Consider the following 95,073-nt stretch of genomic DNA (forward strand, 5'->3'; position numbering starts at 1 on the left):
AGCCATTTTTCAGGCCATTTTTGTCATAAACGTAGTCAGTAACTCGCATCGCCCCACCGCCGCCAGCCATAAACGCAGCCACTAACTCGCGTTGGGGTTAAATAATAAAAACCGCCTCCCGCCACATCCGAAAAGAAATCGGAAAATAGCAGGAAGCGGTTAATTTCACGGCACAAGCGCGGCAAAAGCAGCGCTAGCACGGCGCAAGCGCAGCGCAGAATCAGCACAGCGCCGAAAGGGGAATTAGCCCTCCAGCTTGTTGAAAGCCTTAGCCATACCGGACTTCTTGTTAGCCGCAGTGTTGCGGTGGAAGACGCCCTTGGTGACAGCCTTGTCCAGCTTGCGGGAAGCAACGCGCAGCTGAGCCTCAGCAGCAGCCTTGTCGCCAGCCTCAACAGCAGCCTGGAACTTGCGGATCTCGGTGCGGACTGCAGAGCGGATAGCCTGGTTACGCAGGCGAGCCTTCTCGTTGGTCTTGTTGCGCTTGATCTGGGACTTGATGTTTGCCATCGTGAATACCTCTTGTATCCGTAGTAGTTGGAATTGCTACCGTCCGCCACCAAGAAAAGTCCTGATCACAGTGCAAATTTCGGGTCGAACCTCTGCTGGTCAAACTAATTAACCAGCGAGTTAAAACCGCCCACTGCGCTTATACGACGATGAAAACGCGAACCCAAGGTCCTGCCCGCGCTCGCCGCAAAGGAACGCAACGGTAAACAACTTGCAGAATCTTAGCAAACAGCGCTGCCTAATACCAGCCGCTGCCTAATACCAGCCGTAATCCCCGCGAAGTCGGGCGGCGATGAGCTCAAAGCGCCTACGGGGCATCATCGCACCTGCGCGGCGAATACCCGATTCTGGAATGAGCAAGATACGGTCCATGCGAACCCACGATGGCTTGGGGTCTTCATTCCAGAACCCACTACCGATAAACAGCCACTCCGGGTGCTCACTGTGCTCGGTGCGTGTGGAAATCAGCATGCCCAGAAGATACTGGTCGTGGCGACCAACCACGACCACAGCGCGCTCACGCAAAGCGGCATTTTCACCTTCGAGCTGCAGCGGAATCCACACCACTTCGCCGGGGTCGGCCTGGCCATCCATGTCGGGGCTGTAGACGATTGTGCGGGCCAGCTCCGCGGTTGGGCGCGCGATGGTCACCGAATCTCGCAGTCGAAGTAGGGCCTCCTTGGACTCGTCGGAAAGCGAGGTGTCCTGGGCGAGGCCTAGCTGCATGTTGAGCTTTAACAGCGCCTCATCGAGTGTGTCGGGGCCACGGAACCACTCGGTACCGGCGAAAAGACGCGCGCTGATGCGATTACGCAGGCGGCGTGGCCAGCTTTCGCGTTCATTTTGATCGGTGGACGAAGTGGAGCTCATGGAATCTAAGTCTAGAGGTTTAGTGCGGAGGGAATCGATAGGTAAGATTGTGCGTGATTGTATTTAAGCCCGGCTGGTCGGTTTTCGAGGCCGGCGCATATGGGTCGGCCAACGCCGCGCCCCAATGCCCATAACGTCTTTATTTTTCGGAGTAGACCCAACGTGACCAAGAATTTTGCGGAGCAGACTTTTACGGACCCCTCACGGATTCGAAATTTCTGCATTATTGCGCACATTGACCACGGTAAGTCCACCCTGGCGGACCGAATTCTGCAGCTCTCGGGCGTTGTTGAAGCACGCGATATGCGCGATCAGTACCTCGACAACATGGATATTGAGCGCGAGCGCGGCATCACCATTAAGGCTCAGAACGTGCGCCTGCCGTGGGTTCCGCGCACCGGCGAGCACGCGGGCGAAGAGATTGTCCTGCATCTGATTGATACGCCTGGTCACGTTGACTTCACCTACGAAGTCTCGCGTGCGCTAGAGGCGTGTGAAGGCGCGATCCTGCTTGTCGACGCTGCTCAGGGCATCGAAGCGCAGACGCTGGCCAACCTGTACCTGGCCATGGAAAACGACCTGGAGATCATTCCGGTTCTGAACAAGATTGACCTGCCGGCCGCGGATCCGGATAAGTACGCGGAGGAAATCGCGCACATCATCGGCTGTGAGCCGGAGGATGTCATGCGTGTTTCGGGTAAGACTGGTGAGGGCGTTGAGGAGATGCTCGACCGAGTCTGTGAGCTCGTCCCGGCACCGGTCGGCGACCCGGAGGCACCTGCCCGTGCGCTGATTTTTGACTCGGTCTACGACACCTACCGCGGTGTGGTCACCTACATCCGTGTTGTTGATGGTCAGCTCAAGCCGCGTGAAGTCATTCAGATGATGTCCACTGGCACTAAGCACGAGCTGCTGGAAATTGGCATTGTTTCGCCGCAACCGAAGAAGTGTAAGGGGCTTGGCGTCGGCGAGGTCGGTTATCTCATCACCGGTGTGAAGGATGTCCGTCAGTCCAAGGTCGGTGACACCGTCACGCTGAACGCCACACCGGCTGAGGAGCCGCTGGAAGGCTACGAAGAGCCCAAGCCAATGGTCTACTCCGGGCTGTTCCCAATTTCTCAGGCCGACTATCCTGACCTGCGCGATGCGTTGGAAAAGCTCCAGCTTAACGACGCTTCGTTGACATTCGAACCGGAGACCTCGGTGGCTCTCGGGTTTGGTTTCCGCGGTGGTTTCCTGGGGCTGCTGCACATGGAGATCACCCGCGCCCGACTGGAGCGCGAGTTTGACCTGGATCTGATTTCGACGGCCCCGAACGTTGTCTACCGCGTTGTCACTGAGGACGGCACCGAGGTCACCGTTCACAATCCGAGTGACTGGCCGGAGGGCAAGCTCCGCGAGATTTACGAGCCGATGGTCAAGTGCACCATCGTTGTGCCGAGTGAATTCGTTGGTCCCACCATGGAGCTGTGCCAGCAGAAGCGCGGCGAGATGGGCGGTATGGACTACCTGTCGGAAGACCGCGTGGAGCTGCGTTACAAGATGCCGCTGGGCGAGATTATCTTTGATTTCTTCGACATGCTGAAGTCCCGTACCAGGGGTTATGCCTCGCTGAACTACGAAGATGCCGGTGAGCAGCTTGCGGATCTGGTCAAGGTTGACATCCTGCTGCAGGGAGAGGCCGTCGATGCTTTCTCCGCTATCGTCCACCGCGACAACGCCCAGTGGTACGGCAACAAGATGACCAAGAAGCTGCGCGAGCTGATTCCTCGCCAGCAGTTCGAGGTCCCGGTTCAGGCTGCAATCGGTTCGAAGATTATCGCCCGTGAAAACATTCGTGCACTGCGCAAGGACGTCCTTGCCAAGTGCTACGGCGGTGACATTTCCCGTAAGCGCAAGCTGCTGGAGAAGCAGAAGGCCGGTAAGAAGCGTATGAAGAATATCGGTTCGGTCTCAGTGCCGCAGGAAGCATTCGTGGCTGCGCTGTCTACCGACGAGGGCGGTAAGTAGAGGGGCGTATTACGCTCGATACCGGGAGAATGTGATAATTAACTGCCTCGGCTGTCTAGCGCTTTAGGCTAAATAGTGAAGTGAGTTTTCTGGTATGTTCTATCAGCCAAGAGTCGTCTCAGATTTAGACGAAAAAACAGTGCCGTTTAGAAGGGTGATGAAAAACCCGGCAGGTGTTTTGCGGGATTGGTGTACATTTGTAGCAATCTCTGAAGTTCGACCATATTGGCTTGCGATGAATGCGCGATTGGAATTGTCGGAAGATGATCGTAATTCGCTCCAAACCTTCATTGACGCGTGTTCGGAATTAGCTCAACTTGATGTATTGTGGAGTCCTAATTCCGTTCTATGGCAATTCACTGCTGAAAAGTCGTATTCTACATCTATAAAAGTAGTAACAGAAAATGATCTTCGCAATATAGCGGTAGCTTTTCGTAGAGTGTATTCAGATTCGGAACCTGGTCCTACCTGTTTCGCGAGTGCACGTAATATTATCCAACGAAACCTATCAGCACAGTTGCCAAACGATCTCCAGTTGCTATTAAGGGAAAATTTTTCAGCCCCAATTGAGAATCATATTGGTAGGTTACTGAATAAGAATATTGAGACTCTGACCTTTCAGCGCATATATGGAAACCCTCATGAGTTAGCCGATAGTATGGGCTATATGGAGATGCTGCCTAATGAATTAATCTCACTATTTTTCTATGGCGGGTTAATTCATTCAGGTAAGAAAAGAGCTAAATGGGAAAAGCTTAGAGCTAATCCCAAGGATTTCCATATAGCCAAGTATTTCTTTATTGGCGTAGTCCGAAGTTTGGCGATTGCCTATTTTTCATATGCTGAACTGATTTTAATCCTATGTCGTGGCAATAAACTCAATCGTCCAGTTGAGCGAGATATGCATGTGAGTGATTATGTTTTTTAAGTTCGTTCTCTAATTTTGCATGTACCTGTAACAGCAGTTTGTAAGAGGATTTGTCGGGAAATCATACCGCCGACCATTTGAAGGAGTGCGGTTATGAATCCTTCGAGAAGAAAGCTCTACGCGCCAAACTCTCTGACTTCCGCTAGTCTGCGTTCATAACCTCACGGTGTTGTTACTCCGTGGGGCCGGCCCCGCTAGCCAATTACGCGTCAACCGATCGCTCCACCACTCCATTGCCCGACAGTCCATTTGTCTACGCCCCATTTAGCGCGCAGAAAGGGAAACAGCATGCCACGGAAGCGGAAGAAACTGGTCGAGGACTTCGAAGAGCTGCTCGAAGCCGGTGACATGGATGCGCTGAAGGCCGTCTATGACGCTTGCGCACTCAACGCAGTTTTCGGATACAGCAAGGACACTGCACTGGCGCTCCGTGGTACCCCTCTAGAGCTCATGCGCTGGCTAATCGACCAGGGGCTCGACGTCAACACCGAGAACCGCTTCGGTCGGACCGCCCTGGCAGAGCATGCAAGCCGGGGCGATATCGACAAGATGAAGATTCTGCTTGACTGCGGTGCAGACATCGAAGCTGGCACCCATCCGCCGCTTTTCATGGCAGCGAAGAGCCATCAGCCCAAGGCGATTGCGCTTCTGCTGGAAAATGGCGCTGACCTCCACCGCGAGAACCGCCTCGGTCACGGCCGCACAGCCTTCAAAGAGGCGGTCGCTACCGCCGATACCGATGCTCTCAGTCGAGTCCTAGAGAGTATCGAGGTGCTTCTGGACGATGGGTCGGAAATCGACGACGAAGCCCGCGAAGAGTTCACCAAATTCGGGCGCCGCTTTAACCGCATGTCAGACAAGCAGCGCGACAAGTACCAGCCAGTCATGGATCGACTATATGAGCGCATCGGTGCTGACCGCCCGCAGGAAATCACGCCTCACGACGGCCACAGCGACATTATTGTCCCCGCAGACAAGTCGATCAACGGCCAGTTCCGATACCTCTGGAACTACCTGGTGCCGGGTGGTGGCCCAGCCGCGACTGTGCAGGGCGAAGTTATCCGCATCGTGGGCCGGCTCGGGTACGAAGCGCTGGAGATGGGCTACGTCAACTGGGACGAAGACTATGCCAAGATGATCGACTTCTGGCTGGAGACGGTTGGGGCCGCCGAGGATGCCATGGCCGTCGTAAAGCAGCGCAAAGCTGGTGAGGCGGACATTGATGCGCTGACGGAGGCGACAATCGAGTGGGTTACAGAGCACCCGCAGCCGATTGCGTTGGGCGAGGTCCCGTACCGGCGCTAACTCCCAAGAAGCTAACCCCGGTTTGGTGTTAAAAATCTGTTAATGGTTAGCCACTGCATCAATCGGTAGTGTCAGCCGATATCTTTGATGGGTGGAATCCGTATACCTAACAGCAACACTGTTTTCGATTATCGGCGGGCTCGGTGCTTCTTTGCTTCGACTGCCGCCGCTGATTGGTTTTCTCGGAGCGGGCTTCGCCGTTCATGCAATGGGGCTTGAGGAAATCCCTTTCATTGATTCGCTGGCCGAGCTTGGTGTTACTACCTTGCTGTTCACCATCGGTCTGAAGCTGAATCCGAAAGATATCGTGGCGCCGCGAGTGGTCTTTTCGGGACTGGGGCATGCGTTTTTCAACACGGTAGTTTTTGCTGTCCTGTTCGGTATCGCCAGTTTCTTGCCGCTGCGTGAGCTCACGGGGCTGTCGGTGACCGCGTTGATTTATATCGGCATTGCTACCTCTTTTTCGTCGACGGTGTTTGTGATGAGTCATCTGGAGGAGCAGAACCGAAGTGCTTCGGCAATCGGTCGAATTGCAATCGGTGTGCTCATTCTGCAGGATATTATCGCGGTCGGTGTTCTGGTGGCTTCGTCGGGCAAGACACCGGAGCTGTGGGCACTGGCCCTGCCGCTGCTGTTCTTCATCCGCCCGCTGGCGGCTCGTCTTCCGAACCGTATGTTCCGCACTGAGCTGCTGGTTCTCACCGGTATTGGTATTGCAGTGGCTTCTTACTCGGCTTTCGAACTGGCAGGGCTCTCTGGCTCGCTGGGGTCCCTGGTCGCCGGTATTCTGCTGTCTTCGCACCCAATTTCTGACCGTCTGTCGGAAGCACTGATTAGTATTCGTGAGCTACTGCTGGTCGCGTTCTTTATCGAGATTGGTCTCGGTGGTCTGCCAAGCGCGGGCGGCTACGTCATCGCTGCGATTATGGTGCTGTTCCTGGTGTTCAAGGCCACTATCTTCATCTGGATTCTCAAGCGCATGGGACTGTCGCTGCGCACGAGTGCGCTGGCGGGGCTGACGTTGAGTAACTACTCGGAGTTCGGCCTAATTGTGATGGCGGCGGCGACGCAACAGGACATTCTGCCGGAAGAATGGACCTCGATTATGGCAGTCGCCGTGGCGGGTAGCTTCATTGCCAGCTCGCTGATGGCCCCGCACGAAGACAAGATTGTCAGCTTCCTGCAGAAGTTCGTCCCAGAAACCCCAGAGGACCGCCTGGTGCCAGAAGAGGCAAAGGTCATTATTGATAACGCCGATGCTCTCATCATGGGTATGGGGCGAGTCGGCGTTGGTGTCTACGGCAGGTTGGTCAACGAGTACGGCATGAACGTCTTCGGTGTTGATTTCGACGAGGATCGCATCGAAGAGCTGCGCGAGCAGGGCTACCAGGTCATCCCAGGCGATGTGACAGACCCAGAGCTCTGGCACCACATCGAGTTGGAGAAGAAACCAGCGCTGTACGTGTTGGCGCTGTCTGAGCACGCTGAGACCTACGCGATGATTCAGAACATCCGTAAGCAGGACACCGAAGCCGTGGTTGCTACCACCACTAAGGTGCAGAGGTTTAAGAGTCAGCTTCTCAACGTTGGTGCCGACATGGCGGTCTACCTCTACGACGGTGCTGGCGAGGAGCTTGCCGACCGGGCAGTGGAGGCACTTAAGCAGCGTTCCTAGTTGCATCCATGACCCCGTGATGGGCTAGCAGGGCTGCCGCGGCTAACCGCACTTTCAAATAAGCCTAAGCTGGAACTATGACTGACTTATATCTCGTACGGCACGGCGAAACTGAGTGGTCGCGCACTGGGCAGCACACATCGGTAACCGATCTTCCTCTGACTGACAACGGTCGCGAAGAAGCCAAGGCCCTCAACGGCTGGCTGGATCCGAAGGACTTTGGGTTAGTGCTGGCATCACCCCGTCAGCGTGCACAGGAGACCGCTCGATTGGCAGGATTCCACGACTTCAAGGTCGAAGAGGATCTTGCGGAATGGTTCTATGGCGACTACGAGGGCATTACCTCGAAGGAAGTGCAAAAGACTGTTCCCGACTGGCAGATTTGGACTCACGGTGTGCCCAATGGCGAAACCGCGGAAGAAGTCCGCGAGCGCGTTGAACGTGTAGTCAAAAGGGTTCGTGAATCGGGTGAAGACAAGGCGATTCTGTTCGCCCACGGTCACTCGCTGCGTGCGCTCACCACAGCCTGGTTGGAACTGCCCATTGAACTGGGCCAGTCCTTCCCATTGAATACCGCATCCCTGTCCGTGCTTGGTCGCTACCATGATCGGCCTGCGGTTCTGCGTTGGAATCTCTCGCGGGGGCTGTAGTGGCGTTGTTGCCGGTTCTCGGTGAATTCGCCGATGCCATTCAAGCCGCCGACACCATTCAAGCTCTGTAGGAGACACTCCGTGATTCACAATTCCGATGCCTTCGCCCGCGTCCTCGACCGTGCCCGCGGCGTGCTCTATGGCCAGGTCATCGGCGATAATCTCGGAGCGCTGGTGGAATTTTGCAGTGCCGAGGACATCGCGAAGCGCTATCCCCACGGTGTCCGCGAACTTGCCGATGGCGGCACCCACAATATCGCCGCCGGTCAGCCCACCGATGACTCCGAAATGGCCCTGGCACTGGCACGCTCACTGGTGCGCTGCGAAGGCTACGATGCCGCCGACGTTCGTGAGTCCTATGTGCGCTGGGCGAATTCCGATGCTTTCGATATCGGGGAGGCTACGACGGCGGCGCTGTTACGACGCGCGCCGAACCCGAATTCCCAGGCCAACGGCGCGCTCATGCGCATCTCACCGCTGGCTATCGCATACTGGCGCAACCCCGCACGCGCTGGCGAACTCGCACGCAAGGATGCCGCCATCACGCACCCACACCCGGTGTGCGTCGACGCCAATTCACGTTACGCATCCGCGCTTGCCGACGTCATCAGCGGCGGCCTCCACCAGCCGCGCCGCGGCATTGGCGTGGGGGCACTGATGGAGTGGCTGGCCTCCCAGAGCGCGCAGTGGGAGGCCGATTGGCAGGCCAGCGGTGCGGTGTTGGACAGGGGCGAGCCGGATTTCTCTGTGCATCAGGGCTGGTTGCGCTTTGCGTTGTGGGCACTGCATAAAGAACTGCGGCGGGTAGAAGACAAAACCACAACCTTTGAGGAATCGTTGGTCCGAGTCATTGGCCGTGGTGGCGACACCGACACCAACGCGGCGATTGTTGGTGCTTTTCTCGGTGGCGTCTTTGGTGCCTCTGCTATTCCACAGCGGTGGCGGGATGTTATTGATTCCTGCTCGCCGAAGCGAAACCGGCCTGCGGAGTACCACCCGAATGATGTGGCACAGTTGGCGGAGAAGCTGGTTGCCGTAGGGAACTAATTAGATAGTGCACTCACTAATGGGTAGACGTGTGTTTTGATGTCTTACCGTTTGACGATTTTTCTCCCTCGTCGTGGGTATCAGTCGTCTCAGCCATCTCGTTGGTCTGGTGATACCACTCGGTCAGCTGTTCCATGCCGGACTCGACTCCAGCGGAGGAGCCGACGCCCTGATCCTTGTCAGTGCGTTCAACAGAGAGTTCAAAGTCATCGCCGTACTCTTCCAGGCCGCGTTTAACTGCGTTGCGCACCGCAGTCTTGGCGAAGGTGGTGCGGATCGCCTGCGGGTCGGTGCTGAGGTCTTTGACGAAGGATATGAGCAGCGCGATGATGATTATCACAAATGGCATGGCCGTCAAGATCGTCAGTGACTGCAGGCCAGACAGAGCATCCTCGCCGCCAGTGAGAAGCATGACCACGGCAATACCCATCATGAGAACGCCGAAGAAAACCACGACCAGCTTATTCGGCTCCGGATCGCCCTTGGAGGCCATCGTGCCCATCACCACGGATGCCGAGTCGGCAGAGGTAATGAAGAAGATTGCCAGAATCACAATCACCAGAGCAGAGGCGACACCGCTAAACGGCAGCTCGCCAATCAGGTTGTAGAGCACCTGCTGGGAAGAGGCAGAGCCGTCAAAGCCGGGGATGTTGTTGCGGGCGAAGTCGATAGCGGTGCCGCCGAAAATAGAGAATGCGAGCATCAGCACAAAGGACGGCACGATGATGGTCACCAAAATGAACTCACGAATCGTGCGGCCACGGGAAATACGGGCAATAAACATGCCCACGAAGGGAGCCCAGGCAATCCACCAAGCCCAGTAGAACATTGTCCACGCAGCCTGGAAATCGAGAGTTTCCTGGCCCCATGACAACGAGCGGGAGGACATATCCAGGAAGTTATCCAGGTAACTCAAAATGCTCGATGGCAGAAGGTTGATCAGGAACAGGGTCGGTCCTGCGACAAAGACAAAGAAGAGTGACAAGAAGGTCAGCATGATGTTGGTATTCGACAGAATACGAATACCCTTCGACACGCCAGAGACCGCCGAGATAATAAAACCGACGCTTAAGACCACAATGACGACAAGAAGTACCGCCATCGAGGGAGTAAATCCGGCGAGCGTTGAAATGCCTTCGCCAATCTGTAGCGTGGCAATGCCCAGCGAGGCAGCAGTACCGAACAGCGTCGCCACAATCGCCAAAATGTCAATGGTGCGGCCAATGGGCCCATCAGTGCGTTTCAGAATCGGCGTGAAAAGCGAAGATATCAAGCTGGCGCGGCCACGGCGGTACGTCGAGTAGGCAAGTGCGCCACCAACCAGTGCGTACAGTGCCCACGGTGAGAAACCCCAGTGGAAGTTTGCCTGGGCAACCGCTCGGTGCAGTGCTTCCTCAGTGTGAGCCTCCACCGTCAGCGGCGGCGGTGAGTGATAGAACGCCAACGGCTCAGATGGGCCGAAGAAGTAAATACCGACACCGATGCCGGCAGCGAACATCATGGCTACCCAGGAAAAACGGGAGTATTCCGGTTCCTCGTCATCCTTGCCCAATTTGATATTGCCGTAGCGGGACATGGCAATGCCCAACATCACAATGACACAGATAACCATGGTGACATTGAAGAGCCAGCCGAAGTTTTCCAGGCCCCACGACAGCGCGGCCGAAGAAACCGAGGAGACTGTTTCGGGGCTGGTGATACCCCAAACCACAAAGGCGATAATCAGCACCGCGTTGATGCCGAAAACCAGCTTGTCCAGTCCGAACTTGTATTTCAGCTCTTCGACACTGAAACCCGGCACCAGACCTGGGTGCATGTTCGCAGGATAGAGGCCGATGGCGCGCTTGGCGCGCAGCGCACGGGCTCTATCCAGGGTTTCGTCAAGAGGGCTTAGTTTCTTCTTCGGGCGATGTTGTTTCGCGTCGTCCACGCCGAGTCTCCGTGGGTTACTTTTTATCCAGTTAACCCTCTTTCCCGAAGATTTTCTTCATTTAGATAAATCACGTGGACGCTAGGGAACTCGGTGAGTCCAGCCCTCCGTGCCGTATTTGGTGTCAATAAGATGCTGCGCCGCAGCGAAGTCCTCGTCGGAAAGCGATACCTCGGCGGCGCCGTAGCGGTTGATGAATGTCTGCTTCATCGCGTCAATGACTTCGGCGCGGCTGGCACCCGTCTGGCGGCGGAGCGGATCGACGCGCTTCTTTGCGCTGCGCAAGCCCTTGTCGGCAATCTTGGCCTTGCCAATGCGCAGGACTTCCATCATCTTGTCAGCGTCGATGTCGTAGCTCATGGTGACATGGTGGAGCACCGTCGAACCACGGCGCTTCTGCGCGGCACCACCAATCTTGCCGCCATCGGAGGTGATGTCATTGATGGGGACGTACCACGCATTGACGCCGAGCTGAGCAAGTGCAGCGATGACCCAGCGGTCGAGGAATTCGTAGGATTCGACGTAGCTAAGGCCAGCGACCAGCTTCTCTGGGACATACAGCGAGTAGGTGACACAGTTGCCACCCTCCATGAACATCGCGCCACCGCCGGAGAGACGACGCACCACCTGTACGTCATGTTTCTCCACGCCCTCGGGCTCGAGTTCGTTGACATAGGACTGGTAGGAGCCGATGACAGTGGCACGGTCTTCCCAATCCCAGAACCGCAGAGTTGGACCACGTTGACCAGAATTGACCTGGTCAAGGAGGACTTCGTCGAGGGCAACATTCAGCACCGTTGGCAGGACACCCGGCTGCAAAACCTCCCACTCCAAATCGGTGAAGTCGACAGCCTGCGTCAGTGCGCGGCGAACGACCTGCGCAATAACGTGGGTATCAAAGCCGTGCAGTCGCACCTCGCGGCCGGATTGATCCTCAAAATCCTTTAGCGCCGCATCGAGGCGAGCCTGCAGGCGCTCCGTGTTGTCCTCGGCAGGTGCACCGAGGAGAGCGTCATTAATGATGTCGTAGGCTTCATCGGGTTCGAGGAAAAAGTCGCCCGAAATGCTTATCGACGAAATAGTGTCACCTGTGGTCTCGCAGTCGGCGACAACCAATTTGCCGCCGGGAACCTTCATCTCTGAGTGGAATTTCTGTGCGGAGGTCATAGGTTTCGATGGTACTCGCGGCGGGCGTTACGATATCCCCCGTGTTTACCTCATCAACTTTGGATCACCGCGCCCGCAAAATTGTCGCGTGGGTAGCAGGCCTAAACCTTCTCGGGTTCTTCATTGAATTAATTGTCGCCTCAATTATTGGCTCCGCAGCCCTGTTTGCTGACGCTGCGGACTTTCTTGAAGATTTCCTCATCAACCTGCTGGTTCTCACCGCATTGGGTTGGTCGCTAGCAAGCCGTCGTAAAGCGAGCTTCGGCCTTGCCGGGCTGATTCTGATTCCGGCGATCGCGGCGTTCGGCACTGCCATCTGGAAGATGATCAGCGGTGAGCCACCAGAGCCGCTAACGCTGTCGGCAACGGCAATCATTGCGATGGTCATCAACCTGGTCTGCGCGATTCTGCTGATGAACCTGCGCAAGGCCGACAGCGCGCTCATGCGGGGTGCGTGGTTGGCGGCGCGTAACGACGTCCTGGCGAACCTGCTCATTCTCGCCGCCGGAGTAGTCACCGTCTTCTGGTTCAGCGCATGGCCGGACATCGTCGTGGGACTTGTCATCGGCGTCATCAACCTGACGGCCGCGAAGGAAGTCTACGAGCAGGCGCGTGCCGAAGACCCCGAGCTGGAGATGGATGATGACGACGACTAGCGCTGACTAGCCGTGTGCGGCTGGGGGAGTAGTGAGGTCGCGGAAAAGCAGGGAAGGACCGGGGCCTTACTTCCACATATCCTTTTGCCACTGCGGCTTATGAGCGTAGGTGAACTCGTAGTATTCCTTGTTCTTCAGCTCACTGGCTGCAGCCTGGTCAATCACAACCGTGGCCCGTGGGTGCAGCTGCAATACGGACGCGGGCATTGACGCGCTCAGTGGGCCCTCGATGGAAGCGGCAATAGCGTGCGCCTTTGCAAAACCTGTGGCCAGCAGCAGGAGATGCCCCGCACGTGAAATGGTGCCAAGCCCCTGGGTGACCACGTGGTATGGCACGTCTTCTGCAGAGTCGAAGAACCGGGCGTTATCCAGCACGGTCTGCGGGTGCAGCGTCTTAATGCGAGTCAGAGAGCCAAAAGAGCTGGCGGGCTCGTTAAAACCAACATGCCCATTGGTGCCGATGCCCAGCAACTGAATGTCAATGCCGCCGGCCTCGATGATCTTTCGCTCGTAATCCTCGCAGGCCGCGCCGATATCGTCCGCGAGGCCATCTGGAATATGGACACGCGCCGGGTCGACATCCACGTGATCGGAAAACTCATTGTGAATCACGTGGTAGTAGCTCTGCTCATGCTCGATGGGCAGGCCCACATACTCGTCGAGTGCGAAGAAGCTGCAGTCCTTAAAAGTGACTTCACCAGCCCGATGGCGACGAATCAGTTCCCGATACGTCGCAAGCGGAGTCGATCCTGTCGCTACACCGAGGTTTCCACCTTTGTTGGCGTAGTGAGCGAGGTAGTCCGAAGCGATGCTCGCGACTTCGGCCTCAGAATCGACGATGATGATTTCCATGGTGGAACACTCCTGAAAACGAGGGCTCGTGGCAGAAATTGCAAAAGGTGCGAGACAGAGTACCAGTGACTCCACAACGCTAAGCGCTATAGCCCTATTCAGATGAGGTTAATCTGCCACGGGGTGAGACCTGTAATTGAGCCCTGTTTTTCCTGCGTAGGCTACTTCACCCAGAAGTTGCCGTCTTCATCCTTGTAGATAATGTCGCCAGCGTGAGCGACCTGGGTGTCGTTAACCTGAAGCTCAACCAAATCCAGCGTTTCGACGATTGGTTCAATGTAGACGCCACCGTTAAACCAAACCTTGAAAGCATCTGCTGAAGTCGAAGAACCGGAGAAACGGTGTTCTTCATACTTGTGCACTGGTGCAAAGGGGCAACCAATAGCCTGTGCGACAGCTGGAGAGGCAGCAACAGCGCCCAGCACAGTAGCGGCACCGATGGCGACAGCGGCGATAGAGCGAGAGAATTTCATGGTTAATTCCTTCCCGAGTCGGGGGTATGACGGAGTTATGGGGATGCCGAAGTGTGCACTGTCGGCTGCTGTTGCTGTGGGCTAGACTGAGCCTTCTTTTTCAATGACAAGCATGCGCGCCTCGCCTTGCGGGTGCGCGACATGTTCGTCGCCGGCTTCTGCGAAACAGATAGTGCCAGGCGTTAATGTGCGTACGCATTCCTGTCCCGCATCGCGGTAGTGCATATCGACGGCTCCGTCGACAACCACAAAGACCTCTTCGCCATCATTGATGTGCCACTTGTATGGCTGATCGCTCCAGTGGAGCCGGACGCTTGTGGCTCCAGTCATAGTGACCACATCCAGTGCGCCCCACGGGCGATCAGCGGTGAAGTCTGCGGCTTCGATGAATTTCATGAAGCAATTCTATGCCGATTCAGTCCCGGATGGGAAGGCCGGGCTGAACGGCTGCTTCCCTGTATTTACCGCCACTCGGCAGTAGCCGGGTCAATGCCTTCCTTACGAGCCTGAGCTTCAATCAGCTCCAGCAGGTAGCCAGCATTGCCGCGGTAGTACCGATCAAACCGGGAATCAGCGACGTACATGCGAGCCAGCAGAATCTGCTTTTCTCGGCCAGCCTCGTAGAAGCGGGTAATAGTGGCTAAGTGACGGTCAACTAGCTCGGCCGCCTCGGTGGAGCCTGGCTCGACGTGGCGCTCGGCGGCGTCGGCAAGCGCATCGGCAAAATCCTTAGCCTCTGCTTCAAGCTCGGCCCAGTCGCTGTCCTTCATCTTTTCCTGAGCCTGCTGAGACTGCTCGCACTCAGTAGTGTCGCCCCAGCGCTCCTCAGCTTCGGCTTCGAGTTTCTGCCAGTCACGGCCCAAAAGCTCTGCCTTCGTCTTTGCTTCCATCGTGTGTCCTTCCTCAATCAGTTTGTCCAAAGACTGCACCATGTGGTGCAGGTCAGCGATCTTTTCGGTGAGAACAGTTCGCTGTGCGAGCAAACGATCTTTTCGACTTCTCGGGGAGGAATCGCCGTGGATGAACTCCTCGATAGTCTTCAACGGCACACCAGCGGCGCGGTAGACCAGAATCTCCAGCGCGGTGTCGATGTCCTCGTCGGTGTAGAGGCGGTAATCGGACCACGTGCGATACTGCGGGCTGAGTAGTCCGATGGCGTCCCAATGTCGCAGCGTGCGCGTGGTAACGCCCAGGAGTTCGGCCGTTTCACCGATGGTGTACTCGTTGTCGTTGTTGCTCACGGGAATCATCTTTCTGTTTGACGCCGCGTCAAGGTCAAGACCTGACGCCGAAATCAGTTGAGGAAGTTTGCTTCGGCAGCCGTAGGGGGTGCTGTTCTGGAATCCGCTACCGCAAGAGCCGAAGCCTGTTGATTGCCGCCGCAACCTCCTGGAAACGCGGTTCCGCGAGATGACCAGAGTTGGTGGACGCAGCTGTCGCATCGAAGAGCGAATGACAAAAGTTGTCGTATTCGCGCTGGATCAGCTCGGTGAGGTCAGTACGCCCATCGAGCTGCTTGACGACGGCCCCCAGAATCCGGGCAATGGCTTCTGTTTGGGAGGAATCCATCAATTGGCCGACAGCGCGCAAGTCAAGATCGTCCTTGCCCACCTGAATCAGCTCGAGACCACGCGCACGCGGTGGCTTAGGTGGTTTCGAGCCTCGGCCACGACCACCGCGACCACCGCGACCACCGTGTCCACCACGGCCACCGTGACCGCCACGTCCGCGGCTCTCGCCGGCGGGGAAGTCAGCCTGCAGAAAACGCTCACCGATCTGCGCAAAAGCAGGCGAAGGCTCAGCCGGAGTAGCCGATTCGCGCAGTTCACGGGCGCGCTCGGTGACGTCGTAAGGCGTGTACGCATCCATAGCAATCACGGTGTCCGCGACATCGATGAAAGCCCCAGAGCCGCCAGCGACGATGACCGTGGAGATTCCGTGGTTTTCCCAGAGCTCGCGGACCCGTGCGACCAGTGGAGTAATCGGCTCGCGGTCATCGGGGATGAGGCGGCGCATGCGCTCATCGCGAATCATGAAGTTGGTTGCGGAAGTGTCCTCGTCGATGAGCAGCACGCGCGCACCGGAACCTAGCGCCTCCATCAGGCCCGCAGCTTGGGACGTCGACCCCGATGCATTCGCGGTGGAAAATCGAGTCGTGTCATCACCGGAGGGAAGGCCGTTGATAAACGGCGAGATATCCACACCAGTGATGGCTCGGCCGTCCTCGGCACGCAGCGCAACCGCAGTCTCGTCGGCGACTACAAACTCGCGGCCATCGCCAGCGACATGGTTATAAACACCCGTGACCAGGGAAGACAACAACGTGGACTTGCCGTGATAACCGCCACCAACAATCAACGTCACGCCCCGCGGAATACCCATGCCGTGCACGGTTTTGCCCGACGGCAGCTGAAAACTGTGCTGCAGCGATTCCGGCGAGGTAAACGCAGTCGCGCCGGGCTTCGGAAGCTGGCTATTGCCCGCCTGACGAGGCAACACCGCACTGTCTGCCACAAACCCAATCAGGTCCGCGTCCGCCACTGCACGGCGCAAAAAGAGCTGGTCATACTCCAATTCCGCGGCTGCCTCGAGCGCATCGATGGGTGCGTTCACGATGGCGTCGTCAAGCGCGTCCAACAAATCCTCACAGATCAAGCGCGCCGCCTCACGCCCGAGAATGCGTCGGCCGCGGGCGGGCAGTTGGATTTCTAGGCTGATCTGGAGGGCATCGTCATGCTTATCGACGTCGTGCGCATCCGCACGGAGCTCAGCGACAGCTGCTCGGCGCAAGACCTGCTGACCTGGGGAATCAATGAACAGCCCGCGACCATACTTCTTCAAAGCGCGCACGAGGCGGCGGTTCAGCAAATCGAGCTCCGCCGTGCTGAACCTGCCGGGTTGTGACCGGGAGGCGCCGCGATAGTCCAGTACGGACAGCGGAATATGGACGCGTGCCCGTGATGCCGGGGCATAGGGGTCGGATTGGACCTTGTCGATAAACAGCGTCGCGTCCAGATCCGGGAGGTCGTGGGAGCCACGCAAAGATTTGTATGCACCGTAGCTCTTGCCATCGAGGTTGGAGAGACGCCGATAAAGGTCAGCGGGCATATTTCTACTTTCGTTGAAGATGTTAGATGTTCTTCCCGCGAGTGTAGTGGCTGAGGGGACAAGCGCGATTCGGTCTTTGACTGGCCTGGGCAGACAGCCACGTGCGGTAGCGCCGTTGCTGCGGACAGGTAGCGTAAAAGGTATGACGGATAGCTCGGAAGCTGACAAACCCGCAGGGGAGAACCCAGAGTCGGTGCAAAAACACGCCAGCGCCAACGCCAAGCGCTACGTTTGGGCGCACGGTTTGCAGAATATCGGCGATCAAATCGTTGCGGCAAAGACGCTGTTGCCATGGTTACTTCATTCGGCTGGAGCGCCGGGCTTCTTCATCGCCATGCTTGTGCCGGTGCGTGAGTCTGGTTCGATGCTTCCGCAGGCAGCGCTGACACCGTGGGTGAAATCTCGGTCTCGCCGCACCACCGTCTGGATTGCCGGGGCGTTGGGGCAAGCGGTCGCGGCAGCGCTGATTGGTCTGGCGACGTTGTTCCTCGAAGGTGTGGCGCTTGGTGTCGCAGTCATCCTCGCGCTTGCAGGCTTTGCGACGGCCCGAGCACTGTGCTCAATGGCCTCGAAGGATGTCCAGGGCCGTACGATTCCGAAGGGGCAGCGCGGGCAGATCAGCGGCCGAGCTGCGATGTTGGGTGGTGTCGCCGCAATTATCGTTGGTGCGGTGTTGTGGATCATCCGCGACAACGTCACCAAACCAATCGTGGCAGGGCTCATCTTTGTTGCGGCACTGTCGTGGGTGGCAGCGGTTTTGATTTTCCGCGGAATTGTCGAGCCCACCAATGAAGGTGACAAGGAAGAGCCGAATAAAACCTGGTGGCAGGACACCTGGCGGCTCTTTGCAGAGGATAAAAACTTCCGCGACTTTGTAATCGTTCGAAGCTTGTTGCTGGTCACAGCGCTATCTACGTCGTTCATCGTGACCTTGAGTGCGCAGGTGGGTGCTGATCTGGAAGCTTCAGACGGTAGCGGCGGGGGAGTGAACGCAAACGTCGGCATCTTCATGCTCGCTGCGGGTTTCGCTTCTCTGATTGGTGGAAAAGTCGCCGGAATCTGGTCGGATAAATCCTCAAAGAAGGTCCTGACCTACTCTTCGCTGGTCGGTTCGATTGTGCTTTTCCTGCTGGTCGCCAGTTCACACTGGCTTTCCACCAGCACCAATGCCTGGATATTCCCACTCGGCTTCTTCGCAATGTCGGTCGTCCACGCCGGTGTTCGCGTGGCTCGGTCGACCTATGTCGTTGACATGGCAGAAGGAGACAAGCGCACCGAGTACGTCGGAGCGGCCAACACCATCATGGGCGTTGTCCTGCTCATCGTCGGTGCGTTGTCAGGTGTTATCGCTAGCTTCGGTCCCGCGGCAGCTTTGATCTTCCTGGCGCTGATGGGATTGGTTGGTGTCGCGATGTCCAGCAGGCTGAAGGAAGTCTCGGTTCCGCGCAAGGCAGGTCTTTAGAACTCTACGACCATCTTGCCGGTATTGCCTCCGCTAAACAGCTCGAGGAATGCAGCTGGCATGTTCTCGATACCGTGGCGAGTGGTGACATCGTAAGCGACCTTACCGCTGACGACCAGCGGAGCCATTCGCTCCTGGAATTCACCTGCCAGGTGCAGGTACTTGCCCAATACGAAGCCGCGCAACGTAATGCACTTGCCAATGGCCAGAGCTAGGTTGCGTGGTCCGGTCGGAGCTCCGGTGTTGTTGTACTGGGAGATTGCGCCACACATAGCGACACGGCCAAAGGTGCGCATCGCGCCGATGGCTGCCTCCAGGTGGTCTCCACCAACGTTGTCGAAGTAGAAGTCAATGCCCTCTGGTGCCGCCTTTGCTAGCTGCTCTGCAACCGGGCCGTCGTTGTAGTTAAAAGCGGCATCGAAGCCGAGTTCGAGCAGGCGCTTAACCTTCTCGTCCGAGCCGGCGGAGCCAATGACACGGGATGCGCCCATCTGCTTGGCGAACTGACCAGCAGCCGAGCCAACTGCGCCAGCAGCGCCAGAGATAAAGACGATGTCGCCTTCCTTCATCTCTCCGACGGCACTCAGCCCAACGTAAGCAGTAAGGCCAGTAAGCCCAAGAATTCCCAGATAGGCTGCAGCTGGAGCAACGTTGAGGTCAACCGGTGTTGCCTCGGAATCGGCAATAACAGCATTGGTCTGCCAGCCGTAAGAGTGGCGGACAGCGTCGCCAACCTTGAACTTATCCGACTTGGACGCGAGGACAGTGCCCACAGCACCGCCAGTCATTGGCTGGTCGAGCTGGAAAGGCGGGACGTACGACTTGACATCATTCATACGGCCGCGCATGTAGGGATCGACGGTAGCGACCGAGTTGGCTACCAAAATGTCGCCGTCGTTAAGCTCTGGCAAATCGACGGTCTCGAGGCGGAAATTCTCGTCAGTTGGCAGGCCAGACGGACGAGACGCTAAAACCCATTGCTGAGTGGTGGTGGGCAGTTCGGCTGTGGACGAAGCATTAACGGAAGTCACTATTATTCTCCTGTCGTGTATTCCTGGATTAATTGTCGGTTTAATTGTTGACTCGCAGGTTACGCCTCTTGTACCCAGGAATCGAGGCGCTCAATAAGAACGCTCAGGTCCGCTAGCAAAGGCATGTCGGGCAGTCGTTCGGCAATCACGTTGCGGACGCTTGTGTACCACCACAGTTGCTGGCTCGGAGTTGAACGAAAGCGTTCCCACAGAGCGTGGCCATCGCGGTCTAAATCCTCCAGAGTCTGGCTGAGATTGTGGAACTTGTCCGCGGCGGCCACGATGACGGATTCTTCGCTGCCACGGGACAACTGCTCCAGGTAAGCATCGGCACGCTCTTGCCAGGAAGGCAGGGAAGAGTCCTTGGTGACGCCCTCGACGATTTCAACCACGTGAGGACCAAACTCATTTTCCATCTGCTCGCGGGAGTAGTTTTTCGGTACATCTTCCAAGATGTCATGGAAAAGGGCTGCCAACAGCACGTCTTCGTCGTTAGTCATGCTTGCCGCAATCAACATCACCGACATCGGATGGCTGATATAGGGAACGCCAGAGCCCTTTCGGTAGTGCCCATCGTGCGCGCGGGAAGCGGTAGCGATGCCGCGCATGAGCCTGTCGCTGGGACGTGCCGAAGCAAAGGTGTCAGCGTTTTCCATGGGTATCCCGACCTTTCGTTGATGCTTGAAAAATAGCAGCGTCTAAGCTTGAACATCATGAACGTCGCAGAAGTAGATCCGCTCATCGAGTCGATGTACCGGTGGTCCGATGTCAGTGGTGTCCTGCTCATGGGCATCATTGGCGGCACCATCGCCCGGCAACGAGGCTACGACATTATCGGGTTCTTCTTTATTGCGCTGTTCTCCGCATTGGGCGGCGGCATGATTCGCGACGTTCTGATTAACCAGGGCACCGTCGCCGCAATGAGCCAGCCGGAGTACCTAATCCTGGCGTTTACTGGTGCGCTTATCGCGCGATTTTTCTATTTCAAAGGAAAGACCTGGGAATATGTCCAGGTCCACGGTGACGCCGTGGTTTCGGGGCTCTGGGCCGCTACGGGAACGGTCAAAGGTGTCACGTATGGCTTACCCATTCTGCCGTGCATCATGATGGGCGTTTTCACCGCCACTGGTGGTTCCATGATCCGCGACATTGTGACCGGGCGGGTACCCGCTGTGTTCGGCGGCAACCAGCCCACGGTCATCCCGGCCGTGGCTTGCGCGGTCATTGTCATCGGAGGCCACCATTTGGGGTTTATGGCCGTGTCCATGGTCATTGGTCCTATCGTCAGCATCCTGCTTTCGCTGCTGGGGTACTGGGGTAATTGGCGAGTGTCGGCACACTCGGAGTGGGCGCCACTGAACGACACCGCGGCGCAGATTGCGGTCCTCGCACGTCGAGCAGAGGGCAAGAGTCGCGAGGTTGGTCGACGTTTCGAGCCCGCACGCCTCCGCAGCTGGCGTCACCGTCAGATGGAAAAGGCGCTGCAGCGTCGCATTCAGGCTGAGGTTGATAGGGGAGTGTCTCGTTCCGACGCTGAGGCCAGCGCGGAGGAATTCCTGGAGGAGTTCAATGCGGACTTTCCAGCGGATCTGCACATGCCGACGGCACAGCAGGAGACAGTGCAGGATGACAGCGACGAATCCGATTTCGGTGTGGACCTATCCGGTGATTCCTATGATGGCTATGGAGAAGATACGGCACTGCGGCAGCGGGAATACCGGGAGATGTTGGATCAAATTCTTGCTGACGATGAGGCGACCGATTTACTCGTCGCAAAGCTGATGAAGAAATACGAGCAGCGGGATTAGAGGAGCGGTAGAGACATGGCATCGACGAGTACTGCAAGCAGGCATTTTGGGCACATTATTAAGGAACACACCGTTGAGGTGCCCTGGGATCCTTTTACCGAAGCTGCGAATGCCGCGACATTTGAGCTTTTCGCCAGGGAAATCTATGCGCCAGGAAATGAGGATGCGCCGGCAATTGTCTATTTGCAGGGCGGCCCGGGATTTCCGGCACCGCGTCCGGTAGGTGCCAGCGGAGTAATCGGTGAGGCGCTGAAGGAATTCCGCGTCATCCTGCTGGATCAGCGCGGCACTGGGCGCTCGCATCGAATTGATGCGGCCAATATTGCGGATATTCCAGCCGAGCGGCTTGCACAATTGCGTCAGGAATACATCGTCGAAGACGCGGAAGCATTGCGAAAGCATTTGGGCATTGCCAAATGGTCACTGTATGGCCAGTCCTTTGGCGGGTTTTGTATTACTTCGTATCTCAGCCGCTATCCGGAATTCGTGGAGCACGCTTATCTCACAGGCGGTTTACCTGTTCTGGACCGTGGTGCTGACGACCTTTATCGCACGACGTATGCGAAGCTGCGCACCCGTCACGAGCGTTTTTATCGCGAGTATCCGTGGGCCGAAAACCGAATTCGAGAAATCTGCGCGCACCTCGAGCAATCTGCAGAAACTCTCCCCACCGGTGAGCGACTGAGTTCTCGCCGATTCCGCACCATCGGAATTGAATTAGGCCGCGGAGATGGATTCCACAATCTGGCGTATTTGTTGGAAGAGCCATTCCACATTCGCAATGGCGAAAAGCAATTGCGCACCGATTTTCTGGCCGATGTAGGGACCCGCGTGAGTTTCGCCGACGGTCCGCTATACGCCGCGATTCATGAATCCATTTATGGTGGCGTCGGAAACCAGCCCACAACTAATTGGGCAGCTCACCGTATTCGCGAGGAAATCCCAGGTTTTGAAGAAAAAGCCAATCCTGCAGGAGACGAGCCGTTTTATCTCACCGGTGAGCACGTTTTCCCCTGGCAATTCGACGAGGACCCCGCGCTCGTTCCTTTCAAGGAAAAGGCGGAAGCATTTGCGCAGCACACCTGGGAAAGCTCGCCGTATGATTCCGCACGCTTGCTTGCCGACGCCCCAACCTCGGCAGCCGCGGTTTACCTCGACGATATTTTCGTGCCGTTCGAGTACTCCATGGAGACAGCCAACTGCTACCGCGACCTGCGACCACATGTGACCAATGCGTTCCAGCATGACGGTATTCGCCACGACGGCGCGGCCATCTTCGCGCGGCTCCGCGAGCTCGTCGAGGATCACTAGGATGCCAGTTTGCCGGTGGAGATTCTCTCCCCGTAGAACTTCAAACCTCCGCAGAACCTCATGTAGTCCAGCATTGCCTCTCGGTGCCGTCTATCCTGGTGAGCATGTCGACAGCAGAGTTCTGGGATGGGAAATTCACCGCAGATCGCGAGGCCGCAAATGACGGTTCGCCCTCTTTCTTTGGCGGCGAACCGAATCCGACAATCGCGCAGCATGTTGAGGTAATCCGGAAAGGTTTCTCCGACCCCTCACGTGCGCTCGACCTAGGCTGTGGCCGTGGCCGTCACACGGTGTGGTTAGCCAGCCAGGGCTGGGATGTCACCGGCATGGATTTCTCCAGCGTCGGGCTCGAACACACTGGAGCCGCGTTGGCAGCTGAAGGGCTCTCTGCGAACCTGGTCCAGCAAGACTTAACAGACTGGCAGCCGGAAGCAGGAAGCTTTGAGCTGGTAGTCGCCGCATTTATTCACCTGCCGCGCAGGGACAGGGAGAACCTCTGGCGAGCCGTCGCTGAGGCTCTCACTCCGGGTGGCTACTTTGTCTCAGTCTCACACCATCCGGACAACGAAGTCCACGGCCCGGAAGACCCCGAGCTGCTCTACAGCGCGGATGAGGTCACTGATTTCTTTGCGCACGAGCCGCAGAGTCTCGAAGCGGTGGTGGCGCAGCGTGACGTCGTCAAGCAAATCGATGGCAAGAACGTTGTCGACACCGTGGTGGTGCTGCGGAAGACCTGCGCGGAGAGTTAGAAGGAGCCTAGACCTCGGCGCGCGCAAGTCGAGCAAATGCGCCGTCTGCGTTCAGGAGGTTGTCATACGTGCCGCGTTCGATGAGCTGGCCGTTTTCGATGACCAGGATGTCATCGGCCTCGGCCAGTGTCTGAAGTCGGTGCGCAATAAAGATGCAGGTCGCTCCACATGCGCGGGCATTGTCCACGATACGAGCCTGCGTCAGTGGATCCTGGTGGCTGGTGGCTTCGTCGAAAATAACAATTTTTCCGGCGAGGTGTGCAGCGAGGTCATTGGGCTTAGTGCCGTCGGCTAGTACCGCGCGTAAGTAGGTGCGGGCCAGCGCCAGACGTTGACGCTGACCACCGCTGAGCCGCTGCGCGCGGCGGCCAATGGGCCTGTCCAGCGGCATCTCAGCAGGGTTGATGGCGGCGAGTTCGAGCGCCCAGTGCATCAGTGATTCGGGAACCTCGCAGCCATCAGGCGCGCCGAGACACAAATTCTCAGCGACGGTGGCCTCCATGAGAAAGGGATTCTGATCTGCGACAACAACAGCTCGGCAGACATTGGTTGAGCCGAGGTCACGGGCATTGTGGCCATTGATGATGACCTCTCCCGCATCCGGATCGACATGCCGTTGGGTTAACCGGGAGAGTGTGGACTTTCCCGAGCCGGTTGGTCCGACCACACCGATGAACTGCCCTGTGGCAATGCGCAGACTGATATCGCTCAGCGCGGGGTGATCAGCGCCAGGGTAGCGGTAGCTGACATCGCGCAGTTCGAGGGCAGGGACTGAGCTGGTGGATTCGGACAGGGACGTCTCCGCATCTGGTGTCTTCGGTTCTTCCACAGTCGGCGGCTGCGCGGCCAGCTCCCTGATCCGAGTGACTGCATTGAGTCCTGCTGGCAGAGAAGATGCTAGGCGCTCGATCGAATCCATTGATGAAGCAGTTCCCGCCACCAGGGACGTCGTCACCAAAACAGCAGGGAGCATACGGTAGTCGGCTGAAAGCGCCGGGATACCAGCACAAAAGACGGCAATGCTGCCACCCCAAATCCGAAGTCCCGTTGCACCAGAACGGAGGCCCGCCCGCTTGCCGCCTGTACGCATTTTCTGAGCAAGCTGTTCATCGAGCTCACGCAATCCCCGCAGCCGCTGCTCGGCTGCGCCGTAGATGAGGATTTCCTCCCGAAGTCGTAGCGTATCGGCAATGTACTGCGCAATGTCCGTGCGTGTGGAGTTCGTTGCGGAAGCCTCCGTCGTCGCCTTCTTAGAGCCCGCGAGTGCAATCACAAAGCCAACCGCGAAGGTCAGTGTCAGAGCAATCGCAGGCAGGGCTCCGGCAGTCAATGCCGCTGTCACGACCGCCATCAGCGGAATCAGTACGGCCGTCACCGCGGGCGCAATTGTGTGCGCGAAGAAGACTTCCACACGGTCAACATCACGAATCGCAATCGTGTGGATTCTGGCGGTACCCAGCCCATCGGTTACCGCGGGTGCCTGCGGGATAAGACGCTCGACGATCCACAACCGCAGCTCGCCGAGCAGCCGAAACGCCGCCAGATGCCCGAGGTACTGCTCGACATACCGCAGAATCGCTTTCAACAGCGCCAGGCCTGCAATCACGCCAATGACCGCCCACGTCCACTGCATGCTCAAGCTTTGCGACGAGTCGGTTGCGTCCCACTTCGACAGCGCAATTGTGGCAATTGCCCAGGCGGGCACAGCCAGCATCAATGCACCCAGAATGTGCCCAGCCACGCGTGCGAGGATAGATGCACTGAGCGCTCCGCGAGCCTGTGCGGAAAAGCGCAGCAACCAGATGATGTTGTTCATGTCAGCTCTCCTCGGTCAGCGCTCGTGCGTAATACTCATTGCTTGTGCTCAGTTGGTCGGGTTTGCCCGCAGCCACGATCCGGCCTTCGGCGACGACAATGACCAGATCAACGTCCGATAGCGCTTCCATGCGGTGAGCGACCATGATGCTCGTTCGTCCTTCAGCAAGGCGGGTCAAGGACTCCTTGATGAGACCTTCCGTCCGACGATCGATGTCCGCTGTCGGCTCGTCGAGAAGCACAATCGGAGCGGCGCCGAGCAGACCACGCGCAATGGCCAGGCGGCGTCGTTGCCCGCCTGAGAGCCAATTGCCCTGATCGCCGACCTCCGAATCGAGACCACCAGGGCGCTGCTCGATTTCAGTGAGTAAGTGCACGTCGCGAAGTGCTTTTCGCATATCGACGGCCGTTGCGTCCGGGCATGCGATGCGAAGATTGTCCGCGACGGTGGTGCCGAAGATGGCTGGCTGCTGGGAGATGAGCAGCGAGTTGGCGAGCAACTCCGGGGTCGAAAGCGCGTCGCCGTCAAGGCAGACTTCCCCGGAATGCGGCTGGAGGCCTGCGAGTACACGCAGGAGTGTGCTCTTTCCAGAACCGCTGGGGCCAACGATGCCGACTCTGCTGCCGGCTGGAATTGTCAGGTTGATATCGGAGAGAATGCGCTTTTCGCCGATGTCAACGCTCAGATCGCGGAGGGAAATCTCCGGTGCGTGCGGTGCGGTGGCTTTGGTGGAATGCGCTGTTCCGGCTGTGAACGCTTCAGCGGCAGGCTCGCCGAATACCTCCACAATTCCATTTCGATGCGTGCGACCGCCGAGTCCGATATAGAAAGTGCGGCCGACGCGATTCACGGGCTCATAGAGCAGAACGGATAGGAAAACGCCTGCGAGAGCTGTGCCAACGCTGATCGCATCTGCCTGCAAACGCAGCAGGACAAGGCCGATTGCTGCAGTCGACATTGCAATGCCAAAAACCGCGTCGTTGACAATGATCATCAGCTGATTGCGGGCGAGCAGGGCGGTGAGCTCAGACATCGCAGTGCGAGTTTGGCTGGCAAAACGTGCCATGACTCGATCAATTGCTCCAAGAACTTTGAATGTTCCCAGCCCTTCGAGCATCTCCAAGTAGGCATGCGTGGCCTTCGCTTGCTTTCGGCGATACGTCGCATTGGATTTCCGCAGAATCTTTCCAGCGCCAATAATGATCAACGGCGTGAAAATGAAAAATAGTGCCAGCCACAAGGCGGTTTTCGTATCCACCCACAAAGCCCAGATTGCCAAAATGATCAGTGGAGCACTAAACGAGGCCAACGTGGGAGCGAGAAATGTCGCTCGGTAGTTCGCGGTCTGTTCGACGCTTGTGGTCGCGGCATCGAAGAGTAGGCCTTCGCCAGTGTTGGACGCGCTTCGGTGTGAGTGACCGGATTTCCCGCCACCGTGCCCTCTTCCATGCGCGTGCTTCGGGGCTTGTTCAGGAGCGGAAAACTCCGGCTTCAGCACACTGCCAACCACATGTGAGCGCCACAGCTTTTCCTGCTCGCCAGCAAGCCGTGGTGGCAATGCCTCGGTGACATAAGCACAGAGGCTTCCCAGAATGACCGCCACAATTGCAGCGGACAGGGATTCATGAAGTCCCCACTGCCCAAACCAGTTGCCGCCACTGGTGTCTGCGACACCGCCGTACAAACTGCTGAGAGCATCGAGCGCGTGTCCAAGAGACACGGCACTGAGAGCGAAGAAAAAGCTGCGCCCCCAGCTGGATAACAAAACCCAGTGCATTCCGCGGGGTGGGGAAGTCAGTGCTTCATGAATCCACATAGCGACGTGAAAACCTATCTTCTATTTAGCCAGTGCGTCAGCGATCTCACGCAGTCCATCGGGCATGTGCATTCCGGCGGTGCCAGAGGTCGTCTTCGCATCAATTAGTTGCACTCGATCATTCTTGACCGCAGCGACGTCGGCAAGCGCCGGATTATCCAGCAATTCCTGGAATGGAGCCTTGCCCTGGCCGTGGAAATCCTGGATCAAAACGACATCCGGATTCAGCTGCACAATTGTCTCCGGATCAGCGGGAACGGCACCCGGACGCTTGCCCTTTGGCGAGATCGGCTCGCCACCGGCCAGCTCAACGAGATTCGTCGTCGCCGACTGCATGCCCATAATCATCTTCTGACCACCGCGGGCAAACAGGACCAGCGTCTTTGGCTTAGTTGTGGAATCAATTTCCGAGAGAATCTCTTCGGTTTCCGATTCAATCTTGGCAACCATTTCAGCCGCCTTATCTTCGGCTCCGAGCAACTTGCCGAGTTTGGTCACCGACTCTGCCAGCGCCTTCGGCGAGGCGAAATCACTGCTGGCAAACGCCGCGGTCGGAACATCGCTGGCACCCAGCAGCTCACTTGCCGACTGCTCCTGATCATGGCGGCTGGTCATCAACACCATGTCCGGCTCATAGGACAGAATCTGCTCCGGATCCGGCTTCGTCGAGTTGGCAATCGCGTTAGGCACCTGACGCGCCAGCTCAACCTGATTACCCGAGCTCTCATCGAGAGCATTCTTCGTCACGGCTACGACACGCTCCGGCCCAACCAGCTCCAACGCCAGATCCGCAACCTCGGTCGACAGTGCAACGATGCGCTTCGGCTGACTCTGCACCGTAACGTCGTGGTCGCCGACGGTCACAGTACGCGGCCACTGCGCCTGCTGGTTTGTCGAAGTTTCGCTTGACGACGGCTGCTGCGCCGTCTCCTCCGAAGTGGAACAAGCGACCACCGCTGCGAGCGGCAGTGCTGCAATCAACGGCAGAGCGAAGGTCTTTTTAGAGTTTCGCTTCAAGGCAGAGATAGGAGAAGTTGGTGAAAACACGAAAGTACTTCCTTGAGTGTTGAGTTTTGATTGTTGGGAAAGTTTTCGGTTGCGTTATCGCTAGCTGGAATCAGTTAGCCGCAATCAGTCAGCCGGGCGAGCCCGAGCCAACGCCGTCACTCGCACCGAACCGGTATGCGGATCCGTATCGACAGCGCTGGAGATGCGATAAATCGCATCTATTCGGGGAGGCGTCAGCACTTCTTCGGCGGAACCAGTGACTTCCAATCCGCCGTTGTGAATCACACTGAGCCGGTGGCAGCTGCGGGCCGCGAGGTTGAGGTCATGAAGGACGACTCCGATACCGTGGCCTTCGTCGGCAAGCTCGCCGAGGAGCTCGAGGATTTCCAGCTGAAACCCGATGTCCAAGGCCGCAGTGGGTTCGTCGAAAAGCATGACCTTGGCCTGTTGTGCCAATAGCTTTGCGATGAACACCAATTGCCGCTGCCCGCCGGACAGAGCTGTGATAGGGCGGTCGGCGAGTGCGGTGACACCGACGCGGTCGAGAGCGTAGGCGACGATGTCGTGGTCCGTGGAGTTTAGTGAGCTGCGGAAACGGTCACGCCGACGGTGGTGCGCGTACCTGCCGAGTGCCACGACAGTTCGAACGTCAATAGCAGTATCGGCCGGTGTGTGCTGCGGCAGGTACGCCAATCGAGTGGCGCGTTCGTGGGCACGAAGCTTCGTCAGCGGCGCGCCGAGGAGCTCAACCTGCCCCGAACTCGGTGTCACAATGCCAGCCATAGCACGGAGCAAGGAGGATTTTCCGGTGCCGTTGGAGCCGATGATGCCTTGGACTTCGCCAGGTCGAATAGCAAGGTTCACGCCACTTACGACGGTCCGATTGCGGTAACCGACACTGAGATCGGTAGCCCGCAGCAGCGCGGTGCTGTCGGTGTCTGGCTTAGTGACGTGGTCGGTGAGATTTTGCGTCTGCTGACTCATGACTGGCGACCACCTTGCCGAAGAATCAACGCGAGTAGCGCAGGTGCGCCAAGGAACGCGGTGACTGTGCCAGTTTGCAGAGCAACTGGGGAAAAGAGACTGCGGGCGACGAGGTCGGCGAGAATGAGAAATACTGCGCCGAGGCACATAGAAATGGGCAGCAGGCTGCGGTGATCGGGGCCGATGGCAAGGCGAATCAGGTGCGGGACGACCAATCCGACAAAGGAAATAACGCCAGTGACAGCGACGCCCGCTGCCGTGACTAAAGCAGCCAGGGCGAGTAGCAGTTGCCGGATCCAGACTGTGCGCATACCAGTGGCAGCGGCCTGTTCTTCGCCGAGGAGGAGCAGGTTGAGTTCGGGAATGAGCATCATCAGGATAACCGTGCCGACGGTAATGGGGCCGACTGCCAGCGCAATGTCCTGCCAATTGGCAGCAGTTAAATCGCCGTTGAGCCAGAACATGGCCTGTTGTGCGTCATCGCTGTGTGGCGCGTTCGCGATGGTGGCGGCGATGACTGCGCCGAGGAACGCATTGAGCGCAATGCCGACGAGCAACAGGGTGGCTCCACTGCCGCCATTGAGACCGGCGACGATCTGGACAAATATGACAGCCAGCAACGCGCCTATGAATGCGCCTGCCGAGAGGACCCACGGCGCTTTCGCGGCCACGCCAGTGACGATGAGAATAACGGCTACCACTGCTGCACCGGAGGAGACACCGGTAACACCGGGTTCCGCCAGTGGATTGCGAAAGACTGCCTGCATGGTTGCGCCTGCGACAGCGAGCGAGGCACCGACCAGCCCCGCCAACAGGACACGGGGCAGCCGGATGCTCCAGACAAGTGATTGCGTGGCAGGGGATATCTCTGGCAGGAGGTGGTTGAGAGCTGAGAGGTCGTCGGAAAGCGTATTGATGAGCGGGGTGAGCAGTGCGACGATGCCGTTGCTGAAACCTGTTCCCGCGGGGCCGATGGAGATTGCCAAGAGGATTGTGGCGGGGACGGCCAGGAAAAACAGAAAGCCGAAGAGCCGGGCTCGAAGTTTTTGGTTTCGAGTACGCGGAAGAGAAGCTCTATCGACAATAGTTTTCACGTGGCTAATGATGGACAATGTGAAAATAATTGTCAATAAAGGCGTGTCAGCGGTCCTGTGGGATCTCCTAAGGACAGCAAAACCCCGCACCAGCTCCCCTGTGAAAGTGGGGTGCTAATGCGGGGTGAAAAGCTCTGTAGCTTACTTCTTGTCGCCCAGGCGCTCGTCTGCCATGTCGCGAGCCTTCTTGATCTGGTCGGCCTTGTCCTCGCCGAGCTTCTCCTTGCCCAGCTGCTCAGCCTTGTCCAGAACCTTATCGGTGTTCTCTTCGTTGCTCAGTGCTTCCTTGGCCTTGTCCATAAGTCCCATGGTGAAGTCTCCTTCCATTCGTAATGTCTACTCGCGTTTTTTCGTTTGTGACATAGAGTGTACCGATGAATTGGCGACCTTGCGACCGTATTGGCCCCACGGAGTGAAGTTGAGATTCGACTAGCTACACCGTGGCCGACAGTTATTGAGCTGTTTTGGTGCGGGCTTCATCTGCCTTGTGCATGACATCGCGCTCGTACTTGCCGACGAACATCATGAGGACAAACGCTATAGCGACAACGCCAATGAGGGTTGCGAATGTAACATTCCAGCCTGCGAAGTCGATCAAGAGGCCGACACCAGTCGAGGCGAGTGTTGCGCCGAGAAGGTATCCAAACAATCCAGTGAAACCAGCTGCGGTTCCCGCAACATACTTAGGCGAGAGGTCGATGGCCTGCAGTCCGATGAGCATGATTGGACCGTAAATGAGTGCGCCGATCAGAGAGATGAGCACGTAGAACATCCACAATGGTGCCGTAGCGGGTAGCTGCCAGTACGCGAAAATGGTGATGCCGGTGCCGACCAGGAAGAGCATGCCGGCGCCTGAGCGCCAACCCTTGAAGACCTTGTCGGAGACCCATCCGCACAGCAAGGTGCCCACAATTGCTGCGCCCTCGTAGAGCATGAATCCGATGATTCCGCCCGTGACGTTGGTCTTGTGCAATTCGTTTGTCAAGTAAATCGGAATCCAGTTAAGAACTCCGTAACGGAGTGCGTAGACGAACACATTGGCCAGCGCCAGCATGACGATAACCGGATTGGTAAGAACATGGTTCTTGACGATTGTGAACCAGGGTTCTTGTGCCTCGTCATTAGTTCCTTCGACCTTGTCCGGGTCGTTCCGGTATTCCTCTACCGGAGGCAGACCCATGGATTGCGGGTTATCTCGAATCAGCAGGAATGCGATGGCGGCAATCACGAGCGCGACAATTGCCGGTAGCCAGAATGCGGGAGTCCAGTCGGCGTCGGAAGTGGCGAACGAATGCAAGCCCCAGGCTGCCAGAGCACCGCCGACGGCGGCGCCGACATTGTGGGCAGTGTTCCAGATCGACATCAAAGTGCCACGCTCGGATGTCGAGAACCAGTGGACGACAACTCGTCCAGAGGGCGGCCAACCCATGCCTTGGAACCAACCATTGATGAACATGACTGTCGCGAATATTGCAACGGAGGCGCTGATGGCTGGGACGAACGCAACAAAGAGGTTTACGACCGCGGACAGTGCTAGGCCAAGCGGGAGGAAGTACCTGGCATTGGCTCTGTCGGAGAGCATGGCCATGAAGAATTTGGATAGGCCGTAGGAGAACAGAACTGCATTGGCTACGATGCCGATTCCGGCTGCGCCAAGTAGGTCGTGCTTTTCCAGTACGGCGGACACCAGGGGGATGTTATTTCTGATGAGGTAGAAGCCCGCGTAGCCGATGAAGATGCCCATGAACACGTTGAATCGCCAGGTTCGGTAGGTCGGGGCAATTTTTTCCTCGGGGAGGGGAGCTGCTGGGCCGGGTGCGCTGAGCCAGCCGAGCCTCTGACTGCTCATAATGACAGTCCTTTCGCTGAAGGCCGCCGTTGCCTCTAATGCAACCTGTGCGGGTGGTTAGGGCAGTAGGCGGGGAGCTTTATCGTTTCAGCGTTGAGTTTACAGAGACTTCAGTCTCTATTAACGGGGCATTAACCTCCCGGCCTTGGAGGTCTTTGAGAGGGGTTGGCGTAAAAGCAATTAATGCTTGTCACTGCCTAGAGAATGTCATTAATGGCCTCGGTGGGGCGAGCCATCCTTACCCCCTTATTGGTGACGGCAAACGGGCGCTCAATCAGGCGTGGGTGTGTGACCATTGCGTCCAGCAGTTCCTCGTCGCTGGAGTCCTTGGAGAGTCCCAGTTCCTTGAACTCTGCTTCCTTGGTGCGCACGGCATCGATGACGCTCAGGCCGGCCGCCTCGATTAGCGAGCGCAGCTTGGTCTTGGTTGGAGGAGTGTCTAGGTACTTGATGATCTCCGGCTCGATTCCGGCCTCGCGTAGTACTGCGAGAGCTTGGCGGGACTTTGAGCAGCGGGGGTTGTGGTAGATCTTCGCTTCCATGTCTCCATCATGGCTGATGTTGTGGTGTGGCGGTTGATGGAGCGGTGTAACTGTATGGGGTGAGACCTTGTTCATTATTTATCCTGAAAGGCTGTAAAGCCAACAACACTTAAGTTCAATAGGTTGAAAATAGTTGTCGTTAGGTTTACTCTCACACGTGATAGATGAACGGCGAAGTGCGCTCCAACCGCCCCTAAGGTGACCAGATTTACTGAAGCGGCCGGTCAGCGTAGCCGTCGTAAAGCAATAACAAACAATCAAGAGCGGACACCAACATGACAATTTCCGGAAAACTTTCGCGATCAGCTAAGTCCATGTGTGCGGGCCTTTCGATTTTGCTAGCGGGCGCTGGCCTTGCAGCGTGTGGCGATGGCAGTGAGGGAGCCAGCGGCGAGAACCCAATCAACGTCGTGGCTTCCACGACGCAGATTTGTGATTACGTGAAGCAGCTGGACATCGATGAAGTGGATCTGACCTGCCTGTTGGCGCCGAATGCAACGGCTCATGAGTTGGAAATGACCCATGAGCAGCTGAGCAAGACTGGTAACGCGGATCTCTTGTTCGTCAACGGAGTCGATCTGGAGCACTTCCTGGACCAGGCGATTGAGTCCTCGGGCTTTTCCGGAACGATGGCAGTGACCAGTGGCGTTCTCACTGCAGGTGACGTAGATGCCATGAAGGCGGCCAAGGATATGGACAAAACCAAGCCACTGCCGCCAGAGAAGGCGAAGAATGGTAACTACACCATTGACCGAGGTGTGGAAAAGATTGATGTCTCCCCATGGCCATTCCCGCCGGAAGAGCCCGGTGAGGAGGCGGAATTTCGCTTCGATCCGCACGTATGGACCTCGCCTAAGAACGCCAAGATTCAGGTTGCCAACATCGGCTACGCCCTGGAAAAGGTCGCCGAGGAACGTGGTGACAATGAGCTGAAGTCCACCATCGCCGACCACGTTGCGGTCTACCAGGAGAAGCTGGATCAGCTGGATGAGTGGGCAAATAAGTCCATCGCCACTGTGTCGGACCCTGTACTGTTTACCAGCCACGACGCCTTTGGATACTTCTCCCACGAGTTCAATATCAACTTCATCGGCGCAGCGCTGTCTGATTTCAACGAGCAGCAGGATGCCACGGCCGCGCATATCGCCGAGGCGGCAAAGACCGTGAAGGACTCGGGTGCAACCGCGCTGTTTGCGGAAAACTCGAACAACTCGAAGTCAATTGAGGCGATTGCCAAGGCCGCGGGTGTCAAGGCCATCGTTGGTGAGGACGCACTCTACGGCGACTCGCTAGGTCCGGCCGGAAGTGACGGCGAGACCTACATTGGTTCAATCATCCACAACGTCACTCAGGTCGTGACGGCATGGGACGGAACCGTCGCACCCCTGCCAGAGGGCATCAAGTGAGCCTCAACCACTTAGCCAACCCCATGTCTGCCGATCCCATAGTCACGCTCCGCGATGCCTCATTCGGCTACACGGCGGTACCCATCGTCAGCCACATCACCGCCAGCGTCGCGCCGGGCACCGGGCTTGCACTCATCGGCGCCAATGGCTCTGGAAAAACGACCGTGCTGCGCGGAATCTTGGGCGGGACTCGTCTCCTCGCTGGTGAGATGCACAATAACGCGAAGATCGTGTCCTACGTCCCGCAGTCGGCAGACCTCGATCGCACTTTTCCGGTCACGGCTTTCGATGTCGTCGCCATGGGAGTTCTGCGCGAACTGCGCCCCTTCCAACCGCTTGGACACCGCAAAGAACGCATCCACGCAGCGCTAGCCAAAGTCGGACTTGCCGACCGCACCGTTGATCGTTTCGGCAACCTCTCCGGTGGTCAGCAGCAACGCGTCCTGTTGGCGCGCGCCATCGTCGCACGTCCGCAACTTGTGCTTCTCGACGAGCCGTTCAACGGCCTCGACACTGAAAATCGGGCCATGCTGCTGAATCTCCTCAACGAACTGAAGGAAAATGGCACGGCGATCATTGCGGCCACTCATGATCTCGTGCTTGCTGAAGAGACCTGCGAAAACACATTAATCGTGGCAGAACAGCCGGCTTTTGGTGCGACCTCGAAGTTGGTGCCAGCCTATGTGGACTGAGCTTGCGAATGCGCTTGGGATCGCGCCTTTCATGTTCAGGCCACTAGTGCTGCTGATTGCCCTCGGGGCGGTCTCTGGCCTGGTCGGTGTCATCGTGAACCTTCGTGGTCTCGAGTTCAATGCCGAGGCCATGGTGCATTCGATTTTTCCCGGAATTGTGGCCGGTGCCGTATTCGGCGGCATCGACATGATTATCCCGGTGGCCGCGGCATTTGCGGTGGTAGTGGCAGTAGCACTGACCTTGGTATCGCGCTCGCACATGTCGGAAGCCGGAGTGGCAGTCGTACTGACCAGCTTCTTTTCCATTGGCGTGATCCTCTCGCTGAAGAAAGGTGATCAGTCAGGACAGCTGGAAGCGCTCATGTTCGGGCGACTGCTGGAAGTCACCGACTCCCGTCTCACCAGCGCCCTAATTGTCTGTGCCATCGCCTTGGTTCTTATCGCAGTGACCTGGCGCCAGCAGGTGTTTGTTGCCTTTGATCGCTTCGGTGCCAAAGCCGCAGGCGTCAATGTGTGGGGCATCGACCTCACCATTAACGCGGCGATTGCTGCGGTGGTGGTGTCGTCGGCAAGCGCAGTGGGAGTGTTGCTGGTAGTCGGATATCTGGTCGTGCCGGGAGCGGCGGCGAGACTGCTGACTCGCCGAGTGCATGTGATGGTGCCGATTGCGATTGCAGTGGGCTGTCTCAGCGGAATCGTTGGTTTGGCACTGGTGCCTTTGGGGCCGGTGTCGCCTCAGGCAGTCGTCGCGCTGACCTCGGTGGGACTGTATTTCGTGGCACTGGGACTGCGCGGCGTGATGGGAGGCGACCGTGTCTAGCATCCTGATTTTGCCAATCATCGAGCTGATATTGGTCGGCGCATTGGCCGGCGTGGTGGGGGTACTCGCGGTGCTGGGCAAACAAGTGTTCTTCGCAGAAGCGATTACACATGCGACTTTTCCCGGCGCGGTGGTGGGCGTTGTTATTGCGGCAGCGCTCGGCCTGAGCCACTCGTGGATTTCGGTGTTCCTCTTTATCGGGGCATTTCTGATGTGCATTCCGATTGGGGCCCTGTTCGGTCTGTCGAAGGTGGGGACGACGTCCTCGGCGGCGGGAATTGTGCTGACATTCGGGTTCGCGCTGGGCTACTTTCTGAACAAGTGGTTCGCCCCGTTGCCGGTGAAGGTTGAGAGTTTCCTGGTCGGCAGCGTACTCAACGTGAACAAGATTGATATTGCGCTGTCGGGTGGGCTCTTGCTGCTGGTGGCGTTGGTGCTGGTGGCTCGGTGGCGCCAGCTGATTTACTTCACATTCGATCCGGAGTCTTTCGGGGTCGCGCATTCGAGGAGAAGAGCACAGTTGGTCATCAGCGGGCTGATTGTGTTGACTCTGGTGGCGCTGATTCCGGCTGTCGGCACGATTTTATCCATCGCGCTGTTGGCTGCCCCGGCAGCTGCGCTGGTTGGGGTAGTGAACGATACCCGTTTGCTATTCGTGTTAGCACCATTGATGGGTATCGCGATTGGCCTGGTGGGGCTATTCATTGCGGTGGCGGCGAACTTGTCAGTTGGTGGCTGTATTGGCGTGTGCGCCGGTTGTTTCTATGTCCCCCTCAAGATTGCGGCAACACGCAATAACGCTAGAGTTTAAAGAATGCACGTGGAGGATTTACCAGCAAAGACCCAGGACTACCTCAAGGTCATTTGGGATTTGCACGAGCGCACCGGTGAAAAAGTGGCACTAGGCGACGTCGCTGAGCGGATGGGTGAAAAGAAGCCCACCGCCAGCGAAGCTGTGAAGAAGCTAGCTGCACGTGGACTTGTCAACCACGAGCCGTACCGGGGCATTAGCCTGTCGGACCGTGGGCGGGATATTGCGCTGATCATGGTGCGTCGCCACCGGCTTATTGAAAGCTTCTTGGTCTCGACTCTGGGATACACCTGGGATGAGGTTCACGAGGAAGCTGAAAAGCTTGAGCATGCGGTCTCGGATGATTTCATTAGTCGCATTGATGCAATGCTGGGATTCCCTGAGCGCGATCCGCATGGCGATCCAATTCCCAGCGCCAGCGGTACCATCGCCAGCGCAGTGCGCACTGACCTGACGGATATCGAAGCTGGCGCGATGGTGGTAGTCGATCGTATTAACGACTCCGATCCTGAATTGCTGCGCTATTTGGCTACATCAGGGGTAGGCCCGGGGACCGTGCTCCGAGCCGAAGCCGCACCATATGCAGGTATGCATGTCTTCGCCATCATCGATGAGGTGGGCGATAACGAGCCAAAGAAAATTCATGTGGCAGACTCGGCACTATGGGCAATCAAGGCGACTCCAACAACCAACTGACGAGAGCCGCAGCGCGCTCTTACTATAAGGTGTCGCGGAATCTCACTGGGCCGACGAAAGTGCCACCCGCACCGTCAGTGTCGTTCGACAGCGTGAAGAGTGCTCGTCGGCAGGCATATGCCAGTGTCGAGAGTGTTGATGTGCCGTTGAATGCCATCGCTATCTCACGCGCCGAGCAGCAGGAACACATGGTTGACCTCGAACGTCGATTGAATGCCTCGACCAAAGACATGCGTGCCCTGGTTGACTACGAAGAGCAGCGCATTGCGGTTACTAGCACTGTCAAAGAGGCAATCGTCTATACGCTGCTGGCAATACTCCTTCTGGCAGCAGCCATTGGACTTGGCTACGCCAGCCACCTGGGGGCCGATGCGATCTTGAATGCTGCGGCGGAGGTGACACCGCGGTGAGTAAACGTTCAGGCTCCGACAACGGGTGCGTGACGGTCATTGTCGTATTTTTCTTTTTTGGCCTGATTATTCAGCTCTTCGGTGTCACGCTGTGGATTCTGCAATATGCATTGCCAGTGGCGGGTTTGGTGCTTGCGATTCTCATCGCATACCAGGCTTGGGCCGGTGTGCGCCGTAGTGCTGAGGCGCACGAGCTCGCCGAGCGTAATCACGCGGAGCTGCAGCAGATTGCCATGGACACCGAGTACCAGCTCACCGCAATCCTTACTGCCTGGGACAATGTGAACACCACAATGGGTGTCGGCACCATCTACAAGGATGTATTTGCCTCCGGTGAGGCTACGCCGGAGCTCATCGAGCTACGCGGTGAGCTCTCTCGTGCCCGGAAGCTAAACAACCGACTGCGCGAGCAGCGCGAAACTATGACCAACCGGGAGCTGGTGGAAGCCATCTCTGATGCCGACGAGCTGTGGTGCTCGCTGACGAAGACGTATCAGAACGCTCGTCGCGAGCTGTAGTAACGCGCCTGGTTTACTCGACGGTCATCACAATCTTGCCGTCAGCGTGCCCGTCTTCCAATACTCGGTGGACCTCCGCGACTTCGGTGAGATTCTTAGTCAGGCCGATAGGAAGTGAAATCTCACCGGCAACCACGCGGTCGGCCAGGTCGGCATAAATAGTCGTGTCATTCGAAATGGCCGGAATGTGTGCCTCAATGCCACGTTCCCTCGCCGGTGTCAGGTCGGCCAGTGAAGGCAGCGCCACAATCCGACCATCCGATGCCAACACATCCAGCGAGGGGAGGAAAGTGTCGAAGTACACGCCATCGAGCACAACATCAACGCCCTCGGGGAACCGCCGGCGCACAGCCTCGAATACATCTTCCGCTGTGTAATCAATATGCTGCGCGCCAAAGCCCACTAGTTTTTCATGATGGCGTGACGACGCACTGGCCAACACAGTTGCGCCACGGGCAACCGCCAGCTGTGTCATCAGCTGGCCAACACCGCCACCTGCACCATGGATGAGTACGGTGTCACCGCTTTTTACCTTTGCAAGCTGCTCGACAGCGACGGTCGCCGTGATTCCCACTAGGGCAAGACCCGCAGCGGTAACGTCGTCAAGCGAATCGGGCGTTCGGACCACACCGTCGGCGGGGAAGACGTTGTGCGTTGCGTAGGTGCCGCGGAAGTCGTCGAAGCCGCGCATGCCGAAGACACGGTCGCCGGGGACGAAGCTGTCCACACCTTCGCCGACGGCAACGACTTCACCCGCGGCTTCGCGTCCGAGGACGGCGGGAGGGTTGAATTTTGTGCACAGACCGGAAGAGCCATCGCGCATCTTGTAGTCCAGCGGATTCGCGCCGATGGCTGTGGTTTTGACCAGGATTTCGCCGGGACCGGGCTGAGCATGATCGATAAGTGTCCTGGTGAAAATGTCAGCGGGGCCGAACTCCGGAATGGTCATTGCGTATGCGTTGCCTGAATTTGCTGCCATGTCCATCACTGTAGTCCTAGCAGCTAATTATCAACGGTCGGCAAGCGGGAGGGCAGCGGTGACGGCACTGAACGACTCATTGAGGTAGGCGCTGAGGAGGTCGGCGGCGTGGTTTGGGGTGTCCTCGATGAGAACTTTGGCGATACTGATGTGGCGATCGGCGTATCGGGCATGGAGTTCGATGCTTTGGGGGTAGGAGAGGAAGCAAAGACGGAGTTGGGCCTGAATTGATTCGGCGGTGGCTAACAGGTCGGGGGACCCGGAAGCTCTGACGATGGCGAGGTGAAAGGCATTATTCCGTTCGGGAAGGTTCAATGATGACTGTGAACCACAAATAGAAAGAATCTCTTCGCCGAGGAGCTTTGCCTGGCTCTTGCTTAGCGATCGCAGTGTTCCGCATTCGACGACATGGCGAAAGGCATACAGTTCGCGGATGCGTTGTTTGTCGAAGGAGGCTATAAAAACGCCGTGATGAGGAATATGAGTGAGTAACCCCTCAGATTCCAGCTTGCGGTAGACCTGTCGGATGGTGTTGCGGCTGACCTGCAGTCGCGCAGCAAGTTGGGTTTCACGGAGCTGCTCGCCGCTATAGTGCTTTCCGGCGAGAATCTCTCGGCGCAGGACAGTTGCGGTGACATCCGCTACTGAAACGTCTTGTTGTTTTTCCCCAGAGGACGTGCGGGTCTGATCGTCGAGGATGTTTCCGGGGGTAGTCATGTAATACAGACTACTAAAGCACTTTTGTGTGGCGGCCATCACCAATTAACATACGAGACATTGTTCAACAATCTCTGTGCAGGCGATCTTCAACGTAGGAATCCTTCAACGTGGGAATCGTCAGACTTGTAGGGAAAGGCCTTACGCTATGGACGCTTCAACATCTGCCCATAAGGCGCGGCGAACGGCACTCCTCGGCGCCGTATTCCTGATGGCGACCAGTGCTATCGGGCCGGGCTTCCTCACCCAGACCGCAACCTTTACGGCCAAGCTTGGCGCGGCTTTCGCCTTTGCCATTGTGATCTCGGTGCTTCTTGATATCGCGATTCAGCTCAACGTGTGGCGAGTGATTGCTGTCTCTGGACGCCGCGCGCAGGAGCTCGGCAACGCCGTGCTTCCGGGGCTGGGCTGGTTAATGTCAATTCTCATTGTCATCGGTGGTGTGGTCTTCAATATTGGCAACGTCGGCGGTGCTGGACTTGGTGCGAACGCGATGTTGGGCGTGGACGCAAAGATTGGCGGCATTGTTACTGCAATCCTCGCCATTGGCTTCTTCCTCTCCCGGCGGGCGGGTATGGCGCTGGACAAGGCACTCGTTGTGCTCGGTGTCGTGATGATTCTGGTCACTGGAATTGTGGCGTTCAGTTCTAACCCGCCAGTAGGGGAAGCACTGAAGAACACGGTCATGCCCGACACGATTGATTTGTTGGCAATCATCACGCTCGTCGGTGGCACTGTTGGCGGTTACATTACTTACGCTGGCGCTCACCGCATGCTTGATGCTGGCGCCGGCGGTGTAGAGAACCTCGCACAGACCACTCGCTCATCTGTTACGAGCATCATCGTCACAGCCATCATGCGTTTCCTCCTTTTCCTAGCTGTCTTGGGAGTGGTTGCGGGTGGCGTGGTCCTCAATACGGATGGAAACCCCGCTGCAGAGGCATTCCAAGCTGCGGCAGGAGATTGGGGTATGCGCTTCTTTGGCGTTGTCCTGTGGGCTGCGGGAATCTCGTCGATTGTGGGTGCCAGCTACACCTCAGCAACATTTCTGACTCGTTCCTCGGGTGCTGGAGCCAAGACTCAAAACACGATCACCATTGTCCTAATTGCAATCTCCACGCTGCTCTTCGGTGTCATCGGTACGGCTCCAGCGACGCTGTTGGTTTTCGCCGGAGCCTTCAATGGTTTGGTTCTTCCAATTGGCGTTAGTGTGCTGATTTACATCGCGCTGTTCCGTGCGGATCTCATGAATGGTTACAAGTACCCGAAGTGGTTGGCGGCTATCGGAATCTTGGGTGTCGCAGTCGCCTGGTTCTTGGCGTGGCGCTCATTCGGCGGTGTGTTTGAAATGCTCGGCTAATCCCCCGGTTTCTCGCACAGCTCAGATGAGAACCAACATAACAACGGTACAAAGACCAGCATTATTACTTGGAAGGAGCGGTGACGTTTATGGGCGCCACTATCGATCTCAACTCTGACCTTGGGGAAGCGTTCGGCTCGTGGAAGATGGGTGATGATATCGCTCTGCTGAACATTGTGACCAGTGCCAATATTGCCTGCGGGTATCACGCGGGTGACGCTAGCGTCATGATGGAGACCTGTGAGGCAGCTGCTGCGCGCGGAATTCGCATCGGCGCGCACGTCGCCTACCGCGATCTCCCCGGGTTCGGACGACGTCGCATGGATTACGCACATCGAGAATTGCGAGCCGAAACCGTCTACCAGATTGGTGCACTTTCGGCATGTGCACGGGCGGTGGGTACCGAAGTTTCCTACGTCAAGCCCCACGGTGCCCTCTACAACCGCATCGCAGTGGATGAAAATCAGGCCGCTGCAGTGGTGGAGGCGCTCCTGCTCGCTCGCTCCACCTGCGGAGATGAGCTTGCCATTATGGCGCAGCCGGGGTCGGTCATCGAACGGCTCAGCCTCGACGCGGACCTCCCTGTGATTAGGGAAGCTTTTGCAGATCGCGCTTACAACTCCGATGGAACTCTGGTGTCCCGAGTACTCGAGGGGTCGGTCATTGTAGAACCCGATGCCGTCGTCAAACGCGTCATTGCAATGGCTAGCGGGGAACCAATCGTCGCCTACGACGGTTCACCGTTGACCGTGCAGGCTGACTCTATTTGTTTGCACGGAGACACCCCTGGTGCGGTCGAACTCTCCCGTATGATTCGCCAAGGGCTCGTCGACGCCGGAGTCACCGTCGCTGCCCACGTATAGCGCGGACTCGCACACCGGTCTTATCAACCGCAGTTTTTCAACCCCGCAAGGAAGAAAGGATCAGCACCGCCATGGCCGAGATTCGCCCTATGGGAACAAATGCGCTGCTTATCGACTATTCATCATCGGCCAATCCGTTGGCGAAGGTACTTCGTGCACACTCTGCTGCGGCTGAGATTGAGGGACTCGTTGACAGGGTACCTGCAGCCCAAACGCTCCTTCTTCGCTTTCGCGGACCGGCTCGTCGTTACCTCGGCGCAGTAGAAACCGCGCTGCGGGGCAACAATGCGCAGAGGCAGACCGTCGACAAGCGAAAAACAATGACGATTCCCGTTCACTATGACGGCGCGGACCTTGAGTCCTTGGCACAAAGCCTTGGGATGAGCCCTCAAGCGTTGATCGATTGGCACTGCGAACGCCCTTGGACGGCCGCGTTCGGTGGATTCGCGCCGGGCTTTTATTACATGGTGCGCGGGAGCGGTCAGGGGTGGCCAGAGCCGCTTGATATTCCCCGCCTTACGACGCCGCGCACTCGAGTTCCCAAGGGCTCCGTCGGACTTGCGGGCCAATTCGCAGGTGTATATCCCATCGATTCGCCCGGTGGCTGGCAGCTCTTGGGACATACAGATGTGGAGATGTGGGACTTGAATCGGCCTAATCCGGCGCTGCTTGAGCCCGGGGTTGAGGTGCAATTTGAAGCGACTTCTACGGTGAGTGCGGCGTAGAAAAAGGGGGCGGAAGAGATGAAGAATTCTATCGAGATTATTCGACCCGGCATATTGACGACGATTCAGGATTTGGGCCGTGCAGGGCAAGGCAGCCTGGGCGTGAGTACTTCCGGTGCGTTCGACCACGAGTCCGCGGCAGCTGCTAACCGGATGGTTGTCAACGAAGAAAGCCTGGCGGTGCTTGAGTGCGTCGTCGGCGGGTTGGAGTTCCAAGTAGCGGAGGGAGCAATCATATCCTTCGCAGGAGCCCACGGTGAGGTGACTGTCGAGCAGGATGGCAAGGTCATCAAGACCTCGATGAATAGTCGAATTGTGGTCGGGGCGAAGGCAATTGTGCGGCTTGGTACCTTCGATGCAGGTCTTCGCGGGTACGTCGCGATTCGAGGGGGCATCGATGTCGCGGAAGTGCTGGGCTCGCGGTCATACGATACGCTCGGCAAGCTCGGCCCAGCGCCTTTGCAGGCCGGTCAGGTCTTGCAGGTCGGCGACCCGGAGTATTCGACGGGGTCGTCAATCGCAATTTATCCCGCGCCTCATTGGTCGAGCGAGGCTGCGCGCTTAGATGTTGTTCCTGGCCCTCGGGCGGACTGGTTTACGCGGGAAAGCGTCAGTGATTTCTTTCACGAGACATGGACCGTGACGCAAGAGGCCAACCGCGTCGGACTTCGGCTGAATGGGACTACTCTTGAGCGCCAGGTCACCCATGAGTTGGCAAGCGAGGGAATGGTCCCCGGTGCGATACAAGTGCCCGCATCGGGGCAGCCGATTATTTTCGGTCCTGATCATCCGGCGACGGGTGGATATCCGGTCATTGGTGTGTTGACGGAGCCGTCATTGTCGAGGGCCGGGCAATTGGTGCCCGGCGCGAAGGTACAATTCCGCCGGGTGCGGGCGGTATAGGTCTGCGGCTTCATTCTGCGCGATGGTGCGCCACTACGTTTGCCAGCTATGAGCGTCACACCGTTCTTCGCAGTAAAATCAGCCACCATGATTGAACACGCCTCCTTTTCTCAACTCAGCGCGACGGATGTTTATGCCATCTCGGCGTTGCGTACCGACGTGTTTTATCTTGAGCAGTCCTGTACAGAGCCGGAAATGGACTGGCGCGACCTGGAAGATACCGCAGAGCACTATTTCATCCGCGACGACAATGACGCCCGCAAGATTATTGCGTACTTGCGTGTGATTGACACGCTCGATGAGTTCTCGACGAACTACCCGCGCACCATCGGACGCGTTGTCGTCGATGCCGCGAGCCGGGGTAGGGGGTTGTCCTCGAAACTGCTGCAGCAGGTCATCGCTGACCACCCGGATACGGGGCTGATTCTGCATGCCCAGACGCAGGCGAAGGCTGTGTACGCAAAAGCCGGCTTCCATGAGATCGGGGAGACCTTCATGGAAGCCGGCATTGAGCACATCACGATGGTTCGTGATGGGTCCTAGGGGAAAGTACTTAGGCTCCGGTTTGTACGGCGTTGCTTACCTGAAGTTTTAAGCGTTGACCTTCGAACTTGCCAGGATGCGGTTTAGAGAGTCGACGCTGGCCTTCGCATCGCCGATAAGCATATCTGTGTTTTCGTTGAAGAACAGCGGGTTCTGCACGCCCGAGTAACCCGAACCCATCGAACGCTTGAGAACAATCACGCGCTCAGATTCCCACACCTTCAGCACCGGCATACCTGCAATCGGGGAGCCCGGCTGCTCTGCCATCGGGTTGACGGTGTCATTTGCACCGATGACCAGGGTGACATCCACGTCAGCGAAGTCATCGTTGACCTCGTCCAGCTCCAGCACGATGTCGTAGGGAACCTTGGCCTCAGCCAGCAGCACGTTCATGTGACCCGGTAGGCGGCCGGCGACTGGGTGGATACCGAAGACCACTTCCTTGCCGGCCTCACGCAGGTTACGGACCAGGTCAGCAACAGCGTACTGAGCCTGTGCCACAGCCATACCGTAGCCCGGAGCGATGAGGATCTTGTCTGCGTCACGCAGAATCTCGGAGGTGTCCTCGTGGCTGACCTCGGTGTGGGAGCCTTCCACAGCGCTTCCCGACGAAGCCTCGGAGCCAAAGCCGCCCAGAATAACGTTGGCAAAGGAGCGGTTCATGGCCTCACACATGATGTACGACAGGTAGGCGCCGGAGGAACCAACTAGCGCACCAGTGATGATGAGCAGCGGGTTGCCAAGCATGAGACCGGTGAAAGCGGCGGCCCAACCGGAGTACGAGTTCATGATGGACACGACAACCGGCATGTCGCCGCCACCGATGGCGATGACCAGGTGCCAGCCCAAGAACAGGCCCAAAGCAGTGACTGCAATCATGCATGCCCATGCGATGGCGCCGCCCTCGGTGCCGGTTGCGATGAAGACAGCCAGGAGAACCAGAGTGACTACCAGAATGGCAATGTTCAGAGCGTTGCGGCCCGGCAGCAGTAGTGGCGAGCCCTTGATCTTCTCAGACAGCTTCAGGCCTGCGACGATGGAGCCAGTGAAGGTCACAGCGCCGATGAAGACGCCAATGTAGACCTCGCCGAAGTGGAACTTCAGGGCATCGGGGGCTACATCTTCAGCGAAGATGTAGGAGTTGAAGCCGATGAAGATAGCGCCGAGTCCGACCAGACCATTGAACAGTGCAATCAGCTGCGGCATGCCAGTCATGGCAACGCGGCGTGCGCGACTGATACCGATGACACCACCGATGCCGATAGCGACAGCGATGAGAATCAGGGTAATCAGCGGCGAGAAGTGAGTATCCGGCTTGGTGTCTGCGGTCACGAGTGCCTGGAAGATGGCAATGACGACGGCTACAGCCATACCGGCGATACCGAAGGAGTTACCGCGGCGAGCGGTCTCCGGCTTGGACAGGCCCGAGAGGGCAGCGAGGAACAGGACGGCGGCGACAATGTAGCCGACGTTGGACAGGCGGTAGGTCCAGTCCAGAAGCGAAGCAGTATCAATGCTAGCCATTAGACTTTATGCCTCCTCTTTCACAAACATGCCAAGCATGCGGTCGGTGACGGCGAAACCGCCGAAGATATTGATGGAGCTAACCACGATGGCCGCGAACGCGAGACCGGAAACCAGCAGGTTGGAGCTTCCCACCTGGAGAATCGCACCCACCAGAACAATGCCGGAAATCGCGTTGGTCTCAGACATCAGCGGTGTGTGTAGGCGCGGCGTGACCGCGGAGATTACGTAGAAGCCAAGCACGATAGCCAAGGTGAGAACCATGAAGTTGGCGCTCACGCTGTGCGGTGCGCTGAGCATAACCACAATTGCCAGCAGTGCCATCAGGCCCAGAGCAATCTTCGAGCCCAGGCCCGATCCCATGAAGGAAACCTTCTCCGGCGCATTCTCTTCTAATGCGGCCTGGTGGGCCTGCTGCTCCTGCAGTGGGGCAGCAGGGGTGACAGCGACCTTGATTGGCGGTGGTGGCCAGAGAATCTCAGCTCCGGTAGCGCCGGCGCCATTCTGTGGGCGAGCCTTTGTTACCGTGATGCCACGGATAATCTCATCCTCGAGATTGAGAACCGGAGAGCCATCCTTTTCCGGCGTGATCAGCTTGAACAGGTTGAAAATGTTCTGTCCGTACAGCGACGATGCCTGCGCGGGCAGACGTCCTGCAAGGTCGGTGTAACCGATGATGGTCACACCGTTGTCAGTGACAATGGTCTTGCCTGGAACCGTCATCTCGCAGTTGCCGCCACCGGCGGCAGCCATGTCGACGATGACGCTGCCTGGTTTCATAGCTGCAACATCGGCAGCAGTCAGCAACAGCGGAGAGCGACGGCCCGGGATATTCGCGGTGGTAATGACAATGTCAGCCTGCGCGGACTGCTCGGAGTAGAGCTTCGCGGCAGCGGCAGCCTGATCATTGGTCATTTCCTTGGCGTAGCCATCCTCGGACTTCTCGGCGGCGGCCGGAATCGGGATGAACTCTGCACCCATCGATTCGACCTGTTCACCGGCTTCAGGGCGCAGGTCTGTTGCCTTAACAACCGCGCCCATAGAGTTGGCCGTACCGATCGCCGCAAGTCCGCCGACACCAGCGCCGATGACGTAAACGGTAGCTGGTGGCATCTTGCCTGCGGCAGTCACCTGACCAGTGAAGAGGCGACCATATGCAGAAGCAGCTTCAACTACTGCGCGGTAGCCGCCGATGTTGGCCATCGACGACAGCACGTCCATCGACTGTGCCCTGGAAATGCGGGGAACTGCATCCATAGCAAGGGCAGTGATGTTGCGTTGCGCGAGCTCTTCGACCAGTTCTTCGTTTCGGCCTGGCGCAAGTCGGCTGATCAGCATGGCACCGTCGTTAAGCAGTGCACGGAACTGCTCCGGCGGAGTGTCGAGCGTTACGACGATATCGCTGTGCCAGACAGACTCGTCGACAATGGTGGCACCGGCGGATTCGTAGTCCGCGTCGGTGAACTTAGCAGCCAGGCCGGCGTCAGCCTGCACGGCGACCTCGTAGCCAAGCTTGACGAGTTTGCCGACGGTCTCCGGGGTCGCAGCCACAATTGTTTGCTGGGGATCGGGTTCTAAAGGGATGCCGATTCTCATTGTGGGAGTTCTTTTCTGTTCGGGGGTTTTATTAAGAGCCATGCGCACTCGGTTGTCGGTTAACAGTGAGTGTGGGCGTGGCCACTTTCTCCTTGGTGTCAATAAGGTATGCGCTGGTGGGGAGGCAGCGGAGGCGTTTGTGGAAAAAGGTAATAAAAATATGTGGGTAACGGTGGTGAGGTGGGTTTTCTGAATCTGTGCACTCTTGGAAAGGGGGTAGGAAATGGGGGTGGTGGTGTTAATTTTGGGCGAGAGTGAACATTTTCAGCGCCCTGAATGATTGTTTGAGGGGTGAAAGGTGGGGGAGGCTATTCCTGTCTTTACGTATGTATTTACGTATTAGGTAAATTCGTATTCCTAGGTTCTTGGCAAGAGTTAAGGAAAACGATGATTGGTTCACTAAGTGTCGCCGGAAAGACCGTGTCGGCATCCCGTCAAGGGCGGGCGCGCACGTTCTCGAAGGTGGTTGCTCTCTCGCTCGCAGCTGGTGTGGTTCTCGGCGGACAGGCGCCAGCGCAGGCGGCACCGCGCATTGGTCAGCTGCCGGACATCACTGCACGTGAAAGCACTGTTGACTACCAGAACTCGGAAACCGTGGACAAAATTGGCGGTGCTCTGGTGGATGTCATGGGTGGCGTGAACCGCGTCATCTCCGGTGGTGAAAGTGGCCATATCACCGAGCCGTTCGCCCCAGAGGCGGGGCACCTGCGCAAGGAGTTCGGGGCGATGGGCTCCCACCCAGTTGCCGCAACCCGTGAAGCAATGCCATGTGATGGTGTCGTCTACACCATCTACAACCGCGTGCTGCGGGACCTCCACGGTCTCCACGGCACCACCGGCTGCTATGACGTGTTGCCGGAATCGGCCAACGCCTCCCCAGTTGGCGCGCAGCTCATTTACCCGGCGGATATCGACTCCATGGAGTCCGCGCCGCTGATGGTTCTGAGCCCTGGCATTGGTACTGAGCCAGGTATGTACGACGCGCAAGCGCGACTCTATGCAAGCCACGGATATGTCGTGGCTCTCGGCTACAACTTCACCAACTGGTTCGCGCCACAGATGGTGCTGGCAGCTTCAGTTGCCGCAGCGGCCAATGAGGACGAGTCCACGCCACTTGCAGGCAAGATCGATTTCTCCCGGACGATGCTGGTCGGGCACTCTGCAGGTGGTGGCTCCGCAATCTTCCTGAACAACAGGATGGATAAGGCCTTCCAGGCTGCGGGCATCGATATGGTCACCCGTGGTCTGGTTGCCATCACCCCAGGGCCTTCCGACGCTGGGCTGATCTCCACCCCGCCGGAGATTCCAAGCCTGGTGGCCATTGCTGAGCACGAGGACATCGTTCCTTTTGATGCCGATCGACGTGGTTACCGCGATGCTGCAGGGCCCGCCTGGGAAGCGGTAGTCACCGGTTCCTACCACGGCACCTACCTGGATGATCCGTCCAAGAATGTGCTCGGCTCGATGGTGCTGTCCTTTAGCGAGTATGTGCTCGCCGGAACGAGTCGAGCAAAGGCTGTCTATGAGGGTGCCAACTATGGCCTGGCCACTGACTCCGAGCTCAAGGACGTTCAGCGCAAGGGCATCTAGAGCTGGCTACTCCATCGACTCTGGAATTAGCTTTGCCGCGGCCTCGGCGATTGCCTTGCGCTGCGCTTTCGTGAGCTGATTGCCGTTGAGGTAGTCGTTAGCCCAGAGTCCATCGGAAATCATTTGGACAACGTAGGCCATGCAGGCATCCTGGTCGGTGGCAATCCGTTCTACCGGCGGATTCCACCGGCGCAAAAGGCGCGTCCAAATCTCGCGTAGCTCCGGGTCGGCGGCAGAGTCGATGGACATGAGTAGCTCGGCCCTCGTTGCCGTATCCAGCGAGACCTGGAGGTTTGCGCGTAGGCGGTTGGCGGGGGATACCTCCTCTGCGGGCCCACCTGCGGCTTCGATAAGCTCCTCCTCCCATAACTGCGCCATGTGCTCATGGACGCTGCGGATCATGTCTTCGCGGGAGGGGAAGTGGTAAATCAATCCTGATTTACTCATTCCGCATTGAGTTGCAACATTTTCGTAGGTGACCTCGGAAAAACCGCTTGTCTCGATAATCTCAACGATTGTGTCGAGGATGGCAGTGCGCTTACTCGTGCGCATATTCAGTCTCCTTCGGGTTGCCGCGGAATGCCACCGCAGTCGCAATCGCTGCAATGACAGCAACGACAGCCAGGATAATCAAAATGGCCAGGTAGGAACTGTCGAGGCCGGCGCGGGCGCCGTCGTTAAGCGCTGGCGTGTGAAGTGCATCGGTGAGTGAGATGCTGGCGTCGACAGGCGTGAACAGTGCGTAGAACATAGGCAGGAGACTGCCTGTGATTGCGACGGTGATCAGTGTGCCGAACTCGTAGGACACGGATTCCATCGCCGCCGCCATACCTGCCTTTGACCTCGGCGCTGAGCCGATAATCGCGGTCGACGACACCGACATCACAGAACCTGCGCCCGCGCCGAGCAGTATCAATCCCGCGATCATGAGCGAGAAATTGCCCGAGGAAACGCCGTAGTACATGCCTGCCAGTCCGACGGCGTTGAGGAGGAAGCCGCCGGTGATAAGCGTGCGGAAACCCACTCGATGGAGCACCATGCCGCCGATGACACCAACTGGCAAGGACGCCAGTGCCGCGGTGGCAACTAGCAAGCCCGCGTCGAGTGGTGTGTATCCGACGGAAATCTGGAAGCGCTGCGTCGTCATCAATTCAGCGCCTGCCAGGACAAACATGGCAAGCGCGGCTGCCAGCACGCCACCGGAAAACATCGGCGAACGGAAGACCGAAAAGTCGATGAGGGGTTCGGTAAGACGTGCCTGACGACGCTGAAACAGTACCGCGCCCACTAGCCCACAGGCGATAGCTGCGACGATGACGGTGGAGGAGCGATGGCCGGCGAGTTCCTTGATAAGCGAAACCAGGCCCAGCATGGCCAGCATCGCGTAGAGGCTGGTGAGAAAGTCCCAGCGCTTGGCTGGATTGGGCTGATTTGGTGGAGCGAAAATCAGCGTGCCAATGATTGCGAAAACTACGACAGGGATGTTGATAAGGAAGATTGAGCCCCACCAAAAGTGCTCCAACAGGAAACCGCCGACGACGGGGCCAGCAGCGGCACCCAGTGTTGCCGTGGCTGACCAAATGCCAATAGCCGTGGCAAGTTCACGAGGGTGGTGGAAGGTCTCACGTAGCAGTGCGAGAGTGGCCGGCATCATGGTCGCGGCGCCCAGTCCCAGGCAGCCGCGGGCGATGACCAGCGCCCAGGCGTGCGGCGCAAAGGCCGCGGCCAGGGAAGATAAGCCAAAAATCGTCAGGCCCACAAGAAACATCTTGCGGTGACCGATGCGGTCGCCCAGAGTGCCAGTGCCGAGGAGGAGTGCGGAGATCACCAGTGGGTAGGCGTTGATGATCCACAGGCCCTCCAGCTCGGTTGTGTGGAGCTGCTCGCGCAGAACTGGCAGGGCAGTGTAGAGCACCGAGTTATCTATGCCGATGAGTAGTAGGCCGGCGCTGATGATAGCGAGGAAGACCCACCTGTGGGTGACTGGAGTGGACGGATTAGCCCTCGTGGAAGCGGCGTGGTCGGTACTTGTCATTCCAGTAACTGTAACGAACGTTCGGTTTAGTTACAACTTCTGGAGAGCGACGATTTAGGCCTAGAACTTCAACAAAAGTACGCCAATCCCGCCCAAAGGGCCGGTGAAAAAGTGTCTAAGTTGAAGGCGTTATTGAGGTACGAATTCACGGACACCGTTCGATCCCCCCCGTGGCGCCCGAGCGGGTAAAGATCAGCTTGGACGCGCTGACTTTACGCTCGGACGTTGTGGCCTATCACCGCCGGGATAGTGATTGGCGCATCCCCGAAAAGCTCCTTCTGATATTCGTTCTGCTCGAAAGCGCCGGCATCGTTATCCCTGATGGTGGCTACATTTGTCAGTTTGCGTGCCGACGGTGCGGAGTCCTTTTGGAGCAGTCCGCCACGGTTTCCCGCAGTGGTGGCTGCGAAAGCGCCTGCGCCACGGTTTCCAGCAGCAGTGCTCGCGGTTCCGCCAGCCGCGCCCGAAGTTCCGGTAGCAGTACTGTTGCGCGCACTGATGAGGGAATTCATCAATCCACTTCCGCGCTGTCCAGGGCTATTCGAGGTGTTTGGCAAGGCAGACCCAGCGACCCCGGCACCCAAGCCGGTTCCCATCCCGCGACCTGCTGTTGGCGTTGGCATACGACCGGGACTTGAAGTCAGAATTCCCGAGGCCGGTGGGCGGGAGCTTGCGTTTCCAGAAGCCGGCAGTGCCGGGATATTGCCCGCTGGTGTGAGCCCCGCAGCGCGTCCTGCGCCGAGGGAGCCAGCCGGTCGGTTGCCGTGAACGCCGTAAGGCGAAGATGCCTGCGGTGAAGTGCGTTGAAGTGGGGCGCTCGCTCCCGAAGGAGCGACCATGGCTGGATTCGCCGCGTTCGATTGAGCCATGGTCGATGTACCGGTCGGGGAAGTTGGCGAGATTGTGGAGCTCGTTGGGCTGCCAGGTGATGCGGGGTGCACAGGGGTAGCAGACGGATTAGTAGGGTTCGATAAAGTCGAAGTGCTCGGTTGAGCCTGCGAAGGAGCGGGAGCACTCGCGGCTGTGGATTGTGGTGTTGGAGAATCCGGAACAGTTGAGGTGGCGCCAACTGGTGCGCTGGCGGCCTGCATGCTTCCAGTCATCCCCGCAGGCGAAAGACCGAACTGACTAGTTCCAGAACGCCCGGCGACTGTGGCCCCAACGGAAACCTCGGCAGTCACACCACTTCCGGCATCGGCAGAAACCAGGTTAGGAATTCGAGGAATAGCGGTCTGTAGCTGTGCGGTATACGGGCCAGAGAGAAAGGCTGCTACCTCGGCCTGTTCAAAAGCCTTTTGCGCGCCAGGGTTTGGGAGTGCCTTGGACTCGGCCTCAATCGCAGATAGTGCATTGACGGCCATTGCCTTAACGGACGGCAAAACGGCAAGGTGTCCGGCCATGACCTCAGATGCGGTGGCGATGCTGGTTGCGCGTGCGGCCAGACCTTTCATTGTTGAGTCAGCAGCAGAGAAGACAGCACCGCTGTTGCTCGACACCAAGCCGGATGAGATGGAGGTTAGATTGCTGGCCAACGTGGTCATAGTTTCGGCGAAGTTGTTCCAGTAGGCGATTGCCTCGGCTACGGCACCGTCGTTTGTCGAGGAAAACATGGATAGTAGGGACTTCGCATCAAGACCGAGTTCCGCAGAAAGTGTGACTGGCGCGAAAGTGAGACTTCCAGCTTCAAACATTGGCCGACGCTGAAATACACCGCTTGTTCGCGCTACTTCGGCAATGGAAGCACCGTCACCATTGAACGGGTTAATGCTTCGAAGGATCCGATTCATGGTGGATTCGTGCTCAGTAATCACGCGACGGAAGTCAGCGAGATTTGTTTGCGCCCACGTGAGCTGTTTGCCCAGAGACAATCCGACGGCGGCAGAGCTTCCCGTACTGCCGGAAATTGCGAGACTGTGTTCTGTCGCCACCAGCTGGAGTGACGGAACCTGTGAGTAGCCGGCCAAGTTGGGCTGCATCGTCATAGACGAGCCGGGAAGCATGATTGCTCCAGTTAGTCCGCTAATTGCGTGATCAATTGTCGAAATATTTGCAGAAATCAAGACATTTCCCCCAGGTAATTGGTCATAAGTTCATTGGCGGGCTTGCAGAGTGTTTCATCGAAATCAGTGGATTCTTCCTCTGAGATGTGCGTTATAAAACCCAGTGCGCCTTTCGGGGTCTCTACGGATGCAATGCAGTACGAGAGACCAATCGGGTTGGTTTGTTTGAAAGTCACCCAATGAAGGCCTTCCGAGTGGTGTGTGGTGGGGTGAGCGTCATAGTTCTCGAGCCGGGAATGGGCCACCGATGTGTGCCAGAGGCCAAGTGGCAAAATGTGACTTGTTTGAAGTCCGCAACCTATTTGTTTGACACCTTTAATTCGTTCTGAAACCTCAGACTGCTCCCGGAACCCCAGCCTGTCTAAGCGCCCCATAATCTCAGGGTCGTCACACGGATTGGTCAGGACGAATTCGGGTGCGTCGTAGTTGTAGTGCCCATCGGGGCCAAGTGGAGCATCACCGGGCTCCGGCGGATTGTTGGGTGGAAGCACACCCGCAGGTAACGCCACGCCCGAGTCAGTAGTGATGGTTGTCGCATTGTCGCCGACAGGTTGAACGTCCTCGCCGGAAGCCTTGGTCGATGCGCAACTAGTCCCCGTTACTCCCCATAGAAGTGCTGACACTAGGGCGGCAGTAGTCGCCTTTTTCAATTTTCCCTCCCCAAAGAATTTGTGTGAGAAAGATATAACACCGCGTTCACAATTGCGCTTGCTGAGAAGCCGAAAAAATAGACCGACTGTGGATAACTTTTTAGGGGTGTGGACAACGCGGTCGCCGCGAAAAACAGCGCCGCTGCACAGCCGCAACCTGCACCTTTAGGGTGTGTTCTCCGTGCCGTCGTTAAGCATTGGCGGCAAACGTGGGTGTAATGACCGAAGTAATCCGAACGATTGGTTAGACTATGAGGCGCATTACAAAACCACGGGAGTGCCAACCGAAATTCCGGCACTGAGAGGACGCTAGGAATCGAGCGTCGACCGGACGAACCTGAATCTGGGTAATACCAGCGTAGGAAAGGGATGTGTTGCTTCATGGCCGCACGTGTATCTGTATCCGCTCCGCCGAAAGAGGGCGAGGTTACAACTGGCCCGATTTACCGCAGTAACAAGCATTACGACGAGGTTGCGTTTAGCAACGATTTCGGTGAGGCGAACCTGCGGATTCCAGTTCGTCGAATCAATCTGACGGACGGTACTCACTTCGATGCTTACGACACCTCGGGTATCTACACCGAGGAAAACCCGAAGCTGAACCTGAAGGAGGGTTTGGCTAAGACTCGTGACTCGTGGCCGAAGGCTCCGGCAGTGCCGGCGGTTGCGGGCTCTGAGGATGCACCGAAGGTCAAGACGCAGCTGGCATGGGCGCGTGCGGGAATTGTCACCCCGGAGATGGCTTTCATCGCCGCTCGTGAAGGTGTGGATCCGGAAGTTGTGCGCGAAGAGGTCGCTGCGGGTCGTGCCGTGATTCCGGCCAACCACAAGCACCCGGAGACTGAGCCGATGATTATCGGCAAGCGTTTTGCCACCAAGATCAACGCAAATATCGGCAACTCGGCCGTGACTTCGTCCATCTCTGAAGAGGTGGAGAAGATGGTGTGGGCAACCCGTTGGGGCGCGGACACCATCATGGACCTGTCCACTGGCAAGGACATTCACGAAACCCGCGAGTGGATTCTGCGTAACTCCCCGGTGCCGGTTGGTACGGTGCCGATTTACCAGGCGCTGGAGAAGGTCAAGGGTGACCCGGCCAAGCTGACCTGGGAAATCTACCGCGAAACCATCATTGAGCAGTGTGAACAGGGCGTGGACTACATGACCGTTCACGCGGGTGTGCTGCTGCGCTATGTGCCTCTGGCCGCCAACCGCGTGACAGGCATTGTTTCCCGCGGTGGCTCGATTATGGCCGCATGGTGCCTCGCGCATCACCAGGAGAGCTTCCTCTACACCCGCTTCGCTGAGCTGTGCGACATTCTGGCGCAGTACGATGTCACGTTCTCCCTCGGTGATGGCCTGCGTCCGGGCTCCATTGCCGACGCTAACGATGAAGCCCAGCTGGCTGAGCTGCGCACCCTCGGCGAGCTGACCAAGATCGCTAAGTCCCGCGGCTGTCAGGTCATGATTGAAGGTCCAGGCCACGTTCCGATGCACAAGATCGCCGACAACGTGAAGTGGGAAGAGGAGTGGTGTGAGGAAGCTCCGTTCTACACCCTCGGCCCGCTGGCAACCGATATCGCGCCGGGCTATGACCACATCACCTCGGCTATCGGTGCGGCAATCATTGCGCAGGCTGGCACCGCCATGCTTTGCTACGTCACGCCGAAGGAGCACCTGGGGCTGCCGAACCGCGACGACGTCAAGGTCGGCGTGATTACTTACAAGATTTCCGCGCACGCCGCCGACTTGGCGAAGGGGCTGCCGCGCGCTCAGGAGCGTGACGACGCGCTGTCGAAGGCCCGCTTCGAGTTCCGTTGGCATGACCAGTTTGCACTGGCTCTGGATCCGGACACTGCGCTGGATTACCACGATGAGACTCTGCCTGCAGAGCCGGCAAAGACTGCGCATTTCTGTTCCATGTGTGGTCCGAAGTTCTGCTCCATGCGTATTTCCAAGGATGTACAGGACTACGCGAAGGAACACGGCCTGGACTCCGTTGAAGCGATCGAGGCCGGCATGGCTGAGAAGTCCCAGGAGTTCGCTGATCAGGGGAGCCGCGTCTACCTGCCGATTACCGCGGAGTAGCTGGTTGTCTTAGAAGCTGCTGAAGTAAGCCGTGGTCGAGCTCTATTGGGCTTGGCCGCGGTTTTCTTTTGCTTTCAGCTATTTCTGCCGGCCTCAGTGTTGAGCCTCAAACGGGGGAGGGTAAGGCGCACCTTCATAAAGGCGTTAGGTAAACCTAACTAGTGGGGTGTACATTGCTTATATGCACAGCCTGAGATTCCTGACTTTCGATAATTCCCACCGCCATCTCGCAGGTGCTCGCAACACTCGCAACACTCGCCGTTCATTCAGCTCTGAATCATCCACGGTTGGAGAAGACGTGCGTCGACCGGTGGGGCGGGGTGCGCGCAGAGCTGCGACTGCGGTTTCGCTGTCCGGCGCCATGGTTCTTTCGGCGTTTGTGTCCCCGGCAATGGCTGAAACTGCGAAGCCAATCGTGCCGGACAATTTTCCCAATGTGATTAATCCAGCGGAGAACTTCCAGCCGCAGGATTCACAGTATGTCGAATCCCCGGAAGTTACTGTCACTTTTGAGGACGGCACACCAGCTGAAGGTGCCACGGTTCATCGCGGCGATGTTCTTATTGTTCGCGGCAGTGGTTTCAATCCGTCGGCCAACCGTGGTGGTTACCCGCTTCCAATTCCTCCGGGTGTGCCCAATGGTGTTTACGTTCTCTACAGTGCGTTCCCAGACTCGTGGAAGCCAAGTGAAGGTGCTCCGTCTTCGGCGCGGAAACATCCACACGACAACATTGCCTGGGTCACGCCGGCCGGAACTCTCGAGGCCATACCGAACCAGGGCGTCGATATGCGGCGTTCTATCGCTCGTCAGGCTACCCCGATGACAGATGACGGCAGTTTTGAAGCCCGCATTGTTGTTGACCCGCCAGAGACCCCAGCTGGTGAAAACTGGGGTATTTACGTCTACCCGGCAGCCGGCTCTATTAATGAGGCCGAGGAAATCTATATTCCGTTGAATTATTCGGATGCTCCGGGCAAGAATGCCCCGGCTCCCTCCAGCGAGGATTTAGTAATTTCTGTATCTGCGCTGGAGAAGGTATTCGGCGCACTGGGTGGCGGAGTCACTGCTAAGAACGGTGCTCTAGAGCCTGAGGACGGTGTTGTCTCATTCACCCGCGACAATGACAACAGCGATGCCGAAGGGGAGAGCTACCGCGGAGAAGTTCACTTCACCGCGAAGTTCAGTCTGGTTCATGTGGTCGTTCGTAATCCGCGCATTGAGGACGGCCCGACCGGAAAGATTATTACGGCAGAGGTCTCGCAGGGCTACGATGTCGGTCCGGATGAGATGGAGCGTATGCCCATAGCCGCTGTTGTCAACAGTGATGGCGATCAGCTGATCACGACCATCGGCACTATCTCGCAGTTCCGGTAGTCCCTCCGGTCATCATGGCCGCCAATTGTTGTCCACCTGGCACTTCGTTCAAAGTAAGCCGTCATACCTTGCGGGTTCTTGTGGGGTTGTAACCACTGCCGTATTGGAATCACTACATTAGATAGAGGCGCTTACCAGCGATGAGGAGGAACGTGGGACGGCATAGTCGGGCAGAAGGACCGGTGTCACAGGATGGGGCATCGTCACAGGTTGCGGAGTCGCAACGTGCTGTTGCGGAGTCTCCGTCGCGGGCCTCGCGAAAAATATGGGTTCGCAAACCCAATCAGGTCCCTGCGCTGACGCAATCGCCTGTGATGAGCTGGCCTCTTATGCTGGTCTCGCTGCTCGGTGGTCTTGCCTCGCTGCTGGCCTGGAATGGCCGCACCCAGCCGGACGATTGGGCGTCGCTCTGGGTGGGCGGGCTACTGATGGACAGGGGACTTGAGTCCCATCTCTATGATGCCGATCCAATCGATTTCACCGCCATGAGTGGAGAGGTCTGGCCACGCCTGGCGCAGGAAGTGTCTGCGCCATTTACGCATCCCTTTGTGCAAAACCCTTTGTTTGCAAAGGCTCTGGGAGCGATATCCCACGTCATGAGCTTTGAAACCTCGGTTGCTTGGTTGCTGTTTCTTTCCGGAATGGCCGTCGTGGTCCTGGTCGCAGCTTCCTACCACCTGTGGTTTCGGTCGACCATGCCCTGGGGTATCGCAGCGCTGGTTACCGCATGCGTATTCGCCCTGCCGACCACTCTTAATTCGTTCTGGATTGGTCAGACGACACCGCTGATTGTCGCGGGCGTCGCCTATGGGCTTGCCGCCTCGCGCACTCGTCCTTGGCTCGCGGGCATCGTCCTCGGCATCGTCGCATCCATTAAATTGACTCCGTATGCGCTTATCGCCGTGATGCTCTTTTTCGCTTATCGACGGCGCGCAGCCCTCTGGTCGCTGGCCACCACGGCGGTACTGGCGATCTGGATGCTTATCCGCATTGACATGCCGGTTATTTCGGACTGGATTGACCGAATCGACGACATTGGTGCGTCGGTCTTGGTCGGTGGTGCGAATCAGTCGTTGGCGTCGACTTTAGCCACAGACCTGGGCAATCCTGATTTATTAGTAACAGTGGTGCGTGATTATCCGAGTCACGTGAAAACGATTCCACTGTGTATTGCGCTTGGCGTGGTGTTGATGGTCACCGCAGTTGCGTGGTTGAACCCGGTCTACCGGTTTGAGTTTCTAATCACCGGCGCGTGGCTTATTGCAGCCACATTCTCATCGATTCTTTGGACCCACTACATGTTGATGCTGGTCACGCCTGTGTTCGGTTTGGCCGCCATGGCGCGGACCCGATTGACCAGACAGTGGCCGTATATCGGTATTGCGTTGCTAGTGGTCCTGCTGACGTTCCCTGTGACAAACCCGATTGCTGCTACGCCGTATACCGGCGGATTTGTGTACTCGGGGATTACTGCGATGCTCTTGACGCTGGCATTGATGCTAGTTGTTGGTGGCTGCCACGCGTTTGCGGTACATCGGTACGGCGATCGTGATGCAGGCGAGGTTGGAGCTGGTTTTGGCAGTGAATTAGCTGCCGCGGAGACGTTGAAATTTCCTCAGCCAGAGCCAATGGTCTTATTCGACTTGAGGAAGCGCTAAATTTAGCGGCTCAGCATAGAGACGATGTCACGGGCGGACATGTCGCTGTAGATCTCGTTTCGGGCGCTCTTAACCTGGTGTCCGAAGTGGACTGCGTTAGCGTCACTGCTGGTGTCGCGGGTAAGAGCCTCGCGCAGCGGCTGAGAGAAAAAGGCGCGCTTGGTAGTGAAAGAGCGGGGGAACAGGTTTTCAAGGCTCACGGTATAAACCCTTTCTGTGGTCGGGATCCGGTCGGGACTCCGGTTTGAGAGGTTCTGTATTCAAATGGTTTTCTTTGATGCGGTTGCCACTATATGTCTGAATATGCCCGATATCGAGTTAAAACGGGCAAAAGTGACTAAGTGGATACCGTTCCCAACATGAAAGCTGCATCACACTGTGGACCGGCTTAATGCTCGGTCACGGTCAGTTGTGGGCTCCAATACAATGAAATCCGGAATCAAATGTGAAGTAGGAGTTTGGTTATGGCTATTTCTTCGGCACCCACCCCTGAGTCCCCGGATTCAGCGGATACCTCGGACGCGGCATCGCGCAGCGTTCCGGCGGCAGCGCTCAGTCACGTTGAGGATTTAATAGATTTTGTGGCTGCGTCGCCAAGCTCATTTCATGCGGCACAACAGGTCGTTGACCGTCTGAGTGCAGCCGGTGCCACGGTCATCGATGAGCACGAACAGTGGCCAAGTAAACCCGGTGCCTACGTCCTGCGTCGCGATGGCGCTGCCGTTGCTTGGATCGTCCCGGAGACGCCGGCTGCCGATTTCACCGGTTTCCGTATTGTGGGTTCCCACACGGATTCGCCCGGTTTTCGTGTGAAGCCCAACGCGCGCACCTCCGCCGCAGGCTATGCGCAGGTCGCCGTTGAAGTCTACGGCGGCGCGTTGTTGGGAAGCTGGACCGACCGCGAAATTGAGTTCGCCGGTCGGGTAATTGATAAAAGCGGCAATGAGCACCTTGCTCGCACTGGCCCGGTTGCGCGTATTCCGCAGTTGGCTATCCACCTCAATCGTGCGGTTAACGAAGAGGGGTTGAAGCTCCACAAGCAGAATCACACTGCACCAATCATCGGACTGGATACTTTCGGCACCGATGTGTACCAGGTCATCGCCAATGCTGCGGGCCTGTCTATCGACGACATCGTCGCCTGGGACCTCATTTCCTTCGACACTCAGCAGCCGCGCACCTTCGGTGCTCACGATGAGTTCCTGGCTTCTGGCCGACTCGACAACCTGCTCAGTGTCCACTCCTCCCTGGTTGCCTTCGAGACCTTGCTCCGCCAAAACTGGAGCACGTCAACCACCATCCCCGTCATGGTCGCTTTCGACCACGAGGAAGTCGGGTCCGCCTCCACTACGGGCGCTGCAGGGCCACTGCTTGCCGACGTTCTGTCCCGCATCGCAGCGGCCACAGGCGCTGACCTGGAACGCACCCAGCAGCTCTACCGCGGTTCCATCTGTCTCTCTGCCGACGGCGCACACGGTGTGCACCCGAACTATGCAGGTGAACACGAGCCGGGGCACCAGCCGGAACTCAATGCTGGCCCAGTGGTGAAGATCAATGCCAACCAGCGCTATGCCACCACGGCGGCTGGTCAGGCCGAGGTTGTCCGAATTGCAGCGGAAACCTCCAAGCGCATTGGTCAGGAAGTGCCGGTGCAGTATTTTGTATCTGCGAACCACAAGCCATGCGGCTCCACTATCGGCCCGATCACTGCAACGCGACTGGGTATCGACACCATCGATATCGGAGCTGCGATGGTCTCCATGCACTCGGCGCGTGAGATGTGCGGCACGATTGATCCATGGTGGTTGGCCGAACTCACCGTGGATTTTTGGGGTGCCGGAAACTAGCAGCTCGCTGGCAGCGCTGAAGTCGTCTCTAGCAGTGGAGATGTTGGGGCGCTGTGGCCGTCGTGAAGCGAAAATGGGTGAGGGAATTTCCGTAGCTGCTCGTCGTGGAGCCTATTTTCTGTCATGCTATGAACCATGACTGATGCTAACGACACCCTGCCGTCGCACCGCCTTGAAGTACCTATCGAAGAGGCGGTGGCATGGCGTCGCCAACTGCACCAGAATCCGGAGCTGAGCTTCCGGGAGTACAGGACCTCGGACATGATTGAGGATTTGCTCAATCAGTGGGACATCCCGACGTACCGGTTGACCCCGACGTCCGTAATTGGCGTCATCGAGGGAACAGCGGGCGACCCCAGCACTGGCCGTGTGATTGGCTACCGCGCGGATATTGACGCCCTGCCGATTCAGGAGGAAACGGGACTGCCGTACGCCTCGCGCACGCCAGGTGTGATGCACGCCTGTGGGCATGATGTTCACACGGCGATGCTGCTGGGCACGGCGAAGGTGCTCTCTGGAATGCGCGATCAACTGCACGGCAAGGTGCTGTGCATCTTCCAGCACGCCGAAGAAATGCTGCCGGGCGGTGCTCGTGAGCTGGTCGACAAGGGTGCCGCCGATGACTTGGATGAGGTCTACGCCTTCCACGTCGCGCCGCATCCGGTAGGGCATGTGGGAATTTGCGCTGGGCGAGTGACAACCATGTCGGGCATCGTCTCCATCGCGATTCGTGGCCGTGGCGGACACTCTTCGAACCCGCAGCTGTCGATTGACCCGGTGCTCATCGCCAGCGAGGTGACTCTCATGCTGAACACGATTGTCTCCCGCGATGTGGATCCGAAGCACATGAATATCGTCAACGTCGGCTCACTGCATTCAGGTGAGGCCGGCAACGTGATTCCGGATACGGCCAACCTGGAAGTGTCCATCCGCTCGGTGGATGAGGCCGACTGGGAGATTGTCTGCCAGCGTATCGAGGCCGTCGTCAACGGCGTCTGCCAAGCTCACGGCGCACAGGCGACTTTCGACTGGCAGATTCCGTACCCGATGGTGGTCAACGCCGACATTGCAGTCAATCGTGCCTGGCATGCGGCGACGAAGGCAGTTGGCAACTCCAAGGTGTTCGCCGCCGATCCGTGGGCTCCTTCGGATGACTTCTCCTATTTTTCTCGTGAAGCGCCGGGCTGTTACATGTTCCTCGGCACCGGTGGCCCGGAAGCGGGTAATCCCTTCTTTCTCCACAATTCCAAGTTTAAAATTGTGGAGAGAGCCATGGTCAATGGCATGCGCACGGAAATCCAAATCGCGCTCGACGCACTGAACCCGTCGAAGAATCATCCGCCGGAGCGACCTGCCACATCTCCGACCATGCCCGCAGCAGGTTCCGTGCCTCCACGGCCGCGGAAGGCAGGCCTTGGCACGCCACAGTCGCATGCGGGCCAGGCGCGGGCGTCGTCAAGCGAATCGGCGGGGGAGACCTCACCGAGTCCTGAGGCGGCGGCATCAGATAATTCCAATCAGCCTCAGGCACCTAGAGAGGATGCATAGGACAATGTCCACGACCCCCAACGCCCCTAATAAGACGCTCGCTGCCGCACCTGAGTGGTCGAAGTGGGCGATTGGATGGCACGTCTATCCACTGGGGTTTGTGGGAGCGCCCATCCGTGAGAAGGATCGAGGCGCCGCGCCGGTCAATCGAATTCGCAAACTGATTGACTGGCTTCCGTACGTCCAGGAGCTCGGGCTCAACGTCCTGCAGCTGGCTCCAGTATTCGAGTCGACTAGCCACGGCTACGATACCGAGGACTACTACCGCATTGACTCGCGCCTGGGTACCGAAGAGGACATGAAGGCTGTCATCGAAGCTGCCCATGAGCGCGGCATCAAAGTGCTTTTCGACGGCGTCTTCAACCACATCGGGGCAGAGGCACCCGCGTTGAAGACCGCGAAGGAAAACCCTGACTCTGAAGAAGCACAGCTCTTTGCGTTTACTCACTCAGATGGCGACATGACCGCGCCGGTGTTTGAGGGCCATGAGAGTTTGGTCGAATTCGATCACACCAGTGACGCGACTGTTGATTTTGTCGTCAACGTGATGAATTACTGGCTGGCGCGGGGGATTGATGGCTGGCGACTGGATGCGGCCTACGCAGTGGACCCACAGTTCTGGCACAAGGTTTTGCCGCGAGTGCGTGCTGAGCACCCGCACGCCTTTATCTACGGCGAGGTCATCCACGGTGACTATGCGGAGATTGTGTCGGTGTCCGGCATGGACTCGGTGACGGAATACGAGCTGTGGAAAGCGACCTGGTCTGCGCTGAAGGAGGAAAACTTCTTCGAGCTGGACTGGACTCTGAAGCGCCATAACACCTTCGCGGAGTCTTTTGTGCCGGTGACGTTTGTGGGCAACCACGATGTTTCACGCATTGCGACGCAGGTAGGGGCCGACAAGGCCGTGCTGGCGGCGACGGTGCTGTTTACCGTGGCCGGTGTGCCGCTGGTCTACTACGGCGACGAACAGGGTTATACCGGTCTCAAAGAGGAACGCATCGGCGGTGACGACCAGATCCGTCCAGTGTTCCCGGATAGCCCGGAGGAACTCTCTGCGCTTGGCGCAGATCTCTACCGCGCTTACCAGCAGCTCGTTGCAGTGCGACGCCGCTTCCCATGGCTGCACTCCGCTCGCGTGGAGACTGATGAATTGCGCAATGGTTTTCTTCGCTACCGCGTGACCGCAACCGACGCGGCGCTCGTGGACGATGCTGCCGGAGCCTCGGGTGAGGCTGGAGCTTCCGGCGAGATGCCCTCGCTCGTTGTCGAGCTGAACCTGGAAAACGGCGCAACCAGCGCGGTGATCCGTGATGGTGACCACGTGGAATTTGAGTTTTCCTAGGCTCTCTAGGCGGCTCTAGGCTGCCCCGGAGAACCAAAACCGCCCGGACACAATGTCCAGGCGGTAATTCTTTCGTGCCCCATCGATGAGTGGGCACAAGGGGTAGTGACTGCGTTTATGTTTGCTGGCTACCCCTGTTTTCGCAGATGCAGTGATTACATCTCTGCGGTCTCAGCAGGGGTCATCTCGTCGGAGGATGCCGGAGTGGTGGCCTTCTGCTCGAAGGTCTCCGACGGGTTGGCCTGGTCGCCGACCTTCACGTCCGAGTCAACCTGATTCGGGGGAGAGCAAGCGACCAGGGCTGCTGCGGCAATGGCGGATGCGGCGATAGCGCCGGCGATGCGGTTACGCATGGATGTGGCTCCTCTGTCGGAAAAACAATAGCTACAAGGGGCTAATAAACTTTTCTCACATTATCTTAAAGCAATATCTTAGAGGATTCTTAACGGCTTGCGGGAACCAAGGGGCCAATCGCCCCCGCGCCGATGCATAGGGTTGCCCCCGGAGTCGCCTTTTCCACATCGACATGGAGAGTATTTCCGCCACCGTTGAGGTACACATAGCGCGGTCGCAGATCGTTGTTCATCTTCACGACTGTGGAACCACCGCGGGTTTGCTCTTCAGTCTCGAAAGGATTGGGGAGCGACAGGCGCACATCCATGTCCTCGGAGGCGGTGGCCGGGAACTCAAGCACCCAGTCACCGAGCTTGATGATGTTCTCCAACTTGATGTCCTTCGACGCGGTGCCGTCCTCGCCAACTGTGATGCGATGGCCACACTGCTCGACAGGGCCGTCAGTGACACGGGTGACCTCGGAGACCTTGGCGTCGATAAGCGAACCGTCTGTATTGAACATGCGCGGGTGACCGGTGACGCGCTCAAACGGCGGGCGATCGGAGACCGCATCAAACACCCGCGAGTACATGTTCATCGGAGCGGCGACGGGCACGAGAACTTCGAAGGGGACGGGCTGGTCGATGAGATTGTAGTCGATCGCCTTGTCGGGGCCAGCGGCATCGGCTTCCTCGCGCAGCGCGGACAGCGACGCCTTGGTGTTGCCGATCCACTCCATTGCGATGTCATCAGACCAGGCATTGCGGTAAGTGACCACGGAAATCGTGGAGGTGACAGCCAGCGCGATGCCCAGCGACCAAATCAGAATGTGCGTACGAGCCGGTAGCAGCGCTGGCGCCTCGTCCTTCGGTGGGAGTCCAGCCAGGGAGATCGCGACGCAGATTACGATCACGAGCGCGACATCAGAGTAGTAGTGCAAAGTGTGCGCCAGCACGCCAGAGGTGTTCTCTCCCGAGCGGAACAGGGTGATGGCGAACAAGGTGGTGAACATGTACGCCACCGATAGCGTCCACGGAGCCCAGCCACGGTAATCGCGGCCGATGAGGGTGGCAGACAGAATCAACAGGATAATGCCGCCGAGAGTAATCAGCTGAGACGAAGCGGAGGCAAACGGCTGTCCCGGAGCCCAGCGTTCCCAGCTTGTTGGACCGCCGATGATGCCGGCAAAAATCTGGCCGAGGCCGTTGAAGAACAGTTCGGGCTGTAGCTTGTCGGAAATGAAGCCGGTGGTTTCGGCGGGGCCGAAGTAGTACCACAGTGCCCAGGCGCCGGTCAGCAGCATCGATGGGATCCAGATGACGAGGCCACGGCGGAGAACCTGCAGGATATTTCTGCGCTCCATGTAAGCCAAAGTGACGACAACCAGCATGGAAATCGGCGCGATAGCCAGGGACTTCTCAAAGAACCCGAGCGCCACGGCCAGCAGCACGAACAGGCCTACGGCCTCCCACGGGCGGGGGCCGAAGGAACGACGCATAGTCGTGCGAATAGCGACAATCATGAAAACCACAAATGCTAGGTGGAACGGCTGGGAATTGGCCGCGGCCGACCACCAGGTGTCGCCCGGAAGCATCAGCGGTGTCCAGGCGACGATCGTGATGAGGAAGAGAGACACCAGCGTGCGGCCGGTGAGAAGCTCAAAGAGTTTAGCTGTGGCGTATGTCAGCACTACCGACATCACGGCCATGGTGATAGCCGGTAGCCACCAGTTCCACGGTGCGATGAGGTGATAGAGGCCTTGCACCAAGAAGGCCAGTGGTGCAAGGTGCCCGTCGTGATCCTGAAGCAGGTAGTCCTTGCTCAGCAGTGGGGTGTCGTAAAGATGGCCAACAATGATGAAGTCATCCCAGTAAAAACCATGGCTAGTCAGCACCAGAATGCGAGCGACAAGCTGTATCGCAATAACAACTCCGATGAGTGGCCACCACTGCTTCGCAGACAGGTCAAGTCGCTCGCCCCACGTCAATGTGGGCATGTAGTATGGGCGAGAACTTTCCTGCTCAGCGGTGTTGTCAGCACCAGGGGCCTCGGCAGTTTTCACTGCGGAATCCGCGGCTGTCCCCTCATCGCCGACTGTCGGCGTATGAGGGGGTTGGGCAGTTGGGGTATCTCCTGTAGATGACCGCTCGGCTTTAGTCATGGTTCCTTATGTTATCTAGGCCATCTGCTGGGCGCGGTAGGGTAGGCAAAAGTTAGTGCTTAGGGCGTGTCGACACAGGCTTCATACGCCGCTAATGAATACATCAATAATGTTTGAGCAATACCGCTCGAGTTAAAGAAAAATAGGAGCAAGTGGGATGACGCAATCGGCGAGTGCAGCGCGCGCTAACTTCTCGTGGCGCAATATTGACATCATCATTGCAGCTGTTATCGGCGTGGCCGTTGGCCTGATTTTTGTTATCTGGAACATCATCGGCGGTGCGGGCTATGAAGCAGTCAACGCGCTTACTCCTGGTCTTGGCGGTTTGGTCGCTGGTATGTGGTTCCTCGGTGGTCCGCTCGGCGCGTACATCATTCGCAAGCCGGGTGCAGCTATCTTCGTCGAGGTAATCGCGGCGACGGTTTCAGCACTGATCGGTAACCAGTGGGGTATCTCCACCCTGTACTCAGGTTTGGCGCAGGGGCTCGGCGCGGAGCTGGTGTTCCTCATTCTGGCGTATAAGAGCTACAACCTGGCCACCGTGGTTATCTCCGGTCTCATGGCAGGTGTTGGCGCATGGACTTTCGAGCTTTTCACTGGAAACCTGGCCAAGACTTTCGAATTCAACGTCATCTATCTGATCTCCACGGCGCTGTCGGGTGCCGTCCTCGCCGGTCTGCTGGCTTACTTCCTGGCTAAGGCACTGGCGGCAACTGGAGCGCTGGATCGTTTTGCCATCGGGCGAGAGCGGCACGACGACGTCTAGGAAAATCGATGACAGATGAGGCGTTGACGCGGGGGCCGTCGTCAAGCGGAAATGTCCCTGCGGTGAGCGCGCGGGGGTTCGGATATCGGCACGCGGGGCGCAAAGCTGCGGTACTGAACGACATCACGCTGGACATCGAGCGCGGTGAAAAGGTGCTGTTGCTCGGCGCGTCGGGGATGGGGAAGTCGACGCTGCTCGCCGCTATTGCTGGCGTGCTTGGCGACGACTCCGATGGCGAAGCCACCGGAAAGCTCCTGATTGAAGGTCGTACTCCTGCTTCCGCACGGGGCGCGGTGGGCTTGGTGCTGCAAGACCCTGACTCGCAGACGATTAGTGCTCGCGTTGGCGACGATGTTGCCTTTGGTGCGGAAAACCTGGGCGTTGCCCCAGCTGAGATTGGCAACCGAGTGCGCGCCAGCCTGGATTTGGTGGGGCTGGATTTGCCGCTGGATCATCCCACGCACAGACTTTCGGGTGGGCAGAAGCAGCGCCTCGCATTGGCAGGTGTGCTGGCAATGGGCGCACGGGTCATTTGTTTGGACGAGCCGACGGCCAACATCGACCCGGCCGGTGTGCCGGTACTACGCGATGCTGCGATTACCGCGGCGGAGAGGACCGGTGCGGCACTGATTGTGGTCGAGCATCGAGTGGATGCGTGGGTCGATGTGGTCGACCGCATCATCGTGCTGGGTCGCGGAGGTGTGATTGCCGATGGTGCACCGCATCGGGTCTTGGAAGACTACGGGCAGGCTCTGACGGATGCTGGGGTGTGGATTCCGGGTGCTCCGCCCGCGCTGCCGGATGCGCGTTCAGTTGCCTGCGACCAGGACGGGCACCCTAGCGGTGACATCGCGATCGAAACCCGCGATCTGGACATCGGCTATGGCGCGAAGAAGTCGTGGTTCAGGGGTAGCGAAACTGTTGAGCCTATTGCTCGCGGAGTATCCGTTTCTATCCCATCCGAAGCTTCCACCTGCATCGTTGGTCACAACGGCAGCGGGAAGTCCACGTTAGCGCTGACGCTCGGCGGCCTGCTTGAGCCGATGGCGGGCACGGTCCAAGTGGCCGGCAGCGGTAGTGCGCCGTGGAAATGGCCGTCGAAGAAGTTGGCTACTCGGATTGGCACGGTCTTCCAAGACCCCGAGCATCAATTTGTCACCGGCACAGTGCTGGAAGAGTTGCAGCTTGGACCGAAGCTTGTCGGTGTCAACGCTGATAAGCGCATCGAGGAATTACTTGAGCGGCTGCGGCTAACGGCTCTGACCAAGGCGAATCCGTTCTCACTCTCGGGCGGTGAGAAGCGACGTCTGTCGGTGGCGACCATTCTGGCGACAGCGCCGGATATTGTGCTTCTCGACGAACCGACGTTCGGCCAAGACCGCCGGACATTCACCGAGCTGCTCACTTTGCTTCGCCAACTTGCTGACGACGGCCGAACTGTTATCTCGATTACCCACGATCCATTGGTGGTACAAGCGATGGGGGACTACGTCATCGACATGGATTCGTTTCATCCGGAGCGGTCAGGCCGTGCGGCGCCGGGACAGCGTGGTTCAGGGGAGCAGGCCGGTCCGAGCCGCACTAGCGGTGCGCGCGGCCAGGGCGAAGCAGGAGGGAAATCGTGACTGAAGTCGGTTCCGCCGGTACGGCTGAAGGTACGCAGAGCGCTATTTCGAGTAAGCAGCCTTTCCTCGCGACGGTCAACCCGGTGGCGAGAGTACTGGGCCTATTCTTGCTCACCACACCGCTGCTGATTTCCATCGACTGGGTCTCCGCAGTGGTTGCGCTTGTCTGCACGCTTTTCTTGGTGCCGCTGTCGGGTTTGGGTTTTCGTCGTTTTCTAGGACGCAGCCTGCCACTTCTTATCGCCGCGCCCATCTCTGGAATCTCGATGGCGCTCTACGGCAACCCGGAGGGCAAAGAGTATTTCTCCTTCCTGCTTGCGCATGTGACGGATAATTCTATTTCCCTGGCCATCGCGATTATGTTGCGTGTGCTGGCTATCGGTACTCCAGTTGTCGTGTTGACAGCCAATATCGACCCCACCGATCTGGGCAATGGGCTGGCGCAGATTCTCAAGCTGCCCAGCCGCTTTGTGCTGGCAACGGTGGCGAGTCTGCGGCTCGTCGGCCTGTTCATCAGCGATTGGCAGGCGCTGACCCGAGCCCGTCGCGCACGCGGTTTGGGTGACCACGGTGCAATCCGCCGCACTACTTCTCAGGTGTTCGCTCTGCTGGTGTTCGCGCTGCGCCGCGGCACCAAACTGGCTACAGCCATGGAAGCCCGCGGCTTTGGTGCACCGATTAAGCGTACGTGGTGGCACACCTCGACATTGGCCGCGCGTGACTATGTCACCATGGCCGCCTGCCTTGCCATCGCCGTCGCAGCAATCGGTATTTCCGTGTGGGCCGGGGAGTTCCGCTTCCTGGGCGTGGCGTAGCAAAGGCATTTCGATCACGATGATTCTGCTTATCGATGGCCGTTCCGGCAGTGGCAAAACCACCTTTTCGGCAAAGTTGCACAGTATCCTCGGTTGGCCAGTTATCCACTTGGAGGATGTCTATCCGGGCTGGTCCGGCCTGCAGAAAGCATCGGCCGCAGTTGCGGAGACCATTTTGAACCCCGCTCTACCGGCCGATGAGCGCGGGTATCGCCGGTGGGACTGGTACGCCAGTGAATTCGCCGAGTGGGTCCCCACGCCACCGGACTCCTCGCTCATCGTCGAAGGCTGCGGCGCTGTCACTGAAGCTAACCTTGCCGCTGCCCGCGCCATCGGCGACGGCAACGCCTGGGGAGTCTGGGTAGAGCTGGACACACAGACTCGATTTGCCCGTGCCATGGCTCGCGACGACCACTTCGAGGAACACTGGGACATGTGGGCCGAGCAGGAATCCCAGCATATGGCGAAGCACAATCCGCAACAGCTCGTCGACTGGACCATCAACGTCCCAGAACAGTTAACGTGGAAGCTCTGATGAGAAAAACACTCGCGTGCCTCGGTGCAGGCTTCGGTTCCATGCTCCTCGTCGGCGGACTACGCGTCGCCGCTAATTCGGAGCTACGCCCACCACGCCTGCCCAATCGCAGACCTCCGCGGTGGGTTCTTCCCACAGTAGGTGCCGCGTGGACACTGGCCAGCTGCCGCGCCTACTACGCTCGCGCATCGCATCGCTTGACGACGCCCCTGCTCGCCGGCCTCGCAGTACCAGGAGCCGCAGCGATCGTTTTCGAGGCCGTTCGCCTTCGATGTGCAGCCCAAAAACCAACTCTGCCGCCACACACCGTGGTTGTACTGGGATGCGGATTGAAGAACAATCGGCCCTCGGCCCTGCTGGCCAGAAGATTACAGCGAGCAGTCTCAGCGTGTGATGAGCGTACCGAGCGAATCATCTGCTCCGGTGGGGTCGGCAGTGAAGCGGTGACAGATGCCACCTGCTCCGAAGCGGACGCCATGGTGGAGTGGTTGGAGGCGAACGCTGGGGACGTCGTAAAGCGCGGCGACATCGAGTTGATCCCCGAGGACCAATCGACGAATACGTCGGAAAACATTGACTATGCGTGCGAATTGATGCGCGGCATGGACGGTGCGTTGAGCGCTGGAACGGTTGTTGTGACCAGTGATTTTCATGCGCCACGGGTAGCGAAGCTCATGCGCGAACGGGGGCTGGAACCCTGGTGTGTCGTCGGCGCCTATACGCCGTTGAGGTACTGGGCGACATCGCTGCTGCGGGAATTCCTCGCGCAGTTTATTCTGTGGGCGCCGAGCGGCAACGCGAGAATTTTACGAATTTCGCGGGTAGGGCGAAGCGTTAGCCACTAGTATCGAACGAAGATAAATACGTCGTGCGGTGATAGTGCTACGTAGAAATGCGTAGAGCGCGATATCGAACACGACATCGGAATCATTAAATCGGGAGGAACACCCACATGGCTTTGACCCCAGGATTCGACCTGTTCCAGCTGCCAGAGGAGCACCAGGAGCTCCGCGCCGTTATCCGTGATCTGGCGGAGAAGCAGATTGCTCCGTACGCAGCGGACGTCGATGAGAACGAGCGTTTCCCGGAGGAGGCCCTGAAGGCTCTCAACGAGGCTGGATTCAACGCCGTCCACGTGCCGGAGCAGTTCGGTGGTCAGGGTGCGGACTCGGTTGCGGCCTGCATTGTCATTGAGGAAGTTGCTCGTGTCTGTGGCTCGGCTTCTCTTATCCCGGCTGTGAACAAGCTGGGCACCATGGGCTTGATCCTCAAGGGCTCCGACGAGCTGAAGAGCAAGGTCCTGCCGGACATCGCCAACGGTGAAATGGCTTCCTACGCACTGACTGAGCGTGAGGCCGGTTCGGATGCCGGTTCCATGAAGACCCGCGCGGTCCGTGAGGGCGATGAGTGGGTCCTCAACGGCTCCAAGTGCTTCATCACTAACGGTGGCCGCTCCACCTGGTACACCGTCATGGCTGTCACCGACCCGGAGAAGGGTGCCAACGGCATCTCTGCATTCATGGTCCACAAGGACGACGAGGGTTTCCGCGTCGGTGGCCTGGAGCACAAGCTGGGTATCAAGGGTTCCCCGACCGCGGAGCTGTACTTCGAAAACTGCCGCATCCCGGCTGACCGCATCATCGGCGAAGAGGGCACCGGTTTCAAGACTGCCCTGGAGACCCTGGACCACACTCGCCCGACTATTGGTGCACAGGCACTGGGCATCGCGCAGGGTGCGTACGACTACGCCGTTGGTTACGTGCAGGAGCGTCAGCAGTTCGGCAAGCCGATCGCTGCTTTCCAGAACACCCAGTTCATGCTGGCTGACATGCGTATGAAGATTGACGCTGCTCGTCTCATGGTCTACACCGCAGCCGCTAACGCTGAGCGTGGCACTGCTGAGGGCGGCGCTCGCCTGGGTCTGATGGCCGCAAACGCCAAGACCTTCGCCTCTGACGTTGCTATGCAGGTCACCACTGATGCCGTGCAGCTGCTCGGTGGTTACGGCTTCACCCGTGACTTCCCGGTTGAGCGCATGATGCGTGACGCCAAGATCACCCAGATCTACGAGGGCACTAACCAGATTTGCCGCATGGTCGCAGGTCGCCAGATTCTCGCAGACGCACAGAAGCGCTAATCACCAGCGTAAACGCTAAGCCCTCGCTACCAAGGCGGGGGCTTTTTCATGCCACCGCATCACTCAGGATTTGTCGCTTAACCCCAATGCGAGTTACTGACTGCATTTATGACCAGCGGCGGTGGGGCGATGCGAGTTACTGACTGCGTTTATGACAGAAATGGCCCGAAAAACGGCTTCAAAGTGTCATAAACTCATACAGTTTCACATTTGCAGCCCGTAAGTTTTTGGGTTAAGTAGCAAGAAGCATGTCCGGTCGGCGTGCGCCGGGGCCTACTTTTTCGCTTAACCCCCGGTTTTTCGGCCGTCCGGCACTCCAGCCCCGCACGAGTCCGGCACTACACCATCCACCAGCTCGCCAGCAGCCGCACACATCAGCCTCGCTAATCACACCCTCATTTCGCCAACCAAGCACAGGCAGCTACAACGATTGCCTCTGCTCCCCGGTCAAGAGTGGGTTGGAGGTCAGGGGCGAAAGCTGGGTTGTGGTTGCCAACGGCGCTGCTCTCATCCGCGAAACCGCCGAGCCCCCAGTACGTATATGGCACTCCAAGCGCATCGGGGATGATTGAGAAATCTTCAGAGGCGGCCACTGCGTCCAAGTCGGAGACTTCTTCACCGAAGTACGCGTCGAATGCCTCACGCACAGTATTCGTGGCATCCCCGTCATTATTCGTGAGGGGATAGCGGTCGTAGTAAGTGAACTGCGGGTCTTGAGGGCTGCGGGCAGCAACGCACTCTGCTCGTACAATGCGCTCGATTGCCTCTTTGAGGTGTTCGGTCACGGCGCTGTTGTAGGCACGAGTGTTGATGAGCAGCTCTGCGGAGTCAGGAATGATGTTGGACTTAGTTCCCGCTTGAATCGCACCAACGGTCACCACTGCGGTCTCGGTGGCCGCTACCTCACGCGAGACAATGGTCTGAAGGCGCATCACAATGGTGGATGCCAAGACAACGGGATCGACACTGAGCTCCGGCATGGATCCATGGGAGCCATTACCGTGCACAGTGACTTTGACCGAGAATGCAGAGGAGAGAACTGGCCCGCGGCGAGTTCCCACATAACCGCCGGGCAAGCTAGCTAGTACGTGTTGACCGAGATAAACGTCGGGACGCGGAATAGCCCTCTCCAGATCTGCCGCCAGCATTGCGCGTGCACCTTCGGCGGTTTCTTCAGCGGGTTGGAAAATACCGATGAATGTGCCAGACCACTGATCAAGGTTTTCGTTGAAAGCCTGCAGCGCTGTGAGCAAAGACATCAGGTGGAAGTCGTGCCCACAAGCGTGGGCGACGGGGACCTCTGTGCCGGTCTTTTCATCAATCTGCGTTGCCGTGGAGGCGTAGTCTTTGCCGGAAGTCTCCTTCACCGGTAGCGCATCAATGTCTGCGCGCATAGCTACAATCGGCCCGGCACCGTTCTCAATAATGGCAACGATGCCGGTGTCTCCGACGCGATTTGTGGAAATACCTGAAGATTCGAGCTCCTGAATAATCCGGTCTGCAGTGCTGTGCTCCTGCATGGAAAGCTCAGGGTGCCGGTGGAAATATTTGTACAGTTCCTCGCGCTGGGATTGGGTGGACGCGAGACCATTCAGAATCTTTCTGGCGCTCTCAGTATTAGTGGGCATACCTAAAATGTACGCCGACCTAAAGCGGACGGTGGAGGCCCTGGAAGGCATCCCCGTCCCGCCCCAAACCTCTAAGAGCTGCCTACGTCGTCACAAAGAACTTCTGGTTACGCTCGCCGCGGTAGGACTGGGCGGTTGCAGTTGCGGCGATGATAGAGGCAACAATCAGCAGGCCAGCTGTAATCAAACCGAGCGCCGACGAGTCTCCGGAGCGTACCTGGGAAATCGTTCCGACCAGCGTCATTGATGCATTAATGACAAAAACTGCCGCCGCCACGGACAGCACCGTGCGCGCTGCAGTCGATCCTTCAAGGAGTTTGCCAGCAAGCCACCAGCACGCAATCGCCGTTGCCGTCTGCGCGAGAATCGCAAACGCGAAGCTCACGGCCAAGCTGGTCTGTGCAGCAGAAACCTCGATGTTGTTGGCCTTTGCCGCTTCCGTAACAGTCGCGTCCCATTTCAATAGGGAACTGACCACGGTGAGGATTAGCGCTGGGACGTAAACATATACCGCGAGCCGCCACCACCTAAAGGACTGCGCCGCATGGAAAGGAACGTCTTTAGCCGAATTGACTGCCATAATTCCATACTCTAAACCACGCTGTCGCGGCGCGAAACGTCACTGCTAGGTTGAACTTATCGCTTGCCGACGAGCAGATAACCGGCAACCACCACAAAAGCTAACTTTTATACAGCGCTGGTGCGGTGCGGGTCGGTGAAGTCGACACCTTGGGTTTCCCACACGCGACGCAGTTCGTCAACGCCCTTAGCGCGAGCAAGGGCAAATTCGTTGGTCGTGGCGGGGACCGGCTGGAAGATTGTGACTTCGGTTTCCTCCACCGCGACCGGCGGGATTTCTGCCTTGAACAGCACAAAACCGGTGAAGCGCGACTGATCCCACAGTGGCTGGCCGAAGTCGATTAGTGCCCCCTCGGTGAGGATGAGGCCTTCGATGCTTGGGGAAGCGGCAAGAATACCCAGCGGGCGGATGACTTCGTCCAGTCCACCACGAATAGGCAAGACGAGTTCGGCACGCGGGCCAGAGTTGGTGTCCACCACCATTGCGGACGGATCTTGCATCGCTTCGGCACTGCAACCGAGTGTTGCGTAGGTGACAATCCGGTCTGTGTCAGGGCCGAAGCGCAGCATCTTCAGTGGCGAAGAACCAAGGAAGGTCAGCTGGGCTTCGCCGGGGTCGGACTCTTCAAAGTAGGAGGAAAATGCTGCTCGGACTGCTTTGATGATCGCATTGCTATCAGGGCCGGCGGGAGGAATGGGGCCGGTTAAGTTATCGAACACGGGCGGTACTCCTTGTTGAGGTGGTCATTTTAGGCTGCGGGCGAAAGCTCGACAGCATCAGCCCACGTCGCATCGAGGTTCAAAGTCTGCATCCACGTATCAATGTTGTCACCGTGTGCAGCGATTGCGGCGCGCGCAGTCAGCGTGGTCTCGATAGCGAATTCGGTGAGTTCATCGCTAATCAGCCCTTGGGTGTGGGCCGCGACGAGCTCGTCGACATCTTCAACGCGAATCTGTGTGGTCGCATCGACAGGTAGGGGAGCTATGGCCTCAGGATCGGTCGGTGCCTGCAGGATGTCGAGATACAAATCGGTCATACGCCAGCACTGCGGATCAGTCCGGTCGATGCTGACAATATCGACGTAACGTTGGTGTTCCACCTTCACGCCCGGGCGGAAGTGATAAATGCTGATGCGCAACCCCTCGTCGGCAAGCAGGAATGACTCTAGATATCCAAACTTTGGATGATCCATCCCACGGCGCATATAAAGGCGGCTGGGTGTGAGAGTTCGGAACTCGTCGACATTGCGCTGAAAGCCCTTGGGGTCGGTGTTGACCATTTCACGTAGGTCAAAGGTCTCGACTTTCGGAGGATGTGTGTCCTGACTCGAGCGAATTGGGGAGAGCGCAGGAGCTGCCGCGGTCGAAGCCGAAGTGGCCGGTGAAGTGGACATGCGAATACCTTAACGTGTAGGGGTTGCCTTTTTGGGCATAGAAAAGCCCTTTCTGCATACGTGATGCAAAAAGGGCTAGGGGAGAACTAGAAAAACTTAGTTCAGGCCGACCGGGAAGACACCGGCGGTCGGGGTGTAGCTGCAGTTGGTCGGACCAGGCTCTTCCTGAGTGGTGATACCGCCCTGCATGACAGCGATGACCACGCCCTTGCCCGTGTCAGCGGTGCCGTTGACAGCACCCGGGCCCTCCTCGGCGTTGATGCCGTTGTTCTCCAGGGTGGTCTTGCCGTACTTGCCGTTAGCAACGTTGACCCAGTAGACATTCATCTCTGTGTCCTGCTGCTTAGCCAGCTGCTTGGTGCCCAGGCCAGTGAAAATGAAGCCAAGCTGGTTTTCTGGAACACCTGGCAGAGGCAGGTCTGCCGGGCCCGGAACGGTAGTGGCCAGGCCGAAGGAACGACCTTCGCCGCCGATGCACTTGTCGGCAACAGTAGGCAGCAGGAACTGGTTGGTCTTCGGGGCACCTTCCGGAACCTTGAAGCCCGGCTCGCCCTCGCCCTCACCAGTCAGGAAGTCAATTCCCTTGTTCAGTGCGCTGGAAATTTCCTCAGGAACGCCTGGGGAGTTAATGATGTCGCGCGCGTTGCCGTAGAGATTCGGCGAAGCGATGTTCAGGGAGTCCAGCGACGGGGAAGCAGAAGCGGCGGGAGTCATGCCCGCAGTGAGAATTGCAGCTGCACCCAAGGTCGCTGCGGCACGGCGCAGGAAGGAGCGTCCAGTCGAAACCACGGTGAAGAACCTCTCATTCGTGGGCTATTGGAGTCGGAATCAAAATTTCGGAATCGTTGCTCATCTTAGAACGACTCCAACGGGAATTGGAAAGATTTGAAAAAGAAATGTTCAGAATCTTCTCAGGAGATTAACGCACGGATTCCCGCGTGTCGCAAGTTAATTAGAGTGATTTTTGGTGTAGAACGAGATGATTGTGAAAATTGTGACGTCATGTATGCCTGTGGTGTTAATGGTGTTTCGCAGCGCGTAAGCGGGTGAAGTCAAGTCTCATCCCGTGGGGTTACAACTATGGCATTTGGTCACATGTGTCACATGGCGGGCTGAGAGATTGCCGTCGTGAAGCGTTGTGGCGCTGGCGGATATGCCGTTATGGCTGTCGGTAAAGCGGGGGTGCAGTAAGGGGGTAATTTATCCCTAAGGGTGGCGCGGCAGTGCCACTTTGCATGACGGATAGGTGCTCGGGGTTGCGAGAATCTCTGCCAGATGTGCAGGGGCATTAAGAAGGAGTACACTGTAGAACGCTTTATTACGCGTTGATGCGGGGCGTTAAAGGCAGTCGTAAAGACAGTCCTTTAGAGCAAGGCCGTATCTTTTTCTTTTAGTCCTCTTAGCTTGTTAGGAGCTATCCGCCTGTGAGCGATACCGAGTTCCGTAATGTCGCCATTGTCGCACACGTCGACCATGGCAAGACCACTCTCGTGAACGCCATGCTGGAGCAGTCCGGCGTTTTCAGCGACCACGAAGAAGTTGCAGACCGAGTGATGGACTCTGGTGACCTTGAAAAGGAAAAGGGCATCACCATCTTGGCGAAGAACACCGCTATTCGCCGAAAAGGTGAGGGCAAGAACGGCGAAGACCTCATCATCAACGTCATTGACACCCCTGGTCACGCCGACTTTGGTGGCGAGGTGGAGCGCGCACTGTCCATGGTTGACGGTGTCGTGCTGCTGATCGACTCCTCTGAAGGTCCGCTGCCGCAGACCCGCTTCGTCCTGGGCAAGGCGCTTGCTGCCTGCATGCCGGTGATTATCGTGGTCAATAAGACTGACCGCCCAGATGCACGTATCGACGAGGTTGTCGAGGAAGCACAGGATCTGCTGCTCGAGCTAGCCTCCACCCTGGAAGACCCGGAAGCTGCTGAGGTCGCTGAGCGCAACCTTGAGCTGCCGGTTCTCTATGCCTCTGGTCGTGCCGGTAAGGCTTCTACCGAGAACCCGGGTAACGGCAACTTGCCGGAGTCTGAGAACCTGCAGCCGCTGTTCGACGTCATCACCGAGGTACTCCCGGAGCCGTCCGCTGAGATTGATGCCCCGCTGCAGGCGCAGGTTACCAACCTGGACTCCAGCTCCTTCCTCGGTCGAATTGGTCTGATTCGTATCCATAAGGGCCGTATCCGCAAGGGACAGCAGATTTCGTGGATTCATTACGACTCCGAGGGCAATGAGCATGTCAAGAATGCGAAGGTCGCGGAGCTGCTGCGTACCGTCGGCGTGACCCGCGTACCTGCTGAAGAGGCCATTGCTGGTGACATCGCCGCTATCTCCGGTATCGACGAGGTCATGATCGGTGACTCTCTCTGTGATGCCGAGCATCCGGACCCGCTGCCGCGCATCCTGGTCGATGAGCCGGCTATTTCTATGACGATCGGCGTGAACACCTCGCCACTGGCAGGCCAGGGTGGTGGCGATAAGCTGACCGCTCGTATGGTCAAGGCCCGCCTGGACCAGGAGTTGATTGGTAACGTCTCGCTGCGCGTGCTGCCGACCGAGCGCCCGGATGCCTGGGAGGTGCAGGGCCGTGGTGAAATGGCGCTGTCCGTTCTGGTTGAAACTATGCGTCGTGAGGGCTTTGAGCTGACCGTCGGTAAGCCGCAGGTTGTTACCAAGACCGTCGACGGCAAGGTTCAGGAGCCGTACGAGCACCTGACCATTGATGTTCCTGAAGAGCACCTGGGTGCTGTCACTCAGCTGATGGCGGCTCGTAAGGGGCGCATGGAGCAGATGGGTAACCAGGGCACCGGTTGGGTGCGCATGGAGTTCCTCATTCCGTCCCGCGGTCTGATTGGCTTCCGCACTACTTTCATGACGGAGACCAAGGGCACCGGTATCGCCAATCACTACTCGGCCGGCTACGGCGAGTGGGCTGGTGAGATTAAGGACCGTCCGACAGGATCGTTGGTGGCTGACCGTACCGGCCAGATCACCGCTTACGCACTGATTCAGCTTTCTGACCGCGGCACCTTCTTCGTCGAGCCGGGTGACCAGGCTTACGAGGGCATGGTCGTTGGCCAGAATCCGCGTGATGAGGACATGGACATCAACATCACCAAGGAAAAGAAGCTGACCAATATGCGCGCAGCCTCGGCTGATGCGACCGTGACTCTGGAGAAGGCGCACAAGCTTTCCCTCGATGAGGCTATGGAGTTCTGTGGTGCTGACGAGTGCGTTGAGGTCACCCCGGAGGGCATTCGCGTACGCAAGCAGATCCTCAGCGCCACCGATCGCGCTCGCGCTCGTTCCCGCGCGAAGGCCATGAATAAGAAGTAATTCGGGTTGGTAGGGGACTGGGCCACCTGAAAACCAGTCTCGGGGTAACTGACTCGGTCAGGTGTCGAGTAATCTCGTGGATATGTTTATTCGCAGCCGTCGTCACGCAGCTTCTCGTCGATTTTTCGTAGCATCGACACTCTGCGTGACGGCGGCTTTGGCGTCTTCGTGCATGGCTCGCCCCTCGGACGCTCCGACTGTGCCCGGGCAGCAGGAAGCGCCGGTGCAGCAGGAAGACACCGCTGACCAGGCCAAAAAGATGCGTGAAGTCACGGTCGGTGTCGACGAGTTTGTCGAAGGCTTCAATCCGCATTTGCTTGCCGACGTCTCCCCGGTGACCAGCCTGGTAGCGCGACTGACACTGCCTAGTGTTTTCACCCCTGCGCCGGTAGAGGGCGAGGCTGGTGACGCTAGTGCCGCCGCGCAAGCTCCCGGAGTGGTGGATAACGCTGCCAATGCTCGCTCGGCAGGAGCTCCCCAATGGCTTCTCAACTCCGACTTGCTGGATTCCGTGCAGGTCATCGAGAGTGATGACAGCAAAGACGGTGACGCCAGAAACGGAGCTGGAAACGGGAAAGCGGCCGGTGTTGACATCACGGATCCGACGGTAGCGGCAGAGCATGTCCGCTACCGCATTCGAAAAGGGGCGCAGTGGAGCGATGGCACGCCAATCAGTGGCGAGGACTTCCGCTACCTATTTTCCCAAGTCACGTCCACGCCAGGATCGCTGGATACGGCGACTTATGAGCTGATTAAATCCATTGATGTCTCCGACGGTGGCCGTCAGATTGATGTGACGTTCACTCAGCCGATTACGCATTGGCAGCGCCTGTTTGCACATCTCTTGCCAGCGCATTTGATGCGGTCGAACACTGATGGTTTTTCCGAAGGGCTGGCCAGCCGTTTCCCGGCCTCCGGTGGGCAGTACACCGTCGAGTCGATGGATGTCGGCCGCAACATCATTCGACTGGTTCGAAATGACCGCTACTGGGGTGAGCAGCCAGCAGCCTCGGAGGTTATTACGCTGCGTGCCATGCGTAGTGCCATCGATGGTGCGGAGCAACTGCGGTCGAAGCAGATCCAGGCCGTGCAGGTCCGTCCGACGGAGACGTCTGAGCTGACGTACGGTCTGATCCCCGGTGTTGCTGAGTTCTTCCATGAGCCCAACCGGGAACTGGTTTTCAGTACCAACCTCGCGTCGAGCAGGCTTGCCGACGAATCCGTCCGCCGGGCCATTCTGAACACCATCAACGTTGCACAGGTCTCAGAGGTGGCCACCGGGCGCCGAATCGCAGGTGGCTCTGGTGACGGTCGTGACCAGGAGAAAACCGAGGCGCCACAGGCCGGTTTTACTGAGGACAATCCGCTACGAATCGGCATCATTAGCGACGGTATAGCGGCACGCGCTGCGGCTTTTGCGGTCGCTGACCAGTTGACTGCAGCTGGTATCCCCGCCACCGTTGTTTCGTATTCACCGGCGGACATGCTGCGTTCTTCGTTGCCCTACGGAACCGTCGATGCCGTGGTGGCATGGGCAGAGCAGCCCAATTCCGTCCAGGCGGCCCGGGAACGCTATGCGTGTACGGAAGGCTCGATCAGTTCGCTACCGCCGAAGGACTTGGATGAAGCAGGCGCAGAGTCGGCTACCGAGTCTGAGTCAGAATCCGAGTCTGAGTCTGAGGGCGTTGACAGTTCGACAAAACCTGCACCAAGTGAAGACCGGGGAAAGAGCGCTGAAGAGCAGAGCTCGCTGGACGGGACAACATCGTCTGAGCAGTCCACATCTTCTACCTCAGCAGAGCCGGCTGACCTCAGCGGAGTATCTGTCGCTCCGAAATCGGCTGCTCGGAGCGAGAATCTTTCCGGCCTTTGTGACCCGCAGGTTGATGAGCTGCTCGCTCCCGACAGTTCTGCGTTGCCCGCTGAACTCGCCGATATCATTGCTGGCCACAGTATCGAGCTGACCTTGGTGAAAGACGGCTTGCTGACGGTCGTCAGCCCGGAAATTACAATTACTGGGCGGAAGGACTCTTCGCAGTGGACCGATGACCCAGTGTTGGGCCGCCTCGGTGTTCTGGGCGAGGTTCGCCGAGTCGCGACGCAAAGCGGGACTCGAGAATCGTCTGAGAATTCTCAACCGGGAGATAGTCCGCGCGAAGATACTGAGCAGGACGGTTCGGGTCAGAACCAAGAAGTCCGCGATAACGCCGACCAGGAGAACAAGGGGAAGTAAGAAAGCCCGTGAAGTTACTTTTTGTTCACGCACATCCAGATGACGAGTCCATTTGGACAGGTGGTTTGATTGCGGCTGCCGCGCGCTCCGGAGCGTCGGTAAGCGTAGTGACCTGCACGATGGGCGAGCTGGGAGAGGTCATCGGCGCGCCGTACCAGGGGCTAGTTGCTGATGAAGCTGACCAGTTGGGCGGTTTCCGCGTCGCCGAGTTGCGCTCGGCGCTGCGTGCGCTGGGGGCCAATAGCCCAGACAATGCGCCACGTTTCCTCGGTGGTGCCGGGCGTTGGCGTGATTCCGGTATGGCAGGGGACAAGGGTAATGAGCATCCCCGTGCGTTCATGAACTCAGGTGATGAGGCGGTAGCCCAGCTTCGCACCATCCTCGATGAGCTGCAGCCAGACCTGGTCATTACCTACGATGCCGATGGTGGCTATGGGCACCCGGACCACATTCGCGCACACGATATCACTGTCGCGGCGTGCGGAAATCGCTTTCCGACGCTGTGGGCGGTCACCGATCGTGAGGCAATGGCGGCGGGGCTGGATGCCATTACCGTGGTACCGGAGAGCTGGCAGTCGTGCGATGTCGACGACTTCGCCACCGTGACTGGCCATTTCGAGGTTCAGCTGGATGACGCCGCTGTGGCTGCCAAGGTTGAGGCCATGCGCGCGCATGCGACGCAGGTGTGGTTCGCCGATGGTTCCGTCAGCGAGGTGAATCCGGATGCTGTCTATGGGCAGACCGATGGCTCTGGTCGTGCGCGAGCCGTCTGGGCGTTTTCCAATTTGCTGTGTCAGCCGGTGACACCGACTGAGGCATACCGTTTTGGTACGGCGACCGCTGCGTCCCTGGAAGAGCTGGGGGAGCTGGTGAATATCCAATTACCGCCAGAGCCGGTAGCGAGCGTCGACTCTGTACCGAGCGTGGATCTGGAAGCGGAGGGGAGTGCGGACGATGAGTAACCCTCAGCCTCACGAAAGCGAAGACTTGATTAACGCTGCTGGCGGAAAGTTGAAGAACGAGCGCTTGAGTATTGAAAAGCGCACATTCGGGGATGAGCGCTATTGGGGTGACCCGGAACGTTCGCAGCCACGCGAGAACTTCCATCAGGGGGAGGTCACAGTAGCGCTAGTCTGGCTGTCGCTGGCTGCGTTGGCAGCGTTGGTGATTGAAGTAGTTTTCCTCGGAGTGTGGATTACCATCGGCTCGGTTGCTATTCCGTTGCCGTGGACCATTCCGCTGGCCTATATTGCCAATCTGATTATCACCAACACAGCGTTGCTGTGGACACGCGATCGCTCCAAAGCTGCAATTCCGACTGTCATCTGGGTGCTGGGCTTTGCAGGCATTCTGCTGTGGGCAGTGCTGCCCTTCGGTGGGGACTTGGCAATGGGGCAGTGGTTGCGAACAGTGCTGCTGCTTGTTTGCGGTGTGCTGGGCGGTGCCTGGCCACTGCGCCATCTGCGGGCACTCTAGCGAAAACCGCAGCGGATACTGCAGGAGACGGTGAGGAATTGATACAGGGCAGGCCCGCATCAATGTGGCTCTTTCTGGAGCCAGTTGAAAACAACACCCACGTTGGGTGTAGACTCCAATCTGAATATACCGCTCTGTCTATTTTGCTCTGTTTCTCGTCGGAACGGCATAATCGACAGATAGCGAAAGCCTCATCCCATATCTTGTGAGAAAGGTTCTTAAACCTAAAACCATGACTTACATCATTGCCCAGCCATGTGTTGACGTCCTCGACCGTGCCTGTGTTGAAGAGTGCCCGGTTGACTGCATTTACGAGGGCAAGCGCATGCTCTACATTCATCCTGATGAGTGCGTGGACTGTGGCGCTTGTGAACCGGTCTGCCCAGTCGAGGCCATCTTCTACGAGGACGATGTTCCGGATGAGTGGGTTGAATTCATCGATGCGAATGTCGACTGGTTCGATGAGTTGGGTTCCCCGGGTGGTGCCGCCAAGCTCGGCCCCCAGGACTTCGATGTGCCATTCGTGGCAGCTCTGCCGCCGCAGGCAGAAGAATAAAACCACAGATGATTAAACCTATTTCTTTTCCCGGGAAGGACTTCATCACCGCCCATGTCAGCTGCCCGTAAGCGCGTAACTCCCGGTTCTCTTTTGCCTCAGTTTCCGTGGGATTCTCTCACGCAGGCGAAAGCCACTGCGGCTGCGCATGAAGAGGGCATGGTCAATCTCTCGGTCGGCACACCGGTCGATGAAGTCGCTCCGATAATTCGGAAGGGCCTTACCGAAGGTGCTGCCGCACCGGGTTACCCTCAGACCGTCGGCACGCCTGAGCTACGTGCTGCGATTGTTGCAGCGATGGCGCGGCGCTACGGCGTGACGGGACTGGAGTCAGCGGTCAATGGCGGCAATGTGCTTCCGGTCATCGGCACCAAGGAAGCGATTGGCTGGCTTCCCTTCCTCCTCGGCGTAGGCGCGGGGCACACCGTCGTCATCCCCGAGCTGGCATATCCCACCTACGAGGTCGGCGTTCGCATCGCAGGCGCTGAGCTGCTGCGTGCGGACTCGCTGACGCAAATCGGCCCCGCCTCGCCGACGCTGATGTTCATCAATTCCCCGGGCAACCCCAACGGCAAGGTCCTCGGTGTTGAACACCTGCGCAAGGTGGTTGAGTGGGCGCGTGCTCGGGACGTCGTTGTCGCCTCTGACGAGTGCTACCTGGGGCTCGGTTGGACTGAACAGCCAGTCAGTATTCTCGACCCGCGAGTGTGCGACGGTGATTTCACCAACCTGCTGGCTATTCACTCGCTGTCCAAGACGTCGAACATGGCGTCGTACCGCACCGGCTGGTTCGCTGGCGACGCGGACCTCATCGCCGAGCTGGTTTCCGTGCGCCGTCACATGGGGCTGATGATGCCGGGACCCATCCAGCACGCCACGATCGCCGCGCTTAACGACGACTCCCACGAGGCCGAACAAAAGCAGCGATACTGTGACCGCCGTGAGATTCTGCATGATGCACTGGTAGCCGCAGGTTTTCGTATCGATGACTCCGAGGGCGGGCTCTATCTGTGGGCTACGCGCGGGGAAGACTGCTGGCAGACCGTTGATTGGCTGGCCGAACGCGGCATTTTGGTCGCGCCGGGTAGCTTCTACGGCCCCAAGGGTGCGCAGCACGTGCGGGTGGGGCTCACAGCAACGCTCAACGACATCGAAGTGGCGGCGGCGCGTATTCGCGGCTAGCCCCGGCCAGATGTGCTGGCCCGCGTAGGCCGAATGCTGCAAACGGTGCCGACATCGGCATAGACCAAATCATGAAAAAGGGAGTGTGCCGTGGGACGTGCCGCAGGCAATCGAGATGCGTGGTGGGGCCTTGAGAAGAACCGTCAGGCAGCGCAAGTCGATGCCGCCGCTCACGAGCGCGAGGAGTACATCCCCTTTGAGCCGGCAATCGTGGCCGACACCGATGAGTTTCTGGTCGTAGACAAGCCACCTTTTCTGCCGGCGACTCCCAATGGCCGCATCGTGGCCAATACCGTGCAGGAGCGACTGCGACGTAGTCTCGGGGAACCGGAGATAGTGGCCGTTCACCGCCTGGATCTTCTGACCAGTGGGCTGCTGTTGCTTTCCCGGAATCCGGCTACCCGTGCGCGCTACCAGCAGCTTTTCCAAAACCAGGAAATCACCAAAGAATACGAATGCCTCACCGTGATGCCCGATGATTGGCATGTGGGGGAAACCAGGGATGTCACGCTTCTGCTCGATCCCAACCCGGCGGGGCGCGGAGTAAAAGTCGTGGAGACCGACGATTTCGCTCGCGCTGCCGCGAAGAATCCCAAGTTCAAGCTCGCACGCACAACCGTGACCTTCCTCGGCCGAGTAGCCGCGGACATCGGCGATGTGCTGGCGAACAGCCATGGCGGTGGTGCGACCAGCACCAGCATTCCGCTGCACGCAGTCGGCTGTGGTTGTGGGCATTGCGGCAGCCGCATGCAGGTGGGGCACTGGCGGCTACAGCCCCATACGGGCCGCACGCATCAGCTGCGGGCGACGATGGACTGGCTAGGCTATCCCATCCTCGGTGAGGATACCTATGGCCGGGAAGCGGGGGCGCAGGGGCCGTCGGCAAGCGCGAGTGGAGTGCCAAAGTACACGCCGCAGTTGCGATTGACGGCGACCGCGCTGGCCTTTGTCGACCCCGTCACTGGTGAGCGACGTGCCTACCGGAGCGCGCGGACTATCGCGGCCCCGGCAGACGTGCCGACGACCCCTTAGTTAGCGTGCAGCTCCGCGCTGAGCTTCACCTTTTCGGCAGCCCACGGCACAACCTCGACTGCACCAGAGAGCGAGTTGCGGCGGAAGAGCATATTCGATCCGCCCGAGAGCTCGCGGGCCTTGAGCGTCTTCTTCACACCGTCTAGGGCAACGTGGCACTTGGTGCCGGCAGTGATGTAGAGCCCGGCTTCGAGTACGCAGTCATCGCCGAGCGAGATGCCGAGTCCAGCGTTCGCACCGAGTAGGCATCGCTTGCCGACGGACACAACTTCCTTACCTCCACCGGATAGTGTGCCCATGATGGACGCACCACCGCCGATATCGGAGCCGTCGTCGACGACGACCCCCTGAGAGATACGGCCTTCCACCATGGAGTGTCCAAGCGTGCCTGCGTTGAAGTTGACGAAGCCCTCGTGCATGACTGTGGTGCCCTCTGCGAGGTGGGCGCCTAGGCGTACGCGGTCAGCGTCACCGATGCGGACTCCGGTGGGAGTGACGTAGTCGACCATGCGGGGGAATTTATCGATGGAGTAGACGGTGACAGGCCCGCGGCGCGACAGCTTGGCTCGGGTTACCTCGAAGCCTTCGACAGCACAGGGGCCAAAATTCGTCCACACCACATTGTTGAGCTTGCCGAAGATGCCGTCCAGGTTGATGCTGTTGGGGGTGGCCAGGCGGTGGGACAGCAAATGGAGGCGCAGGTAGGCATCGATGGTGTCAACTGGTGCGTCATCGAGTGAAGCGATGGTAGCTGTGACCAGATGGCGGGTGGTGCCGCGGTCCGCATCGGCTACGGCCAGATCTGTGAGGTAGGTGAAATCTTCAGGCAGTGCGTCGGCGTCGATGGTTCCGGTCGTGGTGGAGGTTGCCACGCCCTCTTCGATGAGCTTGGGGGCGGGGAACCAGACGTCGAGAACAGTATCGTTGTTAAAAGTGGCAATGCCGGTAGCTTGTGCTCCAAATTTCATGGAAAACAGGCTACCGGCATATCCCTATCTATGAAAAGTGTTCCGCAAATGTGTAGCAAGGAAGTGTTCGGATAGGGGTAGCAGGGTGGTTAGACCCTGCAATTAATTGTCATGGGCTAGTTGCTTTCGCTGGACTCGAGAGCCTCGCGGGCCGCGGTGCGGCTCTTCTTAGTCAGTGCAGCGAGTACCGCGAGGAACGCAGTGACACACACAACGGCGATAACCTGCTGGCGAGCACCAGGATCGGTGAGCATGCCAACAGCGAGGCCCAGGATCAGGATGACCGCTACCCAGGACAGTGCCGGGTAGGCCCACATGCGAACGGAAAGCTCGTTGTTGGCCTCCATCTGCGGGCGCAGCTTAATCTCGGACAGGGCGATAACCAGCCAGATCACCAGCAAGCAGCCGCCGACAGCGTTCAGCAGGAAGACCAGGACACTCGAGCCGTCGAAGACAACCTGCAGGCCAACGGAGACGAAGGCGAAGACCATCGACATGATGACCGCACGGTTCGGAACTGCGCCTTCATTGGTGTGGGCGAAGAAGCGCGGTGCCTCACCGCGGGTGGACATCGAGTAGACCAGGCGAGAGGTTGCGTAAATCTGAGCGTTGAACGCGGACAGCAGCGCCAGAACGATAATGGCCTCCATGAAGCCAACGGCACCCGGAATGTTTGCCTGCTTCAGAACCTGGGTGAACGGCGACTCAGCTGCGGAGTCAGCGCCGTCAATCTGGGAGTACGGCAACAGCAGGATGATGACGGTCACGCAGCCCAGGTAGAACACAGAGATGCGGAAGATTACCGAGCGGACAGCAGCAGCGATGGAGCGCTGCGGATCTTCAGCCTCAGCAGCGGCAATTGTGACAATCTCGATACCGCCGAAGGCGAAGGCCACGGCCAACAGACCAGCGGCAATGCCGGACACGCCATTCGGGAGGAATCCGGACTCGGCAATATGCGTCGTACCGACGAAGCTGGTGCCTGGCAGCAGACCGAAGAAAAGAAGAACGCCAATGACCAGGAACGCGATAATCACCGCGACCTTGATGAACGCGAACCAGAACTCAAACTCGCCGAAACCGCGCACATTCGCCAAATTCACTACAGCGAAGAAGACAACACAGATCAGGCCTGGAATCCAGCCCGGAATACCGAACCACGCACCCATGATGGCACCGGCACCGGTAATTTCAGCGCCGAGCACCATGATGAGCATGAACCAGTAGAGCCAGCCGAGGACAAAGCCAGCCGAGGAGCCAAAGGCCATCTCGGCATAAGTGGAGAAGCTACCCGGTGTCGGGCGGGCAGCGGCCATCTCGCCGAGCATCTGCATGACGAGGACGACAATGAAGCCAGCGATGACATAGGAAACTAGAACACCCGGGCCAGCTGCCTTAATGCCGACGCCCGTACCAAGGAAAAGACCGGCACCGATTGCGGAGCCAAGACCCATCATGGTCAGGTGTCGAACCTGCAGCCCCTTGCCCAGCTGAGCTGTCTCGCCGGAGGTGGAGGTAATTTGCGATTCGGTCATGTCGCAAACATTACCTCGCTGATAACAGGGGCAATAACCGTATTACGGGTTTACCCCCATTCACCGTTTTGGGGTCAACTAATGTGCCTTCACGAGCACCGAAAGTAGGTTATCCGGCCAGCTCATCCGGCACGTCGGCAAGCTGAGCGAAAGCAGCGGCACCTTCGTCATTGCCCGGGCGTTCCGTGCGGCGGACGCACACCGCCGAGTGGTCCGGGTGATGGTAGAAGTGCATGTTGTCGCGGCCCGAAATTTCCCATGCCTGAATACGGCGGTTCTCCGCGGGGACATCGATGGGCGTATCGGGGGCAATGAGGATGCTTCGGTCAATAATGCAGTCATTACCGAGGCTGACGCCGACGGTGCCGGCCGCGATATCGATGTGGCAGCGCTCGCCAACCGTGAGCGGCTTACGCTGACCGGAATCGTCATGAGCGGCAATGATGGAGGCCGACAGTCCCACCTTCGTGTGCGCGCCAATGACGACACCGGAGGATAGACGTCCCTCAATCTTGCATGGGCCCAGAGTGCCCGAGTTCAGCGAGACAAATCCCTCGCGCAGTACGGACGTACCCGGTGCCAAGTAAGCGCCCAACCGCACGCGCTCGGCCTCTGCAATGCGCACACCGGCGGGCAGCACATAATCGACCATGCGCGGCATGCGGTCGATGGCGTAGACGTGAATCAGACCGCGGACGCGCAAGTGGGTGCGCAGTTGCTCGAAGTTGTCCGGCAGACATGGCCCCTTGTTGGTCCACGCCACCACATGGAGTAGCTCGTAGAGCCCCTTGGTGTTTAGCTGGTGCGGCTTGACCAGGCGGTGGGAGAGCAAATGCAGGCGCAGGTAGGCATCGTGCGGGTCGACAGCAGGCTTGGACAAATCCTCAATGGACGTGCGCACTGCCACCTGCTCCACGCGGCGATCCTCGTCCAAAATCACCTGACGAAGCAACTGTGGGGTCAGATCAGCGGCGCCGAGCCGGTGAGTGCTCGATTCTACGACCTCATCGCTTAACTGAGGTGCGGGAAACCAAGTATCGAGAACTGTACCGTCCATTGCGATATTGGCGATTCCCGTAGCGACAGCACCAGATGTAATCATGATTCTTAATATTAGTATCCCTTTAAGGAATCTTCGCGGAAGGATGAACTATGCCCCTAGCTGGCCTTGAAAGCACACAGAAAATGAAGCAGTGGTTCTTAGTTAGCCTCATCATTGCTGTCAGTGTGCTCGGACTCGGCTTCGTCCTGTCCCTGCCGGTGGTCTTCTATGTCGGATTCGCACTGCTGAGTGCTTGGATTCTCGCCGTAGCCAGCTTCTTTGGTTTCGTTTTGCCGCCGCGAGCAATGCCAATTGGCGCAGTCGGTGTGGCTATTGCCGCAGTGGTTGCGCTCATCGCGCCGAACCGTCTTGTGCTGGTTATCGCAGTTGCCATCGCGGTGGGGCTCGGCGGTGGCATGATCGCCCGTCTTCTGCTGGAGCGCAAGAACCGCGATCAGCAGGCACGCATCGACGCTCTGCCGATGTGGGAGCGCGATGAGCTGGGCGATGTCGCCGAAACGCTTCGTCCTGCTTATCGACGAGACATCGATCCCACTCCAGTGCAGCTGCCACATGCAACGGCCAAGATTGTCGCGGCCGTCTGCAAGCCGTTGGCCGGTTCTACGGTGATCGTCAGCACGAATGAGCTGCGTCCGGTGATTGCGGTCTATGGCTCCCGTGTGGCTGTGGTCTATGGACCCGGCGCGGGCGTTGTCGAGGAAGAAAGCGGCAACGGAGAGGTGACCGATAATGCGGGGGAGGAGCGGGCGCTGGGGTCGTCGGCAAGCGAAACTCCGGCGGAAATCATTGCTCAAACTCTCCCGGAAGGAGCGAAAACCCTGGTCTTTGAGGTGGCTGATGGGCTTAAGCGTCCGGCGGAGGGGAGAATTGGTGTGACCTCCGCCGAACCGCATGAGCTGGCGCTGTTCCTCGGCGGTGGCGCGCCTGCCAATGGGGATGCGATCAATGGTCGTGCGGCGCATATTCATCATAAAATTCTGGTTTCGCTGGCGCACAACGGTTTGTACGCTTAATTGATGTGAAATCGAAGTTAAATCTGCTCCAAGATCCTGTAGACCTCACGGCGGCACTGGTCGACATCGAATCGGTGTCCCACAATGAGACCGCGATTGCGGATGCCGTCGAGGTGGCATTGCGTGAGGTAGCGCAGGCAGATAAGTCGATTGAGGTCCTGCGCATCGATAACAACGTGATTGCACGGACTCATCGTGGATTGCCGCAGCGTGTGATTCTGGCCGGGCACCTGGATACGGTGCCGACTGCGGACAATGTGCCTTCGACGCGTGGGGTAGACGCGCAGGGAAGAGACACGCTCTTTGGCTGCGGAACTGTGGATATGAAAAGCGGGGACGCGGTCTATCTGCATGCTTTTGCGACGCTAGCGGCAAGCCAGGAGCTGCAGCGCGACCTGACGCTCATCATGTACGAATGCGAAGAAATCGCCGCGGAGTTCAACGGGGTGCGGCACTTGAGTGAGTCGCATCCGGAGCTTCTGACTGGCGATGTCGCTCTGCTGGGCGAGCCCAGCGGCAATGTCATCGAAGCCGGTTGTCAGGGCTCTATTCGCCTGCGTTTGACCGCTCACGGCACACGTGCGCACTCGGCTCGGGCGTGGCTCGGCGACAATGCCGTGCACAAGTTAGCGCCGGTGCTGTCACGCATTGCCGCCTATGAACCGCAGACTGTGGACATTGACGGCTTGGCCTACCGCGAAGGGCTCAACGTCGTCTGGCTGGAGGCCGGGGTTGCTACCAATACGCTTCCCGACGAGGCGGTGCTGCGAGTCAACTTCCGATTCGCGCCCAACCGCAGCGCCGATGAGGCTATGGCACACTTCCGCGAGGTGCTGGGGCTCGACGAGTTCGCGGCCGAGGACCTCACCGTCGATGTCGAGGATGTGAGCCCTGGGGCGCTGCCTGGACTGCATGCGGCTGCTGCGAAGGAGTTGGTTGCGGTCGCAGGCGACGTCGTAAAGCCCAAGTTTGGGTGGACCGATGTGGCGCGTTTTTCGGCGCTCGGCATTCCCGCGGTGAACTTTGGCCCGGGTGACCCGGCGTACTGCCACAAGAAGGATGAGCAGATTCCGGTCGAGTGCATAGCGGCACTGTGGGAGGATTTGCGGCGGTACTTGACCACCGCGCCGGTGGCTGAGTGAGCCTAGAATCACACCCCGCCCTCGCCGAGCGGGTGCGCGTATGTCATTGCTGGCATACATTGTGAGGTTATGAAACCTGTACGTACTCCGTCCCCAGCTAAGCGCCGTGCACTCCGCGGCCCAATCGCGATCCGACAGGCGGGCGAACCGCAGGCGTCTACGACCGACCGCAGGCTGTTGTCACACAATCCGAACACGGACTGGCTGCACAACGATACCTGGCGTGTGCTGCGCATTCAGTCGGAGTTCGTTGACGGCTTTGGTGCGTTGGCGGAGATTCCGCCGGCGGTGACGGTATATGGTTCGGCACGTCTGCCAGAGGATAGCCCTTACTACCAGTGGGGCTTCGACCTGGGCAAGGCGCTGGCGGAGGCGGGTTACGCGACCATCACCGGTGGCGGCCCGGGCATCATGGAAGCCGCCAACCGCGGCTGCTACGACGCCGACGGCCTGTCCATTGGGTTGGGCATTGAGCTGCCGCACGAGCAGCACTTGAATGACTGGGTCGACCTGGGCATGAACTTCCGCTACTTCTTCGTGCGGAAGACCATGTTCCTGAAGTACTCGCAGGCGTTTATTTGCCTGCCGGGCGGTTTCGGCACTCTCGATGAACTCTTTGAGTCACTGGTGATGGTTCAGACCGAGAAGGTGGAAAATCACCCAATCGTGCTGCTCGGCACTGAGTTCTGGTCGGGGCTGGTTGATTGGATGCGTGAGAAACTAGTGGCCATGGAGCTGATTTCTCCGACTGATATGGACCTTTTCCTGGTCACCGACTCCATTGACGAAGCGGTCGAGTACATCGAGGCCGCGCACGAAAAGCTGTTGGAAGAGTGTGAGCCGACCTCTGACGTTTCCGAAAAGCTCCGCCGAGTCCGTCGCTTCAGCGAAAGGTAGGACGCTGTGCGGAGTTTTTATCAGGACTCCGCGGTGCCGACGGTGATGGCCATCGTCAATCGCACCCCGGATTCCTTCTATGACCGTGGCGCGACGGCTGCGGAGGAGGCTGCGCTTGCTCGCGTCGACGAAGTTGTTGCGGCAGGCGCGGGCATTGTCGACATCGGCGGCGTCAAGGCCGGTATCGGTGCAGAAGTAACTGTTGCCGAGGAAATCGAGCGCGTGGTGCCGACCATCGCGAAGGTCCGCGAGCGCTATCCTGACCTGCACATTAGCGTCGACACCTGGCGCGCCGAAGTCGGAGAGGCCGCCATTAACGCTGGCGCCAACCTCATTAATGACACTTGGGCGGGCCATGACCCGGAGCTGCTGGAAGTCGCGGGTTCCCACGGGATGGGTTACGTCTGCTCGCACACAGGTGGGGCACTGCCACGCACCAATCCGATTCGCGTGCGTTACGACGACGTCGTGGACGATGTCATCTCAGAAACCGGCAAACTCGCCCAGAGGGCAGTGGACGCTGGCGTGCCGGAGGACCGCATCCTCATCGATCCCACCCACGACTTTGGCAAGAACACCTACCACGGCCTCGAACTTCTGCGGCGCTGCAATGAGCTCGTGGCTACAGGCTGGCCGGTGCTTATGGCGCTGTCGAATAAGGACTTCGTCGGTGAGACTCTGGACCGCCCGGTCGAGCAACGTGTGCCCGGCACCTTGGCCGCGACTGCCCATGCGGCAGCTGCCGGCGTTGCGGTGTTTCGTTCGCATCAGGTGTCCGAAACCCTTGATGTCTGTCGCATGACTCTGGCTATTTCTGGTGATTTTGCACCACTGCATCCGGTGCGTGGGCTGGTGTAAGGGGCGTAGTTTGAGGCGCTTCACCCATGCCGCTGCGTGAAACAAAAGACTATGATGAAGAGAAGTAGTCGAAATGCCGACCGGGATTCTAAACCGGGATTTTAAACCGGGGTCTTAGACCGAGGTCTTGAACCGGGATTGTCAATCTCCCAGCTACCACAGCTGAGCTGGGGTAGCTGGTCGTCTCCTGCATCGACATTGTCTTAGAACGAAGGAGTTCACATGGCAGCAATGAAGCCGCGTACCGGTGATGGTCCGCTGGAGGCAGTTAAAGAGGGCAAGAAGATTGTGATGCGCGTCCCCGCAGATGGTGGTGGGCGCCTGGTGGTGGAACTGTCCCCGGAGGAAGCCAAGGAGCTCGGTGCAGAGCTTGTAGCAGTAGTGGAGTAGCAGAGTAGTGGGGTATCGGGTAGAGGCCGGGTAGTGGCCGGGCCTGTCCGGTTTTGACCCAGCGGCGACCTACACCAGTGGTGTAGGTCGCCTTTTCTTTTTCAGGTGATAACGGCTCGAATGAGGGGTTATGAACAAAAAGTACGGGCTGCAAATGTGAAACTGTGCGAGTTTATGACACTTTCAAGCCAGTTTTCGGGCAATTTTTGTCATAAACGTAGTCAGTAACTCGCATTGGAGTTACTTGGCTGAGCTCGACACGGGCTAAGATAGTGAAAATTATTTTTCTAGCTCAGTTTGAGGAGTGACCGACGTGCTAGCTGACATCATTGATGTGCTTGCTGACCCCATCGATGGCACTGATTTGAAGTTTGGTGATGCCGAACGAATGACTCTGAAGTCCGAATCCGGACATAGCTATGATGTCGCCCGCCAGGGTTACGTTACGCTCGCCGGTGGGGCTGGCCTGCGCTACACCGGCGATGACGCCAAGATGATTACCGCCCGCGAGGAGTTCCTCTCTGGTGGCCACTATGCTCCATTCGTTGAGGCAGTTACAGGCAACGTCCAGGACGTGCTTGACGACGCCAACGTGTCCGAAGCCGCCAGCCCAGTCATCTGCGAAGTCGGTGCGGGCACTGGTTATTACCTCGCACACACGCTGGACAGCATTCCCAATTCTCGTGGCGTAGGCATTGATGTGTCTGTGCCGGCCGCCAAGCACCTGGCCAAGAGCCACCCGCGCCTCGGTGCGGTTGTGGCCGATGCGTGGGCACGGTTGCCGCTGCGTGATGGTTCCATCGATGCGCTTACTGTTGTCTTCGCACCTCGCAACGCGGAGGAGTTCGCTCGCGTGCTCAAGCCGGGCGGCCAGGTTGTGGTTCTGACTGCCACCACTGGTCACTTGGGTGAGCTTCGTGAGCCACTGGGCATCATTGATGTCGAGCGCGGCAAGGTCGAGCGCATGATTTCCCAGGCAGAGGGGCACCTCGTGCCTGTTGGCGACCCGGAGCTGGTGGAGTTCGGTATGAACCTCAACCAGGGTGCAATCGCCGCGCAGATCGGTATGAGCCCGTCGGCACGCCATATTCACCCGGAGGTGCTGCAGGAACGCATTGCGGCGCTACCTGCAGAGATGCACGTCACCGCCCGTGCCTACGTCACTCGTCTTGGCCGCCCGGGAGACTAGCGTTTACTCCTTGACCTCGGTTTTGTGAATCTGCTCATCCAGGTCTTCCGGATCCAGGTCAGCATCCGAGAATTCCGCCGTTAGCGGAAGGCGAAGCTGCAGGTCAGTGCCCGGGCACAGTTCGATAGTGCCCGAGCGCAGCTTAAAGTCCAGCACATGCCCGCCGCCGGTGCCGCCTTCCGCAAGGAAGTGCACGTGACAGCCGGGCACCGAAATTCCCTTCTCGTACACCGGCGTGCGGAAGCCCGCAATCGTGCCCCGCAGGTTCTCAAAATCAACCGACGCGTCTTCTTCCGTCGCATCAACCATCTTCTGGTACGGCTTTTCCTGCTTTACGACGGTTCGAGTCTTCACCCACTCAAATTCGCCGGTAATCCGCAGTGCGTACATAAAATTTTGGCTCGGCACCAGGGAATCGATGATGGGGCTAATTTCCTTGCGAGTCAGGTTTTCCGGCGCATCCATCACCGTGTGGGGAACGAAGTTGGTCACCACCGTGTAGGGGCTGCGCTGATCCATGGTGGCCCGGGTCGCGGAGCCGTCGTGACGCACCTGCCAGCAAACACCGTCGAGGATTACCATTTCGCCATCGAGACCGTCGAAGGTGCCGATGCCGAAGTTGCCATGACCAAGGATTTCGCCAATGGTCATCTCGCCGTCGTAGATGCCATCGAGCAGTGCGGACATCAGTGAGTTTTGGAAAATTGTGTGTCGGACCGTTGGAAAATTCTCGTGAGTGGTCATGGGAGCCATTATATTCGCGGTGCTTGTGGCTCAGTTTGTTCGGCGTTTTCGGTCCGATGGTGTGGGAGGACCCT

88 protein-coding genes and 1 riboswitch are annotated in these 95,073 nt (G+C 58.2%); of the genes, 49 read left to right on the top strand and 39 right to left on the bottom strand.

The genetic code is table 11. The features are described from left to right. Window positions 1-243: 243 nt before the first annotated feature. Both rpsT and QKE19_RS06990 read right to left on the bottom strand, forming a co-directional pair. Window positions 244-510 (bottom strand): 30S ribosomal protein S20, encoded by a 267-nt coding sequence (gene rpsT, locus QKE19_RS06985; protein WP_016422323.1) that lies wholly within the window; start codon window positions 508-510, stop codon window positions 244-246. Between the two features lie 255 nt (window positions 511-765). Further along, a complete protein-coding gene (locus tag QKE19_RS06990) occupies window positions 766-1,380 on the bottom strand; it encodes a type II toxin-antitoxin system PemK/MazF family toxin (protein WP_347890684.1) in 615 nt (204 codons plus the stop codon). A 162-nt stretch (window positions 1,381-1,542) separates the two neighbouring features. Between QKE19_RS06990 and lepA the strand changes: the two genes are divergently transcribed. From lepA to QKE19_RS07020, 6 genes are all read left to right on the top strand, one after another. Next, a complete protein-coding gene (lepA, locus tag QKE19_RS06995) occupies window positions 1,543-3,390 on the top strand; it encodes a translation elongation factor 4 (protein ID WP_347890686.1) in 1,848 nt (615 codons plus the stop codon). A 94-nt stretch (window positions 3,391-3,484) separates the two neighbouring features. Beyond that, window positions 3,485-4,318, top strand: a complete 834-nt coding sequence (locus QKE19_RS07000; RefSeq protein WP_141746475.1) for a hypothetical protein — start codon at window positions 3,485-3,487, stop codon at window positions 4,316-4,318. 288 nt (window positions 4,319-4,606) lie between these two features. Then, window positions 4,607-5,623, top strand: a complete 1,017-nt coding sequence (locus tag QKE19_RS07005; RefSeq protein ID WP_347890688.1) for an ankyrin repeat domain-containing protein — start codon at window positions 4,607-4,609, stop codon at window positions 5,621-5,623. Window positions 5,624-5,714: 91 nt separating this feature from the next. Further along, complete coding sequence (locus QKE19_RS07010) at window positions 5,715-7,298, top strand: cation:proton antiporter family protein (protein ID WP_347890690.1); 1,584 nt, start codon at window positions 5,715-5,717, stop codon at window positions 7,296-7,298. A gap of 77 nt (window positions 7,299-7,375) precedes the next feature. Then, complete coding sequence (locus QKE19_RS07015) at window positions 7,376-7,948, top strand: histidine phosphatase family protein (RefSeq protein ID WP_070603342.1); 573 nt, start codon at window positions 7,376-7,378, stop codon at window positions 7,946-7,948. Window positions 7,949-8,029: 81 nt separating this feature from the next. After that, on the top strand, window positions 8,030-8,995 hold the full coding sequence (locus tag QKE19_RS07020) for an ADP-ribosylglycohydrolase family protein (protein ID WP_083308440.1): 966 nt from the start codon (window positions 8,030-8,032) through the stop codon (window positions 8,993-8,995). 16 nt (window positions 8,996-9,011) lie between these two features. Here QKE19_RS07020 and QKE19_RS07025 read toward each other — a convergent pair whose 3' ends face one another. Then, window positions 9,012-10,811 (bottom strand): BCCT family transporter, encoded by a 1,800-nt coding sequence (locus tag QKE19_RS07025; RefSeq protein ID WP_224433649.1) that lies wholly within the window; start codon window positions 10,809-10,811, stop codon window positions 9,012-9,014. 195 nt (window positions 10,812-11,006) lie between these two features. Continuing rightward, the gene (locus QKE19_RS07030; RefSeq protein WP_070643698.1) at window positions 11,007-12,092 is read right to left on the bottom strand and encodes a biotin/lipoate A/B protein ligase family protein; all 1,086 of its coding nucleotides are present in this window, start codon (window positions 12,090-12,092) and stop codon (window positions 11,007-11,009) included. Window positions 12,093-12,100: 8 nt separating this feature from the next. On the opposite strand from QKE19_RS07030, the gene QKE19_RS07035 reads away from it, so the two are divergent. Continuing rightward, window positions 12,101-12,748 (top strand): cation transporter, encoded by a 648-nt coding sequence (locus QKE19_RS07035; RefSeq protein WP_347890692.1) that lies wholly within the window; start codon window positions 12,101-12,103, stop codon window positions 12,746-12,748. Window positions 12,749-12,814: 66 nt separating this feature from the next. On the opposite strand, the gene nagB is transcribed toward QKE19_RS07035, so the two are convergent. The 5 genes from nagB to QKE19_RS07060 form a co-directional block, all read right to left on the bottom strand. Beyond that, on the bottom strand, window positions 12,815-13,600 hold the full coding sequence (gene nagB / locus QKE19_RS07040; protein WP_316145256.1) for a glucosamine-6-phosphate deaminase: 786 nt from the start codon (window positions 13,598-13,600) through the stop codon (window positions 12,815-12,817). A gap of 161 nt (window positions 13,601-13,761) precedes the next feature. Further along, window positions 13,762-14,073, bottom strand: a complete 312-nt coding sequence (locus QKE19_RS07045; RefSeq protein WP_049172637.1) for a hypothetical protein — start codon at window positions 14,071-14,073, stop codon at window positions 13,762-13,764. Between the two features lie 81 nt (window positions 14,074-14,154). Next, window positions 14,155-14,469: a cupin gene (locus QKE19_RS07050; RefSeq protein WP_005509399.1), complete on the bottom strand. Its 315-nt coding sequence runs from the start codon at window positions 14,467-14,469 to the stop codon at window positions 14,155-14,157. Window positions 14,470-14,534: 65 nt separating this feature from the next. Then, window positions 14,535-15,323 carry a MerR family transcriptional regulator gene (locus tag QKE19_RS07055; protein WP_347890693.1) on the bottom strand — a complete coding sequence of 263 codons (789 nt, stop codon included), beginning with the start codon at window positions 15,321-15,323 and terminating at the stop codon, window positions 14,535-14,537. A gap of 97 nt (window positions 15,324-15,420) precedes the next feature. Further along, complete coding sequence (locus QKE19_RS07060) at window positions 15,421-17,181, bottom strand: ABC-ATPase domain-containing protein (RefSeq protein ID WP_224433642.1); 1,761 nt, start codon at window positions 17,179-17,181, stop codon at window positions 15,421-15,423. Between the two features lie 142 nt (window positions 17,182-17,323). Between QKE19_RS07060 and QKE19_RS07065 the strand changes: the two genes are divergently transcribed. Further along, complete coding sequence (locus tag QKE19_RS07065; RefSeq protein ID WP_224433641.1) at window positions 17,324-18,643, top strand: MFS transporter; 1,320 nt, start codon at window positions 17,324-17,326, stop codon at window positions 18,641-18,643. Here QKE19_RS07065 and QKE19_RS07070 read toward each other — a convergent pair. Further along, window positions 18,640-19,674 (bottom strand): NADP-dependent oxidoreductase, encoded by a 1,035-nt coding sequence (locus QKE19_RS07070; protein ID WP_187400410.1) that lies wholly within the window; start codon window positions 19,672-19,674, stop codon window positions 18,640-18,642. The two genes, QKE19_RS07065 and QKE19_RS07070, sit on opposite strands and share 4 nt — an antisense overlap. A gap of 59 nt (window positions 19,675-19,733) precedes the next feature. Then, window positions 19,734-20,330 carry an HD domain-containing protein gene (locus QKE19_RS07075; RefSeq protein ID WP_070603320.1) on the bottom strand — a complete coding sequence of 199 codons (597 nt, stop codon included), beginning with the start codon at window positions 20,328-20,330 and terminating at the stop codon, window positions 19,734-19,736. 57 nt (window positions 20,331-20,387) lie between these two features. Here QKE19_RS07075 and QKE19_RS07080 point away from each other — a divergent pair, with 57 nt between their 5' ends. The 3 genes from QKE19_RS07080 (at window position 20,388) to QKE19_RS07090 (ending at window position 23,542) form a co-directional block, all read left to right on the top strand. Next, window positions 20,388-21,482, top strand: coding sequence for a trimeric intracellular cation channel family protein (locus tag QKE19_RS07080; protein WP_070603318.1), 1,095 nt, complete (start codon window positions 20,388-20,390; stop codon window positions 21,480-21,482). A gap of 15 nt (window positions 21,483-21,497) precedes the next feature. Continuing rightward, window positions 21,498-22,793, top strand: a complete 1,296-nt coding sequence (locus QKE19_RS07085; RefSeq protein WP_224433638.1) for an alpha/beta fold hydrolase — start codon at window positions 21,498-21,500, stop codon at window positions 22,791-22,793. 104 nt (window positions 22,794-22,897) lie between these two features. Next, window positions 22,898-23,542: a class I SAM-dependent methyltransferase gene (locus QKE19_RS07090; RefSeq protein ID WP_083308439.1), complete on the top strand. Its 645-nt coding sequence runs from the start codon at window positions 22,898-22,900 to the stop codon at window positions 23,540-23,542. Window positions 23,543-23,549: 7 nt separating this feature from the next. On the opposite strand, the gene QKE19_RS07095 is transcribed toward QKE19_RS07090, so the two are convergent. The 8 genes from QKE19_RS07095 to arsC all read right to left on the bottom strand — a co-directional run bounded on the left by QKE19_RS07095 (window position 23,550) and on the right by arsC (window position 32,651). Further along, the gene (locus QKE19_RS07095) at window positions 23,550-25,358 is read right to left on the bottom strand and encodes an ABC transporter ATP-binding protein (RefSeq protein ID WP_224433637.1); all 1,809 of its coding nucleotides are present in this window, start codon (window positions 25,356-25,358) and stop codon (window positions 23,550-23,552) included. A 1-nt stretch (window position 25,359) separates the two neighbouring features. Beyond that, window positions 25,360-27,078, bottom strand: a complete 1,719-nt coding sequence (locus QKE19_RS07100; protein WP_246822228.1) for an ABC transporter ATP-binding protein — start codon at window positions 27,076-27,078, stop codon at window positions 25,360-25,362. 117 nt (window positions 27,079-27,195) lie between these two features. Beyond that, window positions 27,196-28,221, bottom strand: a complete 1,026-nt coding sequence (locus tag QKE19_RS07105) for an ABC transporter substrate-binding protein (RefSeq protein WP_070603308.1) — start codon at window positions 28,219-28,221, stop codon at window positions 27,196-27,198. An 84-nt stretch (window positions 28,222-28,305) separates the two neighbouring features. Next, complete coding sequence (locus QKE19_RS07110) at window positions 28,306-29,166, bottom strand: ABC transporter ATP-binding protein (RefSeq protein ID WP_049193616.1); 861 nt, start codon at window positions 29,164-29,166, stop codon at window positions 28,306-28,308. Beyond that, on the bottom strand, window positions 29,163-30,260 hold the full coding sequence (locus QKE19_RS07115; RefSeq protein ID WP_224784253.1) for an iron ABC transporter permease: 1,098 nt from the start codon (window positions 30,258-30,260) through the stop codon (window positions 29,163-29,165). Before QKE19_RS07115 ends, QKE19_RS07110 begins: the two co-directional genes overlap by 4 nt. A gap of 141 nt (window positions 30,261-30,401) precedes the next feature. Then, window positions 30,402-30,569, bottom strand: coding sequence for an antitoxin (locus QKE19_RS07120; protein WP_083307897.1), 168 nt, complete (start codon window positions 30,567-30,569; stop codon window positions 30,402-30,404). 142 nt (window positions 30,570-30,711) lie between these two features. Beyond that, window positions 30,712-32,109 (bottom strand): MFS transporter, encoded by a 1,398-nt coding sequence (locus QKE19_RS07125; protein ID WP_049189323.1) that lies wholly within the window; start codon window positions 32,107-32,109, stop codon window positions 30,712-30,714. 197 nt (window positions 32,110-32,306) lie between these two features. Then, on the bottom strand, window positions 32,307-32,651 hold the full coding sequence (gene arsC / locus QKE19_RS07130; protein ID WP_347890694.1) for an arsenate reductase (glutaredoxin): 345 nt from the start codon (window positions 32,649-32,651) through the stop codon (window positions 32,307-32,309). A gap of 275 nt (window positions 32,652-32,926) precedes the next feature. Here arsC and QKE19_RS07135 point away from each other — a divergent pair, with 275 nt between their 5' ends. The 7 genes from QKE19_RS07135 (at window position 32,927) to QKE19_RS07165 (ending at window position 38,004) form a co-directional block, all read left to right on the top strand. Continuing rightward, a complete protein-coding gene (locus QKE19_RS07135) occupies window positions 32,927-34,057 on the top strand; it encodes a metal ABC transporter substrate-binding protein (protein WP_347890695.1) in 1,131 nt (376 codons plus the stop codon). Continuing rightward, window positions 34,054-34,749, top strand: coding sequence for an ATP-binding cassette domain-containing protein (locus QKE19_RS07140; protein WP_179078165.1), 696 nt, complete (start codon window positions 34,054-34,056; stop codon window positions 34,747-34,749). Before QKE19_RS07135 ends, QKE19_RS07140 begins: the two co-directional genes overlap by 4 nt. After that, the gene (locus QKE19_RS07145) at window positions 34,739-35,569 is read left to right on the top strand and encodes a metal ABC transporter permease (RefSeq protein ID WP_070549457.1); all 831 of its coding nucleotides are present in this window, start codon (window positions 34,739-34,741) and stop codon (window positions 35,567-35,569) included. The genes QKE19_RS07140 and QKE19_RS07145 overlap by 11 nt, the downstream gene beginning before the upstream one ends. Continuing rightward, window positions 35,562-36,380, top strand: coding sequence for a metal ABC transporter permease (locus tag QKE19_RS07150; protein WP_070549459.1), 819 nt, complete (start codon window positions 35,562-35,564; stop codon window positions 36,378-36,380). Before QKE19_RS07145 ends, QKE19_RS07150 begins: the two co-directional genes overlap by 8 nt. 3 nt (window positions 36,381-36,383) lie before the next feature. After that, on the top strand, window positions 36,384-37,076 hold the full coding sequence (locus QKE19_RS07155; protein ID WP_049172669.1) for a metal-dependent transcriptional regulator: 693 nt from the start codon (window positions 36,384-36,386) through the stop codon (window positions 37,074-37,076). 92 nt (window positions 37,077-37,168) lie between these two features. After that, the gene (locus tag QKE19_RS07160; protein ID WP_126107947.1) at window positions 37,169-37,486 is read left to right on the top strand and encodes a hypothetical protein; all 318 of its coding nucleotides are present in this window, start codon (window positions 37,169-37,171) and stop codon (window positions 37,484-37,486) included. After that, a complete protein-coding gene (locus QKE19_RS07165; protein WP_049172672.1) occupies window positions 37,483-38,004 on the top strand; it encodes a hypothetical protein in 522 nt (173 codons plus the stop codon). The genes QKE19_RS07160 and QKE19_RS07165 overlap by 4 nt, the downstream gene beginning before the upstream one ends. A gap of 13 nt (window positions 38,005-38,017) precedes the next feature. Here QKE19_RS07165 and QKE19_RS07170 read toward each other — a convergent pair whose 3' ends face one another. Together QKE19_RS07170 and QKE19_RS07175 are read right to left on the bottom strand one after the other, a co-directional pair. Continuing rightward, a complete protein-coding gene (locus QKE19_RS07170; RefSeq protein WP_224783800.1) occupies window positions 38,018-38,983 on the bottom strand; it encodes an NADP-dependent oxidoreductase in 966 nt (321 codons plus the stop codon). 30 nt (window positions 38,984-39,013) lie between these two features. Continuing rightward, entirely contained in the window at window positions 39,014-39,700 is a 687-nt protein-coding gene (locus tag QKE19_RS07175) for a GntR family transcriptional regulator (protein WP_070549497.1), read from the bottom strand. 148 nt (window positions 39,701-39,848) lie between these two features. On the opposite strand from QKE19_RS07175, the gene QKE19_RS07180 reads away from it, so the two are divergent. From QKE19_RS07180 to QKE19_RS07200, 5 genes are all read left to right on the top strand, one after another. Beyond that, the gene (locus QKE19_RS07180; RefSeq protein ID WP_070862844.1) at window positions 39,849-41,060 is read left to right on the top strand and encodes an NRAMP family divalent metal transporter; all 1,212 of its coding nucleotides are present in this window, start codon (window positions 39,849-39,851) and stop codon (window positions 41,058-41,060) included. Window positions 41,061-41,149: 89 nt separating this feature from the next. Next, a complete protein-coding gene (locus QKE19_RS07185; protein ID WP_049172677.1) occupies window positions 41,150-41,923 on the top strand; it encodes a 5-oxoprolinase subunit PxpA in 774 nt (257 codons plus the stop codon). Window positions 41,924-41,994: 71 nt separating this feature from the next. Continuing rightward, window positions 41,995-42,648, top strand: a complete 654-nt coding sequence (locus QKE19_RS07190; RefSeq protein ID WP_049172678.1) for an allophanate hydrolase subunit 1 — start codon at window positions 41,995-41,997, stop codon at window positions 42,646-42,648. An 18-nt stretch (window positions 42,649-42,666) separates the two neighbouring features. Further along, the gene (locus QKE19_RS07195) at window positions 42,667-43,551 is read left to right on the top strand and encodes a biotin-dependent carboxyltransferase family protein (protein ID WP_049172680.1); all 885 of its coding nucleotides are present in this window, start codon (window positions 42,667-42,669) and stop codon (window positions 43,549-43,551) included. Between the two features lie 87 nt (window positions 43,552-43,638). Beyond that, window positions 43,639-44,094 carry a GNAT family N-acetyltransferase gene (locus QKE19_RS07200; protein ID WP_259803138.1) on the top strand — a complete coding sequence of 152 codons (456 nt, stop codon included), beginning with the start codon at window positions 43,639-43,641 and terminating at the stop codon, window positions 44,092-44,094. Between the two features lie 48 nt (window positions 44,095-44,142). Here the strand turns inward: QKE19_RS07200 and QKE19_RS07205 are convergent, their stop codons facing one another. Then, the gene (locus tag QKE19_RS07205) at window positions 44,143-45,618 is read right to left on the bottom strand and encodes an NAD(P)(+) transhydrogenase (Re/Si-specific) subunit beta (protein WP_049189335.1); all 1,476 of its coding nucleotides are present in this window, start codon (window positions 45,616-45,618) and stop codon (window positions 44,143-44,145) included. Window positions 45,619-45,624: 6 nt separating this feature from the next. Beyond that, window positions 45,625-47,214 (bottom strand): Re/Si-specific NAD(P)(+) transhydrogenase subunit alpha, encoded by a 1,590-nt coding sequence (locus QKE19_RS07210; RefSeq protein WP_101687675.1) that lies wholly within the window; start codon window positions 47,212-47,214, stop codon window positions 45,625-45,627. Window positions 47,215-47,601: 387 nt separating this feature from the next. Between QKE19_RS07210 and QKE19_RS07215 the strand changes: the two genes are divergently transcribed. Next, the gene (locus tag QKE19_RS07215; RefSeq protein WP_347890697.1) at window positions 47,602-48,804 is read left to right on the top strand and encodes an alpha/beta hydrolase; all 1,203 of its coding nucleotides are present in this window, start codon (window positions 47,602-47,604) and stop codon (window positions 48,802-48,804) included. Between the two features lie 6 nt (window positions 48,805-48,810). Here QKE19_RS07215 and QKE19_RS07220 read toward each other — a convergent pair whose 3' ends face one another. From QKE19_RS07220 to QKE19_RS07235, 4 genes are all read right to left on the bottom strand, one after another. Further along, window positions 48,811-49,356, bottom strand: coding sequence for a TetR/AcrR family transcriptional regulator (locus QKE19_RS07220; protein ID WP_049189337.1), 546 nt, complete (start codon window positions 49,354-49,356; stop codon window positions 48,811-48,813). Continuing rightward, window positions 49,343-50,839, bottom strand: coding sequence for an MFS transporter (locus QKE19_RS07225; RefSeq protein ID WP_347890698.1), 1,497 nt, complete (start codon window positions 50,837-50,839; stop codon window positions 49,343-49,345). The genes QKE19_RS07220 and QKE19_RS07225 overlap by 14 nt, the downstream gene beginning before the upstream one ends. Before the next feature lie 212 nt (window positions 50,840-51,051). Then, on the bottom strand, window positions 51,052-52,899 hold the full coding sequence (locus tag QKE19_RS07230; protein WP_347890699.1) for a hypothetical protein: 1,848 nt from the start codon (window positions 52,897-52,899) through the stop codon (window positions 51,052-51,054). Then, window positions 52,896-53,522 (bottom strand): hypothetical protein, encoded by a 627-nt coding sequence (locus tag QKE19_RS07235; protein ID WP_347890700.1) that lies wholly within the window; start codon window positions 53,520-53,522, stop codon window positions 52,896-52,898. The genes QKE19_RS07230 and QKE19_RS07235 overlap by 4 nt, the downstream gene beginning before the upstream one ends. Before the next feature lie 288 nt (window positions 53,523-53,810). Further along, window positions 53,811-53,932, top strand: a riboswitch (TPP riboswitch). Between QKE19_RS07235 and thiC the strand changes: the two genes are divergently transcribed. From thiC to QKE19_RS07250, 3 genes are all read left to right on the top strand, one after another. Next, window positions 53,931-55,637 carry a phosphomethylpyrimidine synthase ThiC gene (thiC, locus tag QKE19_RS07240; protein WP_049193640.1) on the top strand — a complete coding sequence of 569 codons (1,707 nt, stop codon included), beginning with the start codon at window positions 53,931-53,933 and terminating at the stop codon, window positions 55,635-55,637. Its footprint overlaps the riboswitch before it by 2 nt. A gap of 181 nt (window positions 55,638-55,818) precedes the next feature. Beyond that, entirely contained in the window at window positions 55,819-57,012 is a 1,194-nt protein-coding gene (locus QKE19_RS07245) for an HtaA domain-containing protein (protein WP_246819314.1), read from the top strand. A 314-nt stretch (window positions 57,013-57,326) separates the two neighbouring features. Beyond that, entirely contained in the window at window positions 57,327-58,670 is a 1,344-nt protein-coding gene (locus tag QKE19_RS07250) for a glycosyltransferase family 87 protein (protein ID WP_284856972.1), read from the top strand. Window positions 58,671-58,672: 2 nt separating this feature from the next. Here the strand turns inward: QKE19_RS07250 and QKE19_RS07255 are convergent, their stop codons facing one another. Continuing rightward, window positions 58,673-58,870: a hypothetical protein gene (locus QKE19_RS07255; protein WP_048732933.1), complete on the bottom strand. Its 198-nt coding sequence runs from the start codon at window positions 58,868-58,870 to the stop codon at window positions 58,673-58,675. 264 nt (window positions 58,871-59,134) lie between these two features. On the opposite strand from QKE19_RS07255, the gene QKE19_RS07260 reads away from it, so the two are divergent. From QKE19_RS07260 to QKE19_RS07270, 3 genes are all read left to right on the top strand, one after another. Continuing rightward, window positions 59,135-60,517: a M18 family aminopeptidase gene (locus QKE19_RS07260; RefSeq protein WP_347890701.1), complete on the top strand. Its 1,383-nt coding sequence runs from the start codon at window positions 59,135-59,137 to the stop codon at window positions 60,515-60,517. A gap of 135 nt (window positions 60,518-60,652) precedes the next feature. After that, the gene (locus tag QKE19_RS07265) at window positions 60,653-62,065 is read left to right on the top strand and encodes an amidohydrolase (RefSeq protein ID WP_048732929.1); all 1,413 of its coding nucleotides are present in this window, start codon (window positions 60,653-60,655) and stop codon (window positions 62,063-62,065) included. Between the two features lie 4 nt (window positions 62,066-62,069). Beyond that, a complete protein-coding gene (locus QKE19_RS07270; protein WP_048732927.1) occupies window positions 62,070-63,410 on the top strand; it encodes an alpha-amylase family protein in 1,341 nt (446 codons plus the stop codon). Between the two features lie 155 nt (window positions 63,411-63,565). Here QKE19_RS07270 and QKE19_RS07275 read toward each other — a convergent pair whose 3' ends face one another. Together QKE19_RS07275 and QKE19_RS07280 are read right to left on the bottom strand one after the other, a co-directional pair. Then, window positions 63,566-63,763: a hypothetical protein gene (locus tag QKE19_RS07275; RefSeq protein WP_049172707.1), complete on the bottom strand. Its 198-nt coding sequence runs from the start codon at window positions 63,761-63,763 to the stop codon at window positions 63,566-63,568. An 89-nt stretch (window positions 63,764-63,852) separates the two neighbouring features. Beyond that, window positions 63,853-65,904: a hypothetical protein gene (locus QKE19_RS07280; RefSeq protein ID WP_347890702.1), complete on the bottom strand. Its 2,052-nt coding sequence runs from the start codon at window positions 65,902-65,904 to the stop codon at window positions 63,853-63,855. 157 nt (window positions 65,905-66,061) lie between these two features. Between QKE19_RS07280 and QKE19_RS07285 the strand changes: the two genes are divergently transcribed. The 6 genes from QKE19_RS07285 to QKE19_RS07310 all read left to right on the top strand — a co-directional run bounded on the left by QKE19_RS07285 (window position 66,062) and on the right by QKE19_RS07310 (window position 71,782). Further along, window positions 66,062-66,670, top strand: a complete 609-nt coding sequence (locus QKE19_RS07285) for an ECF transporter S component (RefSeq protein WP_049189346.1) — start codon at window positions 66,062-66,064, stop codon at window positions 66,668-66,670. 8 nt (window positions 66,671-66,678) lie between these two features. Further along, window positions 66,679-68,295 (top strand): ABC transporter ATP-binding protein, encoded by a 1,617-nt coding sequence (locus QKE19_RS07290; protein WP_070429527.1) that lies wholly within the window; start codon window positions 66,679-66,681, stop codon window positions 68,293-68,295. 44 nt (window positions 68,296-68,339) lie between these two features. Beyond that, a complete protein-coding gene (locus QKE19_RS07295; RefSeq protein WP_042389227.1) occupies window positions 68,340-69,110 on the top strand; it encodes an energy-coupling factor transporter transmembrane component T in 771 nt (256 codons plus the stop codon). Between the two features lie 19 nt (window positions 69,111-69,129). Next, complete coding sequence (locus QKE19_RS07300) at window positions 69,130-69,645, top strand: para-aminobenzoate synthase (RefSeq protein WP_049193649.1); 516 nt, start codon at window positions 69,130-69,132, stop codon at window positions 69,643-69,645. After that, a complete protein-coding gene (locus QKE19_RS07305; protein ID WP_049193650.1) occupies window positions 69,645-70,490 on the top strand; it encodes a YdcF family protein in 846 nt (281 codons plus the stop codon). Before QKE19_RS07300 ends, QKE19_RS07305 begins: the two co-directional genes overlap by 1 nt. A gap of 107 nt (window positions 70,491-70,597) precedes the next feature. Beyond that, entirely contained in the window at window positions 70,598-71,782 is a 1,185-nt protein-coding gene (locus QKE19_RS07310; RefSeq protein ID WP_016422383.1) for an acyl-CoA dehydrogenase family protein, read from the top strand. Window positions 71,783-72,177: 395 nt separating this feature from the next. Here the strand turns inward: QKE19_RS07310 and QKE19_RS07315 are convergent, their stop codons facing one another. The 5 genes from QKE19_RS07315 to QKE19_RS07335 form a co-directional block, all read right to left on the bottom strand. Then, entirely contained in the window at window positions 72,178-73,410 is a 1,233-nt protein-coding gene (locus tag QKE19_RS07315; RefSeq protein WP_049189471.1) for an amidohydrolase, read from the bottom strand. 82 nt (window positions 73,411-73,492) lie between these two features. Next, on the bottom strand, window positions 73,493-73,990 hold the full coding sequence (locus QKE19_RS07320) for a hypothetical protein (protein WP_048732907.1): 498 nt from the start codon (window positions 73,988-73,990) through the stop codon (window positions 73,493-73,495). Between the two features lie 107 nt (window positions 73,991-74,097). Next, entirely contained in the window at window positions 74,098-74,709 is a 612-nt protein-coding gene (locus tag QKE19_RS07325; protein ID WP_049189470.1) for a suppressor of fused domain protein, read from the bottom strand. Window positions 74,710-74,738: 29 nt separating this feature from the next. After that, a complete protein-coding gene (locus QKE19_RS07330) occupies window positions 74,739-75,383 on the bottom strand; it encodes a DUF402 domain-containing protein (RefSeq protein WP_049172719.1) in 645 nt (214 codons plus the stop codon). A gap of 96 nt (window positions 75,384-75,479) precedes the next feature. After that, a complete protein-coding gene (locus QKE19_RS07335) occupies window positions 75,480-76,172 on the bottom strand; it encodes a hypothetical protein (RefSeq protein ID WP_016422388.1) in 693 nt (230 codons plus the stop codon). A gap of 635 nt (window positions 76,173-76,807) precedes the next feature. Between QKE19_RS07335 and typA the strand changes: the two genes are divergently transcribed. From typA to QKE19_RS07370, 7 genes are all read left to right on the top strand, one after another. After that, window positions 76,808-78,721 (top strand): translational GTPase TypA, encoded by a 1,914-nt coding sequence (gene typA / locus QKE19_RS07340; RefSeq protein ID WP_016422389.1) that lies wholly within the window; start codon window positions 76,808-76,810, stop codon window positions 78,719-78,721. A gap of 82 nt (window positions 78,722-78,803) precedes the next feature. Next, the gene (locus tag QKE19_RS07345) at window positions 78,804-80,954 is read left to right on the top strand and encodes an ABC transporter family substrate-binding protein (protein WP_187400435.1); all 2,151 of its coding nucleotides are present in this window, start codon (window positions 78,804-78,806) and stop codon (window positions 80,952-80,954) included. Between the two features lie 8 nt (window positions 80,955-80,962). Further along, the gene (gene mshB, locus QKE19_RS07350; RefSeq protein ID WP_347890703.1) at window positions 80,963-81,916 is read left to right on the top strand and encodes an N-acetyl-1-D-myo-inositol-2-amino-2-deoxy-alpha-D-glucopyranoside deacetylase; all 954 of its coding nucleotides are present in this window, start codon (window positions 80,963-80,965) and stop codon (window positions 81,914-81,916) included. Continuing rightward, window positions 81,909-82,430: a hypothetical protein gene (locus tag QKE19_RS07355; RefSeq protein WP_069358854.1), complete on the top strand. Its 522-nt coding sequence runs from the start codon at window positions 81,909-81,911 to the stop codon at window positions 82,428-82,430. Before mshB ends, QKE19_RS07355 begins: the two co-directional genes overlap by 8 nt. Before the next feature lie 232 nt (window positions 82,431-82,662). Further along, entirely contained in the window at window positions 82,663-82,986 is a 324-nt protein-coding gene (fdxA, locus tag QKE19_RS07360; RefSeq protein WP_069358853.1) for a ferredoxin, read from the top strand. A gap of 54 nt (window positions 82,987-83,040) precedes the next feature. Then, complete coding sequence (gene dapC / locus QKE19_RS07365; protein ID WP_069358852.1) at window positions 83,041-84,168, top strand: succinyldiaminopimelate transaminase; 1,128 nt, start codon at window positions 83,041-83,043, stop codon at window positions 84,166-84,168. A gap of 90 nt (window positions 84,169-84,258) precedes the next feature. Next, window positions 84,259-85,200 (top strand): pseudouridine synthase, encoded by a 942-nt coding sequence (locus tag QKE19_RS07370; RefSeq protein ID WP_069358851.1) that lies wholly within the window; start codon window positions 84,259-84,261, stop codon window positions 85,198-85,200. Here the strand turns inward: QKE19_RS07370 and dapD are convergent. The 3 genes from dapD to QKE19_RS07385 form a co-directional block, all read right to left on the bottom strand. Then, a complete protein-coding gene (gene dapD / locus QKE19_RS07375; RefSeq protein ID WP_049190052.1) occupies window positions 85,197-86,168 on the bottom strand; it encodes a 2,3,4,5-tetrahydropyridine-2,6-dicarboxylate N-succinyltransferase in 972 nt (323 codons plus the stop codon). The two genes, QKE19_RS07370 and dapD, sit on opposite strands and share 4 nt — an antisense overlap. 116 nt (window positions 86,169-86,284) lie before the next feature. Further along, the gene (locus QKE19_RS07380) at window positions 86,285-87,688 is read right to left on the bottom strand and encodes an amino acid permease (RefSeq protein ID WP_275043520.1); all 1,404 of its coding nucleotides are present in this window, start codon (window positions 87,686-87,688) and stop codon (window positions 86,285-86,287) included. Window positions 87,689-87,812: 124 nt separating this feature from the next. After that, window positions 87,813-88,805 (bottom strand): succinyltransferase, encoded by a 993-nt coding sequence (locus QKE19_RS07385; RefSeq protein ID WP_049193666.1) that lies wholly within the window; start codon window positions 88,803-88,805, stop codon window positions 87,813-87,815. A gap of 83 nt (window positions 88,806-88,888) precedes the next feature. On the opposite strand from QKE19_RS07385, the gene QKE19_RS07390 reads away from it, so the two are divergent. From QKE19_RS07390 to QKE19_RS07415, 6 genes are all read left to right on the top strand, one after another. Beyond that, window positions 88,889-89,779, top strand: a complete 891-nt coding sequence (locus QKE19_RS07390) for a hypothetical protein (protein WP_347890705.1) — start codon at window positions 88,889-88,891, stop codon at window positions 89,777-89,779. Between the two features lie 5 nt (window positions 89,780-89,784). Continuing rightward, on the top strand, window positions 89,785-90,921 hold the full coding sequence (dapE, locus tag QKE19_RS07395; RefSeq protein ID WP_284856981.1) for a succinyl-diaminopimelate desuccinylase: 1,137 nt from the start codon (window positions 89,785-89,787) through the stop codon (window positions 90,919-90,921). Between the two features lie 69 nt (window positions 90,922-90,990). Further along, window positions 90,991-91,818, top strand: a complete 828-nt coding sequence (locus QKE19_RS07400; RefSeq protein ID WP_070429515.1) for a TIGR00730 family Rossman fold protein — start codon at window positions 90,991-90,993, stop codon at window positions 91,816-91,818. A 45-nt stretch (window positions 91,819-91,863) separates the two neighbouring features. Next, the gene (folP, locus tag QKE19_RS07405) at window positions 91,864-92,676 is read left to right on the top strand and encodes a dihydropteroate synthase (protein WP_070437943.1); all 813 of its coding nucleotides are present in this window, start codon (window positions 91,864-91,866) and stop codon (window positions 92,674-92,676) included. A 222-nt stretch (window positions 92,677-92,898) separates the two neighbouring features. Further along, window positions 92,899-93,066: a DUF3117 domain-containing protein gene (locus QKE19_RS07410; RefSeq protein ID WP_005509573.1), complete on the top strand. Its 168-nt coding sequence runs from the start codon at window positions 92,899-92,901 to the stop codon at window positions 93,064-93,066. A 313-nt stretch (window positions 93,067-93,379) separates the two neighbouring features. Continuing rightward, complete coding sequence (locus QKE19_RS07415) at window positions 93,380-94,255, top strand: methyltransferase domain-containing protein (protein ID WP_048732862.1); 876 nt, start codon at window positions 93,380-93,382, stop codon at window positions 94,253-94,255. Between the two features lie 3 nt (window positions 94,256-94,258). Here the strand turns inward: QKE19_RS07415 and budA are convergent, their stop codons facing one another. Further along, on the bottom strand, window positions 94,259-95,008 hold the full coding sequence (gene budA, locus QKE19_RS07420; protein WP_347890706.1) for an acetolactate decarboxylase: 750 nt from the start codon (window positions 95,006-95,008) through the stop codon (window positions 94,259-94,261). Between the last annotated feature and the right edge of the window lie 65 nt (window positions 95,009-95,073).

This window comes from Corynebacterium sp. c8Ua_99, from assembly GCF_039907185.1.
GTDB classification, from domain to species: Bacteria; Actinomycetota; Actinomycetes; order Mycobacteriales; family Mycobacteriaceae; genus Corynebacterium; species Corynebacterium jeikeium_D.

What these genes read in the sequence shown, in the direction of transcription:
- QKE19_RS07200 (WP_259803138.1), top strand. Translation starts at nt 43,639, where the DNA reads ATGATTGAACACGCCTCCTTTTCTCAACTCAGCGCGACGGATGTTTAT.
- QKE19_RS07185 (WP_049172677.1), top strand. Translation starts at nt 41,150, where the DNA reads ATGGGCGCCACTATCGATCTCAACTCTGACCTTGGGGAAGCGTTCGGC.
- QKE19_RS07300 (WP_049193649.1), top strand. Translation starts at nt 69,130, where the DNA reads ATGATTCTGCTTATCGATGGCCGTTCCGGCAGTGGCAAAACCACCTTT.
- QKE19_RS07355 (WP_069358854.1), top strand. Translation starts at nt 81,909, where the DNA reads ATGAGTAACCCTCAGCCTCACGAAAGCGAAGACTTGATTAACGCTGCT.
- QKE19_RS07320 (WP_048732907.1), bottom strand. Translation starts at nt 73,990, where the DNA reads ATGGCAGTCAATTCGGCTAAAGACGTTCCTTTCCATGCGGCGCAGTCC.
- budA (WP_347890706.1), bottom strand. Translation starts at nt 95,008, where the DNA reads ATGGCTCCCATGACCACTCACGAGAATTTTCCAACGGTCCGACACACA.
- QKE19_RS07210 (WP_101687675.1), bottom strand. Translation starts at nt 47,214, where the DNA reads ATGAGAATCGGCATCCCTTTAGAACCCGATCCCCAGCAAACAATTGTG.
- QKE19_RS07145 (WP_070549457.1), top strand. Translation starts at nt 34,739, where the DNA reads ATGTGGACTGAGCTTGCGAATGCGCTTGGGATCGCGCCTTTCATGTTC.
- QKE19_RS07205 (WP_049189335.1), bottom strand. Translation starts at nt 45,618, where the DNA reads ATGGCTAGCATTGATACTGCTTCGCTTCTGGACTGGACCTACCGCCTG.
- QKE19_RS07290 (WP_070429527.1), top strand. Translation starts at nt 66,679, where the DNA reads ATGACAGATGAGGCGTTGACGCGGGGGCCGTCGTCAAGCGGAAATGTC.
- rpsT (WP_016422323.1), bottom strand. Translation starts at nt 510, where the DNA reads ATGGCAAACATCAAGTCCCAGATCAAGCGCAACAAGACCAACGAGAAG.
- QKE19_RS07280 (WP_347890702.1), bottom strand. Translation starts at nt 65,904, where the DNA reads ATGACTAAAGCCGAGCGGTCATCTACAGGAGATACCCCAACTGCCCAA.
- arsC (WP_347890694.1), bottom strand. Translation starts at nt 32,651, where the DNA reads ATGGAAGCGAAGATCTACCACAACCCCCGCTGCTCAAAGTCCCGCCAA.
- QKE19_RS07250 (WP_284856972.1), top strand. Translation starts at nt 57,327, where the DNA reads ATGAGCTGGCCTCTTATGCTGGTCTCGCTGCTCGGTGGTCTTGCCTCG.
- QKE19_RS07275 (WP_049172707.1), bottom strand. Translation starts at nt 63,763, where the DNA reads ATGCGTAACCGCATCGCCGGCGCTATCGCCGCATCCGCCATTGCCGCA.
- QKE19_RS07265 (WP_048732929.1), top strand. Translation starts at nt 60,653, where the DNA reads ATGACTGATGCTAACGACACCCTGCCGTCGCACCGCCTTGAAGTACCT.
- QKE19_RS07385 (WP_049193666.1), bottom strand. Translation starts at nt 88,805, where the DNA reads ATGATTACATCTGGTGCTGTCGCTACGGGAATCGCCAATATCGCAATG.
- QKE19_RS07025 (WP_224433649.1), bottom strand. Translation starts at nt 10,811, where the DNA reads ATGCACCCAGGTCTGGTGCCGGGTTTCAGTGTCGAAGAGCTGAAATAC.
- QKE19_RS07245 (WP_246819314.1), top strand. Translation starts at nt 55,819, where the DNA reads ATGCACAGCCTGAGATTCCTGACTTTCGATAATTCCCACCGCCATCTC.
- QKE19_RS07315 (WP_049189471.1), bottom strand. Translation starts at nt 73,410, where the DNA reads ATGCCCACTAATACTGAGAGCGCCAGAAAGATTCTGAATGGTCTCGCG.
- dapD (WP_049190052.1), bottom strand. Translation starts at nt 86,168, where the DNA reads ATGAAATTTGGAGCACAAGCTACCGGCATTGCCACTTTTAACAACGAT.
- QKE19_RS07175 (WP_070549497.1), bottom strand. Translation starts at nt 39,700, where the DNA reads ATGACTACCCCCGGAAACATCCTCGACGATCAGACCCGCACGTCCTCT.
- QKE19_RS07000 (WP_141746475.1), top strand. Translation starts at nt 3,485, where the DNA reads ATGTTCTATCAGCCAAGAGTCGTCTCAGATTTAGACGAAAAAACAGTG.
- QKE19_RS07215 (WP_347890697.1), top strand. Translation starts at nt 47,602, where the DNA reads ATGATTGGTTCACTAAGTGTCGCCGGAAAGACCGTGTCGGCATCCCGT.
- QKE19_RS07135 (WP_347890695.1), top strand. Translation starts at nt 32,927, where the DNA reads ATGACAATTTCCGGAAAACTTTCGCGATCAGCTAAGTCCATGTGTGCG.
- QKE19_RS07080 (WP_070603318.1), top strand. Translation starts at nt 20,388, where the DNA reads ATGAACGTCGCAGAAGTAGATCCGCTCATCGAGTCGATGTACCGGTGG.
- dapC (WP_069358852.1), top strand. Translation starts at nt 83,041, where the DNA reads ATGTCAGCTGCCCGTAAGCGCGTAACTCCCGGTTCTCTTTTGCCTCAG.
- QKE19_RS07400 (WP_070429515.1), top strand. Translation starts at nt 90,991, where the DNA reads ATGAAACCTGTACGTACTCCGTCCCCAGCTAAGCGCCGTGCACTCCGC.
- QKE19_RS07410 (WP_005509573.1), top strand. Translation starts at nt 92,899, where the DNA reads ATGGCAGCAATGAAGCCGCGTACCGGTGATGGTCCGCTGGAGGCAGTT.
- QKE19_RS07045 (WP_049172637.1), bottom strand. Translation starts at nt 14,073, where the DNA reads ATGAAATTCTCTCGCTCTATCGCCGCTGTCGCCATCGGTGCCGCTACT.
- QKE19_RS07260 (WP_347890701.1), top strand. Translation starts at nt 59,135, where the DNA reads ATGGCTATTTCTTCGGCACCCACCCCTGAGTCCCCGGATTCAGCGGAT.
- QKE19_RS07075 (WP_070603320.1), bottom strand. Translation starts at nt 20,330, where the DNA reads ATGGAAAACGCTGACACCTTTGCTTCGGCACGTCCCAGCGACAGGCTC.
- folP (WP_070437943.1), top strand. Translation starts at nt 91,864, where the DNA reads ATGGCCATCGTCAATCGCACCCCGGATTCCTTCTATGACCGTGGCGCG.
- QKE19_RS07060 (WP_224433642.1), bottom strand. Translation starts at nt 17,181, where the DNA reads ATGCCCGCTGACCTTTATCGGCGTCTCTCCAACCTCGATGGCAAGAGC.
- QKE19_RS07120 (WP_083307897.1), bottom strand. Translation starts at nt 30,569, where the DNA reads ATGGGACTTATGGACAAGGCCAAGGAAGCACTGAGCAACGAAGAGAAC.
- nagB (WP_316145256.1), bottom strand. Translation starts at nt 13,600, where the DNA reads ATGGAAATCATCATCGTCGATTCTGAGGCCGAAGTCGCGAGCATCGCT.
- QKE19_RS07170 (WP_224783800.1), bottom strand. Translation starts at nt 38,983, where the DNA reads ATGGCAGCAAATTCAGGCAACGCATACGCAATGACCATTCCGGAGTTC.
- QKE19_RS07065 (WP_224433641.1), top strand. Translation starts at nt 17,324, where the DNA reads ATGACGGATAGCTCGGAAGCTGACAAACCCGCAGGGGAGAACCCAGAG.
- QKE19_RS07030 (WP_070643698.1), bottom strand. Translation starts at nt 12,092, where the DNA reads ATGACCTCCGCACAGAAATTCCACTCAGAGATGAAGGTTCCCGGCGGC.
- QKE19_RS07225 (WP_347890698.1), bottom strand. Translation starts at nt 50,839, where the DNA reads ATGACAAGTACCGACCACGCCGCTTCCACGAGGGCTAATCCGTCCACT.
- QKE19_RS07330 (WP_049172719.1), bottom strand. Translation starts at nt 75,383, where the DNA reads ATGTCCACTTCACCGGCCACTTCGGCTTCGACCGCGGCAGCTCCTGCG.
- QKE19_RS07195 (WP_049172680.1), top strand. Translation starts at nt 42,667, where the DNA reads ATGAAGAATTCTATCGAGATTATTCGACCCGGCATATTGACGACGATT.
- QKE19_RS06990 (WP_347890684.1), bottom strand. Translation starts at nt 1,380, where the DNA reads ATGAGCTCCACTTCGTCCACCGATCAAAATGAACGCGAAAGCTGGCCA.
- QKE19_RS07035 (WP_347890692.1), top strand. Translation starts at nt 12,101, where the DNA reads ATGGTACTCGCGGCGGGCGTTACGATATCCCCCGTGTTTACCTCATCA.
- QKE19_RS07050 (WP_005509399.1), bottom strand. Translation starts at nt 14,469, where the DNA reads ATGAAATTCATCGAAGCCGCAGACTTCACCGCTGATCGCCCGTGGGGC.
- QKE19_RS07090 (WP_083308439.1), top strand. Translation starts at nt 22,898, where the DNA reads ATGTCGACAGCAGAGTTCTGGGATGGGAAATTCACCGCAGATCGCGAG.
- thiC (WP_049193640.1), top strand. Translation starts at nt 53,931, where the DNA reads ATGGCCGCACGTGTATCTGTATCCGCTCCGCCGAAAGAGGGCGAGGTT.
- fdxA (WP_069358853.1), top strand. Translation starts at nt 82,663, where the DNA reads ATGACTTACATCATTGCCCAGCCATGTGTTGACGTCCTCGACCGTGCC.
- QKE19_RS07190 (WP_049172678.1), top strand. Translation starts at nt 41,995, where the DNA reads ATGGCCGAGATTCGCCCTATGGGAACAAATGCGCTGCTTATCGACTAT.
- QKE19_RS07155 (WP_049172669.1), top strand. Translation starts at nt 36,384, where the DNA reads ATGCACGTGGAGGATTTACCAGCAAAGACCCAGGACTACCTCAAGGTC.
- QKE19_RS07055 (WP_347890693.1), bottom strand. Translation starts at nt 15,323, where the DNA reads ATGATTCCCGTGAGCAACAACGACAACGAGTACACCATCGGTGAAACG.
- QKE19_RS07005 (WP_347890688.1), top strand. Translation starts at nt 4,607, where the DNA reads ATGCCACGGAAGCGGAAGAAACTGGTCGAGGACTTCGAAGAGCTGCTC.
- QKE19_RS07095 (WP_224433637.1), bottom strand. Translation starts at nt 25,358, where the DNA reads ATGAACAACATCATCTGGTTGCTGCGCTTTTCCGCACAGGCTCGCGGA.
- QKE19_RS07305 (WP_049193650.1), top strand. Translation starts at nt 69,645, where the DNA reads ATGAGAAAAACACTCGCGTGCCTCGGTGCAGGCTTCGGTTCCATGCTC.
- QKE19_RS07390 (WP_347890705.1), top strand. Translation starts at nt 88,889, where the DNA reads ATGAAGCAGTGGTTCTTAGTTAGCCTCATCATTGCTGTCAGTGTGCTC.
- QKE19_RS07310 (WP_016422383.1), top strand. Translation starts at nt 70,598, where the DNA reads ATGGCTTTGACCCCAGGATTCGACCTGTTCCAGCTGCCAGAGGAGCAC.
- QKE19_RS07085 (WP_224433638.1), top strand. Translation starts at nt 21,498, where the DNA reads ATGGCATCGACGAGTACTGCAAGCAGGCATTTTGGGCACATTATTAAG.
- QKE19_RS07125 (WP_049189323.1), bottom strand. Translation starts at nt 32,109, where the DNA reads ATGAGCAGTCAGAGGCTCGGCTGGCTCAGCGCACCCGGCCCAGCAGCT.
- QKE19_RS07110 (WP_049193616.1), bottom strand. Translation starts at nt 29,166, where the DNA reads ATGAGTCAGCAGACGCAAAATCTCACCGACCACGTCACTAAGCCAGAC.
- QKE19_RS07180 (WP_070862844.1), top strand. Translation starts at nt 39,849, where the DNA reads ATGGACGCTTCAACATCTGCCCATAAGGCGCGGCGAACGGCACTCCTC.
- QKE19_RS07015 (WP_070603342.1), top strand. Translation starts at nt 7,376, where the DNA reads ATGACTGACTTATATCTCGTACGGCACGGCGAAACTGAGTGGTCGCGC.
- QKE19_RS07285 (WP_049189346.1), top strand. Translation starts at nt 66,062, where the DNA reads ATGACGCAATCGGCGAGTGCAGCGCGCGCTAACTTCTCGTGGCGCAAT.
- QKE19_RS07220 (WP_049189337.1), bottom strand. Translation starts at nt 49,356, where the DNA reads ATGCGCACGAGTAAGCGCACTGCCATCCTCGACACAATCGTTGAGATT.
- QKE19_RS07270 (WP_048732927.1), top strand. Translation starts at nt 62,070, where the DNA reads ATGTCCACGACCCCCAACGCCCCTAATAAGACGCTCGCTGCCGCACCT.
- QKE19_RS07345 (WP_187400435.1), top strand. Translation starts at nt 78,804, where the DNA reads ATGTTTATTCGCAGCCGTCGTCACGCAGCTTCTCGTCGATTTTTCGTA.